The organism is Micromonospora reichwaldensis (assembly GCF_031845925.1).
In the GTDB taxonomy this organism is placed as follows: Bacteria; Actinomycetota; Actinomycetes; order Mycobacteriales; family Micromonosporaceae; genus Micromonospora; species Micromonospora reichwaldensis.
Genome location: NZ_JAVRFL010000006.1, coordinates 1 through 115,343 on the forward strand (window position 1 = coordinate 1; position 115,343 = coordinate 115,343).

The 115,343-nt window shown below is 73.7% G+C and carries 99 protein-coding genes and 4 pseudogenes (1 of these 103 running past the window's edge); 29 read left to right on the forward strand and 74 right to left on the reverse strand.

What is annotated here, in order from left to right; genetic code table 11:
- Positions 1-321: 321 nt before the first annotated feature.
- Both RM555_RS30955 and RM555_RS06525 read right to left on the reverse strand, forming a co-directional pair.
- On the reverse strand, positions 322-1,044 hold the full coding sequence (locus RM555_RS30955) for a DUF2752 domain-containing protein (protein WP_396888710.1): 723 nt from the start codon (positions 1,042-1,044) through the stop codon (positions 322-324).
- Positions 1,041-2,270, reverse strand: a complete 1,230-nt coding sequence (locus tag RM555_RS06525) for a winged helix-turn-helix domain-containing protein (protein WP_311410877.1) — start codon at positions 2,268-2,270, stop codon at positions 1,041-1,043. Before RM555_RS06525 ends, RM555_RS30955 begins: the two co-directional genes overlap by 4 nt.
- 78 nt (positions 2,271-2,348) lie before the next feature.
- Between RM555_RS06525 and RM555_RS06530 the strand changes: the two genes are divergently transcribed.
- Entirely contained in the window at positions 2,349-2,900 is a 552-nt protein-coding gene (locus RM555_RS06530) for a GNAT family N-acetyltransferase (protein ID WP_311410878.1), read from the forward strand.
- On the opposite strand, the gene RM555_RS06535 is transcribed toward RM555_RS06530, so the two are convergent.
- On the reverse strand, positions 2,799-4,109 hold the full coding sequence (locus tag RM555_RS06535) for a glycosyltransferase 87 family protein (protein ID WP_396888712.1): 1,311 nt from the start codon (positions 4,107-4,109) through the stop codon (positions 2,799-2,801). The genes RM555_RS06530 and RM555_RS06535 overlap by 102 nt on opposite strands.
- Positions 4,110-4,141: 32 nt before the next feature.
- On the opposite strand from RM555_RS06535, the pseudogene RM555_RS06540 reads away from it, so the two are divergent.
- Positions 4,142-4,714: pseudogene (locus RM555_RS06540) on the forward strand (N-acetyltransferase family protein); the annotation flags it as partial.
- A gap of 291 nt (positions 4,715-5,005) precedes the next feature.
- A complete protein-coding gene (locus RM555_RS06545) occupies positions 5,006-5,386 on the forward strand; it encodes a VOC family protein (protein ID WP_311410880.1) in 381 nt (126 codons plus the stop codon).
- Positions 5,387-5,391: 5 nt separating this feature from the next.
- On the opposite strand, the gene RM555_RS06550 is transcribed toward RM555_RS06545, so the two are convergent.
- The 11 genes from RM555_RS06550 to RM555_RS06600 form a co-directional block, all read right to left on the reverse strand.
- Positions 5,392-5,886 carry a GNAT family N-acetyltransferase gene (locus tag RM555_RS06550; RefSeq protein WP_311410881.1) on the reverse strand — a complete coding sequence of 165 codons (495 nt, stop codon included), beginning with the start codon at positions 5,884-5,886 and terminating at the stop codon, positions 5,392-5,394.
- A gap of 48 nt (positions 5,887-5,934) precedes the next feature.
- Positions 5,935-6,708 carry a 4-hydroxy-tetrahydrodipicolinate reductase gene (dapB, locus tag RM555_RS06555; RefSeq protein WP_311410882.1) on the reverse strand — a complete coding sequence of 258 codons (774 nt, stop codon included), beginning with the start codon at positions 6,706-6,708 and terminating at the stop codon, positions 5,935-5,937.
- 147 nt (positions 6,709-6,855) lie between these two features.
- Positions 6,856-8,280 carry a M16 family metallopeptidase gene (locus tag RM555_RS06560; protein ID WP_311410883.1) on the reverse strand — a complete coding sequence of 475 codons (1,425 nt, stop codon included), beginning with the start codon at positions 8,278-8,280 and terminating at the stop codon, positions 6,856-6,858.
- A 49-nt stretch (positions 8,281-8,329) separates the two neighbouring features.
- Entirely contained in the window at positions 8,330-10,705 is a 2,376-nt protein-coding gene (locus RM555_RS06565; protein ID WP_311410885.1) for a polyribonucleotide nucleotidyltransferase, read from the reverse strand.
- A gap of 226 nt (positions 10,706-10,931) precedes the next feature.
- Entirely contained in the window at positions 10,932-11,201 is a 270-nt protein-coding gene (rpsO, locus tag RM555_RS06570) for a 30S ribosomal protein S15 (protein WP_121396038.1), read from the reverse strand.
- 181 nt (positions 11,202-11,382) lie between these two features.
- Entirely contained in the window at positions 11,383-12,312 is a 930-nt protein-coding gene (locus RM555_RS06575) for a bifunctional riboflavin kinase/FAD synthetase (RefSeq protein WP_132232840.1), read from the reverse strand.
- A 57-nt stretch (positions 12,313-12,369) separates the two neighbouring features.
- Complete coding sequence (gene truB / locus RM555_RS06580) at positions 12,370-13,254, reverse strand: tRNA pseudouridine(55) synthase TruB (protein WP_311410886.1); 885 nt, start codon at positions 13,252-13,254, stop codon at positions 12,370-12,372.
- Positions 13,255-13,410: 156 nt separating this feature from the next.
- Positions 13,411-14,736: an MATE family efflux transporter gene (locus RM555_RS06585; protein WP_311410887.1), complete on the reverse strand. Its 1,326-nt coding sequence runs from the start codon at positions 14,734-14,736 to the stop codon at positions 13,411-13,413.
- Positions 14,737-14,782: 46 nt separating this feature from the next.
- Positions 14,783-15,736, reverse strand: a complete 954-nt coding sequence (locus tag RM555_RS06590; RefSeq protein ID WP_311410888.1) for a DMT family transporter — start codon at positions 15,734-15,736, stop codon at positions 14,783-14,785.
- 233 nt (positions 15,737-15,969) lie between these two features.
- On the reverse strand, positions 15,970-16,533 hold the full coding sequence (locus RM555_RS06595; RefSeq protein ID WP_311410889.1) for an SAM-dependent methyltransferase: 564 nt from the start codon (positions 16,531-16,533) through the stop codon (positions 15,970-15,972).
- 209 nt (positions 16,534-16,742) lie between these two features.
- Positions 16,743-17,045, reverse strand: a complete 303-nt coding sequence (locus tag RM555_RS06600) for a hypothetical protein (protein ID WP_311410890.1) — start codon at positions 17,043-17,045, stop codon at positions 16,743-16,745.
- 61 nt (positions 17,046-17,106) lie between these two features.
- Between RM555_RS06600 and RM555_RS06605 the strand changes: the two genes are divergently transcribed.
- Positions 17,107-17,736 (forward strand): TetR/AcrR family transcriptional regulator, encoded by a 630-nt coding sequence (locus tag RM555_RS06605; RefSeq protein ID WP_311410891.1) that lies wholly within the window; start codon positions 17,107-17,109, stop codon positions 17,734-17,736.
- A gap of 740 nt (positions 17,737-18,476) precedes the next feature.
- On the opposite strand, the gene RM555_RS06610 is transcribed toward RM555_RS06605, so the two are convergent.
- From RM555_RS06610 to rimP, 9 genes are all read right to left on the reverse strand, one after another.
- Entirely contained in the window at positions 18,477-18,686 is a 210-nt protein-coding gene (locus RM555_RS06610) for a DUF6186 family protein (protein WP_207913944.1), read from the reverse strand.
- Positions 18,686-19,093 carry a hypothetical protein gene (locus RM555_RS06615; protein WP_132232822.1) on the reverse strand — a complete coding sequence of 136 codons (408 nt, stop codon included), beginning with the start codon at positions 19,091-19,093 and terminating at the stop codon, positions 18,686-18,688. Before RM555_RS06615 ends, RM555_RS06610 begins: the two co-directional genes overlap by 1 nt.
- Before the next feature lie 86 nt (positions 19,094-19,179).
- Positions 19,180-20,157 carry a DHH family phosphoesterase gene (locus RM555_RS06620; protein WP_311411031.1) on the reverse strand — a complete coding sequence of 326 codons (978 nt, stop codon included), beginning with the start codon at positions 20,155-20,157 and terminating at the stop codon, positions 19,180-19,182.
- Positions 20,158-20,258: 101 nt separating this feature from the next.
- Positions 20,259-20,753: a 30S ribosome-binding factor RbfA gene (gene rbfA, locus RM555_RS06625; protein WP_151454677.1), complete on the reverse strand. Its 495-nt coding sequence runs from the start codon at positions 20,751-20,753 to the stop codon at positions 20,259-20,261.
- A 157-nt stretch (positions 20,754-20,910) separates the two neighbouring features.
- A complete protein-coding gene (locus tag RM555_RS06630) occupies positions 20,911-21,204 on the reverse strand; it encodes a DUF503 domain-containing protein (RefSeq protein WP_311410892.1) in 294 nt (97 codons plus the stop codon).
- Between the two features lie 87 nt (positions 21,205-21,291).
- Positions 21,292-24,300: a translation initiation factor IF-2 gene (infB, locus tag RM555_RS06635; protein WP_311410893.1), complete on the reverse strand. Its 3,009-nt coding sequence runs from the start codon at positions 24,298-24,300 to the stop codon at positions 21,292-21,294.
- Between the two features lie 93 nt (positions 24,301-24,393).
- Positions 24,394-24,726, reverse strand: a complete 333-nt coding sequence (locus tag RM555_RS06640; protein WP_132232814.1) for a YlxR family protein — start codon at positions 24,724-24,726, stop codon at positions 24,394-24,396.
- A gap of 16 nt (positions 24,727-24,742) precedes the next feature.
- Positions 24,743-25,786, reverse strand: coding sequence for a transcription termination factor NusA (gene nusA, locus RM555_RS06645; RefSeq protein ID WP_311410894.1), 1,044 nt, complete (start codon positions 25,784-25,786; stop codon positions 24,743-24,745).
- Positions 25,783-26,484 carry a ribosome maturation factor RimP gene (rimP, locus tag RM555_RS06650; protein ID WP_311410895.1) on the reverse strand — a complete coding sequence of 234 codons (702 nt, stop codon included), beginning with the start codon at positions 26,482-26,484 and terminating at the stop codon, positions 25,783-25,785. The genes nusA and rimP overlap by 4 nt, the downstream gene beginning before the upstream one ends.
- 229 nt (positions 26,485-26,713) lie before the next feature.
- On the opposite strand from rimP, the gene RM555_RS06655 reads away from it, so the two are divergent.
- The 7 genes from RM555_RS06655 to RM555_RS06685 all read left to right on the forward strand — a co-directional run bounded on the left by RM555_RS06655 (position 26,714) and on the right by RM555_RS06685 (position 32,975).
- The gene (locus RM555_RS06655) at positions 26,714-27,163 is read left to right on the forward strand and encodes a hypothetical protein (RefSeq protein WP_311410896.1); all 450 of its coding nucleotides are present in this window, start codon (positions 26,714-26,716) and stop codon (positions 27,161-27,163) included.
- A complete protein-coding gene (locus tag RM555_RS06660) occupies positions 27,160-27,606 on the forward strand; it encodes a ferritin-like domain-containing protein (protein ID WP_311410897.1) in 447 nt (148 codons plus the stop codon). Before RM555_RS06655 ends, RM555_RS06660 begins: the two co-directional genes overlap by 4 nt.
- A 64-nt stretch (positions 27,607-27,670) precedes the next feature.
- Positions 27,671-28,258: a PadR family transcriptional regulator gene (locus tag RM555_RS06665; protein WP_311410898.1), complete on the forward strand. Its 588-nt coding sequence runs from the start codon at positions 27,671-27,673 to the stop codon at positions 28,256-28,258.
- Positions 28,255-29,013 carry an ABC transporter ATP-binding protein gene (locus RM555_RS06670; RefSeq protein ID WP_311410899.1) on the forward strand — a complete coding sequence of 253 codons (759 nt, stop codon included), beginning with the start codon at positions 28,255-28,257 and terminating at the stop codon, positions 29,011-29,013. Before RM555_RS06665 ends, RM555_RS06670 begins: the two co-directional genes overlap by 4 nt.
- Complete coding sequence (locus tag RM555_RS06675) at positions 29,010-31,712, forward strand: ABC transporter permease (RefSeq protein WP_311410900.1); 2,703 nt, start codon at positions 29,010-29,012, stop codon at positions 31,710-31,712. Before RM555_RS06670 ends, RM555_RS06675 begins: the two co-directional genes overlap by 4 nt.
- Positions 31,713-31,739: 27 nt before the next feature.
- A complete protein-coding gene (locus tag RM555_RS06680; protein WP_311410901.1) occupies positions 31,740-32,240 on the forward strand; it encodes a nitroreductase/quinone reductase family protein in 501 nt (166 codons plus the stop codon).
- A gap of 9 nt (positions 32,241-32,249) precedes the next feature.
- The gene (locus RM555_RS06685) at positions 32,250-32,975 is read left to right on the forward strand and encodes a nucleotidyltransferase domain-containing protein (RefSeq protein ID WP_311410902.1); all 726 of its coding nucleotides are present in this window, start codon (positions 32,250-32,252) and stop codon (positions 32,973-32,975) included.
- Positions 32,976-33,026: 51 nt separating this feature from the next.
- Here RM555_RS06685 and RM555_RS06690 read toward each other — a convergent pair whose 3' ends face one another.
- Positions 33,027-33,743, reverse strand: coding sequence for a VIT1/CCC1 transporter family protein (locus RM555_RS06690; protein ID WP_132232798.1), 717 nt, complete (start codon positions 33,741-33,743; stop codon positions 33,027-33,029).
- On the reverse strand, positions 33,740-34,597 hold the full coding sequence (gene map / locus RM555_RS06695; RefSeq protein WP_132232796.1) for a type I methionyl aminopeptidase: 858 nt from the start codon (positions 34,595-34,597) through the stop codon (positions 33,740-33,742). The genes RM555_RS06690 and map overlap by 4 nt, the downstream gene beginning before the upstream one ends.
- A 95-nt stretch (positions 34,598-34,692) precedes the next feature.
- Between map and RM555_RS06700 the strand changes: the two genes are divergently transcribed.
- A complete protein-coding gene (locus RM555_RS06700; protein ID WP_311410903.1) occupies positions 34,693-35,010 on the forward strand; it encodes an STAS domain-containing protein in 318 nt (105 codons plus the stop codon).
- A gap of 54 nt (positions 35,011-35,064) precedes the next feature.
- Here RM555_RS06700 and RM555_RS06705 read toward each other — a convergent pair whose 3' ends face one another.
- The 9 genes from RM555_RS06705 to pcaF form a co-directional block, all read right to left on the reverse strand.
- The gene (locus RM555_RS06705) at positions 35,065-38,733 is read right to left on the reverse strand and encodes a SpoIIE family protein phosphatase (RefSeq protein WP_311410904.1); all 3,669 of its coding nucleotides are present in this window, start codon (positions 38,731-38,733) and stop codon (positions 35,065-35,067) included.
- 319 nt (positions 38,734-39,052) lie between these two features.
- Positions 39,053-39,766, reverse strand: a complete 714-nt coding sequence (locus RM555_RS06710) for a gamma-glutamyl-gamma-aminobutyrate hydrolase family protein (RefSeq protein ID WP_311410905.1) — start codon at positions 39,764-39,766, stop codon at positions 39,053-39,055.
- Positions 39,763-40,530, reverse strand: a complete 768-nt coding sequence (locus RM555_RS06715) for a 3-oxoacyl-ACP reductase (RefSeq protein ID WP_311410906.1) — start codon at positions 40,528-40,530, stop codon at positions 39,763-39,765. Before RM555_RS06715 ends, RM555_RS06710 begins: the two co-directional genes overlap by 4 nt.
- Positions 40,531-40,534: 4 nt before the next feature.
- Positions 40,535-41,890 (reverse strand): aldehyde dehydrogenase family protein, encoded by a 1,356-nt coding sequence (locus RM555_RS06720; RefSeq protein WP_311410907.1) that lies wholly within the window; start codon positions 41,888-41,890, stop codon positions 40,535-40,537.
- Between the two features lie 19 nt (positions 41,891-41,909).
- Positions 41,910-43,271, reverse strand: coding sequence for a glutamine synthetase family protein (locus RM555_RS06725; RefSeq protein ID WP_311410908.1), 1,362 nt, complete (start codon positions 43,269-43,271; stop codon positions 41,910-41,912).
- A gap of 666 nt (positions 43,272-43,937) precedes the next feature.
- Complete coding sequence (locus RM555_RS06730; RefSeq protein WP_151456927.1) at positions 43,938-44,438, reverse strand: DUF456 domain-containing protein; 501 nt, start codon at positions 44,436-44,438, stop codon at positions 43,938-43,940.
- Complete coding sequence (locus RM555_RS06735; RefSeq protein ID WP_311410909.1) at positions 44,435-46,612, reverse strand: putative bifunctional diguanylate cyclase/phosphodiesterase; 2,178 nt, start codon at positions 46,610-46,612, stop codon at positions 44,435-44,437. The genes RM555_RS06730 and RM555_RS06735 overlap by 4 nt, the downstream gene beginning before the upstream one ends.
- Before the next feature lie 4 nt (positions 46,613-46,616).
- Entirely contained in the window at positions 46,617-47,435 is an 819-nt protein-coding gene (locus RM555_RS06740) for an SAM-dependent methyltransferase (protein ID WP_311410910.1), read from the reverse strand.
- Positions 47,436-47,740: 305 nt separating this feature from the next.
- Positions 47,741-48,946, reverse strand: a complete 1,206-nt coding sequence (pcaF, locus tag RM555_RS06745) for a 3-oxoadipyl-CoA thiolase (protein WP_311410911.1) — start codon at positions 48,944-48,946, stop codon at positions 47,741-47,743.
- A gap of 107 nt (positions 48,947-49,053) precedes the next feature.
- On the opposite strand from pcaF, the gene RM555_RS06750 reads away from it, so the two are divergent.
- The 4 genes from RM555_RS06750 (at position 49,054) to RM555_RS06765 (ending at position 53,470) form a co-directional block, all read left to right on the forward strand.
- Positions 49,054-50,019 (forward strand): glutathione S-transferase family protein, encoded by a 966-nt coding sequence (locus tag RM555_RS06750; RefSeq protein ID WP_311410912.1) that lies wholly within the window; start codon positions 49,054-49,056, stop codon positions 50,017-50,019.
- The gene (locus tag RM555_RS06755; RefSeq protein WP_311410914.1) at positions 50,012-50,647 is read left to right on the forward strand and encodes a DUF998 domain-containing protein; all 636 of its coding nucleotides are present in this window, start codon (positions 50,012-50,014) and stop codon (positions 50,645-50,647) included. The genes RM555_RS06750 and RM555_RS06755 overlap by 8 nt, the downstream gene beginning before the upstream one ends.
- Before the next feature lie 260 nt (positions 50,648-50,907).
- Positions 50,908-52,212, forward strand: coding sequence for a dicarboxylate/amino acid:cation symporter (locus tag RM555_RS06760; protein WP_311411032.1), 1,305 nt, complete (start codon positions 50,908-50,910; stop codon positions 52,210-52,212).
- A 190-nt stretch (positions 52,213-52,402) separates the two neighbouring features.
- Positions 52,403-53,470, forward strand: a complete 1,068-nt coding sequence (locus RM555_RS06765) for an NADH:flavin oxidoreductase/NADH oxidase (RefSeq protein ID WP_311410915.1) — start codon at positions 52,403-52,405, stop codon at positions 53,468-53,470.
- A 39-nt stretch (positions 53,471-53,509) separates the two neighbouring features.
- Here RM555_RS06765 and RM555_RS06770 read toward each other — a convergent pair whose 3' ends face one another.
- The 12 genes and pseudogenes from RM555_RS06770 to RM555_RS06825 all read right to left on the reverse strand — a co-directional run bounded on the left by RM555_RS06770 (position 53,510) and on the right by RM555_RS06825 (position 72,421).
- Entirely contained in the window at positions 53,510-57,244 is a 3,735-nt protein-coding gene (locus tag RM555_RS06770; RefSeq protein WP_311410916.1) for an ABC transporter ATP-binding protein/permease, read from the reverse strand.
- Positions 57,245-57,425: 181 nt separating this feature from the next.
- Positions 57,426-58,265: a GNAT family N-acetyltransferase gene (locus RM555_RS06775; RefSeq protein ID WP_311410917.1), complete on the reverse strand. Its 840-nt coding sequence runs from the start codon at positions 58,263-58,265 to the stop codon at positions 57,426-57,428.
- A 157-nt stretch (positions 58,266-58,422) separates the two neighbouring features.
- On the reverse strand, positions 58,423-59,595 hold the full coding sequence (ispG, locus tag RM555_RS06780; RefSeq protein WP_089001519.1) for a flavodoxin-dependent (E)-4-hydroxy-3-methylbut-2-enyl-diphosphate synthase: 1,173 nt from the start codon (positions 59,593-59,595) through the stop codon (positions 58,423-58,425).
- A gap of 9 nt (positions 59,596-59,604) precedes the next feature.
- The gene (locus RM555_RS06785; protein WP_311410918.1) at positions 59,605-60,855 is read right to left on the reverse strand and encodes a M50 family metallopeptidase; all 1,251 of its coding nucleotides are present in this window, start codon (positions 60,853-60,855) and stop codon (positions 59,605-59,607) included.
- Positions 60,855-62,069: a 1-deoxy-D-xylulose-5-phosphate reductoisomerase gene (dxr, locus tag RM555_RS06790; protein WP_311410919.1), complete on the reverse strand. Its 1,215-nt coding sequence runs from the start codon at positions 62,067-62,069 to the stop codon at positions 60,855-60,857. Before dxr ends, RM555_RS06785 begins: the two co-directional genes overlap by 1 nt.
- Before the next feature lie 43 nt (positions 62,070-62,112).
- Positions 62,113-62,820 (reverse strand): Uma2 family endonuclease, encoded by a 708-nt coding sequence (locus RM555_RS06795; protein WP_311410920.1) that lies wholly within the window; start codon positions 62,818-62,820, stop codon positions 62,113-62,115.
- 109 nt (positions 62,821-62,929) lie between these two features.
- Entirely contained in the window at positions 62,930-63,451 is a 522-nt protein-coding gene (locus RM555_RS06800) for an N-acetyltransferase (protein WP_311410921.1), read from the reverse strand.
- Positions 63,448-63,738, reverse strand: coding sequence for a type II toxin-antitoxin system TacA family antitoxin (locus RM555_RS06805; protein ID WP_311410922.1), 291 nt, complete (start codon positions 63,736-63,738; stop codon positions 63,448-63,450). The genes RM555_RS06800 and RM555_RS06805 overlap by 4 nt, the downstream gene beginning before the upstream one ends.
- Before the next feature lie 151 nt (positions 63,739-63,889).
- Positions 63,890-64,072, reverse strand: coding sequence for an SDR family oxidoreductase (locus RM555_RS06810; RefSeq protein ID WP_311411039.1), 183 nt, complete (start codon positions 64,070-64,072; stop codon positions 63,890-63,892).
- 68 nt (positions 64,073-64,140) lie between these two features.
- Positions 64,141-64,332, reverse strand: a pseudogene (locus tag RM555_RS06815) (SDR family NAD(P)-dependent oxidoreductase); the annotation flags it as partial.
- A 68-nt stretch (positions 64,333-64,400) separates the two neighbouring features.
- On the reverse strand, positions 64,401-64,661 hold the full coding sequence (locus RM555_RS06820; RefSeq protein ID WP_311410923.1) for a DUF7660 family protein: 261 nt from the start codon (positions 64,659-64,661) through the stop codon (positions 64,401-64,403).
- A complete protein-coding gene (locus RM555_RS06825) occupies positions 64,658-72,421 on the reverse strand; it encodes a ricin-type beta-trefoil lectin domain protein (protein WP_311410924.1) in 7,764 nt (2,587 codons plus the stop codon). The genes RM555_RS06820 and RM555_RS06825 overlap by 4 nt, the downstream gene beginning before the upstream one ends.
- 451 nt (positions 72,422-72,872) lie before the next feature.
- Between RM555_RS06825 and RM555_RS06830 the strand changes: the two genes are divergently transcribed.
- Positions 72,873-75,968 carry a DNRLRE domain-containing protein gene (locus RM555_RS06830; protein ID WP_311410925.1) on the forward strand — a complete coding sequence of 1,032 codons (3,096 nt, stop codon included), beginning with the start codon at positions 72,873-72,875 and terminating at the stop codon, positions 75,966-75,968.
- 122 nt (positions 75,969-76,090) lie between these two features.
- Positions 76,091-77,407, forward strand: coding sequence for a family 43 glycosylhydrolase (locus RM555_RS06835; RefSeq protein ID WP_311410926.1), 1,317 nt, complete (start codon positions 76,091-76,093; stop codon positions 77,405-77,407).
- A 157-nt stretch (positions 77,408-77,564) separates the two neighbouring features.
- Here the strand turns inward: RM555_RS06835 and RM555_RS06840 are convergent, their stop codons facing one another.
- Positions 77,565-78,128 carry a GNAT family N-acetyltransferase gene (locus RM555_RS06840; protein ID WP_311410927.1) on the reverse strand — a complete coding sequence of 188 codons (564 nt, stop codon included), beginning with the start codon at positions 78,126-78,128 and terminating at the stop codon, positions 77,565-77,567.
- A 51-nt stretch (positions 78,129-78,179) separates the two neighbouring features.
- On the opposite strand from RM555_RS06840, the gene RM555_RS06845 reads away from it, so the two are divergent.
- A complete protein-coding gene (locus tag RM555_RS06845; protein ID WP_311410928.1) occupies positions 78,180-79,064 on the forward strand; it encodes a YhjD/YihY/BrkB family envelope integrity protein in 885 nt (294 codons plus the stop codon).
- Here RM555_RS06845 and RM555_RS06850 read toward each other — a convergent pair.
- A pseudogene (locus RM555_RS06850) lies at positions 79,034-79,510 on the reverse strand (translocation protein TolB); the annotation flags it as partial. The gene RM555_RS06845 and the pseudogene RM555_RS06850 overlap by 31 nt on opposite strands.
- A gap of 49 nt (positions 79,511-79,559) precedes the next feature.
- Positions 79,560-81,743, reverse strand: a complete 2,184-nt coding sequence (locus tag RM555_RS06855; RefSeq protein ID WP_151456828.1) for an MMPL family transporter — start codon at positions 81,741-81,743, stop codon at positions 79,560-79,562.
- Between the two features lie 101 nt (positions 81,744-81,844).
- On the opposite strand from RM555_RS06855, the gene RM555_RS06860 reads away from it, so the two are divergent.
- A complete protein-coding gene (locus tag RM555_RS06860; protein WP_311410929.1) occupies positions 81,845-82,570 on the forward strand; it encodes a TetR/AcrR family transcriptional regulator in 726 nt (241 codons plus the stop codon).
- Positions 82,571-82,586: 16 nt separating this feature from the next.
- Here the strand turns inward: RM555_RS06860 and RM555_RS06865 are convergent, their stop codons facing one another.
- Positions 82,587-83,240 (reverse strand): hypothetical protein, encoded by a 654-nt coding sequence (locus RM555_RS06865; RefSeq protein WP_311410930.1) that lies wholly within the window; start codon positions 83,238-83,240, stop codon positions 82,587-82,589.
- A 73-nt stretch (positions 83,241-83,313) separates the two neighbouring features.
- Between RM555_RS06865 and RM555_RS06870 the strand changes: the two genes are divergently transcribed.
- Positions 83,314-84,906, forward strand: coding sequence for a phytoene desaturase family protein (locus RM555_RS06870; protein ID WP_311410931.1), 1,593 nt, complete (start codon positions 83,314-83,316; stop codon positions 84,904-84,906).
- A gap of 162 nt (positions 84,907-85,068) precedes the next feature.
- On the opposite strand, the gene RM555_RS06875 is transcribed toward RM555_RS06870, so the two are convergent.
- Positions 85,069-86,631: a Rieske 2Fe-2S domain-containing protein gene (locus tag RM555_RS06875; protein WP_311410932.1), complete on the reverse strand. Its 1,563-nt coding sequence runs from the start codon at positions 86,629-86,631 to the stop codon at positions 85,069-85,071.
- A 317-nt stretch (positions 86,632-86,948) separates the two neighbouring features.
- Between RM555_RS06875 and RM555_RS06880 the strand changes: the two genes are divergently transcribed.
- Complete coding sequence (locus RM555_RS06880; protein ID WP_121396083.1) at positions 86,949-87,170, forward strand: DUF2631 domain-containing protein; 222 nt, start codon at positions 86,949-86,951, stop codon at positions 87,168-87,170.
- Positions 87,171-87,270: 100 nt separating this feature from the next.
- On the opposite strand, the gene RM555_RS06885 is transcribed toward RM555_RS06880, so the two are convergent.
- The 8 genes from RM555_RS06885 to RM555_RS06920 form a co-directional block, all read right to left on the reverse strand.
- On the reverse strand, positions 87,271-88,665 hold the full coding sequence (locus tag RM555_RS06885) for a DivIVA domain-containing protein (protein WP_311410933.1): 1,395 nt from the start codon (positions 88,663-88,665) through the stop codon (positions 87,271-87,273).
- A 31-nt stretch (positions 88,666-88,696) separates the two neighbouring features.
- Positions 88,697-89,848, reverse strand: a complete 1,152-nt coding sequence (gene rlmN / locus RM555_RS06890) for a 23S rRNA (adenine(2503)-C(2))-methyltransferase RlmN (RefSeq protein ID WP_132232738.1) — start codon at positions 89,846-89,848, stop codon at positions 88,697-88,699.
- A gap of 104 nt (positions 89,849-89,952) precedes the next feature.
- Positions 89,953-91,155: a phosphatidate cytidylyltransferase gene (locus tag RM555_RS06895; RefSeq protein ID WP_311410934.1), complete on the reverse strand. Its 1,203-nt coding sequence runs from the start codon at positions 91,153-91,155 to the stop codon at positions 89,953-89,955.
- Positions 91,156-91,447: 292 nt separating this feature from the next.
- Positions 91,448-92,005 (reverse strand): ribosome recycling factor, encoded by a 558-nt coding sequence (gene frr, locus RM555_RS06900; protein ID WP_151456851.1) that lies wholly within the window; start codon positions 92,003-92,005, stop codon positions 91,448-91,450.
- Positions 92,006-92,080: 75 nt separating this feature from the next.
- A complete protein-coding gene (pyrH, locus tag RM555_RS06905; RefSeq protein ID WP_132232734.1) occupies positions 92,081-92,848 on the reverse strand; it encodes a UMP kinase in 768 nt (255 codons plus the stop codon).
- Between the two features lie 161 nt (positions 92,849-93,009).
- Positions 93,010-93,840, reverse strand: coding sequence for a translation elongation factor Ts (gene tsf, locus RM555_RS06910; protein WP_311410935.1), 831 nt, complete (start codon positions 93,838-93,840; stop codon positions 93,010-93,012).
- Between the two features lie 135 nt (positions 93,841-93,975).
- On the reverse strand, positions 93,976-94,899 hold the full coding sequence (gene rpsB / locus RM555_RS06915) for a 30S ribosomal protein S2 (RefSeq protein WP_311410936.1): 924 nt from the start codon (positions 94,897-94,899) through the stop codon (positions 93,976-93,978).
- 309 nt (positions 94,900-95,208) lie between these two features.
- Complete coding sequence (locus RM555_RS06920; RefSeq protein WP_311410937.1) at positions 95,209-96,522, reverse strand: hypothetical protein; 1,314 nt, start codon at positions 96,520-96,522, stop codon at positions 95,209-95,211.
- Positions 96,523-96,816: 294 nt separating this feature from the next.
- Here RM555_RS06920 and RM555_RS06925 point away from each other — a divergent pair, with 294 nt between their 5' ends.
- The 3 genes from RM555_RS06925 to RM555_RS06935 are packed head-to-tail and all read left to right on the forward strand — an operon-like array spanning position 96,817 to position 99,954.
- Positions 96,817-97,176, forward strand: a complete 360-nt coding sequence (locus RM555_RS06925; RefSeq protein ID WP_121396090.1) for a YraN family protein — start codon at positions 96,817-96,819, stop codon at positions 97,174-97,176.
- Between the two features lie 52 nt (positions 97,177-97,228).
- Positions 97,229-98,749 carry a YifB family Mg chelatase-like AAA ATPase gene (locus RM555_RS06930; RefSeq protein WP_311410938.1) on the forward strand — a complete coding sequence of 507 codons (1,521 nt, stop codon included), beginning with the start codon at positions 97,229-97,231 and terminating at the stop codon, positions 98,747-98,749.
- The gene (locus tag RM555_RS06935; protein WP_311410939.1) at positions 98,746-99,954 is read left to right on the forward strand and encodes a DNA-processing protein DprA; all 1,209 of its coding nucleotides are present in this window, start codon (positions 98,746-98,748) and stop codon (positions 99,952-99,954) included. Before RM555_RS06930 ends, RM555_RS06935 begins: the two co-directional genes overlap by 4 nt.
- Positions 99,955-99,980: 26 nt before the next feature.
- On the opposite strand, the gene RM555_RS06940 is transcribed toward RM555_RS06935, so the two are convergent.
- Positions 99,981-100,316, reverse strand: a complete 336-nt coding sequence (locus RM555_RS06940; protein ID WP_311410940.1) for a hypothetical protein — start codon at positions 100,314-100,316, stop codon at positions 99,981-99,983.
- Positions 100,317-100,870: 554 nt separating this feature from the next.
- Between RM555_RS06940 and RM555_RS06945 the strand changes: the two genes are divergently transcribed.
- On the forward strand, positions 100,871-102,025 hold the full coding sequence (locus tag RM555_RS06945; RefSeq protein WP_311411033.1) for a tyrosine recombinase XerC: 1,155 nt from the start codon (positions 100,871-100,873) through the stop codon (positions 102,023-102,025).
- Positions 102,026-102,223: 198 nt separating this feature from the next.
- On the opposite strand, the gene RM555_RS06950 is transcribed toward RM555_RS06945, so the two are convergent.
- Positions 102,224-102,808 carry a GNAT family N-acetyltransferase gene (locus RM555_RS06950; RefSeq protein ID WP_311410941.1) on the reverse strand — a complete coding sequence of 195 codons (585 nt, stop codon included), beginning with the start codon at positions 102,806-102,808 and terminating at the stop codon, positions 102,224-102,226.
- Positions 102,809-102,940: 132 nt separating this feature from the next.
- Here RM555_RS06950 and RM555_RS06955 point away from each other — a divergent pair, with 132 nt between their 5' ends.
- Positions 102,941-104,122, forward strand: a complete 1,182-nt coding sequence (locus RM555_RS06955) for an aminotransferase class V-fold PLP-dependent enzyme (protein ID WP_311410942.1) — start codon at positions 102,941-102,943, stop codon at positions 104,120-104,122.
- On the opposite strand, the gene RM555_RS06960 is transcribed toward RM555_RS06955, so the two are convergent.
- Positions 104,010-104,735: a murein hydrolase activator EnvC family protein gene (locus tag RM555_RS06960; protein ID WP_311410943.1), complete on the reverse strand. Its 726-nt coding sequence runs from the start codon at positions 104,733-104,735 to the stop codon at positions 104,010-104,012. The two genes, RM555_RS06955 and RM555_RS06960, sit on opposite strands and share 113 nt — an antisense overlap.
- A 207-nt stretch (positions 104,736-104,942) precedes the next feature.
- Between RM555_RS06960 and RM555_RS06965 the strand changes: the two genes are divergently transcribed.
- Positions 104,943-106,049, forward strand: a complete 1,107-nt coding sequence (locus RM555_RS06965) for a sulfite oxidase (protein ID WP_311410944.1) — start codon at positions 104,943-104,945, stop codon at positions 106,047-106,049.
- 106 nt (positions 106,050-106,155) lie between these two features.
- On the opposite strand, the gene RM555_RS06970 is transcribed toward RM555_RS06965, so the two are convergent.
- The 12 genes and pseudogenes from RM555_RS06970 to proS all read right to left on the reverse strand — a co-directional run bounded on the left by RM555_RS06970 (position 106,156) and on the right by proS (position 114,730).
- Positions 106,156-106,479 carry a DUF2469 domain-containing protein gene (locus RM555_RS06970; RefSeq protein WP_007075222.1) on the reverse strand — a complete coding sequence of 108 codons (324 nt, stop codon included), beginning with the start codon at positions 106,477-106,479 and terminating at the stop codon, positions 106,156-106,158.
- Positions 106,476-107,288 carry a ribonuclease HII gene (locus RM555_RS06975; protein WP_132232688.1) on the reverse strand — a complete coding sequence of 271 codons (813 nt, stop codon included), beginning with the start codon at positions 107,286-107,288 and terminating at the stop codon, positions 106,476-106,478. Before RM555_RS06975 ends, RM555_RS06970 begins: the two co-directional genes overlap by 4 nt.
- Positions 107,282-107,809, reverse strand: coding sequence for an NUDIX hydrolase (locus RM555_RS06980; RefSeq protein WP_311410945.1), 528 nt, complete (start codon positions 107,807-107,809; stop codon positions 107,282-107,284). Before RM555_RS06980 ends, RM555_RS06975 begins: the two co-directional genes overlap by 7 nt.
- A gap of 48 nt (positions 107,810-107,857) precedes the next feature.
- Positions 107,858-108,478 (reverse strand): signal peptidase I, encoded by a 621-nt coding sequence (lepB, locus tag RM555_RS06985; RefSeq protein WP_151457074.1) that lies wholly within the window; start codon positions 108,476-108,478, stop codon positions 107,858-107,860.
- A gap of 9 nt (positions 108,479-108,487) precedes the next feature.
- Positions 108,488-109,362 (reverse strand): annotated as a pseudogene (gene lepB, locus RM555_RS06990) (signal peptidase I).
- A gap of 184 nt (positions 109,363-109,546) precedes the next feature.
- A complete protein-coding gene (rplS, locus tag RM555_RS06995; RefSeq protein WP_089001547.1) occupies positions 109,547-109,903 on the reverse strand; it encodes a 50S ribosomal protein L19 in 357 nt (118 codons plus the stop codon).
- Between the two features lie 142 nt (positions 109,904-110,045).
- Entirely contained in the window at positions 110,046-110,819 is a 774-nt protein-coding gene (gene trmD / locus RM555_RS07000; RefSeq protein WP_311410947.1) for a tRNA (guanosine(37)-N1)-methyltransferase TrmD, read from the reverse strand.
- Between the two features lie 20 nt (positions 110,820-110,839).
- Positions 110,840-111,478, reverse strand: a complete 639-nt coding sequence (gene rimM, locus RM555_RS07005; protein ID WP_311411034.1) for a ribosome maturation factor RimM — start codon at positions 111,476-111,478, stop codon at positions 110,840-110,842.
- Positions 111,479-111,480: 2 nt separating this feature from the next.
- Positions 111,481-111,741, reverse strand: a complete 261-nt coding sequence (locus tag RM555_RS07010; RefSeq protein ID WP_172862164.1) for an RNA-binding protein — start codon at positions 111,739-111,741, stop codon at positions 111,481-111,483.
- Positions 111,716-112,183, reverse strand: coding sequence for a 30S ribosomal protein S16 (rpsP, locus tag RM555_RS07015; RefSeq protein WP_311410948.1), 468 nt, complete (start codon positions 112,181-112,183; stop codon positions 111,716-111,718). The genes RM555_RS07010 and rpsP overlap by 26 nt, the downstream gene beginning before the upstream one ends.
- A gap of 310 nt (positions 112,184-112,493) precedes the next feature.
- A complete protein-coding gene (locus tag RM555_RS07020; protein WP_311410949.1) occupies positions 112,494-113,141 on the reverse strand; it encodes a DUF402 domain-containing protein in 648 nt (215 codons plus the stop codon).
- Between the two features lie 182 nt (positions 113,142-113,323).
- Positions 113,324-114,730: a proline--tRNA ligase gene (gene proS, locus RM555_RS07025; RefSeq protein WP_311410950.1), complete on the reverse strand. Its 1,407-nt coding sequence runs from the start codon at positions 114,728-114,730 to the stop codon at positions 113,324-113,326.
- Positions 114,731-114,833: 103 nt separating this feature from the next.
- Between proS and RM555_RS07030 the strand changes: the two genes are divergently transcribed.
- Positions 114,834-115,343, forward strand: the 5' portion of a protein-coding gene (locus tag RM555_RS07030) for a TetR family transcriptional regulator (RefSeq protein ID WP_311410951.1). 93 nt of this gene lie beyond the right edge of the window; 510 of the gene's 603 nt are visible here — the first part of the coding sequence; it begins with the start codon at positions 114,834-114,836; its stop codon lies beyond the right edge, outside the window.

Consider the following 115,343-nt stretch of genomic DNA (forward strand, 5'->3'; position numbering starts at 1 on the left):
AAGCTACGCGCCGCGCTGTCGAGCTGCCCCACGGATGAGGGCACGGCTCCGTTCGAGCGGTCCCTCCGGTAGGCCCCCGGGTGGTCCCATGGACGGGGCAGCTCGACAGCGACAACAAGCCCTCCCCACACGGCCGCCGGACCCACCCACGCACCCCACGCGGTCCCATCGACGGGGCAGCTCGACAGCAGCCGGCCAGCCGCCCCGCAGGCCGCCCGCGACCGGCCGGCACGCTGACGGCCACCAACGCCGCGATCCCACCGACGCGCCACGCGCGGCCCGGGAACGGGCGGGGTCAGACCCGGCCCGGGAACGGGCGGGTCAGACGTAGAGGGAGGTGAAGGGTGCCCAGGGCAGGTTGCGCACGATCGTGAAGGCCAGCCAGGCGGCCAGGAAGACGCCGATCACCCGGGAGCTGATCCGCAGCTCTGGCAGGCGCCAGCCGAACGCCTGCTTCCCGGCCCAGGCAACGAAGAGGTAGGCCAGGAAGGGCAGCGCGAAGACGAAGAGGAAGTGGTGTCGGGCGGCGGCCGGCAGGTCGGCGTGCAGCACGTACCAGAGCGCGCGGGTGCCGCCGCAGCCCGGGCAGTCAAGCCCCGTGGTGAGCTTGAGCAGGCAGCTCGGCGCGGCGTCGGGCGCCGAGCGGGTGGGGTCGCTGATCAGCGCGTAGCCGATGCCGGCGGCGACGCAGCCGAGCGCGGCCAGCGGCACCGCCCAGCGCGGGGAGCGCTCGTAGAGGCGGACGACGAAGCGGGTGAGCCGGTCCGGCTCGGCGACGGGGTAGGCCGCCGCCCCCGGATAGGGCAAACCTGGATAGGGCGACCCCGGATAGGCCGCGCCGGGGTGAGGCGGATCCGGATGGGGCGAGCCCGGGTGGGGCGGATCCGGATGGGGCGAGCCCGGGTGGGCAGGCGCCTGGTCCGTGGGCCGTCCGTCGGCCGGTGCGGCCGGTCCAGCCGGGCTGGCCTGGGGCGGGGCGTCGAGCCCACCCGTCTGCGGATGCGGCGGGGAGGCCGGTCCGTCAACGCTCGTCACGTCGCTCACCGTACACCGGCCACGCCCGCCAGCGCCGCGGCCAGCGGGACGGCCAGGTCGCCGGCGGCGGGCGGGGCGACCGCGTCCAAGCCCAGCCACCCGGCGAGTCGGTGCAGCTCGGCGGCGAGCGCCAGGGCGGTCTCGCCCGCATCGACGCCCGGCTCGCCCCAGGCGGCCGGCACCAGCAGCACGCCAGCCTTGCGGTCGGCCTTCAGGTCGACCCGGGCGGTGAAGCGCTCCCCCTGGAGGAAGGGCAGCACGTAGTAGCCGTACACCCGTTGCGGTGCCGGCACGTAGATCTCGATGCGGTAGCTGAAGTCGAAGAGCCGCTCGGTGCGGGCCCGCTCCCAGACCAGCGGGTCGAACGGGCTGACCAGCGTGTTGCCGCGCACCCAGCGGGGCAGCCGCGCCCCGGCGTGCAGCCAGGCGGGCCGCTGCCAGCCCTGCACGGCGACCGGCAGCAGCTCGCCCGCCTCGACGAGCTCGGCGATGGCCTGCCGGGCGCCGGCCACCGGCAGCCGGAAGTAGTCGCGCAGCTCCGGCTCGGCGGCCACCCCGAGCGACCGCGCGGCGATGCCCACCAGCGCACGGTGGGCCTCCGCGTCGCTCGGCGTGGGCGCGTCGAGCACGGCGGCCGGCAGCACCCGCTCCGGCAGGTCGTAGCGGCGGGCGAACGACGAGGTGCGCTCGGCGGCCGTCATCTCCCCCGCCCAGAACAGGAACTCCAGCGCCCGCTTGACCGCCGACCAGTTCCACCCCCAGTTGCCGGTCTCCCGGGGCGCGTCGTGCTCGATCTCGGCGGCCGTGAGCGGCCCCCGGGCGGCCACCTCGTCGCGGACCCAGGCGACCAGGCCGGGCTGCTCCTCGGCGATGCGCCGCATCCCGCCCCAGGAATCCGAGCGGGACCGGGCCATCCGCCAGCGCAGCGCCGGATGCAGCCCGACGGGCACCAGCGACGCCTCGTGGCCCCAGTATTCGAACAGCTCCCGGGGGCGGCGGTAGGCGGCGTCGTCGAGCAACGCGGTCGGGTAGGGCCCGAGCCGGCTGTAGAGCGGCAGGTAGTGCGCCCGTTGCAGCACGTTTACCGAGTCCATCTGGATCAGCCCGACCCGGTCGAGCACCCGGCGCAGGTGCCGGCGGGTGGGCACGCCCGTGGGCGCGGGGTCGGCGAAGCCCTGGGCGGCGAGCGCCACGCGGCGTGCCTGGGCGAGCGAGAGCGATTCCGGTGCGGCCATCGTCGGGCACCCTAATCCACCGGTACGACACCGGTGCGGACGCTGGACCCGTCACCCGCCGAGGCATAGAACGGACGCATGCTCACGATTCGCCGCGAGGAGCCCGACGACGCCGAGGCGGTCGCCCGGGTGCACATCCACGGCTGGCAGGCCGGCTACGCCGGGATCATGCCCGAGGAGGTGCTGCGGCGGCTCAACGTCACGGCCTGGGCGCAGCGCCGCCGGGACCTCGGCACCGCCGACCCGGAGCACCCGTTCACCACCCTGCTCGCCGAGGTCGACGGGACGCTGGCCGGATTCACCACGTTCGGCCCGTACCGCAACAACCAGGACCGTGGCGACCTCGACGCCGCGCACGGCGAGGTGGTGGCGATGTACGTCGAGCCGGACCGCTGGGGTGACGGCACGGCGCGGGCGCTGCTGGCCGCGGCGCGCGACGGGCTGGTCGCCCGGGGCTGGTCGGACTACCGGCTCTGGGTCCTGGAGGCCAACCACCGGGCCCGCCGGTTCTACGAGCGGGCCGGGCTGTCACCGGACGGTGAGCGGTCGACCTATCCGGTGCCGCTGGCCGGCGGGCGACCGCCGGTCGGGCTGGTCGAGCTGCGGTACGCCGGACGCCTCGGCGGCTGACCCGGCCGGCGTCGCCCGACGGCGGTTGCTCCGGCCCGGGTCGCCCCAGTGACGGATGGGCAGGAACGCCAGCAGCGCCAGGCTGATCCAGACGTAGGTGTTGCTGCCGAGGAAGCCGTCGAGCCCGGTGAAGTCCTTCTCCCAGGCCCAGACGATCCGGCTGATCAGGAAGCCGTACCCGACGATCGCGGCGCCCAGCAGGACGCGGCGCCGGCGGCTGCCGGCGGGCGCGGCCATCCCGTTGTCGACCAGCAGGATCAGCGCGGGCAGCAACCAGACCAGGTGGTGTACCCAGGTGACCGGGCTGACCAGGCACATCACCGCGCCCGTCAGCGCCAGGCCGGTCGCCTCGTCGCCGGCGGCCACGGCGGCACGGGAGCGCCAGGCCCACAGCGCCAGCGTGGCGAGCACGAGCGCCAGCCAGGCCAGGGTGCTCGGGTGTTCCGGATTGAGCCGGGCGACGACGCCGCGCAGCGACTGGTTGGAGACGAACGCCAGCTCACCCACGCGGCCGGTGTTCCACAGCGCCTCCGTCCAGAACTCCCGCGAGGCGTCGGGGAAGAGCGCGGCGGCCAGCAGGGTCACACTCGCCGCGGTGGCCATCGAGGTGACCGCGGCCCGCCAGCGGCGGGTGACCAGCAGGTAGACGATGAAGATGCCCGGGGTCAGCTTGATCGCGGTGGCCAGCCCGATGCCCACGCCGGCCCACCGGTTGCCGGCCGGCAGCAGCCGGAGCAGGTCGATCGCGACCAGGAAGAGCAGCAGCATGTTGACCTGGCCGAAGTTGACCGTCTCGCGCATCGGCTCGTACGCGGCGGCCAGGCAGAGCGCCACGGCGAGGGCGAACCAGCGGGTCCAGCCGGAGCGGCGGGAGACCGGGTCGATCAGCCACCAGAACAGCACGGCGGTGACCACCACGCTGGCGGCCACGCTCACCGCGATCGCCGCCCACCACGGCAGGTACGCCATCGGCAGCATGACCAGGGCGGCGAAGGGCGGGTACGTGAAGCCGTACTGGGTGCCGGGCTTGAGGAAGTCGTAGATCTCCCCGCCGTCGTGCACCCACCAGGTCAGCGCGCCGTAGTAGACCTTGAGGTCGAAGAAGCCGTGCCGGACGGCCGCGACGGACAGGAAGGCGGTCACCGCGACGGCGAGCACGACGACGCCGACGACCTGCTGAATCGTCCGTCGGGGACCCTGCGCCACCATCGCCTCCATCGCCCTGCGTAGGCTTCCGTCCCATGGCTCTCGGGTACGTCCGCCCGGCGCGTCCGGAAGACGCCGGCGAGATCGCACGCATCCAACTCGCGACCTGGCGGGTCGCCTATCGCCGGATCCTGCCCCGGCACGTGCTCGACAACCTGGACGAGGCGTGGCTCGCCAGGCGGTGGAGCGCGGCCGTGCAGGAGCCGCCCTCCGGCGCCCACCGGGTGCTGGTCGCCGTCGAACAGGCCGAGCAATCCTATCTGGTGGGGTTCGCCGCCTCCGGTCCGGCCGACACCGAGGCGCTCGCCCCGGGTGAGCCGGCGGAGGTCCTCGGGCCGGACGTCGCCGCGGTGACGGACCTGCTGGTGGAGCCGCGCTGGGGCCGGCGGGGGCACGGCAGCCGGCTGCTCGCCGCGACCGTCGACCTGTGGCGGGCCGACGGGTTCACCCGCGCGCTGGCCTGGGCCTTCGACGGCGACGCGGCGACCCGGAAGTTCCTCACCAGCACCGGCTGGGAGCCCGACGGCGCGGCCCGCGCGCTGGACGTGGAGGACATGCTCGTCCCGCAGGTGCGGCTGCACGTGGCGGTGCCGGGGGAGGCGGATCCGGCGGACGCGACGCCCACCGAGGCGACGCTCCCGGACCTGACGCCGGATGCGTCGTCACCGACACCGGCGACGCCCGGGGACTGACCGGGCCGGGCGTGCCGGACCCGGATCGCACCGGGCCGGGCGTTCCGGACCCGAAGCGCACCGGGCCGGGCGTTCCCGCGCCCGGATCGCACTGATTCGCGCTCCCCGGCCCGCCGGTGCCGGCGATCCGCCGGACACTGTCGGGGGTGTCGCCTACCGTGACCCCATGGTCGCGGTGGCGGCGTCCACGAGAGGGAGGCATCGGGCATGTTCGCGGACACGATGGCGTGGAGCAGTTTCTCGGTGGACGACCCCGGCCGCGCCGAACGGTTCTACGCCGACACGCTCGGCCTGCGGGTGTCGCGGGACGACGGCATGGGCGGCCTGCTGACGTTGCACCTCGCCGGGGGCCGGGACGTGATGGTCTACCCGAAGGCGGACCACACCCCCGCGGCCCACACGGTGCTCAACTTCCCCGTCGACGACGTCGACCGGGCCGTCGACGAGCTGACCGCGCGTGGGGTGCGGTTCGCGCACTACCCCGGGATGCCCCAGGACGACAAGGGCGTCATGCGCGGCAACGGGCCGACGATCGCGTGGTTCACCGACCCGGCCGGCAACATCATGTCGGTGATCGAGGAAGGCTGACCCGGTCAGGCGCGCGGCGAGCCCTGGGTGGACGCAACGAGTTCGACGACCAGTTCGTCGTCCTCCATCGCCCCGGTGGGCACGAAGCCGAGGCTCGTGTAGAGGCGGGCGGCCTGGGCGTTGTCGGGGTGGTAGGAGAGCCGGACGGGGTGACCGCCGTCCTGGCCGCCCAGCCACGCGGCCAGGGTGCGCACGGCCGCCCGACCGACGCCCCGGTCCTGTTCGGCCGCGTCGACCACCATGCCGCCGATCCAGCGGGACCCGTCGTCGTCGACGCCCCACATGACGTGCCCGGCGACGGTCTCGTCCGCGTACACCGCCAGTGAGGTCCACACGTCGGAGCGCATGGTCAGCAGCAGGTAGCGGGCGGCCAGCGCCGCCACCCACCCGCGCTGGTCGTCGCGCGGGGCGACGTCGGCCACCGCCCGCCAGTTGTCGTCGTCCACCGGGCGCAGGGTCACCCGGCGCCCGGCCCGGTCGGAGAGTCCAGAATCGATCACCCGGGCAGCCTAGGGGCCGCCCGGGTGCCGCCGCCACGGGATTGCCCGTCAGTCGAGCAGGGCGTCCAGGCCGACGGTCAGCCCGGGCCGGGTGCGGACCGCGCGGACGGCCAGCAGCACGCCGGGCATGAACGAGACCCGGTCGTACGAGTCGTGCCGGATGGTCAACGTCTCCCCCACGGTGCCGAAGAGCACCTCCTGGTGGGCGACGAGGCCGGTGGCGCGCACGGCGTGCACGCGTACCCCGTCGATGTCGGCGCCCCGGGCGCCCGCGACCTCGTCCTTGGTGGCGTCCGGCACCGGGCCGAGCCCGGCCTCGGCGCGGGCGGCCGCGATCAGCCGCGCGGTGTGCGTGGCGGTGCCGCTGGGGGCGTCCAGCTTGCGGGGATGGTGCTGCTCGACGATCTCGACCGACTCGAAGTGTCGGGCGGCTCGGGCGGCGAACTGCATCATCAGCACCGCGCCGATGCCGAAGTTGGGGGCGATCACCACACCCACCCCGGGCTTGTGGGCCAGCCAGCCGCGCACCCGCTCCAGCCGCTGCTCGGTGAAGCCGGTGGTGCCGACCACCGCGTTGATGCCCTGGTCGATGCACCAGTGCAGGTGGTCCATGACGACGTCGGGGGTCGTGAAGTCGACGACCACCTCGGCCCCGGCGTCGGACGCGGCGAACAGGCCGTCGCCCTCGTCGACCATGGCCACCAGCTCCATGTCGGCGGCGGCGTCCACGGCCCGGCACACCTCGACGCCCATCCGACCCCGGGCGCCCAGCACGCCGACCCGGATCAGCTCGTCCGGGCTCTTCTCCTGCTCGTCAGTCACGGGGCACAACCTATCCCAATCGGGACGCGCGCATCCGGGCAGACCGTCAGCCGCCATCCGGGCCGACCGTCAGCGGCCGGGACGCAGCCATCCGGGCCGACCGTCAGCCGTCGGGACGCGCGCACCCGGGCAGGAGTGCGGGACGGGTCAGCGGGCGGCGAAGTCGTTCGCGCCGAACGGGCCGACCACGGCCAACGACATCGGCCGGCTCAGCAGCTCGGCGGCCAGGGTGTTGACGTCGGCCACGGTGACCGCGTCGACCCGGCCGAGCAGCTCGTCGACCGGCATCAGGTGGCCGTAGAGCAGCTCGCCCTTGGCCAGCCGGCTCATCCGCGAGCCCGTGTCCTCCAGCCCCAGCACGAACGAGCCCTTGCTCATCCCCTTGCCGCGGGCCACCTCGGCCTCGGTCAGGCCGTCGGCGGCCACCCGGTCCAGTTCGGCCCGGGTCAGCGCCAGCACCTCGTCGACCTTGCCCGGGGCGCAGCCGGCGTAGACGGCGAAGAGGCCGCTGTCGGCGTACTGGCTGGCGTAGGAGTAGACCGAGTAGGCGAGGCCGCGCCGCTCGCGGATCTCCTGGAACAGCCGGCTCGACATGCCGCCGCCGAGGATGTTGTTGAGCACGCCGAGCGCGAAGCGCCGCTCGTCGAGCCGGTCGATGCCGGGGCAGCCGAGGATGACGTGCGCCTGCTCGGTCTCCTTCGGCTCCACCAGGGTGGTGGCGGGCTTCGTGCGTACGGCCGGGGTGGCCGACCGGTGCGGCGCGGGCGTCGCCGGGTCGGTGTCCAGCGGGGTGCCGCGCAGCGCCTGGCGGACCAGCTTGACCACCGTGGCGTGGTCGAGGTTGCCGGCGGCGGCGACGACGATCCGCGGCGGGGTGTAGTGGCGGCGGTAGAAGCCCTGGATCTGCCGCCGGGACATCGGCGTGACGGTCTCCTCGGTGCCGGAGATCAGCCGACCCAGCGGATGGTCGCCGTAGGCGGCCCGGGCGAAGAGGTCGTGCACCTCGTCGCCGGGCTCGTCGTCGTGCATGGCGATCTCTTCGAGGATCACGCCCCGCTCGGTCTCCACGTCGGCCGGCTCCAGCAGCGAGTCGGCGACCGCGTCGCACATGACGTCGATGGCCAGCGGCAGGTCCTCGTCCAGCACGCGGGCGTAGTAGCAGGTGTATTCCTTGGTGGTGAAGGCGTTGGTCTCGCCGCCCACCGCCTCGATCTCCGCGGAGATCTCCAGCGCGCTGCGCTTGTTGGTGCCCTTGAACAGCAGGTGCTCCAGGAAGTGCGCCGCGCCGGCCTGCGGGCCGGTCTCGTCGCGCGAGCCGACCGCGACCCAGACGCCGAACGAGACGCTGCGCATCGCCGGGATCGCCTCGGTGAGCACGCGCAGCCCGCTGGGCAGCACGGTACGGCGTACCGTGCCGCCCAGCGGGTCGTCGCTGATGGTGCGGGTCACCGCCCGGGAGGCGCCGCCGGAGCGGGTTGTCCCGGTGCCCCGGTGCGAGGCCCCTGCGGGGCCCGGGACGGACGCCACCCCCCGTCGATCCGGCGGAAACGGCGCGCTGACGGCCCGACTCACGTGTTGCTCCCAGATCGACGAGGGGTGGGTGATGCGATGGTGCGGTGCGTCAGCTGCGCCGGGTACGGCGGCGCGGACGCTCGCCGCCCTCGCCACCCTCGCCGCCGCCCTCGCCGCCGCCCGGGCCACGACCGCCCCGGTCGCCGCCGCGCTCACGGTCGCCCCGGTCGCGCGGAGCCCGGTCGTCCCGGTCCCGGCCGGCCGGACGCTCGCCGCCGGCGGCCTCGCCGGCGGCCGGCGCCTCGGCGCCCTCCGGGCGGACCTTGTCCAGGTAGATCTTGCCGCGGGCGTCGATGTCCGCGATCTCGACCTCGACCCGGTCGCCGACGTTGAGGAAGTCCTCGACCTTCTCGACCCGCTTGCCGTCGCCCACCTTGGAGATGTGCAGCAGGCCGTCGCGGCCCGGCAGCAGCGAGATGAACGCGCCGAACGCGGCGGTCTTGACCACCGTGCCGAGGAAGCGCTCCCCGGCCTTCGGCAGCGTCGGGTTGGCGATGCCGTTGATCCGGTCCACCGCCGCCTGGGCCGACGGGCCGTTGGTGGCGCCGACGTAGATCGTGCCGTCGTCCTCGATGGAGATCTCGGCGCCGGTCTCGTCCTGGATCGCGTTGATGGTCTGCCCCTTCGGGCCGATCACCATGCCGATCTTGTCGACCGGGATCTTGACGGTGGTGACCCGCGGGGCGTACTCCGACATCTCGGCCGGGGCCTCGATCGCCGCCTGCATCACGCCGAGGATGGTCTGCCGGGCCTCGTACGCCTGCTGCAGCGCGGCGGCCAGCACGTCCGACGGGATGCCGTTGAGCTTGGTGTCGAGCTGGAGCGCGGTGACGAACTCGGGCGTGCCGGCGACCTTGAAGTCCATGTCGCCGAACGCGTCCTCGGCGCCGAGGATGTCGGTCAGCGTCACGTACTCGGTCTTGCCGTCCACCTCGTCCGAGATGAGCCCCATGGCGATGCCGGCCACCGGCGCCTTCAGCGGCACACCGGCGGAGAGCAGGCCCAGCGTCGAGGCGCAGACCGAACCCATCGAGGTGGAGCCGTTGGAGCCGAGCGCCTCGGAGACCTGCCGGATGGCGTAGGGGAACTCCTCGCGCGACGGCAGCACCGGGATCAGCGCCCGCTCGGCGAGCGCGCCGTGGCCGATCTCGCGCCGCTTCGGCGAGCCGACCCGGCCGGTCTCACCGGTCGAGTACGGCGGGAAGTTGTAGTTGTGCATGTAGCGCTTGCGGTTCTCCGGGGACAGGGTGTCCACCATCTGCTCCATGCGCAGCATGTTCAGCGTGGTGACGCCCAGGATCTGGGTCTCGCCACGCTCGAACAGCGCCGAGCCGTGCACCCGGGGCAGCACGCCGACCTCGGCGGTCAGCGGGCGGATGTCGCGCGGGCCGCGGCCGTCGATGCGGACCTGCTCGCGCAGCACCCGGTTGCGCACCTCGGACTTGGTGAGCGACCGGAAGGCGGCGCTGAGCTCCTTCTCCCGGCCCTCGAAGCGACCGCCGAGCTCCTCGGCGACCTTGGCCTTGATGCGGTCGAGGGCCTCCTCGCGGTCGGCCTTGCCGGCGATCTGGAGGGCCTCGGCGACCTCGGCGCGGGCCAGGTCGGCCACCGCCTCGTAGACGTCGTCCTGGTAGTCCAGGAACACGGGGAACTCGGCGACGGGCTTGGCGGCCACCTCGGCCAGCTCGCTCTGCGCGCGGCACAGCTCGCGGATCGCCGGCTTCGCGGCCTCCAGGCCGCTGGCCACGATCTCCTCGGTCGGCGCGGTCGCGCCGCCCGCGATCAGGGTCACGGCGTGCGGCGTCGCCTCGGCCTCGACCATCATGATCGCGACGTCGCCGTCCGGCAGCGAGCGGCCGGCCACGACCATGTCGAAGGTGGCCCGGGCCAGCTCCTCCAGGGTCGGGAAGGCGACCCACTGGCCGTCGATGTGCGCGACCCGGGTCGCCCCGATCGGGCCGGAGAACGGCAGGCCGGAGAGCTTGGTCGACATCGAGGCGGCGTTGATCGCCACGACGTCGTAGGGGTGCTGCGGGTCGAGCGCGAGGATGGTCTCGACGACCTGGACCTCGTTGCGCAGGCCCTTGACGAAGGACGGGCGCAGCGGCCGGTCGATCAGCCGGCAGGTGAGGATCGCGTCCTCGCTGGGGCGGCCCTCGCGGCGGAAGAACGAGCCGGGGATGCGGCCCGCGGCGTACATCCGCTCCTCGACGTCGACGGTCAGCGGGAAGAAGTCGAACTGCTCCTTCGGCTGCTTGCCGGCGGTGGTGGCGGAGAGGACGACCGTCTCGCCGAGCTGGGCGACGACGGAGCCGGCAGCCTGACGGGCCAGCCGTCCGGTGGAGAAGGTGATCTCACGGGTGCCGAAGGACCCGTTGTCGATCACGGCGGTGCGGGATTCGGTGCCGAGGTTGGTCTCGGTCATGGTGCTGTCGTGCTCCTTCGCATCGGGGGCCCACGACGCGGGGAGCTGCTCAGACGGCCGGTCTTCGATCGAAGCGCCCGGGTGGCCGGCGCGAGGCCGGGGTGCCCGGGGGCCACTACCGGAGACCGGTACGCTGACCGGCTCCCTTTTCAGGTGGTCGCGCGGCCCGGTTTTCGTGTGGCGGCGAAGCGGGGGAGCGGCCCGGTCGGGCCACTCCCCCGTCACGTCACCGGCGCAGACCGAGCCGCTCGATGAGCGACCGGTAGCGGTTGATGTCCTTCTTCTGGACGTAGTTGAGCAGCCGACGGCGGCGGCCGACCAGCAGCAGCAGCCCACGGCGGCTGTGGTGGTCGTGCTTGTGCACCTTCAGGTGCTCCGTCAGCTCGGCGATCCGCTTGGTGAGGACCGCGACCTGCACCTCCGGCGAACCGGTGTCGCCGTCGGCGGTCGCGTACTCCGCGCGGATCTTGGCCTTGGCTTCCTGGTCGAGCGCCATGTTCTCCCTGTTTCGTGGGTTGTTCGATGATGTCCGTCGGATCGGTCAGTGGACCGGAAACGGACCGGTACCTCGCACCCGCGGCGTCGTGCAGGCACGCGAGGCCCCACGTCGGTCAGCCGACGTCCCCGCCAGACTACCAGCCCTGCCGGGCGGCGGCCTGTCAAGGGCCGCGACGCGGTCAGCCGAGCACGCGCCGGGTCCGCTCGACGTCCTGGTTCATCTGGGCGATCAACGGCTCGATCGCGTCGTAGCGGATCTGCCCGCGCAGGTGCGCCACGAAGTCCAGCGCCAGCCGCTCGCCGTAGAGGTCGCCGGTGAAGTCGAGCACGTACGCCTCCACCCGCCGCTCCCGGCCGGAGAAGGTCGGGTTGGTGCCCACCGACACCGCCGCCGCCAAGGGCTCGGCGTGGCCCCGGCGCACCAGCCGGGCGGCGTAGACGCCGTCGGCGGGCACCGCCGCGTACCGGTGGCAGAGCAGGTTGGCGGTGGGGAAGCCCAGCTCGCGGCCGCGCTGGTCGCCGCGCACCACCACGCCCTCCACCCGGTGCGGGCGGCCGAGCGCGGCGGCCGCCGCCGTCACGTCCCCCGCGTCGACGCAGGAGCGGATGTACGTGGAGGAGTAGACCGTGCCCGCCTCGGCGACCAGCGGGGCGCCCTCCACGGCGAAGCCGAAGGTGCGCCCGAGCCGCTCCAGCAGCGCCACGTCGCCGGCGGCCTTGTGCCCGAAGCGGAAGTTGTCCCCGACCACGACCAGCGCGGCGTGCAGGTGCTCGACCAGGATGTCGTGCACGAACGCCTCGGCGGGCAGCCGGGAGAACTCCGGGGTGAACGGCACCACGCAGAGCACGTCCACGCCGAGCGCCTCGATCAGCTCGGCCTTGCGGGCGGTCTCGGTGAGCACCGCCGGGTGCGAACCGGGGCGCACCACCTCGGCCGGGTGCGGGTCGAAGGTGACCACCACCGACTGCACGCCCAGCTCGCGGGCCCGGGACACGGCGTGCCCGATGGTCGCCTGATGTCCCTTGTGCACACCGTCGAAGACGCCGATGGTGACGACCGACCGCCCCCAGCCGCCGGGCGCCGCGTCGTACCCCCGCCACCGCTGCATGCCGCTCCTCCCCTGCCTTCCGTGGCGGCCCGCACCGGCCGCCGTCCCCCGCCCCCGTCAGGCGGGGGCGAGCACGATCTCCGCGCGGGCCCGGCCGCCCCGCTCGCTGACGATAGCGATCAGCCCGCCGTCGGGGCCGAAGACCGCGTAGGGGCCGGCGGTTCCCACCGGGTCGAGCGGACCGCCGTGGGAGAGCACCTTCGCCTCGTCGGCGCCGGCCTCGCGGCGCGGGAAGAACCGGTCGGCCGCCGCCGCCAGCGGCAGGTTCACCACCTCGGGGGCGCGCTGCTCCAGCTCGTCGAGGGTGGCGGCCTCCGCGAGGGCGAAGTTCCCGACGGCGGTACGGCGCAGCGCCGTCAGGTGCCCGCCCACCCCGAGCGCCAGGCCCGCGTCCCGGGCGATCGCCCGGATGTACGTGCCGGAGGAGCAGGTCACGTCGATGTCCACGTCGACGACGTCGGGCGCGTCGCGGCGTACCGTCAGCAGCTCCAGCCGGGACACCGTGACCCGGCGGGCGGGCAGCTCGACGCTCTCCCCCTCGCGCACCCGCTTGTACGCCCGCTGCCCGTCGATCTTGATGGCGCTGACGGCGCTCGGCACCTGGTCGATCTCCCCGGTCAGCGCGGCCAGGGCAGCCCGGACCGCCTCGTCGGTGACCTGGCCGGCCGGGGTGGTGGCGATCACGTCGCCCTCGGCGTCGTCGGTGACGGTGGCCTGGCCGAGCCGGACGGTGGCCGTGTAGCTCTTGTGCGCGCCGATCACGTAGGTGAGCAGGCGGGTGGCCCGCCCGACCCCGATCACCAGGACGCCGGTGGCCATCGGGTCGAGGGTGCCGCCGTGCCCCACCCGGCGAGTGCGCGCCAACCGGCGGATGCGCGCCACCACGTCGTGCGACGTCATGCCGCCGGGCTTGTCGACCACGATCAGACCGTCTGTGCTCACGACACCCAAGCCTGCCAGACCGGGCCGGAGGCCCCGCCGCCGCCCGCCCGGCGGACGGGTGTGTTCAGCGCCGCCGAGGTGGCGGCGGCCCTCGCCGACGCGGGCGACTTCTTCGGTCTGGCCGCCCCGGTGGTGTCCACCTCGAGGTGCCGAGGCTCAGCGCACCGCGCCGACCACGGCCCAGGCCCCGGAGCGCAGCCGCAGCAGCAGGGCCACCAGCCGGAGCACCACGAAGAGCGTGAGGCCCGCCCAGATGCCGCCGAGGCCGAGGTCGAGCCCGTACGCCAGCCAGATGGCGGGCAGGAAGCCGCCGAGCGCGGCCAGGAGGGTGAGGTTGCGCAGGTAGCGGACGTCGCCCGCGCCGATCAGCACGCCGTCGAGGGCGAACACGACGCCGGCCAGCGGCAGCATCGCCACGAACCACGGCCAGGCGAGCATGGCCTGCTCGCGTACCTGCGGATCGGAGCTGAACCAGCCGGGGACCACGCCGGCGCCGGCGGCGACGAGCACGGCGAACGCCACGCCGCAGACGCCGCCGAGCAGCCCGATCCGGCGGGCCAGGTGCCGGGCCGCGGCGGCCTCGCCGGCCCCGAGGGCGGCGCCGATCAGGGACTGGGCGGCGATGGCGAGCGCGTCGAGCACCAGGGCGGTGAAGAACCACAGTTGCAGGGCGATCTGGTGCGCGCCGACGGCGGCGGCCCCGAAGCGGGCGGCGACGGCGGTGGCGGAGAGGAAGCTGGCCTGGAACGCGACGCCCCGGATCAGCAGGTCCCGGCTGAGCGCCAACTGCTGCCCGATCAGCCTCGGGCGGGGGCGCAGCGAGACCCGTTCGGCGACCAGCGCCCCGGCGAAGAGCACCCCGCCGATGGTCTGCGCGATCACGTTGGCCACGGCGGAACCGACCAGTCCGAGCCCGGCCGGGTAGACCAGCAGCGGGCAGAGCACGGCGGAGAGCACGTTCGGGCCGAGCACGAACATCAGCGGGCGGCGCATGTCCTGCACGCCGCGCAGCCAGCCGTTGCCGGCGGCGGCGAGCAGCAGCCCGGGCGCGCCGAGCGCCGCGACCCGCAGCCACTGCGCGGCGGCGTCGGCCACCTCGCCGGGCCCTCCGGCGAGGGTACGCGCCAACGCCCCGCCGCCGATCTGCATGCCGAGCGCGACCAGCACCCCCACCCCGAGGGCCAACCACGACGCCTGCACGCCCTCGGCGACGGCGGACGCCCGGTCGCCGGCCCCGAACCGTCGGGCCGACCGCCCCGTGGTGCCGTACGCGACCACGGTGCCGAGCCAGGCGATGAGCGTCAGCACCGTGCCGCCGACGGCGAGGGCGGCCAGCGGCACCCGGCCGAGGTGCCCCACCACCGCCGTGTCCACGAGCACGTAGATCGGTTCGGCGGCCAGCACCACCAGCGCCGGCAGGGCCAGCGCGGCGATCCGGCGGGGCGCGACGGCGCGGGTTTCAAAGGCGACGGATTGGCTCATCGCCGCCGATCCTGACACGGTTAGGTAAGGATCACAAGGCGCATGGTTACTTACCAGGAGAGAGGTGGACGACGGTCACCGCACCGAGCAGGAGCACTCCCCCGACGAGCACCGGCACGGGCAGCGACTCACCCACGATCCAGCCCGCGAGCAGCACGGCGGTGAGCGGCTCCGCCAGGGTGGCCAGCGCGGCGGCGCTGCCGGTGATGCTGCGCAACCCGGCGTAGAAGAGGGCGTACGCCACCGCCGTGGTGACCACCCCGAGGTGGAGCAGCAGGCCGATCGGCGCGAGCCGGGCCGGGACGCCGATCCCCTCGGCCAGCGCGATCGGGGCCAGCGCCAACGCGCCGACCGCCGCCGAGACGGTGGTGAGCGTCATCGGCGCGACGCGCTGTGCGGCGTGCCGGCTCAGCACCGTGCTGGCGGCGTAGCCCACCCCCGAGCCGAACGCCGCGAGCAGCCCGAGCAGCGGGCGCGGCGCGGTCGTGCCCGGCTCCCCGACCGACACCGTGATCAGCACGAGGCCGATGACGCCCGCCACCAGGGCACCCAGCATCGTCCGCCCGGGCAGCCGCCGCGCGCGCAGCGACTCCCAGCCGAAGATGAGGACCGGGGCGAGCCCCAGGCTGACCACGGTGGCCACCCCGACGCCGCCCGACGCGACGGCGAGGAAGTACAACGCCTGGTAGCCCCCGAGCCCGATCCCGACGCCGACGAGGGCGACCGGTTCCGACCGCAGCGCCGCGAGCACCGGCCCGAGGCGGCGCGCGAGCAGGGCGACCAGCACCAGCGCGCCGATGGCGAGACGGTGGAACCCGATGGCCGTCGGGGTAAGCGTGGTGGACTCGCGGACGAGCTGCACGGCGACGCCGGTGGTGCCCCAGAGCACGGCGGCGCCGGTGACGTACAGCAGCCCTCGGCGTACGCCGCCGGCCGGGCCGCGGCGCGGGTGCGGAGCGGACGGGGACGCGTAGGGGCCAGACAGAGACGTTCGGGACACGGGTGCGCTCCAGGGCGGATCGAGACGCTGACAGGGGACGACGTCTGTCGGAGCGCACGCACGACGAAGAAGAGGCGGGCGTTACCACCTGGGTTCTGCGGCCCCGGTCAGGCGGGCCGCCGTGCGGAGGACCGGCCGCAGTCGCCGCACGCGGGGACGCGACCGGTGGTGGGGCGCTCCGGTCAGGAGCGCGGCGGGGGCAGAACGCCCTGGAACGGCCTCATGCCCGCACCCTAGCGCAGCACCGTCCCGGCGTGCCCCGGGGTTTCGGTGCCCGTCGGCGGCTCGGGCTGGCCGCCGAAGTACTCCGCCATCAGGCGGTCGACCCACTCCGGTTGCCGGACATCTTCCGGGAGGAACTGTCGCATCACCGGCTTGACGTCGAGGACCGGGGTGCCGTCGACCGCGTCCAGCCCGCGCACCCGCAGCTTTCGGCCGCCTGCCGAGACGACTTCGCAGACGGTGCAGCCGATCCGGTTGGGCCGTCGCGGACCACGGTCGGCGAACACCCCGACCTCGGGCAGGTCGGCCCGGCCCCGGGGCCGCGACGGCGGCCGGTAGTCCTGCCGTTCGGCGAGGCGGTCGAAGAAGAAGACCACCTCCACGTGGGAAAAGTCGGCGAGCCCGGTGAGACATTCCTCCCCGAAGCGCGGCTCGACCACGATGGTGCTCACCACGTCGCCCCAGTGGTCCGACTCGCCCGGGTCCACCCGCCCGTTGTGGACCCGCCCGATCGGGGTCACGGTGATCGTCGCCCCGGTCGCGAGGCACTCGTCGGTCTTCTTCGGGTCGGTCATCGACGTCCTTCCGGTTCGGGTCGGCGCGCGGGCGAGAACGCCGCAGACCGTACGGCGTTCTCACCCGCGCGGATCATCTGGTGCGGAGCAGGCGTACCGACAGCGGCGCGAAGACCGCCGTCAGGGCGACGCAGGCGACGAGGATCCCGCCGATCTGCCGGCCGGGCAGTCCCCCCGCCATGAGTTCCCGGCCAGGTGGCTGGAGGACGTCATCGGGCCCAGACGTCCTCGTCGACCAGGTCGCCCTGCTCGGCGGTGACGTCGCGGGCGACGGCGAACGCCGCGGCGGCCTCCGGCAGGCCCGGGGCGCCCGCGAGCGCCGCCCGCAGGGTCTCGGGCGAGTCCCACCGCCACATGTCCACCCAGGTCCGCTCGTCGACGCGGACCAGTCGGGTCTCGGTCGGGCCGTCGTACGCCGACCGGATCGCCTCGAGGAGCTTCGCCCGCCGCTCCAGCACGGTGTCGGCGTCGGCCGGCTCGGCCGTGAACCTGGTCGTCCGGATGAGGGTCATACCCTTAAGCCTTCCTCTAGAGTTCATTTTTAGAGTGCGACTCTAGTGTTACAGTAAGGCCATGCAACTGGTCAAGAGCGCCGGCAAGAAGGGCGAGCGGTCGCGGCAGACCCGGCGACGGATCCTCCAGGCGGCGTACGAACTGTTCGTCGACCAGGGTTACGGGGCGACGACCCTGCAGGGCGTCGCCGAGCGCGCCGGCGTCGCCGTGCAGACCATCTACTTCGCCTTCGGCAACAAGCCCTCGCTGCTCAAGGAGCTGGTCGACGTCACCATCGCCGGCGACGACGAGCCGGTTCCCACGTTGCAGCGAGCCTGGTTCCTCGACGCCGTCGCGGCCGACACCGCGGAGGCGCAGCTACGGGCGCACGTGCGCGGCACCTGCGAGGTGCTCCAGCGGGTCGCGCCGATCATGGACGTCCTGCGTGCCGCCGGCGGGCAGGACCCGAGCCTGGCCGGCCTGTGGCAGCAGGACAGCGATCCGCGCCTCGAGGTCCAGACCGCCGCGGCGCGCAGCCTCCTGGCCAAGCCCGGCGCCCGGGCGCGGCTCTCCGTCGAGGACGCTGCCGACGTGCTCTTCGGGCTGCTGAGTCCCGAGCTGTATCTCCTCTTCGTCCGCGACCGGGGATGGACACCGGAACGCTGGCAGCAGTGGGCCTACGACACGCTGCACGCACAACTCTGCGACTGACGCCGGGCCTGAGACGCGGACACTCAGGCCGGAAGACTGGACGCCCATGCCGGGAGACGCGGATGCTCAGGCCGGGGGCAGGAAGTCGCGCCAGTGGCGCGCCTCGGCGCGGCTGCGGAGCCGGGCCGCCGGAAGCGCTGGCGCGTGCGTGGCGATCTCGATGAGCGGCCGAGGACGGGACCGGCGGGGACAGTGCCACACGTACCGGAGGAACTCGGCGTCGATCGTGGTCCGGGCGGAGAGCCGCTCACGGGCGGGGGCGGCGGACGGCCGGGACCGGGGCCGGATGGGCGGTGACGCTGTCGGCGCGGGACGCCGGCGGCGTCACCGCCGGTCGGCGTCGGTCACTGACGGGTGTCCATGGACGTCTGCAGCGCGCGGCGCATCTGCTCGCGGGCCTCGTCGGTGGTCTGCGGCTTGGGCTTGCTCGGCATGGTGGTCCCCTTCCAGGGCGTGGGCCGCCGACCGGCGGCAGCCCTCACGGGCGGTCGTGCTGCGCGCCCGGCAGCGGTCCGGGGTCACCGGAGCGGCTGTGGGCAGCGAGAGCCCGGGTCGGTCCGACCCTGGAGGAAGGCGCCACCGGGTGCGGCGACACCGCCCACGGCCAGCGCCGCCACACGACGCCGGCCGATTCCCAAGCTATCGTTCAGTTCCACATGCTGCCCGGTGTTCCCGCGATTTGGACTCACGTTCGTCCGGAGCCGCGCGCGTCAACGGGTCCCCGACGGGCTGCGGCGCGGTCAGCGGGCCAGGAAGTGCCAGCCCAGCCACCACCAGAAGCCGAACAGGCCGATCCGGCCGACCGGCACCGGGCCCACCTCGTAGCGCATCACGTAGGCGCACACCTCGCCGAGCGTGGGGATCCGCGAGCCCTCGCGGCGGGCCGCCCACTCGACGGCGGCGAAGAGCACCAGGGAAACCAGGAAGCCCCCGATGGCCAGCATCCGCATCATCGCCGCACCAGCCCCCAGAACGCCGACAGCCAGCCCAGCCAGACCGCCGAGCGGACCAGCTGGTCCTCCAGCAGCGGATCGGCCAGCCGCGAGAAGGTGGGAAAGTCGTCCCCCGCCGCCAGCACGAACGTGGTCCCCTCGAAGACCCCGAAGACCACCACCGGCAGGGCCCACCAGGCCGCCGGGGTGCCCAGCCGGCGTGGCGCGGGCCGCCGGGGCACCCGGTTGCTCAGGCCCAGCCAGATCAGCACCCCGCCGGTGCCGAGGGTCCAGAGATTGGCTTCGGTCGAGAAGGACGGGAACCGGCCGCCGACCAGCGAGAGGCAGACGAGCACCGGCACGGTGACGGCGGGACGGTCCCAGGCGCGGGGCGCCTCGACGGTGAGGTCGTGGGGCTGTTCCATCCCGCGATTCTCCCCGTACTCGCCGCAACCGGGAAGACGGACACTCCCCGAGCTCTCCCTGATCTTCCCGTGCCGGGCCCTTCCGATCAGAGCCGGCCGGGGCCGGTCAGCGCGCCGTCGAGTTCCGCGCGGATCCGGTCGACGACCTCGTCGACCGTCCCCGAACCGGTGAAGCCGGCGGCGAAGCGGTGCCCACCGCCGCCCAGCGCGACCGCCACCCGGCTGACGTCGACCGCGCCCTTGCTGCGCATCGACACCGCCCAGTCGCCGGTCGGCGTCTGCTTGACCACGCAGCTCACGTCGGCCTCGGCGGTGCACCGGACCGAGTCGATCAGCGCCTCCAGCACGTACGGGCGCTGGTCGTGCCGGGCCAGGTCGTCCTGGGTCGCGTACGTCCACACCAGACCGTGCCCGGCGGCCCCGGCGGGTTCCAGACGGGCCCGGCCGAGCACCTCGCCGAAGAGGCGGACGGCGCCGAACGGCCGGGTGTCGAAGATCCGGCGGGAGATGTCACCGGGCCGGATGCCGGTCGCCAGCAGGCGGGCCGCCAACTGATGCACCGCCGGGGTCGTCGCCTCGAACCGGAACGAGCCGGTGTCGGTGCTCAGGGCGACGTAGAGGCACTCCGCGATCCCGGCGTCCAGCGGGACGCCGAGCCGGGCGAGCAGGCCCTCGGCGACCACCGAGGTGGCCGCCGCGTGCGGGTCCACCAGGTTGATCCGGCCGAAGCAGGTGTTCGACGCGTGGTGGTCGAGCACCAGCGCCGCGCCGGCGGTCTCCAGCCGGTCGACCAGGTCGCCGAGGCGCGACTCGCTGGCCGCGTCGAAGCAGATCACCAGGTCCGGGTCCGGGTACGCCTCGGCCGCCGGCACCAGCAGGTCGAGCCCGGGCAGCCCCCGGAACGGCTCCGGCACCTCCGGCGGGCCGGGGAAGGTCGCCTGCATCCGCCGCACGCCCAGCCGGCGCAGCCCGAGCCCGAAGCCGAGCATGCTGCCCAGCGCGTCCCCGTCCGGGTTGACGTGGCAGATCAGCAGCACCCGCCCGTCCGGCGGCAGGCCCCGCACGGCCGCGACGGCGGCGGCCCAGTCCGCCTCGGTCGGGCCGGAGTCGACCGGTGGCGGCGCCTCGGCGAGGGCACCACCGGTCGTGCCGCCGGAGGGCTCGGTCACCGCGGGTCCCCGCCCCGGGGCGGGGTCTCCTCGGCGTCCTCGTCGGCGTCGCGCGCCTCGTCGGCGTCCTCGTCCTCGTCCAGCCGGTACGGCTGGGGCTCACCCGCGTACTCAGCCCGGGCGGCGATGCGCTGCACCTCGGCGTCGGCGTTGCGGGCCTGGGCCAGCAGGTCGTCGATGTGCTTGACCTGATCCTGCACGTCGTCGAGGACGAAGGTCAGCGTCGGCGAGTGCCGCAGCCCGAGCGCCTTGCCGACGGTGCTGCGCAGCATGCCCTTGGCGCTCTCCAGCGCCGCCGCCGTGCCCGCCTGGGCCGCCGCGTCGCCGAGCACCGTGTAGAAGACGGTCGCGTCGCGCAGGTCGGCGGTGATCCGGGCGTCGGTGATGGTGATCATGCCGAGCCGGGGATCCTTGATCTGGCTGCGCACCACCGACGCCACCAGTTCACGCACCCGCTCCGCGTGCCGGCGTACCTTGGCCGGATCCGACATCTTCGCCACCTCCACGGCGTACCGCTCCCGGCCGCCGCCCGGCGACGCGGAGCGCCCCGGAGCCGACGGCCCAACAACTCGAACACTACCCGCGCGGCCACCCGCACCGCGCGCCGCCGGTACCGTCCCGGCCACCCGGCGGACAGGTGCCGCCGGGTCAGTCCTCTTCGCCGTACAGCCGCTGGCGCACCGAGAGCAACTCGGTCTCCGGCCGGCCGGCCACCAGGCGCTCGCAGGAGTCCAGCACCTCCCGGACGTGCGACGCCTCGGCGGCCACCACGGCCACGGCGATCTCGGCCCGACCGTGCAGGTCGAGCGCTCCCACTTCGGCGGCCGACACCTCGAAACGGCGCAGCGCCGCCACGATCGGCCGTACGTATGATCTCTTGGCCTTGAGCGACCTGGAGTCGCCCGGCAGCAGCAGGTCGAAGACCGCGGTTCCGGTGAACATCGCCCCGGACGATACCCGCACGACCCCCCACATGATCAAGGGGTTTACGCCTTTCGGCGCAAACCCCTCGATCAGTGGTTCAGCGGATCAGGCGCGAACCTTCTCCCGCATCTCGAAGGTCTCGATGATGTCGCCGACCTGGACGTTGTTGTAACCACCCAGGGTCAGACCACACTCGAAGCCCTCGCGCACCTCCGTGGCGTCGTCCTTGAACCGCTTGAGCGAGCTGACGGTGAGGTTGTCCGCCACCACCGACCCGTCCCGCAGCAGGCGCGCCTTGGCGTTGCGCCGGATGATGCCCGACCGGACGATGCAACCGGAGATGTTGCCGATCTTGGACGAGCGGAAGACGTCGCGGATCTCCGCGGTGCCCAGCTCGACCTCCTCGTACTCCGGCTTGAGCAGGCCCTTGAGCGCCGCCTCGATCTCCTCGATGGCCTGGTAGATCACGGTGTAGTACCGGATCTCCACAGCCTCGCGGTCGGCGATCTCGCGGACCTTGTTGGCGGCCCGCACGTTGAAACCGATGATCGTGACCGGCTCGGACGACGCGCTCGCGAGCATGACGTCGCTCTCGGTGATCGCGCCCACGCCCCGGTGGATGATCCTGAGCTGGACCTCCTCCGGGATGTCGAGGTTGAACAGCGCGTCCTCGAGGGCCTCCACGGAACCGGAGACGTCGCCCTTGAGTACCAGGTTGAGCGAGGTCTTCTCGCCCTCCTTGAGCTGCTCCATGAGCGTCTCGAGGGTGGCCCGGCCGCGGGAGTTGGCGAACGACGCCGCCCGCCGCCGTGCCTGCCGCTGCTCGGCGATCTGGCGCACCGTGCGGTCGTCCTCGGCCGCCAGGAACGTGTCGCCGGCACCGGGCACCGCGGTCAGACCGAGCACCAGGACCGGACGGGCCGGACCTGCCTCGGCGACCTGGTTGCCGTTCTCGTCGAGCATCGCCCGGACCCGGCCGTGCGCCCCGCCGGCGACGATGGAGTCGCCCGCCCGCAGGGTGCCCTTCTGCACCAGCACCGTCGCCACCGCACCGCGGCCCTTGTCCAGGTGCGCCTCGATGGCCACACCCTGCGCCGGCCCGTCGATCGGAGCGGTCAGCTCCAGCGACGCGTCGGCGGTCAGCAGGACCGCCTCGAGCAGCTCGTCGATGCCGATGCCCGGCTTCGCCGCCACGTTGACGAACATGGTGTCGCCGCCGTACTCCTCGGCGACCAGGCCGTACTCGGTCAGCTGCTGGCGGACCTTGTCCGGGTTCGCCTCCGGCTTGTCGACCTTGTTGACCGCCACCACGATCGGCACGTCGGCCGCCTTGGCGTGGTTCAACGCCTCGATCGTCTGCGGCATGACACCGTCGTCGGCCGCGACGACGAGCACCACGATGTCGGTGACCTGGGCACCACGGGCACGCATGGCGGTGAACGCCTCGTGACCCGGGGTGTCGATGAAGGTCACCGCGCGGTCCTCGCCCTCGTGCGGCACGTGGACCTGGTAGGCACCGATGTGCTGGGTGATGCCACCCGCCTCGCCGGCCACGACGTTCGCCTTGCGGATCGCGTCGAGCAGCTTGGTCTTACCGTGGTCGACGTGACCCATGACGGTCACGACCGGCGCACGGTCGACCAGGCGGTCCTCCGCGACCTCGGCGTCGAGGTCGATGTTGAACTGCGCGAGCAGCTCGCGGTCCTCGTCCTCCGGGCTGACGATCTGCACGGTGAAGCCGAGGTGCTCACCCAGCAGGAGCAGGGTGTCGTCGGAGCACGACTGGGTCGCCGTGACCATCTCGCCCAGGTTGAACATCTCCTGGACCAGCGAACCCGGGTTGGCGTTGATCTTGTCGGCGAAGTCCGACAGCGAGGCGCCACGGGAGAGCCGGACGACCTGACCCTGACCCCGGGGGGCACCCGAGCTCATGGTCGGGGCCGACAGGTTGTCGAACTCCTGTCTGCGCTGCTTCTTGGACTTGCGACCGCGCGTCGGCCGGCCACCCGGACGCCCGAAGGCACCCGCGGCGCCGCCGCCACGGCCACGACCGCCACCACCCGGACGACCGCCGCCGCCGGCCGGAGCACCCGGACGGAAACCGCCGCCCGGCGCACCGCCGCCGCCACCGGGACCGCCACGGTAGCCACCGCCGCCGCCGCCGCCACCGGGACCGCCGCGGAAGCCACCGCCACCGCCGCCGCCACCGGGACCGCCGCGGAAGCCACCGCCACCGCCGCCGCCACCGGGACGACCCGCGCCGCCACCGGGACCGCGACCGGCGCCACCGGGGCCGGGGCGACCGGTAGCGGGACGCTGGCTCGGCATGGAGGCCGGGCTCGGACGGGGCGGCATGGAGGCCGGGCTCGGACGCGGCGGCATGCCGGCCGGGCTGGGCCGGGGGCCACCCGGACCGGCGGCCGGAGGCCGCTGCTGCTGCTGGCTGCCCTGGATGCCGAACGGGTTGTTACCGGCGCCGCGCGCCGGCGGACGCCCGCCCGGACGACCACCCGGGCCCGGTGCCGGCGTGCCGGGACGACCGGCGGCCGGGGAACCCGGGCGGGGCGGCATGGCACCCGGACCCGGTCGGGGACCGGGACGGTTGCCACCGTCCGCCGGGGGCTCCCGGCGGACGTTCTCACGCTGCTGCTGCCGAGCGGCCTGGGCGGCCTTGACCGCCGCCTCCTGCTCGGCCTTCAGCGCGGCGGCACGCGCCTCGGCGGCCGCCACCTCGATGTCGTGGGCACTCGCCGGCTTGGCGACCGGGGCCGCGGGCTGCGGCGGACCGGGCACCGGGCCCTTGGGCTTGGGACCGGGTGCCGGCGCGGCCGGCCGCCGGGGCGGCATCGGCTTGGCCGAGACCCGGGGCCCACCGGGGGCCGGGGAGGGCGTCGGGGTCGGGGTCGGCGCCGGGGCGGCCGCCGGTGGGGCGGCCGGTGCCGGAGAACCGGCGCCGGCGACGAATGCGCTACGCAACCGTCGGGCGACGGGCGCCTCGACGGTGCTGGACGCGGACTTCACGAACTCGCCCATCTCCTTGAGCTTGGCGAGAACGGTCTTGCTTTCGACCCCGAGCTCTTTTGCAAGCTCGTGTACGCGGGCCTTACCTGCCACTGCACTCCTCACTCCGAGGTCGTGCGGGCAGCACCCGCAGCGACCTCACTCGTGCACTTGAAGCCTGGTCATTTCAGGGACTTCATCGTGTGCTCATGTCGGTCGTCCTACCCTGCTAGCGACCCTCGCCCGGTCGGGCTGACCGGACGTAGTGGTTGGCGCATCGACGTGCTCCGCAAGCTCACCGTGGTCGGGGACCCCGGTGAGGCGCAGCGCACGCCCGAAAGCGCGTCGCCGCACCGCTTGCGCGAAGCAGGCCGGATCCGGGTGCATGTTCGCTCCCCGACCCGGCAGCCTGCGGGCCGGATCGGGCCGAAGGCTGTGACCAGCCTCGTCGCCGACCGCGACGATCCGCAGCAATTCGCTGGCCGGCGCACGTCGCCGGCAACCCACACAGGTGCGTTCCGGCAGCGCGCGTCGTACCACTGGAGAAAGTCTACCCCTAGGAGCCCGAGATCGCGCCGCCCGGCTCCGGGACGTGATCAGCTCCGCTCCGGCCGGCGGCACCGGACTGCTCGGCGTCGGACCGGATGTCGATCCGCCAACCGGTCAACCGGGCAGCAAGTCGGGCGTTCTGCCCCTCCCGACCGATGGCGAGGGAGAGCTGGAAGTCCGGGACGGTGACCCGGGCGGTGCGGGTGGCCAGGTCGACCACCTCGACCCGCAGGGCCTTGGCCGGCGACAGGGCGTTGCCGACGAACGTCGCCGGGTCGTCCGACCAGTCGATGATGTCGATCTTCTCGCCGTGCAACTCGCTCATGACGGCCCGTACCCGCTGCCCCATCGGGCCGATGCAGGCGCCCTTGGCGTTGACCCCCTGGGTGGTGGAGCGGACCGCGATCTTCGTACGGTGACCCGCCTCACGTGCGATCGCGCCGATCTCGACCGTGCCGTCGGCGATCTCCGGCACCTCGAGCGCGAAGAGCTTCTTGACCAGCGCCGGGTGCGACCGGGAGAGGGTGATCTGCGGCCCACGCATCCCCTTGGCCACGTGCACCACCACGCAGCGGATCCGCTCGCCGTGCGCGTAGCGCTCGCCGGGCACCTGCTCGGACTGCGGCAGGACGCCCTCCAGCTTGCCGAGGTCGACGCTGACGATGCCCTTCTCGCTGCGCGCCTCGTGCGCCTGCACCACGCCGGTGACCAGGTCACCGTCGCGGCCCACGTACTCGCCGAAGTGCACCTCGTCGGTGGCCTCCCGCAGTCGCTGGAGGATCACCTGCTTGGCCGTCATGGCGGCGATCCGCCCGAAGTCGTGCGGGGTGTCGTCCCACTCCCGTACGACGGTGCCGTCGTCGTCCAGCTCCTGCGCGTAGACCAGGGCCGCGCCGGACTTGCGGTCGATCTCCACCCGGGCGTGCGACTCCGCCCCCTCGGTGTGCCGGTAGGCGGTCAGCAACGCGGTCTCGATCGCCGCGAGGATCGTGTCGAACGGGATCTCCCGCTCGCGCTCGAGTGCGCGCAGCGCCGCGAGGTCGATGTTCACCTCTCCTCGTCCTCCACATCATCTTCGTCGTCGAAGTCGTCGGTGTCGTCCATGTCGTCGGGTTCGTCCGTCTCCTCGATCTCGTCGAGGCGGTGGAACTCGACCTGCACCCGGCCGGGGCCGAGCTCTGCGTACGTCCACGCGGCGCGGCCGGCGTCGGTCTCCAGCACCACGCGCTCGTCGTCGGCCTCGACCACCCGGCCGGTGACCTGCCGGTCGCCGGTGGGCTGCCCGGCCCGCTGGCCGGACGGGGCGCCCGCGCCGCGGGCGGTCACCTTCACCAGCCGGCCGACGTTGCGCCGCCAGTGCCGGGGCAGCGTGAGCGGGCGGTCCACGCCGGGGGAGCTGACCTCCAGCTGGTACTCCCCGGCGACGAGGTCGCCGGAGGCCTCCTCGGCCGCGTCGAGGGCCGCGGAGACGGCCCGGGAGACCTCGGCGACGGCATCCAGGTTGATCCCGCCGTCGGCGTCCACGATCACCCGCACCACGTGCCGCCGGCCGGCGCGGGACACGGAGAGTTCCTCCAGGTCGTAACCGGCGCCGGCGACCACCGGCTCGATCACCTCGCGCAGCCGGGCCCGCCGGGCGGCGAGGTCGCCGCGCGGACCGCCGGCACGCTCCCCGCCCCGTGGGGCGTCGGCGCGTCGGGGTCTCCCCGCCGGACCCGTCGGCCTCGTGGCACGGCCACGCTGCGTCATCTCCGCACCCTCCTGCTGATCGACGGCACCCGGTCGGCCGCCATGCCGGCACGCCACCGGAGCTGACGCGCCGGTGGCTGCGCAGAGCGTAACGCGCCTGCCGCACGGCGGGCCGGGCGGCGCACCGACGCCGGTCGCCCACGTACGACCGGTGATGGTGTTGACTTGTCCGGTGGCGACGGGCAGAACGACACGACGCGGCGAGACTACCGGGCATTCCCGGCGAAAGGTGCTGCGCGCCGGGGCCCTCCTGGCGCTCGGCGGAGCGGCGGCGCCGCTGACCGGCTGCGGTCTCCTGAACCGCGACGACGACCCCGCCCCCGGGCCGGATCCGCTCACGCCCCTGCTCGACGAGTCGCTCCGGCTCGCCGCCGGGCACCGGGACGCCGCCGCCGCGCACCCCGCGCTCGCCGGCCTGCTCACGCCGATCGCCGAGGCGCACCGCGCGCACGCGGCCGAACTGGCCCGGCTCATCGGCGTACCGCTGCCCTCGGCGTCCGCCACGGCCAGCCCCGCCGCGCCGGGCGACCCGGCGGCGGCACGGGCCGCGCTGCGCGAGGACGAACGCGCCGCCCGGGAGGCGGCGACCCGGGCCTGTGCGGCGGCGCCGGCGGAGCGGGCCGCGCTGCTCGCCTCGATCGCCGCCGCCCGGGCCACGCACGTGGAGGCGCTGAGGTGACCGCGCCGACACCGCCGGGACCGGCCGGGGCGCTGGGCGCGGCGCTCTCCGCCGAGTACGCCGCGATCTGGGCGTACGGGCCCATCGGGGTACGCCTCACCGGCGCCGCCCGGACCGCCGCGAAGGAGGCGGAGGCCGCGCACCGGCGCCGCCGCGACGACCTGATCGTGCAGTTGAGCGCCGGTGGCGGGAACGTCCCGCCGGACCGGGCCGGCTACACGCTGCCGTTCCCGGTCACCGACCGGGCGAGCGCGCTGCGGCTGGCCGCCGAGGTGGAGGAGCGCACTGCCGCGTTCTGGCGGGCGGCGGTGCCGGCCACCAGCGGCGCCGACCGGGACAGGGCCCTGGCCGCCCTGGTCGAGTACGCCGTACGGGCCACCCGCTGGCGACGGACGGCCGGGATCACCCCGCTGACGGTGCCGTTCCCGGGCCGACCCACCTGACCGGCCGGCCCTCGACGCCCACTCCGGTTGCGGGTCGCATACCAGGTATGCATACTCCGTTGCCATGTCCATCCGTCACGGGCTGCTCGCCCTGCTCGAACGCGGCCAGATGTACGGCTACCAGCTGCGCGCCGCGTTCGAGGAGTCGACCGGCTCGACCTGGCCGCTGAACATCGGGCAGGTCTACACCACCCTGTCCCGGCTGGAGCGGGACGGGCTGGTCCGGTCGCTGCCCGAGAGCGAGACGGGGCAGCGCCCGTACGAGATCACCGACGCCGGACGGACGGACCTGGCCCTGTGGTTCGCCACTCCGATCAGCCGCACCGACCGGCCCCGGGACGAGCTGGCTATCAAGCTCGCCCTCGCGCTGACCACCCCCGGAGTGGACGTCCGGTCGGTGGTGCAGACCCAGCGCAGCGCGACCATGCGGACGTTGCAGGAGTTGACCCGGTTGAAGTACGCCAGCGACCGCCCCGAGGACCTGCCGTGGCGGCTGGTGCTGGACGCCATGGTCTTCCAGGCCGAGGCCGAGGTGCGCTGGCTGGACCACTGCGAGACCAGCCTCGTGCGCTACCGTCCGACGGAGCCCGGGCGCGTGCCGACGACGCCCGCCGAGGCGGTGGACCGGGCGGACCAGGAGGCGCGACGGTGAGCACGGGGAGCGGGCCGGCGGGCGGGAACCCCGCCACGCCCGTGCTCGACGTGCGTGCCGTGCACCGCACCCACGGCTCCGGCGCGGCGGCCGTGCACGCGCTGCGCGGGGTGAGCCTCACCGTGCGCGCGGGGGAACTCGTCGCCGTGATGGGACCGTCCGGCTCGGGGAAGTCGACCCTGCTCGCCCTGGCCGGCGGGCTGGACGGCCCCACGGCGGGCGAGGTGTACGTCGAGGGCGAGCCGCTCGGCGCCCTCGACCGGCGGCGGCTGGCCCAGGTGCGGCGCCGCCGCATCGGCTACGTCTTCCAGGACCTCAACCTGCTCGGCAGCCTCAGCGCCGTGGAGAACGTCGCCCTCCCCCTCGAACTCGACGGCACGGGCGTACGCCGGGCCCGCCGCCTCGCGCTGGACGCGCTGGCCGAGGTGGGCCTGCCCGAGCTGGGCGACCGGTTCCCCGACCAGCTCTCCGGCGGGCAGCAGCAGCGGGTGGCGATCGCCCGCGCGCTCGTCGGGGAGCGTCGGCTGGTGCTCGCCGACGAACCGACCGGCGCGCTGGACTCGCAGACCGGCGAGGCGGTGCTGCACCTGCTGCGCCGGCGGGTCGACGCCGGGGCCGCCGCCGTGCTGGTCACCCACGAGGCGCGCCACGCCGCCTGGGCCGATCGGGTGGTCTTCCTGCGCGACGGGGTGCTGGTCGACACGACGGCCCCGCTGGGCAGCGTGGAGCAGCTGCTGAGCGGCAGCGGTCGGTGAGCGCGGGCCGGGGTGGCCGGCTCGCCCGGGCCGCCGGTTCCTGGTGGGCCGCGCTGCGGATCGCCCGGCGGGAGGCCCGGCGGGCCCGGGGTCGTACGGCGCTGGTGCTCGCGATGATCACGCTGCCGGTGCTGGTGCTGAGCTTCACCGCGGTGAGCTGGCGGATGTCCGAGCTGACCCCGGTCGAGCGGGCCGACCGCCAGCTCGGCGCGGCCGACGCGGAGCTGACCTGGGTGACGCGGATCCCGCTCGTGCAGAGCGCCTGGGCCGAGACCTGGCGCACCGACCCGGAGGAGGCTCCCCCGGTCGGGCCCGTCACCGCCGGGCAGGTGACCGCCCTCCTGCCGGCCGGGAGCCGGGTGGTCCCGCTGCGCCGCTGGGTGCCGTTCGACGCCCGGGTCGGCGAGCGGGTCGACGACGGCCTCACGGCGCGCGCCGTGGACCTCGACGATCCGCTCGGCCGGGGGCTGGTCCGGTTCCACTCGGGGCGGGCGCCGGCCGGGCCGGGCGAGATCGCCGTCAGCCCGGCGGGCCTGCGCCGCCTCGACGTCCGCCTCGGCGGCGGCGTCACCTCCGGCGACGGCGCCCGCTCCTGGCGGGTGGTCGGGGTGGCCGAGTACCCCGACGACCTGGGCCCGGTGGTGACGCTGCACCCGTCGGACGGGCGGATGGAGAGCGAGTCGGGCACGAGCTGGCTCGTCGACCTGCCCGGCGACCCCGACGAGGGGCTGTTCCGCCGGCTCAACGCCCACGGCGTCCTGATGCACGCCCGGGTCCCCGCCCCGGCGTCGGACACCGTCGCGTTCCCGGCGTATGGCCGCTCCGCCATGGACGTGGAGGGGATGAGCGTCTCGGTGCTCGTCGGCGGGCTGGGGCTGCTGGAGGTGGTGCTGCTCGTCGGGCCGGCCTTCGCGGTCGGCGTACGGCGGCGGCGCCGGGAGCTCGCGCTGGTGGCGGTGGCCGGCGGGGACGACGCCCACCTGCGCCGCATCGTGCTGGCCGACGGCGTGGTGCTGGGTGCCGTCGGCGCCGCCGTCGGGGTCGCGCTGGGCGTCGCCGCCGCGTTCGCCGGCCGCTCGCTGGTGGAGCAGCACCTCTTCGGCGTGCGCTTCGGCGCGTACCGCTGGTGGCCGGAGGCGCTCGCGGCGATCGCCGCCGTCGCGGTGCTGGCCGGGGTGCTGGCCGCGCTGGCCCCGGCCTGGACGGCGGCCCGGCAGGACGTGGTGGCGGGGCTGGCCGGGCGGCGCACCCCGCCGGCGCACCGGCGACGCTGGTTGACCGTCGGGGTGCTCCTGGCCGCCGCCGGGGCCGCGGTGGCCGCGTTCGGGGCGGCCCGGACGGCACCGGCGGTCATCCTGGCCGGCCTCGTCCTCGGCGAGCTGGGCCTGGTCTTCGCCACCCCGACGCTGGTCGGCCTGCTCGCGCGCCTCGGGCGGTCGCTGCCGCTGGCGCCCCGGATCGCGCTGCGCGACGCCAGCCGCAACCGGTCGTCGACCGCCCCCGCGATCTCCGCCGTGATGGCCGCGGTCGCCGGCAGCGTCGCCATCGGCGTGTACCTGGCCAGCGACGACGCCCGGTCGGCCACGATGTACCTGCCGTCCCTGCCGGCCACCACGGTGCTGGTCACCGGGTCGGACGGGGAGAGCCTGCCCGAGCTGTCCGGGGTCAGCGAGGCCGCGCGCGCCCACCTGGGGGTCCGGACGGTGGCGCCGCTGGCGGAGCCCCGGTGCGGGACGGCCACCGACCTGTGCGTGGTCTCGCCGGTGCTGCCCGCCGAGCGCGTCTGCCCGTGGACGCCGGGCGACAGGCTCACCCCGGAGCAGCAGCGCCGCGCCCGCGCCGACGCCCGCTGCGCGGAACCCGAGGAGCACCTCGGCCGGTACTTCCACGTCCTGGTGGACGACGGGACGGCCCTGCCGGCACTCACCGGCGCCGCCCCCGCCGACGTCGCCGCCGCCACCGCCGTGCTGCGGGCCGGCGGGGCGGTCGTGACCGATCCGCGCTACGTGCGCGACGGGCGGGTCGACGTGCGGGTGACCCGCGCCGGGCAGGCCCGGCCCGATCCCCAGGCCGTCACCACCGTCGCCGGGTACCCGCTGCCCACCGCGCTGGGGGCGGACCGGCTGCTGCTCTCCCCGGCGGCCGCCGGGCGGCTCGGCCTGAACGTCCATCCGCTCGGCTGGGCGATCGCCGCCGACGGCGTGCCCGACGAGGACCGGCAGGACCGGTTCGTCGCCGCCGTACGTCCACTGCACGCACAGGTCGAGATCGACCGGGGCGCCCAGGGCGACGCGGGACGGCCGCTGCTGCTCCTGCTGGCCGCCGCCGCCGGGGTGATCACCCTGGGCGCCGCCGCCATCGCCACCGGGCTGGCGGCGGCCGAGGGGCGGGCCGACCTGTCCACCCTCGCGGCGGTCGGCGCCGGCCCGGGACTGCGCCGGCTGCTCTCGCTCTGCCAGTCCGGGGTGATCGCCGTGCTGGGCTCCGCGCTCGGCATCGTGGCCGGCCTCGGCTCCGCGTCGATCATCCTGACCGCCCTCAACCGCCGGTACGCCACTCTGTGGCCCGTCCCGGAGCCGTACCCGGTCGTGGTCCCGTGGATCACGCTCGGCGTCCTGGTGGTGGTGCCGCTGGCCGCCATGCTCGGCGCGGGACTCCTCACCCGCTCCCGGCTGCCGATCGAGCGACGTCTCGACTGAGGGCCCGCGAAGGGGCACACTGTTGCCGTGCCCGTACTGGGAGCCCTCACCCGCCGGGTCGGCCACCACCGCTGGTTCGGCGCCGCCGTCCGCCTGCTCGTCCCCGCCGACCGGATGGTCGGGCGGCTCACCCGGGGCCGGGTGGTCGCGCTCGGGCTCATCCCGTCGCTGGTCATCACCACCACCGGCCGCCGCTCCGGCAAGCCGCGCAGCAATCCGCTGCTCTACGTGCCCGACGGCGACGCGTACGTGGTGGTCGGCTCCAACTTCGGCCAGACCCACCAGCCCGGCTGGGCGATGAACCTGCGCGCCGATTCGGCCGCCGAGGTGGCCGTCAAGGGCCGCCGCGTCCCGGTGCGCGCCGACGTCGCCACCGGCGCCGAACGGGACCGCCTCTGGTCGCTGCTGGTCACCGAGTGGCCCGCCTACCGGGCGTACGCCCAGCGGGCCGGCGGCCGGGAGATCCTCGTCTTCCGGCTGGTGCCCACCGGGCGCGGCGTGCCGGGCGGGCCGACCGCCCGCGAATAGGCTGGTGCGGTGACCGGCGCCGACGGCGAACCCCACCCCGACGATCCACGGTGGGCGGTGGCCGAGCGGGTCGCCGACGCCGTGCGCCGGCGGTTCCCGGCCGACGTGCTGGCGGTCGCGGTGCACGGTCCACTCGCCCACGGCGACGACGACGGCGGCGGTGACGGCGAGGTCGGGCTGCTGGTGGTGACGTACCGGCCCGGCGGCGGGCCGTCCCCGGCGACCCGGCGGGTCGACGGCGTGCTGGTCGACCTGACCGTGGCCGGCGCCGACGACTACCTGCGCCAGGCCCGGGTGATCTCTCCGCTCTGGCCGTTGACCGCCGACCGCTACGTCAGCACCCGGGCGCTGCACGACCCCACCGGCTGGCTGCGCACCCTGCGCGACGCGCACCTGGGCCGGCTGGCCCGGGCCCGGCCGGCCGAGTTCAGCACGGCGGCCCGCCGGGCCTGGTACCGGGGCGGGGCGGCGCACGCCCGGGCCGCCCGGCTGGCCGAGTGGTACGAGACCGACCAGGCGCTGCTGATGCTCGGCGAGGCGCGGCTGGCGGCGGCCACGGTCGCCGGCCTGCTCAGCCGCACCTACTTCCGCGACCCGGGCGACGCGGTGCGCCGGACGGGACTGGCGGGCGCGGACATGACCGAGGTGGGCGTCGTCCTGACCCGCCAGGCGGACGAGCTGGCGGCCCGGGGCCGCCCCGTCGACGGCACGGTCGACGACCTTCTCGACGGCTGACACCGCACCGGACGGTGCCCACCGGACGCCGGGCGGGCCGGCGCGGGAAGCTCAGCCGAGCCCGCCCTGCACGCCGATGAGGGTGCCGACGAGATACGTGGCGCCGGCCGCCGCCGCGCCGAGCAGGAGCTGACGCAGACCGCCGGACCACCAGGGTCGGGCGGTGAACCGGGCGACCACCGCCCCGGCCACGAAGAGCCCGAGCCCGCCGACCGCGAGCGCCAGCCACAGGCTCGTCGCGCCGAACAGGTACGTCAGCAGCGGCACCAGCGCCCCGACCGAGAAGAACAGGAACGACGAGATCGCGGCGGCCCAGGGGCTGGGCTGCTCGTCCGGGTCGACGCCGAGCTCCTCCCGGACGTGCACCCGCAGCGCCTCCTCCGGGTTGCGCCGGACGGCCTGGGCGACCTCCATGGCCAGGTCGGGCGGCAGTCCCCGGGCGACCCACGCCTCGGCCAGCTCGCGCGCCTCCGCCTCGGGGTGCCGCTCCAGCTCGCGACGCTCCTTGGCGACCTCGGCCGCGACCTGTTCGTTCGCCGAGCGGACGCTGGTGTACTCCCCCAGCCCCATCGAGATGGCGCCGGCCACCAGGCCGGCCACGCCGGTGAGCACGACGCTGCGCGGCGACACCCCGCCGCCCGCCACCCCGGCGATCAGGGCGATGTTGGTGACCAGCCCGTCCATCGCCCCGAAGACTGCGGGGCGCAGCCAACCGCCGGAGACGTCCGCGTGGTGCGCCTCACGCAGCGCCGCCGGGGTCTCCGTCACGGCAGCGTGAGGATCTCGTGGCCGTCCTCGGTCACCACGATGGTGTGCTCGAACTGGGCCGTCCACCTGCGGTCCTTCGTCACCACGGTCCAGCCGTCGTCCCACATGTCGTACTCGTGGGTGCCGAGGGTGATCATCGGCTCGATGGTGAAGGTCATCCCCGGCTCCATCACGTCCGTGGGGCGGGGGCTGTCGTAGTGCGGCACGTAGAGCCCGCTGTGGAACGCCTCGCCGATCCCGTGGCCGGTGAAGTCGCGCACGACGCCGTAGCCGAAGCGCTTCGCGTACGACTCGATGACCCGGCCGATCACGTTGATCTGGCGGCCCGGGGCGACCGCGCGGATGCCGCGCATCATCGCCTCGTGGGTCCGCTCGACCAGCAGCCGGGCCTCCTCGTCGACCTCGCCCACGCAGAAGGTGGCGTCCGTGTCGCCGTGCACCCCGTCGAGGTACGCGGTCACGTCGACGTTGATGATGTCGCCGTCGGCGAGCACGGTGGAGTCCGGGATGCCGTGGCAGATCACCTCGTTGAGGCTGGTGCAGCAGGACTTCGGGAAGCCCCGGTAGCCCAGCGTCGACGGGTAGGCGCCGTGGTCGCAGAGGAACTCGTGCACGACCCGGTCGATCTCGTCGGTGCTCACGCCGGGCTTGCAGTGCTCGCCGGCGAGCTGGGTGGCCTGCGCCGCGAGCCGACCGGCGACCCGCATCTTCTCGATGGTCTCCGGGGTCTGCACGTGCGAGCCGCGCCACTCCTGGGGACGCTTCTTGCCCACGTACTCCGGGCGGACGATGTGGGCGGGCACGGGCCGCAGCGGGGTGAGCGTGCCGGGGGTCAGCGGCGCACGGACGGTCATGACGCGAGTTTATCGCCGCGCCCGGTGGTGACCCCCGCCACCGCCCGCCCGGAGCGGTTGTTGCCGTGCCCGGTCGGCTGTGCAATTGTGGCTCCGTGGATCAAGGGGGCGGCGCGTCTCCCGTCTTCTCCGCCAGCGCGGAGATCGACGGTGACCACCTCCGCGTCCTGGTCACCGGCGAGGTCGACATGGCCACCGCCGACGTCATGTTCCAGACCGCGCTGCGGGAGCCGGCCGAGCGGGTGACGCTCGACCTGCGGGCGGTCACCTTCTTCGACTCGGCGGCCATCCACGCCGTGGTCCGGCTGGCCCAGCAGCTTCCCGGCGCGCTCACCGTGCTGCCGTCGCGGCAGGTCCACCGGGTGCTGGACATCTCCGGCCTGGCCGACCAGGCCTGGCTCCGCCCGGCCTGACCCCCGCACCCACGCCGCACGGCCGGTCGCACGCCGGAGCACCGCCGGCCGCGCTCAGTCCGCCAGCCGCCGGCGCAGCGTCACCTCGGTCCCCTCGGCGGTACGGTGCACCGACAGCTCCCCCAGCGCCTCGATGAGGGTCAGCCCCCGCCCCCGGAAGCCCGATCCGGTCGACTCCCGCCACCGGCCGCTGTCGCGCACCGTGGCGACCACCGTCCGGTCGGAGATGGTCACCTCGACGCCGATCGTCGGCTCGGCCGGCTCGACCGGGTGCTCGATGGCGTTGGCGGCCGCCTCGGAGACGGCGACGGTCAGGTCGAACAGGTCCGTCTCGCTGACCTTGTGCGCGACGAGGAAATCCTCCAGCCGCTTGCGCAGCACGCTCAGCCGGGTGGGATCGGCCGGCAGCCGCAGCGCGAACCGGTTGACTTCCGCCGCCTCCAGGGCGAGCACCGCGACGTCGTCGCGCAACGGCCGCCCGGCGACCCGCTCCACCACGGCGTCGATCAGGTCGGTCACGTGCTCGCCGGGGGTGGCCGCGTCCTGCCGCAGGGTGGCCAGCGCGGCGTCGATGCCGAGCTGCCGGTCCTCGATCAGCCCGTCGGTGAAGAGCAGCAACCGGCTCCCGGCGGCCAGCTCCCCCTCGACCGTCCGGTAGGCCGTGTCGGGGATCGCCCCGACCGGCGGCCCGAGCGCCCGGTCGTGCAGGAACGCCACGTCGTCTCCTCGGATCAGCAGCGGGGACGGGTGACCGGCGCTGGCGTACCGTGTCCGGCCGGTGCGGGGGCTGAACCACAGGCAGAACACCGTCGCGAAGGAGCGGCCCTCGTTGGTGCCGACGAGCCGGTTGAGCCGGGTCAGCGACTCGCCGGGATCGAAGCCCTCCAGGACGTACGCCCGCAGCGCGTTGCGGAGCTGGCCCATCGCGGCGGCCGCCCGCACGCCCTTGCCGACCACGTCCCCGATCGCCAGCACCAGCTCGTCGTCGCCGATCGCGACGACGTCGTACCAGTCCCCGCCGACCTCCACGTCGGCGCTGCCCGGCAGGTAGCGGCTGGCCACCAGGGCGCCCGGCAGCTGCGGCAGCGACCGGGGCAGCAGGCTGTGCTGGAGCGTGGTGGCGATGCGGTGCTCGGCCTCGTAGAGCCGGGCGTTCTCCAGCCGCACGCCGACCAGCCGGGCGAGCTGGGTGAGCGCGGCCTCGTCGGTGTGGGTCCCGTCGCCGTCCGGACGCCAGACCCGCAGCTCGCCGAGCCGCTCACCGGCGGTGCCGGTCAGCGGCAGCACGAAGGACGGCTCGATCGAAGCCAGCCCGCCGCCGTCGGCCTCGAAGCGCATCCCGGTGGCCGAGACCACCACCCGGGCGGCCTCGGCGAGGCTCAGGGCGTGCCGCGCGGCGACCTGGAGCACGTCGGCCGTGGAGCGGGCGGTGTTGACCGCGACCGCCGCGTCGGCCAGGGCCCGCAGCCCCCGGATGATCTGGCCGCGGAGCTGGCCCAGCTCGACGTTGGCCCGTACCCGGGCGGTCAGCTCCTGGCCGGAGAAGGGCTTGGTGAGGTAGTCGTCGGCGCCGACCGCGAGCCCGGCGACCTCCTCGGCGGAGCCGGCCCGGGCGGAGAGCAGCACGATCGGCAGGTGCCGGGTACGCGGATCCGCGCGCAACGCGGCGACCAGCCCGAACCCGTCGAGCCGGGGCATCATCACGTCGGTCAGCACCAGGTCGAACGAGCCGTCGACGGCGTGCCGCAGCGCCTCCACGCCGTCGGTGACCGCGACCACCTCCCAGGACGGGGAGAGCAGCCGGGTGACGTGCTCGCGCAGGTCGGCGTTGTCGTCGGCGACCAGGATCCGGCCGGCGGCGCCGGTCCCCCGGGCCGAGCCGGCACCGTCGGCCGGCCCGGCGGCGCCGGTCCAGAGCGCCGTCTCCGCGACGTAGAGGTCGGCCTGCGCCAGCTCCACCTGCGCCGGAGGGCCGGCGTCGACGACCCGCTCGGCCGGCAGGTGCCCGGCGCCGAACGGAACGGTCACGGTGAACGTGCTGCCCTCGTCGACGCGACTGCGCACAGCCACCTCGCCGCCGTGCATCTCGACCAGCTCACGGACCAGTGCCAGGCCGATGCCGGTGCCCTCGTGGCTGCGCGAACGCACCCCGGGCACCCGGTGGAAGCGCTCGAAGATCTGCGGCAGTTCCTCCGGCACGATGCCGACGCCGGTGTCGGTGACCTCCAGCCGGGCGGCCCCGTCGACGGCGCGGATCCGCACCCGGATCTCGCCGGTGAAGGTGAACTTCACCGCGTTCGAGACCAGGTTGAGGACGACCTTCTCCCACATGTCCCGGTCCACGAAGACCGGCGCCGGCAGCGGCGGGCAGTCCACGACCAGGCGCAGCCCGGTCCGCTGGGTGGCCGACCGGAACGTGCTGGCCAGGCGGGCGGTGTAGTCGGCGAGGTCGGTGGGCTGGTACCGGGCGGCCAGCCGCCCGGACTCCAGCCGGGAGAAGTCGAGCACCGTGTTGACCAGCTTGAGCAGCCGCAGCGCGTTGCGGTGCATGGTGGTGAGCCGTTCGGTGTACGCCTCCGGCAGCGCCGGGTCGGCCAGCAGGTCCTCCAGCGGGCCGAGCACCAGCGTCAGCGGGGTGCGGAACTCGTGGCTGACGTTGGCGAAGAAGTTGGTCTTGGCCCGGTCCAGGGCGGCCAGCTCGGCGGCGCGGGTGCGTTCCTGCTCGTACGCCTGCTGCCGCCCGACGGCCCGGGAGAGCTGCGCGGCGACCAGGTCGAAGAAGTCCCGGTACTCGTCGGTGAGCGGCTGGCGGCGGGCGACGCCGACGGCCAGCGCGCCCACGGTCTCGTTCCCGGCGGTGACCGGCAGCACCAGCGCCTCACCGGTCGCGTCGGCCGGAGCCTCGGTGAGCAGATCCGTGACGGCGACGGTGGCGGCGGTGCCGGCGGCGGTGACCTCGGCGAGCCGCGCCTGCGGGGGCGTGGCGACCGCCCGTGGGCCGACGCCACCACACCCGGTCAGGACCAGGTTCCCGGCCTCGTCGGGCAGGTACACCAGCGAGAACGGCACGTCCGGCCGGTGCCGGTCGAGCACCGCCGCCGCGACCCTGCCCAGCTCGGGCCTGCTGTCCACCTCGGCCAGGTCGGTGCCCAGCTCGGCCAGCAGCCGCAGCCTGCGCTCCCCGACCACCCGGCCCGTGGTCTCGTTGACGATGCAGAAGACGCCGGCGACGGTGCCGTCGACGGCCAGGATCGGGTCGTAGGAGACGTCGAAGTACGTCTCCTCCAGGAAGCCGCGCCGGTCGAGCGGGAAGGGGTGGTCCTGCGCGCGGTACGACCGGCAGTCCCGCCGGACGCCCTCCAGCAGCGGCCCGAGCACGCTCCAGGTCTCCGCCCAGTGCTCGCGGGCCGGCTGGCCCAACACGTCCGGGTGCTTGCCACCGATCGTGGGGCGGTAGGCGTCGTTGTAGAAGGCGAGTTCGTCCTCGCCCCAGAACATGACGATCTGCGCGCTGGAGGCGAGCATCAGGCCGATCGCCGAGCAGAGCGCCGGCGGCCAGCGGTCGGGGGTGCCGAGCGGATGGGCGGACCAGTCGAGGCGGCCCATCAGTTCGCCCATCTCGCCCCCGCCGGCGAAGGCGGCAGCCAGCAGCGGGGGAAGATCGACCTCCTGGCCCACCTCGGACGGGCAACCCTCGTCCACGCCCCCCTGGGCCGAACTCATAGTTCCTCCCGCTCCGGCCGTCACCGCCTCGGCCCCGGTGATCCGACCGGCCGTGCCCCGCTTGGTACCCCGACGGACGAGCAACGTAACGCATACCGCCCGGAGTGCGCTGTTCACGTCCGCCGCACCGGGCCGCCATCCCCCGGCCACGGCGTCGCGGGGCCGGGTCCACACAGGACGCCTGGTCACCCGAATCTGGACCAGCGCGGCATTTCAGTCCCGTGCACGGGACGATGCGGCCCCGGGTGGGCGCCACCCCGGGAGGCGACTGTGATGTGCGACACCCCAACCGCCCGCCGCTACGGTGCAGGGGAGTGTGTCACCGGCGCGCCGGGCCGACCCGGCCTTCCCGGGCGGCCCGGACCAGGGCGGCGATCGGTCGCGGATCGGGCTCGTTCTCCGGGTGCCACTGCACGCCGAGCAGGAAGGGCCGGTGCGGATCCTCGACCGCCTCGACCACCCCGTCGTCGGACCAGCCGGTCACCGCCAGCCGGCCCGGGTCGGCCACCGCCTGGTGGTGGTAGGAGTTGACCCGGTGCACCCCGGCCATCACCGTCGCGGCCAGGCTGGCCGGGGCGAACCGCACGCCGTGCACGCCGTAGACGCCGGGAGCGGGGCGGTGCAGGTCATGCCCCACCAGGTCCGGCAGGTGCTGGTGCAGCGCCCCACCGGCGGCGACGGCGAGCAGTTGCATCCCGCGGCAGACCCCGAGCACCGGCAGGTCGGTGTCGAGCGCCGCGGTGAGCAGGGCCAGCTCGCCCGCGTCGCGGCCGGGCCGGCTCTCGGTGCGGGGCGCCGGCGGCTGGCCGTACCGGGCCGGGTCGACGTCCGCGCCGCCGGCCAGGACCAGCCCGTCGAGCACCCGCAGCACGTCCGCGTCGCGGTCGTCCGGGGGCAGCACCACCGCCCGGCCCCCGGCCGCGGTGACCGCCCGGACGTACGCCTCGGGCAGCAGCACCGCTGGCACGTCCCGCCACACCCCCCAGCCGACCGGCTCGACGTACGCGGTGATCCCGATCAGCGGCCGGCTCACAGCGGGGTGACGTACGCGCCGGTGATGCCGCCGTCCACGACGAACTGCGCGGCGGTCATGAAGGACGAGTCGTCGCTGGCCAGGAACGCCACCGCGGCGGCGATCTCCTCCGGCTTGCCGAACCGCCCCATCGGCACGTGCACCAGCCGGCGGGCGGCCCGCTCCGGATCGGCGGCGAACAGCTCCAGCAGCAGCGGGGTGGCGACCGGGCCAGGGCAGAGCGCGTTGACCCGGATGCCCTCCCGGGCGAACTGCACGCCCAGCTCCCGGGTCATCGCCAGCACCCCGCCCTTGCTCGCCGTGTACGCGATCTGCGAGGTGGCCGCCCCCATCAGGGCCACGAACGACGCGGTGTTGATGATCGAGCCCTTGCCCTGCCGGCGCATGTGCGGGATGACGTGCTTGCAGCAGAGGTAGACGCTCGTGGTGTTGACCCGCAGCACGCGCTCCCAGGCGTCCAGGCCGGTGGTCAGGATGGAGTCGTCCTCCGGCGGGGAGATGCCGGCGTTGTTGAACGCGACGTCGACGCGCCCGTACCGCTCGGCCACGCCGTCGAAGAGGTCCCGCACGGCCGCCTCGTCGGCGACGTCCGTGGCGACGAACTCGCCGCCGACCTCCTCGGCGGCCCGCCCACCCGCCTCCGGGTCGACGTCCACGCAGACCACCCGGGCACCCTCGGCGGCGAAGCGCCGCACGGTGGCCAGCCCGATCCCGCTGCCCGCTCCGGTGACCACGGCCACCCGGTCCTCAAGTCGACCCCGCACCTGATCACTCCTCCGTCGCGATGAACACGTTCTTGACGTCCGTGAAGGCATGCAGCGCGTCGGGGCCCAGCTCGCGGCCCAGCCCGGAGCGCTTCATTCCGCCGAACGGCGTCCAGTAGCGCACCGAGGAGTGCGAGTTGACGCTCAGGTTGCCCGCCTCCACGGCCCGCGCCACCCGCAGCGCCCGGCCCACGTCCCGGGTCCAGACCGAGCCGGACAGGCCGTACTCGGTGTCGTTGGCGAGCCGGATCGCGTCGGCCTCGTCGTCGAACGGGAGCACCGAGACGACCGGGCCGAAGATCTCCTCGCGCCAGTGCCGGTCCGCCGTCGATCCGGCGAGCAGCACCGTCGGGGCGTACCAGAAGCCGAGGCCGTCGGGGCGGGAGCCGGTGAAGGCGATCTTCGCCCCGTCGACGTACCCGGCCACCCGGTCCCGCTGGGCGGCGGAGATCAGCGGGCCCATCTCGGCCGTGTCCCGGGCCGGGTCCTCCACCCGCAGCGCGCGCACCGCCGGTTCGAGCAGCTCCAGGAACCGGTCGTACACCGGCCGCTGGACCAGGATCCGCGACCGGGCGCAGCAGTCCTGGCCGGCGTTGTCGAAGACGGCGTACGGGGCGGTGGCCGCCGCCCGTTCCAGGTCGGCGTCGGCGAAGACGAGGTTGGCGCTCTTGCCGCCCAGCTCCAGGGTCAGCCGCTTCACCTGGGCGGCGCAGCCGGCCATGATCCGGGTGCCGACCTCGGTGGAGCCGGTGAAGCAGACCTTGCGGACGGCGGGGTGGGTGACGAAGCGCTCCCCCACCACGGACCCGGCGCCCGGCAGCACGGTGAACACGTCGTCGGGCACGCCCGCCTCGCGCGCCAGCTCCGCCAGGCGCAGCGCCGTCAGCGGGGTCAGCTCGGCGGGCTTGAGCACCACGGTGTTGCCGGCGGCGAGCGCCGGCGCGAAACCCCAGGCGGCGATGGGCATCGGGAAGTTCCACGGCACGATCACCCCGACCACGCCGAGCGGCTCGTGGAACGTCACGTCCAGCCCGCCCGGCACCGGGATCTGCCGCCCCGTCAGCCGCTCGGGCGCGCCCGCGTAGTAGTCGAGGACGTCGCGGACGTTGCCCGCCTCCCACCGCGCGTTGCCGATGGTGTGCCCGGAGTTGCGCACCTCCAGCCGCGCGAGCTCCTCCAGGTGCGCGTCGACCACCGCCGCGAACCGCCGCAACACCCGCGCCCGTTCCCCCGGCGCCACCGCGCGCCACCGCGCGAAGGCCGCGTCCGCCCGCGCGATCGCCGCGTCGGTCTCCCCGACCGACGTGGCGGGCACGAACCCCACGACCTCCCCGGTAGCCGGATCCACCACCTCGCTCAACCCCGACCCCTCCCCTCCGTCAGAGGCGTTCGAAGCCACGGATCAGTTCCCAGTCCGTCACGGCGGCGTCGAAGGCCGTCAGCTCGATCCGCGCCTGGTTGGCGTAGTGGGCCGTCACCTCGTCGCCGAACGCCTCGGCGGCCACCGTCGAGCCCTCCCAGAGGGCCAGGGCGTCGCGGAGCGTGCCGGGGACCCGGTCGGCGGCCGGATCGTCGTACGCGTTGCCGGTGCACTCCTCGCCCAGTTCCAGCTCGCGCTCGATGCCGTGCACGGCGCCGGCGACGAGCGCCGCGATCGCCAGGTACGGGTTCACGTCCGCCCCCGGCACCCGGTTCTCCACCCGCATGCCCTGGCCGTGCCCGACCAGCCGCAGCGCGCAGGTGCGGTTGTCCGTGCCCCAGCGCAGCGCGGTGGGAGCGAACGACCCGGGCTGGTAGCGCTTGTACGAGTTGATGTTCGGGGCGAACAGGAGGCTGAACTCGCGCATCGTGGCCAGCAGCCCGGCCAGCACCCGCTGCCCGGTCGTCGACAGGTGCGCCGGCCCGTCGCCGAGCATCGCCGAGCGGCCGTCGGCGTCGCGCAGCGAGAAGTGGATGTGGCAGGAGTTGCCCTCGCGCGCGTTCGGCTTGGCCATGAAGGTGATCGACATGCCCTCCTGGGCGGCGATCTCCTTCGCCCCGTTCTTGTAGATCACGTGGTGGTCGGCGCAGGCCACCGCCTCGTCGTAGCGGAAGGCGATCTCGTGCTGGCCGAGATTGCACTCCCCCTTCGCGCTCTCCGGGGTGAGCCCCGCCCCGGCCATCTCCCGCCGGATGCGGCGCAGCAGCGGCTCCACCCGGGCGGTGCCGAGCAGCGAGTAGTCCACGTTGTACTGGTTGGCCGGGGTCAGGTCCCGGTAGCCGCGCTGCCAGGCGTCCTCGTACGAGTCGCGGAACAGCACGAACTCCAGCTCGGTGCCGGCGTACGCGGTCAGCCCGTGCGCGGCCAGCCGGTCGAGCTGCCGGCGCAGGATCTGCCGGGGCGAGGCGACCACCGGGGACCCGTCCAGCCAGGCCAGGTCGGCCAGGAGCAGCGCGCTGCCCGGCTGCCAGGGCACCCGGCGCAGCGTGTCGAAGTCCGGCACCATGGCGAAGTCGCCGTAGCCGCGTTCCCAGCTCGACATCGCGTACCCGTCGACGGTGTTCATGTCGACGTCGACGGCCAGCAGGTAGTTGCAGCCCTCGCTGCCGTGCGCGGCCACCTGGTCGAGGAAGTAGGGCGCGTGGAACCGCTTGCCCTGCAACCGGCCCTGCATGTCGACCAGGGCCAGCACCACGGTGTCGATCTCATCCTCTGCGACGGCGACCCGCAGCTGTTCCAACGTGAGCGGAGCTTTCCTCATCGGCGGGCCTCCATCACCAAGGTCTACTGGCTGAACCGGTGGACCGTCAATGCCCCGCCGGGCATCCCGGCAACCGCCCCGGCGCGCACCCCGGCCCACCCCTGTCCGTCCGCCTCTGCCGGGCCGCCTCTGTTCCCACCGCCCCTGTCCGGGGTCGGCGGGCCCGCCTGAGCGCGAAGGCGGGGTCCGCCCCTGCCCGTCCGCCCCTCCCCGTCCGCCCTTGCCGCCCTGCCTCTGTCCGTCCCGCCCTTGCCGCCGCCCTGTCCGACCGGCCCCTGCCCGACCGGCCCTTGCCCGACCAGCCCCCTGTCGAGCTGCCCCGTGCGGTGGGGCAGCTCGACAGGGGGGCAGACGGCACACGGCGGCCCCGGCCGGCACGCCCGGCACCCGCAGCTGGGCAGGCCGGCGCCGCCGGTGGGCAGCCCGGCGCCGCAGGTGGGCAGGCCGGCCGAGCCGGGCAAATTGCCTTGCCGTGCCGCCTCGTGGACCGCATGCTTGAGCCCGTGACCAGGCCCGATCGCGACGGGCCACCGCCGGGCGCTCGGACCGCCCGGCACGCGGCGGCGCGGGGCACGTCACCTCTCTCTCACCGTACGGCGCTGCGCCGTACCCGACGCCCGCCCCGCGCCGCCCGCACCACAGCACCCCGGCACCGCCCGCACCGGCTCAGGTGAGCAGCAGCCCGGCGACCCAGAGCGCGGCGACGAGCAGGCCGGCGAGGAACTCGACAAGCATGGACAGGCCGGCCGCCGCGACCGCCTGCTTCGTCGCCGGCCACGCCAGCCGGGAGTCGCCCAACCGCAGCCGCTCCGCCGCCCACACCCCGCCGACGAAGCCGAGCACCAGCCCGATCACCGGCACCACGAAGAAGCCGACCAGGCCCAGCAGGCCACCGGCGAGCAGCGACGAGGTGGGCACCCCGGTGCGTTTCAGGTTCCGCCCCGGCCAGGCGTACTTGACGACGGTGCCGCCCGCGGCGACCACGGTCGCGGCGGCGAGCACCGCCCAGCGGCCGGGCCCGGCGCCGCCGAAGATCGCCCAGACCAGCACCCCGCCCCAGCACAGCGGCAGCGCCGGCAGGCCGGGCACCACCACCCCGGCGAGCCCGGCGAGGATCGCCAACCCGGCGAGTACGGCGACCGCCGCCTCGCTGTCCGTCAGGCTCATGCCGTCGCTCCCCGGTCGTCGTCGCCACGTAGCCGGGCGGTGATCTCCGCCGCCGGTGCGGGCGGGCCGAAGAACCGGCCCTGCCCGGTGTCGCAGCGCAGCGCGCGCAGCCGCTCGGCCTGCACCCCGGTCTCCACCGCCTCGGCGGTCACCCACAGCTCCAGCGCGTGCGCCAGCCGCACCAGCGCGTCCACGATCCGTTCGTCCCGGTGGTCGGGCACCGCCTCGGCGTCCTCACCCCGGATGCCCTCGACGAACGGCCCGGCCAGCTTGAGGCAGTGGATCGGCAGCCGGCGCAGGTACGCCAGGTTCGAGTAGCCGGTGCCGAAGTCGTCGATCGCCATCCGTACGCCGAGGGCGGCCAGCCGGTGCAGCGACCGCAGCGGCTCCCCGGCGGTGCCCATCACCGCGCTCTCCGTCAGCTCCAGTTGCAGCAGATCCGCCGGCAGCCCGGTGGAGGCCAGCGCGTCGGCCACGGTGTCCACGATCCCCGGGTCGTCGGCCTGCCGGGCGGCCAGGTTGACGCTGACCACCAGCTGCGCCCGGGGGAACTCGCGCCGCCACGCCTCCGCGTCCCGGCAGGCCTGCCGCAGCACCCACTCGCCGAGCCGGACGATCAGGCCGGTCTCCTCGGCGAGCCCGATGAACCGGTCCGGCCCGATCAGCCCCAGCTCCGGGTGCTGCCACCGGACCAGCGCCTCCACGGCCAGCATCGTGCCCTCGACCAGGGACACGATCGGCTGGTAGTGCACGACGAACTCGCCCCGGTCCAGCGCGGCCGGCAGCCCGGCGGCCAGGGCGGAACGGGCGATGTCCCGGGCACCGCGCTCCGGGTCGTAGACCGCCCACCGGCCCCGGCCCTCCGCCTTCGCCCAGTAGAGCGTGGTGTCGGCGGCCTTCATCAGCTCCGAGGCGCTCGTCCCGCCGACCGGGCACTCGACGATCCCGACGCTCGCCGACACCGCGAGCTGCTGCTCGCCGATGCGCACCGGGGCGGAGACCGCCGCCAGGGCCAGCTCGGCGACACCCACCGCGTCGTCGATCCCCGCGCCGTCGTCGACCAGGATGACGAACTCGTCCCCGCCCATCCGGGCGACGAGGTGGCCGCGGCCCGCGACGCAGTCGGCCAGCCGCTTGGCGATCACCACGAGCAGCCGGTCGCCGAGGTCGTGGCCGAGGCTGTCGTTGACCGCCTTGAAGCCGTCCAGGTCGAGAAAGCAGACCCCGACCCGTCGGGCCGCGTCGGCGACGTCGAAGACCCGGCCCAGCGTCTCGAAGAACAGCGTCCGGTTGGGCAGGCCGGTGAGCGGGTCGTGCAGCGCCTGGAAGCGCAGCCGCTGCTGGAGTTCGTGCCGCTCGGTGATGTCCTCGATCATCGCGACGGTGAACCGGGGCCGGCCGTCGTCGTGGCGGATCAGCGAGACGGACAGGTCCGTCCAGACCACGCTGCCGTCCTTGCGGTAGTAGCGCTTCTCCACCCGGGCCCGGTCCTGCTTGCCCTCGATCAGCTCCTGGTAGAGCTCCCACATCCCGGCCGCGTCGTCGGGGTGGAACAGTGCGGCCACGTTGGTCTGGCGCAGCTCCTCGATGGAGTAGCCGAGCATGTCCGCGAACGCCTGGTTGACGTCGATGATCTGGCCGTCGACACCGGCGATGCCGATCCCCGTGGCCGCCCCCACGAAGACGGCCCGGAACCGGGCCTCGCTGTCACGCAGGGCCTGCTCCACGTCGTCGCGGGCCTGCCAGGCCGAGCGGGCGATCCGCTCCTGCTGCGCGAAGGTGCGGTCGCGCAGGGCCCGGGCGAAGCCGGCGGCGAGTCCGCCCTGCAACGCCGCGACCCGTTGCGCCGTCCCGTCCCCGTCGGCCCGGCCCGGCACCACCCGGGCGGCGAACCGGTCGCCGAGGGCCCGCACCGACCAGTCGAGCACCCGGGGCTCGGTCAGGTGCTCCTCGACCAGCGCGCGCCCCACCTCCTCGGCCGGCAGGGGCGAGAAGGGCTCGGCGAGCAGGGCCTGGGCCAGCCGGACCGTGTGCAGGTGCAGCAGGCGCTCGGTCTCCGCCGCGCTGAGCGGCACGAAACCGAGCCGGCGCACCGCCCTGGCCCACTCGGCCGCGTACCACTGGGCGCCCGACCGGCTGAGGTCGTCGCCGCCGGGCTCAGGGACGGCGGCCATGGGCTCAGGCGGTGGGCTGGTCGTACCGGGCGACGCCGCCGAAGGCGCCGAACCGCTCCGGGTGCTCGTCGACGTCGGAGGGCGAGTCGGGGCGCCACAGCGGCATGTGCACCACACCCGGCTCCAGGAGCGTCCAGTCGCCGAAGAAGCTCGTCACCTCGGCCCGGGAGCGCAGCGTGATCTCGGTGTCGGTACGCGCCGAGAGGCGCTGCGCGTCGAGCATCTCCTGCGGCTGGTCCTCGAACGTGGAGTGTGAGACGACCAGGTGGCTGCCCGGGGCCGCGGCGGCCCGGAGGGTGGCCAGGATCTCGCCGGGGCGGTCGGCGTCCGGGACGAAGTGCACCACCCCGGCGAGCAGGATGCCCAGCGGCCGGTTGAAGTCGAGCAGCCCGAGGTCACGGGCTGCGGCCAGGATCCGCTCCGGCTCCCGCAGGTCGCCGTGGATCACCCCGGTCAGCTCGTCGCCGGCGAGCAGCTCCCGGCTGTGCGCCACCGCGACCGGGTCGATGTCGACGTAGACCACCCGGGCCTTCGGATTGGCCGTCTGGGCGACCTCGTGCACGTTGCCCACGGTGGGGATGCCGGAGCCGATGTCGAGGAACTGGTCGATGCCGGCGTCGAGCAGCGTGCGTACGGCGCGACGCAGGAACTCCCGGCCGGCGCGCATGGTCGCCGCCAGGTTCGGGGTCATGGCGGCGATCTGCTCGGCGAGCTGCCGGTCGATCTCGAAGTTGTGCGCCCCGCCGAGGAAGTAGTCGTACACCCGGGCCGCGCTCGGCCGGGAGAGGTCGATCTCGGCGGGAAGTCCGTCCGGCATCTGCACTGCTGCACCTCATGGTCGTCGCCGCGGTGCGGGAGGGAGCCGGTGCCGCGGTCACGTGGGGGTACGCGAGGCACCGGCCGACCCGCGGGTCGTGTGGTGCTCACCACTCTAGGCCGCGTACTGCCGGCTCCGGGAGGTCCCATGACCCACTTCGTCGGCCCGTCGGATGTCCGTCACGGACCCACCCGCCGGCACGGCTCCGCCCCCGCCGGTGACGAGCCTTCGCCGGTGAGGGCCTTCGTCGCCCACGGCATGGGAGCCCCGGACCGGGCGGACGGCGGCGGCAGCGCTGGCCGGCCCCCGGGTCAGCCGGCGGACTCCAGCAGCAGCGAGATGCCCTGCCCCACGCCGACGCACATGGTGGCCAGCGCCCGCCGGCCGCCCCGGCGGCGCAGCTCCAGCGCGGCCGTCAGCGCCAGCCGGGCGCCGCTGGCGCCGAGCGGGTGCCCGAGCGCGATGGCCCCGCCGTTCGGGTTGACGTGCTCGGCGTCGGTCGGCAGGCCCAGCTCGCGCAGCACCGCGACGGACTGCGCGGCGAACGCCTCGTTCAGCTCGATCACGTCGACCGCGTCGAGGCCGAGGCCGAGGCGGTCGAGCAGCTTCCGGGTGGCCGGCACCGGCCCGACGCCCATCACCCGCGGCGGTACGCCGGCCGCGGCGGCGCCGGCGACCCGGGCCAGCGGGGTGAGGCCGTAGCGGGCCACGGCGGCCTCGGAGGCGACCAGCAGCGCCACCGCGCCGTCGTTGACGCCCGACGAGTTGCCGGCGGTCACCGTGCCGCCCTCGCGGAACGGGGTGGGCAGCGCGGCGAGCTTCTCCAGGGAGGTCTCCCGGGGGTGTTCGTCGACCTCGACGAGCCTGGTCTCGCGCCGCCCCGCCGGCACGGTCACTCCCACGATCTCCTCGGCGAAGCGGCCGTCGGCCTGCGCCTTCGCGGCCCGCTGCTGCGACCGGTACGCGAACTCGTCCTGCTCGGCGCGGCCGACGCCGTACGCGGCGGCGACGTTCTCCGCCGTCTCCGGCATGGAGTCGATGCCCCAGTGCTTCTTCATCAGCGGGTTGACCAGCCGCCAACCGATGGTGGTGTCGTAGACCTCGGCGGTACGGGAGAACGGGGTGGTCGCCTTCGGCATCACGAACGGGGCGCGGCTCATGCTCTCCACCCCGCCGGCCACCACGAGGTCCGCCTCGCCGGCCACGACGGAACGGGCCGCGGTGGCGAGGGCGTCCAGGCCGGAGCCGCAGAGCCGGTTGACCGTGCTGCCGGGCACCTCCTCGGGCAGCCCGCCGAGCAGCGCCGCCATCCGGGCCACGTTGCGGTTGTCCTCGCCGGCCTGGTTGGCGCAGCCCAGGATCACGTCGTCCACCCGCGCCCAGTCCACCGACGGGTGCCGGGCGACCAGTTCACGGATCACGTGCGCGGCCAGGTCGTCGGGGCGGACGCCGGCGAGGGCGCCGGCGTAGCGGCCGATCGGGGTGCGGACACCGGCCACCAGGTATGCCACGGTCATCAGCGCGATCCTTCGGGGGGTGGGAAGGGGCGGGGGCGGGGCGGTTCCGGGTCGCGGGGACGCCCGGCCGCCAGGATATCCGCGCGCGCAGCGGATAGGTTGGCGGCATGGCCCGGGCCCAGTTCAGCGCAGAGACCAGTGGCGGCGGCGAGTTCGTCCGCCAGCCCAACCGGTTCACCGGTCGGGTCACCCCGGACTCCGACTCCCCGCCCGGTGGCGGGCCGGACGCGCAGGGCCGGTGGCCGCTGGAGCCGGGCCGCTACCGGCTGATCTGGTGCCGGGCCTGCCCGTGGGCGCACCGGGCCCGGATCGTGCGCGGCCTGCTCGGCCTCCAGGACGCGATCTCCCTCGGCACCGTCGACCCGATCCGCGACGAGCGGGGCTGGCGGTTCGCCCTCGACCCGGACGGGTTCGACCCGGTGCTCGGCATCGGCTTCCTCTCCGAGGCGTACCTGGCCACCGACCCCGACTACACCGGGCGGGTCACGGTGCCGGCGCTGGTCGACACCCGCACCGGCCGGGTGGTCACGAACGACTATCCGCAGCTCACCCTGGACCTGTCCACCGAGTGGCGGGGCCTGCACGGGCCGGGAGCGCCGGACCTCTACCCGGTCAAGCTCCGCCCGGAGATCGACGCGCTGATGGCGGAGATCCACCGGGACGTCAACAACGGGGTCTACCGGTGCGGCTTCGCCACCTCGCAGGCCGCGTACGACGAGGCGTTCACGGCGCTGTTCGCCCGGCTCGACGCGCTCTCCGAGCGGCTGGCGGGCCGGCGCTACCTGATGGGCGACGCGATCACCGAGGCCGACGTGCGGCTCTTCACCACCCTGGTCCGCTTCGACGTGGCATACCACGGGCACTTCAAGTGCAACCGGCAGAAGCTCACCGAACTGCCGGTGCTCTGGGCGTACGCGCGGGACCTGTTCCAGACTCCGGGCTTCGGCGAGACGGTCGACTTCGACCACATCAAGCGGCACTACTACGGCACCCACGCGGCGATCAACCCGACGGGCATCGTCCCGCTCGGCCCCGACACCTCCGGCTGGACCACGCCGCACGGGCGTGGCTGAGCCGCGCCGGGCCGACCCGCGTACCGCCCCGCCCCGGGCCGCCGCCGCGTCGGCCTCCGCCGCCTGCGTCGTCGCGGGCGCGGTCGCGGTGACCGTCGCCGTGGTCGCCGGTCCGGGGCCGGGCCTGACCGGGTACGTCAGCGAGGCGGGCGTCACCGACAGCGCGTACGCCCCGGCGTACCGGATCGGGGTCTTCGCCCTGGCGGCCGGGTTGCTGCTGCTCGCGGCGGCGCTGCCCCCGGTGCTACGGGCGGCGGCCGGGCTGCTCGCGGCCGGGAGCGTCTTCGCGCTGGTCTCCGGGGCGGTGACGTGCAGCGCCGGCTGCCCGCTGCCGCCGTTCGAGCGGGCGACCACGGCGGACCTGGTGCACGGCGCGGCGAGCATCCTCGCGGTGGCCGCGGTGGTCCTCGCGATGCTGGTGGTCATGCTCACCCGGGCCGCGCCGTCGGCGCTGCGCCGGCTGGCCGCGGTGGCCCTGGCGGCGGCCCTGCCGCTGGCGGGCGCGACCGCCGTGGCCATGCTCTTCGTGGGGCGCGGCGGCCTGATCGCCGTCCTGGAGCGGCTGCTGCTGCTGGTGGCCGTCCTGTGGGGCACGGCCACCGCGACCGCCGTCGCCCTCCGCCGGTAAGGAAGGGCCCCCTGTTAACGCCTGCGGTATAGGAAGGGCCCCTTCCTTACATCTGTAAGGAGCGTCACCGCACGGGCTCCTTCCGCAGCATCGACGGCCGGCGTTATCCTCGGCGGCGATGACCAACGTCTGGCACCTGACCGTGCGCCTGTATGTCGACTTCCGACTGCAGGCCAGCGGCGTCTGTCCGGCGCAGCCGCTCTCCTGACGCTGCCCGTTCCGACCTCCAGACCCTGGGACACACCCTCATGGCTTCCGCCCTGCGCAAGATCCCCTTCTCCGTGCAGATCCTGCTCGGCCTCGTCCTCGGCGTGGCGCTCGGCTTCCTCGCCCGCGCCAACGACCTGAGCTGGCTCGCCAGCACCCTCGACACCGTCGGCGGGCTCTTCGTCCAGCTGCTCAAGCTGGCCGTGCCGCCGCTGGTCTTCACCGCCATCGTGGTCAGCGTGGTCAGCCTGCGCGGGGTGGCCAACGCCGCCCGGCTGGCCCTGAAGACCCTGCTCTGGTTCGGCGTCACCGCGCTGATCGCGGTCGGCGTCGGCATCGGCCTCGGCCTGCTCACCGACCCGGGCCGCGGCGTCACCCTCGACACCGCCGGCGCCACCGCGCCCACGAGGACCGGCTCGTGGACCGACTTCCTCACCGGCATCGTGCCGACCAACCCGGTCGGCGCGTTCGTCGACGGCAACGTGCTCCAGATCGTCTTCCTGGCCCTCGTCGTCGGCGCGGCGGCGCTGCTGGTCGGCGAGCCCGCGGAGCCGTTCGTGGCGCTCAACCGCGCGCTGCTGGAGATCGTCCAGAAGGCCCTGTGGTGGGTCATCCGGCTCGCCCCGATCGGCACCCTCGGCCTGATCGGCAACGCCGTCGCCTCGTACGGCTGGGACCTGGTGGCCCCGCTCGCCAGGTTCACCACCGCCGTCTACGTCGGCTGCGCGATCGTGCTCTTCGTCGTCTACCCGCTGCTGCTGGTGGGCGCCGGCCGGCTCAACCCGGTGCGCTTCTTCGCCGGCGCCTGGCCCGCGATCGAGCTGGCCTTCGTCTCCCGCTCCTCGGTGGGCACGATGCCGGTGACCCAGCGCTCGGTCGAGCGCCTCGGCGTCCCCCGCGAGTACGCCTCCTTCGCGGTGCCGTTCGGCGCCACCACGAAGATGGACGGCTGCGCGGCGATCTACCCGGCGCTGGCCGCGATCTTCGTCGCCCAGGTCTTCGGGGTGGACCTCGGGATCACCGACTACCTGCTGATCGCCTTCGTCTCGGTGGTCGGCTCGGCCGCCACCGCCGGCCTGACCGGCGCGATCGTGATGCTCACCCTCACGTTGAGCACGCTGGGCCTGCCGCTGGCCGGCGCCGGTCTGCTGCTGGCGATCGACCCGATCCTGGACATGATCCGCACCGCCACCAACGTCGCCGGACAGGCACTGGTGCCGACGATCGTCGCCGCCCGCGAGGGCACCCTGGACCGGGCCGCGTACGACTCGGCGGGCCGGCGCTCGCCGCTCGCCCCGGCGGACGCCGACGGCGACGGCCCGCGCCGCGCCGAGGAACTGAGCCCCGTCCCGGCCTGAGCCGCCCCGGCGCGCCCCGGACGGTCCGAGCCGTTCGGGGCGCTCGCGGCGGGCCCGAGCCCGCCCGCCCGCGCCCGAGCCGCGCCTGAGCCGCCGCCCGCGCCGACCGTCGTGCCCGGGCCCGGCGCGACCCGACGAGTCGGGGAGGACCCCGCCCCGGGGTCCTCCCCGCGTCCGAGAGGATGACCGCATGAGTGTCCTGTTCACCCCGCTGACCCTGCGCAGCGTGACCCTGCCCAACCGGATCGCCCTGGCCCCGATGTGCCAGTACACCGCCGGCCCGGACGGCCTGCCCACCGACTGGCACCTGGTGCACCTGGGCGCCCGGGCGGTCGGCGGCGCGGCTCTGGTGATGACCGAGGCCACCGCCGTGCTGCCCGAGGGGCGGATCAGCCCCCAGGACACCGGGCTCTGGTCGGGGGCGCATGTCGACGCCTGGCGGCCGGTGACCGCCTTCGTCGCCGCGCACGGCGCGGTGCCGGTCGTGCAGCTCGCGCACGCCGGGTTCAAGGCCTCGACGTACCGCCCGTGGGCAGCCCAACGGGGCGGGGTGCCCGACGCCGAGGGCGGCTGGACCCCGGTCGGCCCGGGATCCGCGCCGTTCGTGCCCGACTACCGGGTGCCGACCGCGCTGGACGAGGCGGGCATCGCCGGCGTCGTCGAGGCGTTCGCGGCGGGGGCCGGCCGGGCGGTCGACGCCGGGTTCGCGGCCGTGGAGATCCACGCCGCGCACGGCTATCTGCTGCACGAGTTCCTCTCCCCGCTGACGAACCACCGCGACGACGGCTGGGGCGGGGACCGCTCCGGCCGGATGCGGCTCACCCTGGAGGTGGCGCGGGCGGTCCGTGCGGCGGTCGGCGAGGATGTGCCCGTACTGACCCGCATCTCGGCCACCGACTGGGAGCCGACGGGCTGGACGGCCGAGGACAGCGTGGTGCTCGCCGGCGAACTGGCCGCCGCCGGGGTGGACCTGGTCGACTGCTCCTCGGGCGGCGCGTCGGCCACCGCGACCATCCCGGTCGGTCCGGGCTACCAGGTGCCGCTGGCCGCCCGGGTACGCCGGGAGGCGGGGGTGGCCACCGGCGCGGTCGGCCTGATCGTCGAGCCGGAGCAGGCCGAGGAGATCGTCGCGTCCGGCGACGCCGACCTGGTCCTGCTCGGGCGGGAACTCCTGCGGGACCCGTACTGGCCGCACCGGGCCGCCGCCAAGCTCGGCGCCACCCCCACCTGGCCCGCCCAGTACGCCCGCGCCACCTGACCGGTCCGGCCCCGGCCCGGCCCGGTGGGCCGGGTGGGGTCAGCCGGCCAGGTGGGACCAGTGGGGTTCCAGGTCGCGCCAGGGGCCCTGGGCGGCGACCGTGCCGGAGCGGAGGACCACGACGTGGTCGGCCCGGACCAGGGCGGCGCGCTTCGAGGTCGAACCCACCACGGTCACGCCGTGCTCGCGTAGCGCCTGCCACAGCGCCAGCTCGGTGGTGACGTCCAGCGCCGAGGACACGTCGTCGGCCACCAGCAGCTCGGTACGGGGGGCGAGCGCCCGGGCCAGCGCGAGGCGCTGCAACTGCCCGCCCGAGAGCCGCGTGCCCTTGTGCCCGATCAGCAGCCCGAGCCCGCCGCCGGCCGCCGCCAGGTCGTGGTCGAGCTGGGCGGTCGACACCGCCGCCGCGGCGTCCACCTGGTGGCCGAGGGTGATGTTGTCGGCCACCGTGCCGGAGAGCACCCGGGGCAACTGGCCGACGTAGCCCACCTGGTGGGGGCGCAGGAACAGCTCCGGCTCGGTGACGGGGTCGCCGTTCCAGGTCAGCCGCCCGGTGTGCGGGGCGATGCCGGCCAGCGCCCGCAACAGCGACGACTTGCCCGAGCCGACCGGGCCGACGACCAGCACCAGCTGGCCGCGTTCCACCGTCAGGTCGACGTCGCGTACGGCCACCGTCCCGTCGGTGTGCCGGACGCCGAAGCCGGTCAGCTCCAGCCGGCGCAGCGGGTGCCGGGGCGGCACGACGGGCGCCGGGGCCGTCCCCGCGCCGAGGTCCACCCCCGGCACCGCCGCCGAGTACGCCTCCACGCCGGTCATCGCCACCGTCCGCCGGGTCCACACCCGCGCCGACGGGATCTGCGAGATCAGCGAGGCCGTCGTCCACGCGAACCAGCGGGCGGCGGCCAGGGTGGCCACCGCGACCAGGGTGGCGCCCGCCGAGAGCTGCCCGGCCAGGAAGAGCGCCCACGCGCCGATCGGCAGCAGGCCGCTGACCAGCGACGGGGTCGAGCGGGACCAGACCTGCACGGAGATCTCCCGGCGTTGCCGGTCGCTGCGCACCACGTCGAGGTCGGCCAGGTGGGCCAGCACCGGGCGGGTGGCCCCAGCGAGTTTGACCGTACGGGCTGCCGACAGCGAGGAGACCAGCGCGGTGGCGAACGCGGCCCGCGCCGCGACGGTGGCCCGCGCCGACCGTTCCAGGTGGGGACCGAACAGCGAGGCGGCGAGTCCGGAGACGAGCATCGTGCCCGCGAAGAAGAGCCCCGGCACCACGCTGCCGGTGACGGCGGTCATCGTGACCAGGAGCAGCAGCGAGAGCCCCTGGTCCATCAGGTTGTCGGCGAGCTGCACCACCCGCTCGGTGTCGCCGCCCTGGGCCACCACCTCCGCCGGCGTGTGCCGGCTGACCCGGCGCGGTCCGGTCTGGCCGTGCACCAGGCGCAGGCTGATCCGCAGCATCTGCCGGACCCACCACTGCGGGAAGCGCAGGCCGTTGAGGTACGGCACCGGCAGGGTCACCAGCAGGCCGACGACGATCCCGAGCGCCGGCTGCCACGGGTCGCCGGTGCCGTCGACCACGTCCGCCCAGAGCCACGGCAGCACCGGCCCCTCCAGCCCGAGGAGGACGAGCAGCAGGAACAATGCCAGCGAGGCCAGCCCGTAGCGCGCGTCGTTGAGGCACAGCCGCAGGATCTCCCGCAGTCCGCGCAGCCCCCGCGGGGACGTCGGCTCCGGCTCCCCGAGGGCTGCGGACCCGCCCTGACCCGCCCGGCCGTCGGCCGACCCGACCGACTCCGTCGGGATCGCGGGGACCGCCCCGACCGGCGGCACGGCCGGGACTCCGACCGGCGGCACGGCCGGGACTCCGACCGGCGGCACGGCCGGGACTCCGACCTGCGGCACGGCCGGGACTCCGACCTGCGGCACGGCCGGGACTCCGACCTGCGGCACGGCCGTGGGCGTGGCCGACGGAACGGCCGGCGGGCCGACCGGGGGCGTCGCCGGTGGGAGGGCCTCGTCCGGGCCGGTGGTCGGCCACGGGTCCGACGGGCCGGTCAGCAGGTCGACCCCGCCGGAGCGACCGCCCGGCGCCGCGTGGGCGTACGCGGTGGCGTGGCTGGTGGCGAGCAGTTCGGCGAAGCGTTCCGAGGAGTCCAGCGGCCCGGCCTCGACGACCGCGCCGTCGGCCATCACCACCACCTCGTCGCAGCGGCGTACGGAGGAGAGGCGGTGGGCGATGACGATGCCGATCCGGTCCCGCAGCAACCGCTCGGTGGCCTGCTGCACCCGCGCCTCGGTCACCGGGTCGAGGCGGGCGGTGGCCTCGTCGAGGATCACCACGTGCGGGTCGCGTACCAGGATCCGGGCGAAGGCGACCAGCTGCTCCTGCCCGGCCGATAGCACGTGCCCGCCGTCGCCCAGCCGGGTCTGCAATCCGGCGGGCAGCTCGGCGATCCAGCCGTCGAGCCCCAGCTCGCGCAGCGCCCGGGCGGCAGCGTCGAGCAGATCCGGATCGAACAGCGCGACGTTCTCGGCGAGGGTTCCGGCGAGGATCTCGGTGCGCTGGGGCACCACGGCGATCCACCGGCGCAGCGCCTCGACGTCGAGGTCGCACACGTCGTCGCCGGCCAGGAAGACCGTGCCGGGCGGCACGTCGACGGCCCGGGTGAGCACCTTCGCCAGGGTGGACTTGCCGGAGCCGGTCCGGCCGACCAGCGCGTACGAGCGGCCCCGGGTGAAGGTCAGGTCGACGTCGTGCAGCGCGGGGCCGCGCCCGTCGTCGGCACCCCCGTAGCGGAAGGTGAGGCCCCGCACCACCAGGTCGCCCTCGGCCGGGGTGGCCCCGCCCACGGGCTCCTGCCGGGAGGCCGCCAGCAGCTGCACCCGCCCCCAGGCGCCGAGGGCGTACTGGAGCTCGGGGACCATCCGGCTGACGTGCTCGACGGTCATGCCGAAGCCGATGGCCAGCAGCCAGATCGCGGTGAGCCGGGCGCCGTCGACCCGACCGGTGACCAGCGCCCACGCGCCGCCGAGCACCACGGCCGCGATCCCGGCCCGGATGACGCCGGCGGCCACGGTGGTGACCTGGGCGGACATCCGCCACACGCGCACCCCGCGACTGAGCACCTCGGCGGCCCGCCGGGCGTAGAGGCGCAGCACGTACGGCCGGGCCAGGCTGGTGCGTACGTCGTCCTGGCCGTGGATGGCCTCCTCCATCACCGCGGCGAGGTCGGACCAGGCCTCCTCCTCGGCCATCCGGGCCGGGCCGATCCGCGCGGTGGGCTTGCGCAGGCCGACGGCCAGCAGCACGGTCAGCAGCAGCATCCCGAGACCGGCCGGCCACCACACCGCGAGGGCGACGACGGTCGACAGCACGCCCGCGGCGAGGCCCTGCGCGATCCGTACGCCCTGGTTGCGCACCGCGGCGGCGACCTGGTAGACGTCGCCGTCGATGCGGTCGAGCAGCTCGCCGACCGGGGTGGTCTCCAGGGTCGGCAGGTCCTGCCCGAGCGCGACCCGGCACAGCCGGCGCCGCACGTCGGCGGACCAGTCGGCGGTCAGCCCGGCCATCAGCAGGCTCACCGCGAGGTCGGTGAGGACGGCGGCGACCAGCGCCACGGCGAGCAGCGCGAAGAACCCGGCGGCGCGGTGCACCAGGACGGGGCCGGCCAGCGCGGCGGCGGCGGCCTGGCCCCCGGCGCCGAGCACGATCAGGCAGGTCACGATCGCCATTCGGCGGGGCGAGGTCGCCCACATGTCCCGGAGCAGACGCATGACGGAGTCCCTTCTCCGCAGACCGGGGCGGAGCATCCAGCCTGGTCGGTGGAGCCGGCCGGCTCAACGCATTTACCGGCCGTTCACCTGGCCGGAGGCCGGTGCGTGGGCCGCGCCGGCCGGGGCCGTCCCACGCGGACGCCGCGAAGGGCGGCTCAGAGCGGACGCCGCGAAGGACGGCTCAGAAGAGCACGGTGGCGAGCGTGCCGACCGGGCGGAATCCGCAGCGCTCGTAGACCCGGCGGGCCGGCAGGTTGAAGTCGTTGACGTAGAGGCTGACGGTCGGGGCGACCCGCAGCAGCGCGTCGCGCACCACCGCCGCCATGGCCGCCGACGCGATGCCCCGGCCCCGCCACTCGGGGGCCACCCAGACGCCCTGCACCTGGGCGGTCCGGCGCGTCACCACCGCCAGCTCGGCCTTGAACACCACCCGGCCGTCGACGAACCGGGCGTACGCCCGCCCGGTCCGGACCAGGTCGGTGACCCGCCGCCGGTAGCCGCGCCCGCCGTCGTCGGCGAGCGGCGAGACGCCGACCTCCTCGGTGTACATCGCCACCGCCGCCGGGAAGAGCCGGTCGACCTCGCTGGCGCGCACCCGCCGCACCTCCGGGTCCGCCCGCAGCGCCGGCAGCGCGTCGGTCGCCAGCAACGGCTGGTTGGGGCGTACGTCCCGGGCCGGCCCCCAGACGGCGGAGAGGCGGTCCCAGAGGCCGAGCACCGCGTCGGCCCGGCCCACGATCGACGAGCAGAGCCGCTCCTCGCCGGCGAGCAGGTCGGCGTACGCGGCGACGGCCGGCTCGGTGGCGAGCACGGGGGTCAGGTTGCCGCCGAGCCAGCAGATCGACTCCAGGTTGCGGCGGCTGCCGTAGCCCAGCACCCGTCCCTCGGCACGCCACCAGGCCAGGCCACGCGCCGTGATCCGCTCGGCGACCTGCGCGCCCGCGAACGGGTCGAGGTCGAGCAGCCGCTCGACCGCGCGGCGCTCCGACTCCCCCAGTTGGCGTACCGGCACCGTCAGCACGGATACCAGCCTGCCAGATCCGCCCCGTGCCGCGCCGGTCGAGTGACGAGTGGGACGCCTGCACCGTGACGGGACGCGGAGCGTACGCCCGGCGGAAGCGCGCCGGCCCCGGCCGCCGGCGGGGGCGGGCGGGGCCGGCGCGCGACGGCGCGGTGGGTCAGTGCACGCTGACGGTGGCGCCTGGGAGCAGGCCGCGCAGCTCCTCGGGCAGCTCGGCGCCCATCTCGTCGGCGATGCGCAGCGCCTCCTCGATCAGGGTCTCCACGATCTGCGCCTCGGGCACGGTCTTGACGACCTTGCCCTTGACGAAGATCTGGCCCTTGCCGTTGCCGGAGGCCACCCCGAGGTCGGCCTCGCGGGCCTCGCCCGGGCCGTTCACGACGCAGCCCATCACGGCGACCCGCAGCGGCACCGGCAGCCCTTCCAGGCCGGCGGTGACCTCCTCGGCCAGCTTGTAGACGTCGACCTGGGCCCGGCCGCAGGACGGGCAGGAGACGATCTCCAGGCCCCGCTCGCGCAGCCCGAGCGACTCCAGGATCTGGTTGCCGACCTTGATCTCCTCCACCGGCGGCGCCGACAGGGAGACCCGGATCGTGTCGCCGATCCCCTCGGCCAGCAGCGCGCCGAAGGCGACCGCCGACTTGATGGTGCCCTGGAAGGCCGGGCCGGCCTCGGTGACGCCGAGGTGCAGCGGGTAGTCGCACTTCTCGGCGAGCTGGCGGTACGCCCGGATCATCACCACCGGGTCGTTGTGCTTGACCGAGATCTTGATGTCGCGGAAGCCGTGCTCCTCGAACAGCGAGCACTCCCACAGCGCCGACTCGACGAGCGCCTCGGCGGTGGCCTTGCCGTACTTGGCGAGCAGCCGCTTGTCCAGCGAGCCGGCGTTGACGCCGATCCGGATCGGCACGCCCGCGTCGCCGGCCGCCTTGGCGATCTCCTTGACCTTGTCGTCGAACTGGCGGATGTTGCCCGGGTTGACCCGGACCGCCGCGCAGCCGGCGTCGATCGCGGCGAAGACGTACTTCGGCTGGAAGTGGATGTCGGCGATCACCGGGATCTGCGACTTCCTGGCGATGGCGGGCAGCGCCTCCACGTCGTCCTGGCTGGGCACGGCGACCCGGACGATCTGGCAGCCGGACGCGGTCAGCTCGGCGATCTGCTGGAGCGTGGCGTTGACGTCGGAGGTGAGGGTGGTGGTCATCGACTGCACCGACACCGGCGCGCCCCCACCGACCGGCACCGGACCGACCATGATCTGGCGGCTGACCCGGCGCGGGGCGAGCGGCGGGGGCGGTACGGCGGGGATACCGAGACTGACAGCGGTCACTTCAGGCACTCACCTTGAGAAGAGCGTGATCGGGTTGACGACGTCCGCGGTGATGGTCAGCAGCGTGAACACGCCACCGATCAGGATCACCGCGTACGTGAGGGGCATGAGCTTGAGGTAGTCGACGCGCCCGGGGTCGGCGCGGCCGATGCGGGCGTAGAGCCAGGAGCGGGCCCGCTCGAACCAGGCGATGGCGATGTGCCCGCCGTCGAGGGGCAGCAGCGGCAGCAGGTTGAACACGCCGATGAAGAAGTTCAGCGAGACGAAGAGCATGAAGAACAGCAGCCAGGCGTCGTTCTCGACGGCCTCGCCGCCGAGCCGGCTGGCGCCGACCACGCTGATCGGGGTGTCGATGTCCCGTTCTTCGCCGGTGATCGCCGCCCACAGCGCGGGGACCTTCTGCGGGATGCGCTTCATCGCCTCGAAGGTGTTCACCGCCATCTCGCCGGTGAAGTCGGCGGTCGCGCCGAACGCCCCGACCGGCCCGTACGTCACCCGGGTCGGGGTGCTGGGCACGAGGCCGACGCCGAGCGCGGCGACCGCGGCGACCTGGCCCTTCGGGTCGTCGAGCGGGGGCCGCTGGGTCTGCGCGAGCACCGTGCTGGTCGTGGCCGGCTGGCCGTCGCGGACGTACGCGATCTGCGCCGTGTCACCCGGCTTGAGGGCGCGCAGGGTGGTGAGCAGCTGCCCGTAGTCGTTGATCGGCGTGCCGTTGATCCCGGTGATCCGGTCGCCGTCGCGCAGCTGCGCCTGTGCGGCGGGGCTGGCGGGATCGGCGGTGGTGCACTCGCGCAGGGTGTTCTCCGGCACCACGCACTTCGACAGCTGGATGACCGCCGGCTCCTTGCGGATCTCGGCCTCGGTGCTGGGGAACTGCGGGTTGGGCAGCCCGGCGCTGACCGCGATGATCCAGAGGGCGATCAGGGCGAGGGCGAAGTGGGTGATCGAGCCGGCGGACATCACGATCGTCCGCTTCCACACCGGGAACCGCCACATCGCGCGCGGCTCGTCGGCCGGGTCGACGTCGTCGTCCTGGGGGGTCATCCCGACGATCTTGCAGAAGCCGCCGAGCGGGATGCCCTTGACGCCGTACTCGGTCTCGCCCCGCTTGAAGGACCAGAGGGTGGGGCCGAATCCGACGAAGTACTTGGTGACCTTCATCCCGAACGCCTTGGCGGTGAGCAGGTGCCCCGCCTCGTGCAGGCTCACCGAGATGAGGATCGCGAGGGCGAAGAGCACCACCCCGAGCAGGTACGCCATCAAGCTCCTTCCACCGAACCCGCGATGATGATCTCCTGCGCGTGCGCGCGCGCCCACGACTCCGCCGCGAGCACGTCCTCGACGGTACCTGGTTCGTCGAAATCGGGAGCGTCGTCCAGCACCCGCCGGAGGGTGTCGACGATGCCGAGGAAGGGCAGCCGGCCGGCTACGAACGCGGCGACGCACTCCTCGTTCGCCGCGTTGTAGATCGCCGGCCGGCAGCGGCCGGCCTCGCCGGCGGCCTTGGCCAGCGCGACGGCCGGGAACGCCTCGTCGTCCAGCGGCGCGAACTCCCAGGTGTGGGCCTTCGTCCAGTCGACGGCGGCGGCGGCGTCGGGCACCCGGTCGGGCCAGCCGAGGGCGACCGCGATCGGCAGCCGCATGTCGGGCGGGCTGGCCTGGGCGATGGTGGAGCCGTCGACGAACTCGACCATCGAGTGGATCACCGAGGTCGGGTGCACGGTCACCGTGATGTCGGCGTACGGCACGTCGAACAGCTCGTGCGCCTCGATCACCTCCAGCGCCTTGTTGACCATCGTGGCGGAGTTGATCGTGATGACCTGGCCCATGTTCCAGGTCGGGTGGGCGAGCGCCTGCGCGGGCGTGACCTGCGTCAACTCGTCGCGGCGCCGGCCCCGGAACGGGCCGCCGCTGGCGGTGACGATCAGCCGCCGCACCTCGCCCCGGGCGCCGGAGCGCAGGCACTGGGCGAGCGCGGTGTGCTCGGAGTCGACGGGGACGAGCTGCTCCGGCCGCGTCACCGCCGCCTTGACCAGCGAGCCGCCGGCCACGAGCGACTCCTTGTTGGCGAGCGCGAGCGTACGCCCGGCGCGCAGCGCGGCCAGCGTCGGCGCGAGCCCGAGCGACCCGACCACCCCGTTGAGCACGACGTCGCACGGCCACTGCGCCAGCTCGGTCATCGCGTCCGGGCCGGCCACGATCTTGGGCAGCTTGAAGTCCCCGCTGCTCCACCCGCGCCGGCTCGCCTCGGCGTAGAAGGCGAGCTGGAGGTCCTGCGCGGCGGAAGCCTTCGCCACGCCTACCGCGTCGACGCGCAGTTCGAGGGCCTGGGCGGCGAGCAGCTCGACGTTGCCGCCGCCGGCGCCGAGCGCCACCACCCGGAACCGGTCCGGGTTGCGCCGCACGATGTCGATGGCCTGTGTGCCGATCGAACCGGTGGAGCCGAGCAGGACGAGTTCCCGGGGCGAAGTCACCGGGCCATTCTTCCCCACCGTCGCTGTGCCCCCGCTGGGAGCCTCAACCCTCGGCGTCGACCTGCCCCGCCGGGTCTTCCTCGCCTTCCTCGGGTGCTTCCTCGTCTTCGTCCGGTGCCGCCTCCCCGAGCAGGTCGGCCGGGTCGATGGAGAACTCGAACGGCTGCCGCATCACGAAGCGGGTGCCTGCGGCAGCGGCTGCGACCGGCCGGTACTCCCCCTCGACAAGCTCGAACAAGGCGATGGTGGGCACCCGGTTGCGCAGATCGACGCGGAGGAAGAACGGCACGCCGACGGCGGCGTACTCCCGGGGTCGGTCGATGACGTCCTTGCGACGGTTGCCGGGCGAGACGATCTCACCGAGCAGCACGGCGTGCCCGATGTCCATCGTCGTCCGCCCGCCACCCGGCACGTCGAGAATGACGATGTCCGGGATGAAGAGGTCGTCGCCCGAAACGACGTTCGCTTCGAGGTAGAGCCACAGCTTGGCGCGGCAGGCCGCCTGCTTGAGCAGGTACGCGAGATCCAACTCCGCGTCCTGGTGGTCGTATCCGGCGTGTGGGGTCACGATCACGCTTCCGCTCAGGACCTCAACCTTGGGGCCGTTGGTCTCCGGCAACAGGTCGAGGGCGAGCTGGGCGGTCCACGGCTCGTCGTGCCACCGCAGCGCGTCGAACGACGGCTCGGTGGGCTGCGACGCAGGATCGGGCTGCTGTGGCGCCGGCTCGGGCGCGAAAGCTGCCTGGGCCATCCGGGCTCACCCCCTCAGCGGACATTCTGCTCAGCTCAGCCTAGCCGCCGCAGCCCCCGCGGCACGGCATCGCACCACCAGTGCGGCACCCGCCCGGCGGGCGCCGGAGTCAACCGCCAAGCGCGCGACGGAGGTCCTTCATCAGCAGCAACAGGTGCATGGGGTCCGTGGGGCTGACCTCGAACTTGGCGAGCCGCTGGGAGAAGTCGCGCGCGGCTTCGGTCTCACAATGGATGAGCACCGCCCGTACGCCGATGACCTCGGCGGCGGTACCGATCCGCCGCAGGGCGTCGGCCACCAGTGCCCGCCCCAGGCCGGCACCCTGGACGCCGCGGTCGACCCCGAGCCGGGTCAGGATCACCACCGGCTGGTGGTAGCGGCCAGCGCCCTGCCGCAGCCGCGGCGACGCGTCGACCGGAGCGACGCTGCCGGCGGCGAGGGCGTAGTAGCCGACCACCCGCTGGTCCGGGTCGTCGTTGTGCCGCACCACATACACCCGCGACAAACCCGCCCGGTGGGCTTGCAGGGCATGCTCGACCAGCCACACCGACTGCGCCCGCGATCCGCAGTCGAACCCGGTCACCACGTGCGTGGCCGACAGCGGCTCGACCGCCGAGAAGCGGGCACTCACCGCGCCGCACCCTCGGCCGGCGGGTCGAGCACCGTCGGGCCGGCCAACAACTCGCGCAGCCCGGCGACGTCCTGCGCCGGGCTCTGCAACGCCTCGTCGAAAACCCGCCAGGCGTCCTCGTCCAGCAGGAACACCCGCCGGTCGGCCAGCACATCCGCCGCCGCCTCGGTCGCGGCCTTCAACACGAACGTCGACACGCTGTCGCCGGCGGCGTGGCTGGCCGCCTCCAGCAACGCCTTCTGCTGCTCGTTCAACCGCAGGTGCAGCCGCTCCGCCTTCGCATTCACACCTCGATCGTACGCACAACGTACGCCAGCGCCTAGCAGACCGCTCTAGCCGCCTGTCGAGGGAGCCGAGATCACGGCCGATGACGGAAGCTGATGCACCAGTGCGGCGCCCCACCGTCGTGATGTCGATGATCGGTCGTGCCTGGACTGCTCATGCCGCCTCGGCCTGAAGGGCGGGCCCGAGGAGGAGCCCACCGTCGATGGCGTCCTCCGACCCCGTGATGAACGACGCGTCCGATGACGTGAGGAACAGGAGAAGCCGGGTGACGTCAGTCGGCTCTCCGAATCGGGGGATGGCGAACGGCTCGGGTGAGTAGAAGTCGGCGATCGCCACGGTGGCGCCGGCCGCCGGCTCCTGGATGAAGGGGTCGCGATCACTCCGGGGTGGATGGCGTTCACGCGGATGTGGTCCCGGCCGAGCTCGAGCGCCGCCGTCCGGGTAAGGCCCCGCACGGCCCACTTGCTGGCGACGTACGGCGCGTAGTGCGCCGTGCCGCCCAGGCCCATCGTCGAGGCGATGTTGACGATGACTCCCCCGGTCGCGCGGCGCAGCGCGGGGGCGGCGACCTGTAGTGGGTGACACGAGCACCACAATCAGCGATGCCGCCACCCCCCGGCAATGAATGCAGCCACAGAACATCTTCTGCAGACCTGCCTTCGCCCTACTCGTAGACTAGCGCCGCACGAAAAATTGCCGCCACAATGGCCCAGTCTGGATTCTCGGGGACCGGCTCCTTAAGTATATTCTTAAAGAATCCGTCCATAGATTTCGTCCAGCGCCCGGCTGCGTCCAAATAATCACCCGTAGAAGGGTTCTCTACAGCCAGACTGCCATCGTCGATACTCGCCGCCAGCTTCTTAAGATAGCGGGCGAGATCTTGTCGAGTCTGGATCTCATTCAGCTCCCTGTCTGGCCAGTTCATGGTGCCCACTCCTGCGGTTCACGAGTATTGATAATGATTGATCGGCCCTCATTCTGCGTAGAAAACTTCCACGCCTCACCGAGCGCCTCTTCTGGTGTCGCCATACGGAACGGCATTTGAATACCAGCCTTCTGGAAGGCCACCAGCCTCCGGTTGTCGAGGCTGTAGATCTGCCCATCCTTTACCGTCAATCGCATCAAAGGCAGGTCGGTCGGTTTGAGATAACCAGAGCGCAGGGCAGCGGCTGTTTGTTCAATTGTCTCACCCGTACTGAATCGAGCACTGACCTCATCCTGCGAGAATCGCACCAGATTCGGATTAATCGTCCCGCCACAGTTGTGGACGAGGACCGGGGTGTTGCCGGCAAGCACATAGTACGTGTGGATGTTGGCGACGGTGAGGTTGTGGACGGTGGCGCGCAGGACGCTCCAGCGGTCGATGGCCGTGACCTGGACGTGGGTGCCGGCGCTGGTCCGCAGCCACTGGCCCGACCGCAGGTCGGTGGCGTCGACCCACTCGTCCAGTTCCGGCACCCAGAACGGGTGACCAGCAGTCGCGGTGACCTCGGCCGTGTCCGCGCCGCGCTCGCCGTCGGTGTCGATGGTGACCTTCACCAGGTGCTTGACACCGTCGCCCTTGATCGCCGCAGTGACGGTCTCCACCTCGGTCCGGCCCGTCTCCGGATCGGTGACCCTGACCTTGTCACCCGGCTTGACGTCCTCGATCGGTCTGGCCGAGCCGTCCGCCATGAGCACCTTCGTGCCGGGAACGAAACTGTTGTTCAGGCAGGAATCGTCCGCCTTGCCGGCCCCGCCGCCACCGCTGGACCCACCGTTGCTGCGTGCGGAACTGCCCGAGGAACCGCCAGGCTTGGAGCCGCCCTTGCCGGCACCACCGGACCCCTTGCCGCTACCGCCGGACCTGCCGCCGGCGGAACTCGCGGAGGAGCCCTTCGGGTTGGACTTGGACTGGGCCTGTTTCTGGACCGGGTTGCCGGTCTTCTTCGTCGCGTTGGTCGCCTTGTTGCTGGTCGTGTTGACCTTCTCGGCGGCCTTCTTCTTCGCCGCTTGGGCGGCCTTCTTCGCCCGCTCGATGGCCAACTTCTTGGCGTTGAGCGCCGCCGCCTCCGCCGCGCGGGCCGCCGCCAGCACGGCCTCGGCGGCCTTCTTCGCCGCCTGCCATGCCTTGATCGCGTCGATTGTCCGGTTGACGGCCTTGATCACGGCCGGGATCTTGCCGAGCTTGGCCCACGGGATCGCCCCGATGATGAGGCTGCCGCACGCCCACATGTCGCCACCGAAGCAGTTGATGGCGTCGTTGATCCCGATGAACTCCTTGAGGATGTACCAGGCCGAGTCGAGGATCACCGACAGCAGCGAGCGGCCCATGTTGGCCTGCGCCTGGGCCACCATGGCCGGCGACAGGCCCGCGCCCGCCAGCGCCGCCGCCGTCTCCGAGGCGGTCAGCGAGATCGACAGACCGCTGGGGTCCGAGTGCGTCACCGGGTTGTTGTGCGCGTACGTGTACCCGTTGGACTGCGCCGGGTCCGTCAGGTCGAGGACCGGGTCGGCGGAGAGGAAGCGCCCGATCTCCGGGTCGTACAGGCGCGCTCCGAGCGGGGTGTAGCCGGAGGCGTCGTCCCGGTTCGCGCCGAGGAACCCGGCGTTGGTCTGGAGGTTGGCGCCGACGGTGCCCGTACCGCGCTGGTTGCCGAACGGGTCCTGCTTGCGGATCCGGGACGGCATGGTGCCGTAGAGGCCCACCTCGGCGTACGGGCTGCCCTGGTGGTCACCGGCGAGGGCGACGAGGGTGGAGGAGGCGGTGGCGTGCGCGTAGCGCATCACGGCACCACCGGGGACGGCGTACGTCCGCTGGGTGTTGACAAGCGTCCCGCCCCGCTGGACGGTGACCTGCGCCTCGCCCAGGTTGAGCGTGGCCTGCTGCCCCTGGATCGTCAGGAGTCGGCTCCCGCCGGGGCCGTAGATGTGGCGGGTCTCGTCCTGGGCGTCCCACTGCTGCGCCGGGACCGTGGCACAGGCCGCCAGCACGAGCGGGGTGCCGTTGGCCGTGGCCGCGTCCTTGACCACGAGGCACAGGCCGGAGGCCGTGTGCTTGAGTTGGCCCGTGGAAAGGCGCTCCAGGCGTTGGGTGGCCGAGTCGGGGTCACACTTCTGGATCCCGAACGCCGACCCGGCGGTGTTGGCCGCCGGCTGGACGCACCAGTCGTCGTACCCGGACAGGGTGCCCAGGTTGGGGTTGGTCTGGGTCTGGGTCTGACCCGGAGCAGGGGTGAAGGTCCACTTCTGCGCGACCGTGCCGTTGCACGAGTACAGCTGGATCGGCCGTCCGGGCTCCGCGAGGCCGGAGCTGAGGTCGATGCACTTGTTCGCGAGACCGAGGTACGCCGTCCGGCCCTTGCTGCCCTGGCCGGTGATCCGCTCGACCTGACCGTCGTGGGTCCAGGAGAGCGTCTGCTGGTCGCCGTTCTGCACGGACGTCACGGACTTCGTCTCGCCGGTCAGCTCGTACAGCCTGTTCGCCTCGGCGGTGATCGCGGCGCCCGTCTGGGTGACGTAGTTCTTGGTCACCTTGGTCAGCGTGCGGGGCTGGGTGCCGTCGGCCTTGCCGTAGGCGTAGGTGGTGGTCGCATCCTTCGTGGCGATGCCGTCGAGGCTCTTCTCCACCAGTTGGGTGCGGTTGCCGAGCAGGTCGTACTCGTACTCCTGCCAGTAGCCCGTCTTGTCGGTGCCGGCCGCCACGTTGAGGGTGCCGTCGGCCTTGACCGGGCCCGGGGAACACGACGCCTGGTCGGCGGCCGTCCAGGCCGTCTTCAGCCGGCCTTGCGCGTGCTGGAAGCACTGCCGCTCCGCGATGGCAGCGGCACGCTCCTGGATCGCGAGGATGTTGCCCGCGTCGTCGTACCAGTAGGAACGGTGCGAGACGAGGTTGTTCTTCGGCGCGGGCGCGGGGTCCGTGTACTCGCGGTAGACCTGCTGGTCGGTGAGGGCGCCGCTGGCGTCGTCGTACGAGGCCATGGTCCACACCCGGTACGGGTGCGCGCCGAGGGTGGAGCGCAACACCTGCCCGTACGGCGAGTAGACGGTTTCGGAGCCGTACCAGCCGTTGCCGGAGACGGACAGCGGCAGGCCGTCCTTGGTGTAGCGGACCAGGAGCTTCTCGCTGGGCAGGCTGCCGACGGCCGGCAGGGTGGCCGACTCCTGGAGGCCGGTGTCGGTGTAGGTGTAGTCGTACTTGTAGGAGGCTTGCAGGCCCCAGGTGTCGGCGATGGACTGCGGCAGCGTGAGTGTGGTGGACGTGGGCTGGTAGTCGTTGGTGTAGCCGCCGATCGTCTGCGTGTACGGCAGTCCGTCGGTGTACCGGGTCGCGGTGGCGGGCAGGCCCTTGCCGCCGGCGACCGAGTCGTAGGTGTACTCGCCCAGGAGCGTGCCGGTGCTGCCGCCGAGCCGCTGCTGCGTCGGGCGGGACAGCTCGTCGTAGCCGTTCCAGACGGTGAGGCCGCGGGCGTTGGTGACCGTCAGCTGGCGGTCCCGGTGGTCGTACGTGGTCTGGGTGGTGCCGGTGTCCGGGTCGGTGGCCGTGGTCATCCGGCCGCGCTGGTCGAAGGTCCAGCTCCACGGGCGGGTGGGGTCGGCGGAGTGGGTGGCCTTCACCATCTGGCCGCGCGCGTCGTACTGGTACCGCATCGAGGTGAAGGTGGTACGGGCGTTGTTGGTGAAGGTGTCGACCCGGGTGGTGCGGCCCAGCGCGTCGGTGTAGAGCCGGTAGGACGTCGCGCCCGCCGGGTTGATGACGGTGGAGTGGTCGGCGCCGTACTCGTAGCTGGTGCCGCGCCCCGGCGTGTCGACGCCGCGCAGGATGGGCGTCTCGTTGATCACGCGCCCGAGGCCGTCGTAGGTGTAGCGGGTGGCGTTGGGCACGGCCGTGTCCGCGAGCGGCGTGAACAGCTGGCCGATGGGCGATCCCTCGGCGAAGTAGGCGTTGTTGGTCTGCCGCACCTCGCCGGAGCTGTTGTACAGCGTGTCGGTGATGAGCCGGCCGCCGCCGGTGGCCTCCTCCTGGGTCTGCCGCTCCCGGCCGAGACCGTCGTAGAGGGTGACGGACGTCTGGATCCGGTTTTCGTGCCCGCGACTGAAGGTGGTGATGTACGGCGGCTTGCCGGCGGGGGTCGCGTACTCGGCTTTGAAGTCCGGGACGGTCGTGGTGGACGGCGTGCGGCCGGGGCCCCAGGCCTCGACGAGGCGGCCCATCGGGTCGTACCGCGCCTCGCTGACGCGGTCGTTGAGGTCTGTGGTCTTGACCGTGACGGCGCGGCCCGGGTCGAGCTCGCGGACCTGCTTGTGCCCCAGCGAGTTCTCCTCGGTGACCGTGAAGGCCTGGCCGGTGGCCGGGGTGTAGGTGATCTTCGAGGTCTTGCCGTCGACGTCGGTGCTCGTGAGGACGCGGCCGATGTGGTCGAAGGTGGTGGTGCCGTCGGCCTGGAAGCCGGAGCCGTCGGCCTTCAGCGACCAGGTCTGGGTGGCGAGCCCCCGCGTGGTGGTGCCGAGGGCCACGCCGTAGGCCTGGCCGTCGTAGCCGACCCGGCCCGCGGAGCTGAGCGTCGTCAGGTCGTCGAAGGTCGCGGCGGCGCAGGTCGTGGGGCTGCTACGGGTCTGCTTGGTCAGGCCGATGATGTTCTTGTCGAGGCGGTGGTGGTACTCGACGAAGGTGCAGGACTCGTCGCCGGACTTGCCGGTGTCACCGAGGGACTCGATGTGCGTGGGCAGCCCGTGCGTCGTCTCGTAGGTGGTCTTCGTCTCGATGGTCCGCAAGGCGCGGTCGTCGTCGCCGGTGCCGGACGACTTGGTCTTCGAGACCTGCAGGGGCTCGGTGACCCGCCAGGCGCGCAGAGGGCTAAGGCCGTCGTCGCGCGTCCGGGTGGCGAGTTCCTCTGCCTCCGGATAGGTGACGGTGCGGGTAAGCCAGTTGGTGTCCGCGTCGTCGGCGTTGGCGTAGGTGAGCTCCTCGGCGACGCGGCCCGCGAAGGGCTCCCGGTCCTTGGCGATCTCGGTCTCGGTGATGTCCTTCACGGACACGGTGTCGCCCGTGCCCTGGAAGTAGCGGGTGACGGCCTTGGTCCGCTTGCTGCCGATGTCGGGATCGTCCGCGCCGGTGATGACGGTGGTCTGCGCGAAGCCGGCGAACTGGGAGTAGGTGCGGGTCGACTTCTTGGTGAACTCCTGCTCGGCGAGCCGCCAGGCCGGCTTGTCGTACGCGTACCGGGTGATGGTGCCGTACGCGCCGTCCACGGCGGGCAGTTCCTCGATGCTCTCGACCACGTACTTGTGGAACCAGTCGATGTCCTCGACCGCCGGGTCCGGGTGCCAGAAGGTCGGATAGCAGAGCCGGGTGTTGGCCTTGAGCGCGGCGGTGTCGCCCTTGCCGGGGAAGACGGCGTTATTCGTGCAGTCGGTGGTCGGCTGCTTGTAGGTGACGATGGTCTCGCCGCCGTACTCGTTGATCACCCGGGCGACGCGCAGCCGGGAGAAGCCGGGGCGGTGGTCCCGCTTGACGCGGTTCGGCATGTCCTCGGCGTTGGCCTCGAACCGCACCGGGTTCAGGGTGACCTTGGCATCGGTCGTGCCGTTGCGGGCGTAGCCGGTGCGGGTGATCGACTCCAGCCAGAGGGCGGTGTTGGGTCCGGTCCGCAGGATCGGGAAGGACTGCTTGAGCTGGTACTCGTCGACCACCTGGCGGGCACTGGTGTCCGTACGCCGCTGGGCCGACGTGCTGATCTTGTCGAGGCGCTTACGGGTGAAGAAGGACGGCGAGGCGTTCCAGCACTTCTGACCGGAGGCGCAGCGCAGGTCGGCCGGAGTGTCGTACCAGATGCGGTACTTGTTGGGATCGGTGCTGGCGAAGTTGGCCTCGCTACAGGTGAGCGAGCCCTCGTCGTAGCAGCGCTCGGCCAGGACGAAGTTGACCCGGGCCGCAGCGGTCGCGGTGAAGAGGTTGTCCGCGCGCAGCCCGTAGTCGATGCGGTCGAGGTAGCCGCCGCGGTGGTAGGAGACGGGGGCCTTGAAGTTGAAGTTCTGGGCGTAGTAGTTCGTCTCGCGACCCCACCAGAGGGTCATGGCGTTGCCGTGGATGTCCTCGACGTAGTCGAGCGCCCAACGCCAGGCCTGGGTGCAGGCGGAGCCGGCCCAGTTGCCGGGCTTGTAGCAGGGCTCGTCCGGGTGGTTGCCGTACACCGGAACGGTGAGAACGGAGTTGGTGACCGGGTCGTCCTCGGCGGTGCCGTGGTCCGACCAGCCGGGCAAGCGGTGGCGGCCGAAGTGGTACTTGGTGCCGTCCCGGGTCGTGACGACCCAGTACTCGCCGTCGGCGTCGCCGTTGGCGAGCGCGGTGTCCTCGCGCAGCTCGACCTTGGAGCCGTCGCCGTTGGCCGTGAACCACGCGTTCTTGGCACCGTCCCAGACCAGCTCGGTGGTCATGCCGCCGAGGGACAGGGTGGCGTTCTTGGAGCCCCAGCACAGGTCGGCGGTCCGGTGGGTGGCGTTGTTGGAGCCCGGCTTCTTCGAGTCCTGCCGACAGTTGGCGTAGCTGCGGGTGATCGCGCCCGCGTTGTAGTCCCAGCCGTCGCCGATCCAGGAGGCCTGGTTGTTGGTGGCGGAGGTGCGCCCGTCCACCGACTGCGACGAGTACGACAGCGCCACCTTCGGCATGAGGCCGCCGGCCGTCTCGGGCACCTGCACCTGGTACGAGTAGGTGAACGCGCCGGAGGAGGCGCCGGCGGCCCAGGATCCCGAGGAGAGCAGCGGGGTGGCAGTGAAGTCGCCGGCGGCCGAGGCCCCGGTGTCGAGGACGCCGACGACGCTCGGGGCGGCCGAGGTCTGGGTGGCGCGGCCGGCGGCGCCTGCCCCGCCGAGCAGCGGGCCGACGGGCACGCTGCCGATGACGACCCGGCGCGTCGGCGCGTCGGCGTCGGCGGCCCTGGCCCGGGTGGGTGCCTCCTTGGCGGGCACCAGCCGCACCTGGCTGGACAGGGCCTTGGCGGGGCTCGCGCCGGGCGAGGCGAACATCGTTCCCGCGCCGCCGTCGGGGGCGCAGTCACCCGTGTTCGGGGAGTCGTAGACGCAGGTGGGCAGCAGCATGACGCCGAACCGGTCCGCGGCCTGCGGACCGTACAGGTCGGCGAAGTCCGTGTAGTCCACGCTGAGGGCGACCTCGGCGGCCGGGTCGGCGGTGGCCGGCGGCGTGATCTTCATGATCAGGCCGGACACGCCCGCGTCCTGGGACGCCTCCGGGGCCGCGAGGTCGACGGACCAGGTGCCGGCGAGGGCGGTCGGGTCACCGCCGGCCGGCACGCCGAGGGCGACCGGCAGGTCGTCGACCGGCCTGGTGTCGCCGGCCGCGAGGCCGGTCAGGTCCACGGCGCCGCTGTCCTGCTGCCACGCGTCGATGGCCTGGGGCTCGTAGGGGATCGCGGGCACCGGGTCGGCCGTGGTCAGGTTCGTCTCGGCCTCCTCGTCCTTCCCCACCCGCTCGCTCTGCGGCACGTCCGGCAGGTCGACCCGGGTCTCCTCGCGGCTCATGCCGGGGCCGGGAACCGCCCACGCCTCGGCGGGCAGCATCGTGCCGACCAGGATCGTGGACAGCGACAGCACCATCGCCGTACGGGCGCGACGCCACCGGGAGTGGCCTGGCTCCGTCGGCGTCCGTCGGCCATGCCACCGCCGGGACAGCAAACCGGTACCACGCATGCGCGTCGACCCCCACCAGGCGCGAAGACGAAAAAGAGAAAAAGCGCGGAAAGACCGCGAAGGCACGCCCCGGGTACGGCACGTGCGTGAGCACTCTGCGTCAGGCGGGGCCCTCGCTCAAGACCGCGAAAAGTGAGGGTGGGGGGGTCGAGGTGATGTACACCACTGGACTATTAGGACCAAGCAGTTCCAATAGCAGGAGCTGCCACCAGCCGGGCCAAGTGATGAATGTAGATCATTCCGCACGGCCAAAACGGTCCTACCGGATGCAATTCAGTCCTCACTCACCGCTACCCGAATCGAATGTCACGGATTAATAACTTTCATGGGATAGACGGAATGCCCTGGTGGCATGCGATCGTGTGCCCGCGTTCTGCCCCACGGCCCGCCGGACGGGGCTGCTCTTCCGCGCCTTCCCTTTCCGCCTGGCCCCCACGGGAGTAGACCCGCCGTGACCGCGTCTCGCCTGCTCAGCCCGTTCGTGCGTACGCGCACCAGGCTGACTCTCACCCTGGGCCTCCTGCTGGCCGCACTCGTTGCCACCCTGCTGCCGTGGTGGCTGGGGGCCGACCAGCCCCGGACGACGGCGATCAGCGCCGTCCCAGTGCCCGCCCCCCGCGACGAGGCGGCGGCCGTGGCCGCCGCCCGCACCACGGGCAACGACGTGCTCGTGGAGACGGCGACGAGTGCCACCTCGCTCACCTGGGCGCTCCCCAACGGGCAGCTGCGCACCACGATCCACGCCACGCCCCAGCGGGCGAAGGACGCCACCGGCCGCTGGGTCGGGCTCGACAACACCCTGACCCGCGCCGGGGACACCCCCGGTGACCTCGACGTACGCCCGGTGACCACCCCGCACCCCATGCGCTTCTCCGACGGCAGCGCGGCAGCCGACGACGCCGGAACCGTCCTGGCCGAGGTGGACGTCGACGGCCACACCGTCGCGTACACGTGGCCGGGCCGGCTGCCGAAGCCGGTGCTCGACGGCCCACGCGCCCTCTACCCCGACGTTCTGCCCGGGGCCGACCTGCTCGTCGTCGCCCGCCAGGAGGGCGGCTTCGGCCAGCTGCTCATCGTCAAGAACCGGGGGGCCGAGACGATCAGGGCCGTCAGCGCCGTGACCTACGGCCTGCGCTCCGAGACGCTCGTCTTCCGCCACGACGCGGTCACCGGCGGAGTCCGGGCCCTCGACCGGGTCAGCGGGGAGGAGATCAGCTCGATCCCGACGCCGTTCGCCTGGGACTCCGCCGGCCGGGACCCCGAGGCGCCGGGCACCGCCGCCCGCACCGCCGTCGCGACCACCGCCGACGTGCTATCGCTCTCCGGGCTCAGCGGCAGCGAGCCCGGTGCCCGCCGCGCCCAGATCCCCACCCGCCTCGACGGCGACGGCACCGGCAACGCCCGCCTTCGCCTGGACGCCGCCGCGACGGGTCTGCTCACCCGCGAGGACGTGCTCTTCCCCGTCTTCCTCGATCCGACCCTGATCACCGGCAAGCAGGCCTGGGCCACGGTCTACTCGCAGCATCCCAACACCAACACCTGGAACGGCACCAACTTCAACTCCGGCACCACGGACGCCCGGGTGGGCTACGAGGAGGACACGCCGCTGCGGGCCCGTTCCTTCTGGCGGATGGGATACAGCAGCAGCCTGAAGGGCACGACCGTCTCCTCGGCGACCTTCAAGGTGCTGAACAACCACTCGTGGAACTGCACGAACCGCGAGATGCAGCTGTGGCAGACCGGCGCCATCTCCTCCGGCACCACGTGGAACAAGCAGCCCGCCTGGTCGAGGGAGCAGGACAGGAAGTCCTTCGCCCACGGCTACGGCAGCAGTTGCGGCGACGACTACGTGAGCTTCGACGTCAAGGACGCGGCCCAGCAGGGAGCCAACGGCGGCGCGTCGAGCATCACGCTGGGCATGCGCGCCACCAGCGAGTCGGACACGCTGACCTGGCGCAAGTTCAGGGTCTCCTCCGCCGAACTGAGCGTGACCTACAACAGGAAGCCGAACGAGCCGACGAACGGCACCACGTCGCCGGGCGGTGCCTGCGTGCCCGGCCCGGGCACCGGCGCCACGGTGGCCAGAACCAACATCGTCCTCTCGGCCACCGCGACCGATCCCGACGGCAACCTCTCGGGCCTGCGATTCCGCTTCTGGAAGAGCGGCACGACCGCTCCGGCAGGCACCCTGGTCACCAGTCTGTCCAACGGCAGGGGCAGCCTGACGATCCCCTCCACCAGCCTGGAGGACAATGCCACCTACTCCTGGGAGGTGAGCGCCCGGGACTCGGCGGGCGCCGAGTCCTCCTTCTTCCCGCCCGGCGACGAACCCTGCCGCGTCACGATCGACGCCTCGGCGCCCCCGGCCCCGGACGTCACCAGCGATGTGTTCAAGGAGGCCACCTCCGATGGGGCGACCTGGTCGACGGTGAAGTTCGGCGAGACCGGTTCCATCACCTTCACCGCGGCCGGCGCCTCCAGCTTCACCTACTCGTTCGACGGCGTCGGCACGGTGGCGGTGTCAGCCACCGCCGGCACCGCCACCGTGCCGGACCTGCGGCCGCGTCACGCCGGGCCCACCACGCTGCACGTGTACGCCCTCGACGCCGCCGGTAACCACAGCGCCCGTACCGACTACTCCTTCTACGTACCCCCGAGGGAGGCGGCCGACGGGCCCGGCGACACGGGTGGCGACGGAATCCCCGACCTGCTCCTCGTCGACTCCTCGGGCAACCTGCGCACCTACGCCGGCGACGTCGGCGGCGAACTGCACGGCTGGCTCTCCGCCTCGTACAGCGGTGATCAACTGAACCCCCCGGGGCACTGGTACGACCCGGCCACCGGCAAGGCCGCCCTGATCACCAAGCACTCGGACGCCTACCCGGGCGACGGCACGACCGACCTGTTCGCCCGCACCCCCGACGGCGAGTTCTGGCTCTACCCCGGTGACGGCTACGGCAGCTTCGACGTGAACCGGCGGCTGCGGGTCCTGCTGCCGTCCAACGTGCCCGCCCGCTCGACCTGGACGCAGATCAAGGCCGTCGGTGACATCACCGGCGACAAGCTCCCCGACCTGGTCCTGCGTGCCGGACCACTCCTCAGCATCCTGAGCGGCTACACGGGGGCGGGTTTCCAGCAGGCCACCCTGTCGCTGGAGGGCACCTGGGCCCGCCGCGAGGTGCTCAACGTGACGGACATCGACCTGGACGGCACCCCGGACCTGCTCTGGCGCAACCTGGACACCGGCACCATGTACGTCCGGCACGGGAAGCCGGGCGCGACCCCGGGCAGCGTGAACCTGAGTTCGCTCACTGTGGCCGCCAACTCCCGAAACGGGGACGTCTCCTACGGAACGGGCTGGACGGAGGCCGCCGTCAGCGCGGTGGTGAGCATCCCTGACGTCAGCGGAGACGGGGTTCCCGATCTCTGGGCGCGCTCCGGTACCGACGGGATGATGCGGATCTACCACCCCTCCAAGACCGCGGTCGGCAATCCGGTGAAGGTCGTCCTGGGCGACGACTGGAGAGGGGTCAAGGCCTTCGGCTGACGACGCGCTCCCGCCGAGACCTGCGACGGGCCCGAACAAGGCGACTGTTCGGGCCTGTCGTCCACACGCCCCGGTTCGCAGGAATCTTTCCAATACATCGACCATCATGGTTGAATTTCGACATGCGAAGAGGTCTCGTCTGGCTGGCGGCCCTGCTGGTCGCCGCTCCCCTGCTCGTCAGCCCGGGCGTCGCCCAGGCCGCCACCACCACCCCCTCGCTGGTCATCGCCAGCGACTTCCCCGACCCCGACGTCGTCAAGTTCGGCAGCACCTACTACGCGTACTCGACCAACAACGGGCACGGCAACGTCCCGGTCGCCACCGCCAGCTCGCTGACCGGAGCGTGGACCAGGCGGGCCGACGCGATGCCGACCCTCGGCGCCTGGGCCAACGGGGGCCTGACCTGGGCGCCCGACGTGTCGCAGCGGGCCGACGGGCGCTACCTGCTCTACTACACCGCCCGCAGCCGGGCCACCGGCCGGCAGTGCCTGGGCGCCGCGCTGGCCACCTCGCCGCTCGGGCCGTTCACCTCCGTCGGCACCGGACCGCTGGTCTGCAACGCCGGCGAGGGCGGCGACATCGACGCGGCGAGCTTCACCGACAGCACCGGCCTGCGCTACCTGCTCTACAAGGACGACGGCAACGCCATCGGCCAGCCGACGAGCCTCTGGCTGCAACGGGTGGCGGCCGACGGGGTGACCCTCCAGGGCGCCCGGGTGGAGCTGCTGCGCAGCGGGCGCGCCGAGGAGGCGGGCATCATCGAGGCGCCGGTGCTCACCAAGGTCGGCGCGCAGTACGTGCTGTTCTACTCCCTCGGCGGCTACGGCGGCGACGGCTACCAGACCAGCTACGCCACGTCGACCTCGCTGACCGGCCCGTACACGAAGGCGTACCGCTCGCTGATGACCACGGCGTCGCTGGACTCGGCCGTGCGGGGGCCGGGCGGCGCGGACGTGGTCCGCGAGGCCGGCGGCGACCACATCGTCTTCCACGGCTGGATCAACAACTACTCCGCCCGCGGCATGTACGTGGCGGCGCTGGGCTGGGCCGGCGGGAACCCCGTGGTGCGGGGCAGCCGGGTGCGCTACGAGGCCGAACGCGGGGGGCTCAACCACTGCGGGGTGCGCGCCGCCCCGAACACGTCGCAGGGCCAGGTGGTGGCGTACATCGACTACGCGGACAGCTGGGTCGAGGTGACCGTCTTCGCGCCCCGGGCCGGCGGGTACCGCGCCCACGTGGCCTACGCGGCCGGCTACGGCGACGCCCAGCACACGCTGACGGTCAACGGCGCGAACCCGAAGGTCGTCACCTACCCCAACACGGGCTGGGACGTCTGGCGGCAGGTGGGCGTCGACGTCACGCTCAACGCGGGCTTCAACACGCTCCGGTTCACCCACCTGAGCCGCTGGGCGGAACTCGACTTCGTCGAGGTGGCGTAACCGGCTGCCCCGCCCGCCCCGGCCCCGGCCGGCCTCGGCTGGGCGGCCGGCCGCCCGAGCCCGCCGGCTCCCCGAGATCTTGGTAGGAAACGGCCCCTGGAGGGGCGCTCTCTTACCAAGATCTCGGTCCGGCGGGACGGCCTCACCGACCGCTTCATCACCTGGGTCCGGGCGCGTTGACCCCACCGGTCAGCACGAAGGTCTCCAGTTCCTCGCCGCCGTACCAGTCCGTGCGGCGGCCGACGTGGGTCATACCGAGGCGGCGGGCCACCGCCATGGACGCCTCGTTGCCCGGCGCCACCACCGCGTAGACCTCCCGGGTGCCGGTCGCCAACTCCCGGGCCACCAGGGCGCGAGCCGCCTCGGTGGCGTACCCGTGGCCCCACGAGTCGGGGTGCAGGTGCCAGCCCACCTCGATGTCCTCGGTCAGCGTGCCCTCGTCCCGCCCGGGCAGCGGCTTGAGCAGCACCGTCCCGGCCACCACGCCGGTGTCGCGGACCTCGATCGCCCAGGTGCCGTACCGGCCGCCGTGCCCCGCGTGCCGCTCCCGCCACATCGCGAGCCGGTCGGCGGCCTGTGCCGGGTCGGTCAGCGGCAGGCCGGGCGCGCCCAGCCAGCGGGTGACCTCGGGCCGGGAGTAGATGTCGAAGATCCGGGCCAGGTCGGCCGGGTCGACGGCCCACTCCCGCAGCACCAGGCGCCGGGTGGTGAGAACGGTCATGGCCCGTGATCCTAATGAGTGACGCGGGGCGGTACGGGGAAAGAAGCCGCGATGGGCGGCGGATGGCAACGGGCGAAGCGGGTCACCAGTGCGGCGTTCCGCCCGCTGCGGGGCCGGGACCTGTCCCTGCACGCCGCCGCCATCACCTTCTACGGGGCGATCGCCGTGGTGCCGGTGGCCCTGCTGGCGATCTGGCTGACCTCGCTGCTGGCGGGCGCCGAGCGCGTACGCCGGCTCACCTCGCACGCCGTGGACACGCTCCCGGACGCGATCGGCGCGCCCCACGCGGTGCAGGCGCTCGTCGAGGCCGGGGTGGGCCTGACCCCGCTGCTGGCGCTGGCGTCGCTGCTGCCGGCGTCGCTCTACGGCGAGGGGCTGCGCCGCGCCTTCGTCTCGGTCGCCGTGCCGCGCAGCGAGGAGTCGCTGGTCGGCTGGCGGGGCCGGCTGCTGCTGCTGCCGCTGCTGGCGCCGGCCCCGGCCCTGCTGCTGTCGATCCTGCTCGCGCTGCCCACGACCACCGGGCTGGTCCGGCAGGGCGGCTGGACCGGCGCGCTGGGGGTGGTGCTGTCGTTCCTGGCGGTCTGGCTGGTGCTCACCCCGGTGCTGCTCTGGCTGTTCCGGGTGGTCGGCCCGGCGTCGCCGGACTGGCTCTCCGCGCTGGGCGTCGGGTCGTTCACCGCGGCGAACCTCTCCGGCTTCCTGCACGGCTTCGTGCTCTTCGCCTCGCTCCCGATCGACCTGGGGGTGCCGTTCGGGGGCTTCGACGAAATCGGCGCGGGGGTGGCGGTCCTGCTCTGGCTCTACCTCTTCCACGTGATCGTGCTGGCCGGCTACTCCGCCACCCTCGCCCTCTCCGCCTGGCGCGCCCGCCGCGCCGCCGCGCCGCCCGCCGACCGGGCGGCCGATCAGGGCCGGAAAGGACCGGAGACCTCGTAGGTGATCCCGTCGCTGCCGGTGGAGCTGCCCGAGGCCCCGCGCGGGGAGGAGAAGTAGAGGCGCGACCCGTCGGGGGAGAACGCCGGGCCGGTGAGTTCCGAGCCGGACTGGCCGAGCAGCCGTAGGAACGGTCTGACCACCCCGGCCGGAGTGATCACGTTGATCTCCATGTTGCCACCGTCCTCGACGACGTAGAGGTCTCCGCCGGCCGTGCCGGTGATGTTGTCCACCCCGGTCAGCGGCGCGGCGCCCGCCGGCACCAGCGAGTCGTCGTAGGCCAGGTCGAGGCGCTGGTTCACCGCGTCGTACGCCCACACCCGGTTGGCGCCCTTGGTGGTGAACCAGCAGGTGCCCCGGTCGCACCAGCAGCCCTCGCCGCCGTCGAAGTGCCGTGCGGCGCCGACCTGCCGGCGGGTCGGCACCGGGAAGCCGTCCCGGTCCGGCAGGTCCGATGCCCCGTCGACGCCAGGGCCGACGGGGTATCGATGGAAGCCTCTATTTGGTGAACTCGGCGTGACGGGTCTCCGGGGCCGCCGGCTCAGGCTCGGCGGACTCGTGCAGGCCGAAGCGGCGGTGGAAGCGGGCGAGCGGGGCGGGAGCCCACCAGTTCCAGTGGCCGAGCAACCGCATCGTGGCCGGCACCAGCAGCGCCCGGACCAGCGTCGCGTCCACCACGATCGCCACGATCATGCCGATCCCGATGAGCTTGATGTACGCCATCTCGCCGGTGGCGAAGCCGGCCACCACGATGATCAGCAGGAGCGCGGCGGCGGTGATGATCCGCCCGGTGTGCTGGAGCCCGGCCGCCACCGAGGCGGTGTTGTCGCCCGTGCGGTCCCACTCCTCGCGTACCCGGGAGAGCAGGAACACCTCGTAGTCGGTGGCCAGCCCGAAGAGCACGGCGAGCATGAGGATCGGGTTGCTGGGCTCGATGAACCCGGTCGGGGTGAAGCCGAGCAGGTCGGCGAAGTGACCGTCCTGGAAGATCCAGACCACCACCCCGAACGACGCGCCGATCGACACCAGGTTCATCAGCACCGCCTTGACCGGCAGCACCAGCGAGCCGAAGGCGAGGAACAGCAGCACCAGGGTCGCGGCGGCCATCAGCAGGGCCATCCAGGGCAGCCGGTCGCCGAGGCCGTCGATCAGGTCGAGGTCGACGGCGGGCCGGCCGCCGACGAGCACCTGGGCGCCGTCCGGCGCGGGCAGGTCGCGCAGCGCCCGGACCACGTCCTGCGCGGTGTCGCCGGCCGGCTCGCCCGGGTAGGTCACGGTCAGCAGCGTCGACGTGCCCCGGTTGGCCGCCACCTGCACCCCGGTCACGCCGGGCACGGCGGCCACCCGGTCGGCGAAGGGCTGCGCCTGTTCCGGAGACGCCCCGGAGACCAGCACGTCGATCGGCGAGATCGTGCCGCCGGCGAACTCCGCGGCGACCCGCTCGGAGACGACCCGGGGCTCGGCGTCCGGGGGCAGCACCCGGTCGTCGAACCCGCCGAAGGAGACCCCCAGGAACGGCGCGGCCAGCACCGCGAGCAGCACGGTCACCCCGACCAGGTAGCGCACCGGGCGGCGCATCACGCTGTGCGCGATGCGGGCCCAGGCGCCGCCCGTCTCCCCCGCCGTCGGCCGCCCGCCGCGCGCCCCACGCCGCCACGGCAGCGGTACGCGCAGCGCGTCGATCCGACGGCCGAGCACCGCGAGCAGGGCCGGCAGCACGGTCAGCGCCGCCAGCATGGCGACCAGCACGGCGGCGATCCCGCCGAGGCCCATCGAGCGCAGGAACGCCTGGGGGAAGATCAGCAGGCTGGCCATGGCGAGCGCGATGGTGAGCCCGGAGACCAGCACCGTACGCCCCGCCGTGAGCATGGTGCGCCGGATCGCGGCGGGGGTGTCGTGGCCGGCCGCCAACTCCTCGCGGAACCGGCTGACCACGAAGAGGGAGTAGTCGACCGCCATGCCCAGGCCGATCAGGGTGATGACGTTGATGGCGAAGACCGACACGTCGGTGACCAGGGTGACCAGCCGGACGGTGACGAACGCGCCGAGGATGGCCAGCCCGCCGATCAGCAGGGGCGTCGACGCGGCCACCAGCCCGCCGAAGATCAGCACGAGCAGCACCAGCAGCACCGGCATGGAGAGCAGTTCCGCGCGGGTGATGTCCTTGGTCGTCTGGGTGTTCGACTCGTGCAGGGCAGCCGTCGCGCCGCCGACCTCGGTCCGTACGCCGGGCGCGTCGAGGGCCGGACGCAGCTCCTCGTACGCGGCGGTCTTGTCGTCCTTGTCAGCGGCCCGGAGCTGGATCAGCGCGTAGGTGGCCCGGCGGTCTGTGGAGAGCAGCGCGGGGGCCTGCGTGTCGTACCAGGTGGTGACGCTGGTGATCTCGGAACGCGCGCGCAGCCCCGTGACGGTGGCCGTGACCGGGTCGCGGAAGGCCGGCTGGTCGACGGACGCCGTGTCGCTGGACCAGAGCACCACCAGGTCTGCGCCCTGCGGCCCCAGCTCGCGGTCGATCCGTTCGGCGGCCCGGCTGGACTCGCTGGCCGGGTCGTCGAAGCCACCCCCGGTCAGTTGCCCGAAGACACCCGCCCCCCAGGTCGATCCGACAGCGACCAGCACCAGGGCGGCGGCCAGCACCGCCCAGCGCAGCCGCACCACCATGTGTCCCCACCAGGCGAACATTCGCCTCTCCCTCCACAGATGGCTAAGCTGCTACCATCGCTAATTTCAGTGAACGCCGTTAACTATCGCAACGGTGTTTCCTCTGGTCAAGGTGGTTGTCAATGGCCGCACCCACTCGGCGGGAACGCCTGCGCACGGCGACCGTCGCCGAGATCAAGGACGGGGCACGCCGTCTGCTGGTGACGGGTGGGATCGACGCGATCTCGCTGCGGGCCATCGCCCGCGACATGGGCATGACGGCGCCGGCCATCTACCGCTACTTCCCGAGCCTGGAGGCGCTGGTCGCGGACCTCGCCGCCGACCTCTACAACGAGCTGCGGCTGCGGCTGGAGGCGGCTGGGGACGACGCCGGGGGCGAGCCGGTCGCGCGGTTGCTGGCCATGTCCCGGGCGTTCCGCGCCTGGTCGCTGGCGCACCCCGCCGAGTTCGGGCTGATCTTCGGAGCCCCCGTCCCGGGACGGACCGCCTTCGTCGGCGGCCACGCCACCCCGGACCACCCCGGCGCCCGCCTCGGCGCGGTCTTCATCCAGCCGATCCTCGACCTGTGGCGCCGCTCCCCCTTCCGCACCCCGCCCGGCGAACTGCTCCGGCGGCACCTGGACGGGCGGCTGGAGCCGCTGCGGCTCAGCCACGGCGAGGTGCCGATCGAGGTCGCGTACGCCTTCCTCTCGGGCTGGACCCGCCTCTACGGGCTGGTCGCCATGGAGGTCTTCCACCAGTTCGACTGGGCAGTCACCGAGGCCGAGGCGCTGTTCGAGCTGGAACTGGAGACGTTCGCCGCCCAACTGCTGGCCGGCCCGCCGACGGGCGACGGCCCGCCGTCCTGACCTCGCTGGCGTCCGGCTACCGCCCCCGCGCCCGGGTCCGCTCCCGGTGCCCGGCACGGTCGGGGCGCCCGATGTGGCTGCCCTCGCGTCGGGACTCACCGAGCCAAAGGTGCGGCGCGTGGTGGCGGACCGCCGACACCGCCAGGGGCACGTCGGCAGCCTCGAGACGGAGACGGTGGCGCAGGTGGGGCAGCCCGGGGCGGAACGGCGCCTCCTCGCGCACCAGTGTCCACAGCACCGGGTCGTCGCGGTCGATGTGGCCCGTCGGGTACAGCTCCAGGGAGTGGAAACTGGCCTTGTGCCCGTGGCTCGTGAACAGGCCGACGCCGGCGAGACTGTGCCACGGGATGACGTTCCGCCGGTCCCCCTTGTCGAACCACAGGCCAATGTGGTCGACGAGGATCCTCGTCCGCCGTTGCCGCCAGGACACCACGAAGAGCAGGACACCCGGCACACCGAGCGCCGCCAGGGTGCCCGCCGCGACAAGCCCCGCCACAGGTGACCGTGGCTGATGGCTTCCGCCGACGACCGCGACAGCCGCGACGAGGCCGCCGATCCCGGCCAGGACGAGGAACAGGGAGAGCGGCAGGCCGACCCGGGCACGGCGCCGTCCGGTGGGTAGCACCGTGGCGTTCGGGGCGGGGCTGGGCGCGCTGAAGGGTGCTGCCATGGCAGGCAAGCCTAGGCCGACCGGCGGCGGAAGGGCTGACCGGCGGGACCTGTGGGCGCTAGGCTCCCCCGGCATGGGTGACGAGCTGCCGCCCCGGGCCGACGTGGTGATCGTCGGCGCCGGGCACAACGGTCTGGTGTCCGCGATCCTGCTCGCCCGCGCCGGGCTCGACGTGCTGGTGCTGGAGGCGGCGAACGTCATCGGCGGGGCCACCCGCACCGAGGCGCCGTTCCCGAAGGTGCCGGGGCTGCGCCACTCCACCGGGTCGTACCTGCTCGGGCTGATGCCGCCGGAGCTGCTCGCCACGCTGGACGTGCGCATCCCCGTGCTGCGCCGCGACCCGCACTACTTCCTGCCCACCCCCGGCGGCCCCGGCTCGCCGTACCTGCTCTTCGGCAGCGACACGGCGGCCACCCGCGCGCAGCTCGCCGAGTTCTTCTCCCCCGCCGACGTGGCCGCCGACGACGCCCTCCAGGCCGAGCTGGCCGCGCTGCGCGACGACCTCGCCCCGGCCTGGCTGGCCGAGCCGCTGCCCGTCGAGGAGACCGCCGAGCGGTACGTCCGGCCGGCGCTGCGGCAGGTCTTCGTCGACCTCGTCCGCGGCTCGGTCGCCGACCACCTGGCCCGCTTCGACTTCCGCTCCGAGCTCCTGATGAGCATGTACGCGGTCACCGACGGCCTCTCCGGGCTCAACGCCGGCCCCGACGACCCCGGCACCGGGCACAACTTCCTCGTGCACAACATGTGCCGGCTGCCCGGCTCCGACGGCACGTGGATGATCGCCGAGGGCGGGATGGGCACCGTGTCGCGTACGTTCGCCGACGCCGCCCGGGCCGCCGGCGCGACGATCCGCACCGGCACGCCGGTCAGCGCGATCGCCCTGGACGGCGGCGCGGCCAGCGGAGTGGTGCTCGCCGACGGGCGGGAGATCGGCGCGCGGGTGGTGCTCGGCGCGTGCGACCCGTACCGGCTGATGGACCTGCTGCCCGACGGCGCGCTCCCGGCGCCGCTGACCGACCGGATGGCGGCGGTCCGCCGCCCCGGCACCACGCTCAAGCTCAACCTGGCGCTGACCGGGCTGCCCCGCTTCTCCTGCCTGCCCCAGGGCTCCCCGAGCCCGTTCGGCTCGACCATCCACCTGCTGCCCGGCTCGGAGTCCCTGACCGGTGGCGGCGGCGAGTCGCCGATGGCGGCGCTGCGCGCCATGTGGGCGGACGTGCAGGCGGGGCGGCTGCCCGCCGAGCCGACCATCGAGTGGTACCTGCACACCACCGTCGACCCCTCACTGTCCGACGGCCGGCACCATTCGTCGGCGCTCTTCGTGCAGTCGGTGCCGTACGAGCTGGCCGGCACCACCTGGGACGAGGCGCTGCCCGGCTACGTCGACCGCCTGATCGCCATCTGCGAGCGGTACGCCCCCGGCACGGCTGACCTGATCGCCGACGCGGTGCCGCTGCCGCCGCCCGGCATCGAGGCGCACTTCGGCATCACCGGCGGGCACATCCACCACGTCGACAACACCGTCTCGTTCACGGACCGGATGCCGTACGCCACCGGCGTCGACGGCGTCTACGCGGGCAGCGCCGGCTGCCACCCGGCCGGCAGCGTCATCGGCGCGGCCGGCCACAACGCCGCCCGCCGCATCCTCACCGACCTCACCCCCTGACCGCCCCGCCCCGACCCCACCCGCCGCCCGGGGCGCCACCTTGAGCGTCGATCATGCAGTTGTGGTGCCCGATACGGGACGGCAACCACCGTTATGCGGGCCACCACAACTGCATGATCCACCCCCGCGGGAGGGGCGGGCCCGCGGGAGGGGCGGGGTGGGTCAGGCGGTGGTGGGGGTGGCGTCCGCGCGGTGGGCGCGGACCTTGTGGCCGACGCTCGTCAGGCAGCGGCCGCTGGCCAGGTCGAACTTCCAGCCGTGCAGCTGGCAGGTGAGCTGGTCGCCCTCGACGATGCCGAACCGGGTCAGGTCGGCCTTCAGGTGCGGGCAGCGCCGCTGCACCACCCAGTCGCCGAGGGTGATGTCCTCGGCGTCGCTGGAGCGCTCGTGCTCGTCGTACCAGCCCTCGGCGTACTGGAGGCGCTCGGTGGAGAGGCACTTGAAGAAGGCGTAGACGAACTCGTTGTACTGGCCGATCCGGGCGGCCGAGAAGCGGCAGGAGAGGAAGAGGGAGTTGACCCAGTCCACCTCACCGATGTGCAGCAGGTGCTCGATCAGGGCCCGCTCGGTGCGGAACCGGTAGCGGACCTTCTCGTCGGCGTACGGCCGGACCTGCTTGCCCGGGAAGTCCACCACGATGGATTCAACGGTCTCGCCGTCGTAGCTGACCAGGTCGAAGCGGACCGGGCCGCCGACGCCCTTGGCCAGGTAGATCGACTCCTCCAGCAGGGGCTCGATCCGGCGCTGCATCTCCTTGAGCACGTCGACCTCGGGGTGCCGCCAGGACGCCTTCTCGGCCTCGATGACCGGCCGCTTGCGCTCGCGCATCTCCTCCAGGTGGGCCACCTTGTCGGCGAAGAACTCCTCGACGGGCACCGGGTGCGTCGTGCTGGCTCCCGAGGTGGTGATCTCCGCGACGCTGCCCGGGAGCAGCACGACGCCGTTGGTGCCGCCGACCTTGGCGTACTCGCTCAGGAAGACCGACTGGTCGGGGAAGATGTTGCCCTCGTCGCCGTGGATGTCGTTGAACTGCCACAGCTCGTCGTCGAGGAAGCAGGGCGGGCCGGCGATCGGGAAGACGTGGTCGGCCTTCAGGTCGTCGATGTAGCGCCAGGTGCGGTCGAACTGCCGGTCGCGCTTCTGCTTGCCGAACGCCGTCTTCGCCGCCTGCGGCAGCTCGTAGACCATCGGGTACCAGATCGCGCCGGAGAACTGGAGCATGTGCGCGTGCACGTGGCCCAGCTCGGCGAAGACGCTCAGGTCGGCGGGGCGGGCGTCGTTCTGGTTGAGCAGCCGGACCCCGTCGTACTCCACCCACAGCGAGGAGTCGCCGATCGGGCCGTCGGTCGGGCTGGTCAGCGCCTGGATCATGATCTTCAGGCCGCCGTCCAGCTCCACGACCTGCTCGTTCGGCGCCTTCAGGAACTTGGTGAAGCCCAGCTCCCGCAGCTCGTCCTCCATCTCGGAGGTGGGGAACGCGGGCAGCAGCACGGTGGCGTCCTTCGACACGAAGCGCTTCAGGTGCGCCGCGTCGAAGTGGTCCCGGTGCAGGTGCGACACGTAGAGGTAGTCGACGTCGCCGAGGGCCTCCCAGTCGAGCAGGGAGTTGTCCGGAAACGGGAACCATGAGGCGAAATAGGCCGGATTGACCCACGGGTCGCACAGGATGCTGCCCGCGGCCGTGTCGATCCGCATGCTGGCGTGCCCCGTACCGGTCACTCGCACCGCAGTTCCCCCTCAAAACGACAAACAAGGTGTACGCCAGAAACGCTACCGGAGGGAGTCTGGCGACCTACCCGCGACGCCGGTAGTGCCGATGCGCCCGGGTGGAGCCGGGCCCTTGGTCCCGACGCCGGCGACCGCCACCTGCCCGACGCCGGGCACCGTGCCGAAGCCCCTGCCGGCCCTCGTGCACCCCCGGGCCGACGCCCGCCTCGCCCGTGCGGATCGTGCGGTCCGCACCATCGGTCGGACCCAGCGCCGGGCCCGGCACGAGGCGTGCCAGACTAACCGGAGATCCGATCGCGAGGGAAGGACCGACAGTGGCAGGAAGCGAGCCGGTAACGTCGCCAGACCAGCACAAGCCCGGGCACCGCAAGTCCGGGCGGATCGGCGCGGTGGTCTCCGCGCTGGCCCTGCTGGCGATGCTCTGCGGCAACCACGAGGGCAGGGTCGAGAACATCTGGCTGATCGGCCTGGCCGTGCTGCTGCTGCTCATCGTCATCGGCGACACCGTGCTGCGGCGCAACGGCCTGCGGTCCTGACCGCACCCGCGTCAGCCGGCGTCGCACCGGTCCGCGCGCCGGAGGCCACACGCACGAGGGCCCGCCCCCGACCGGGGAGCGGGCCCTCGCCGTACGCGGATCAGCGGCCGAACAGGATGTCCTGCACGTCCTTGAGCGCGGCGTCGACCTCGGCCTCGAAGTAGCCGCCGGGCACCAGCCCGAAGCGCAGCGTGTCCAGGTCCTTCGGGTTCACCGGCATCGGGTTGCGCCCCTGCATGCCGCCCAGCAGCGTGTCGAAGAACCGGTCGACCTGGTCGGGGTCGTACCCGCTGCCGAACCGGCGCACCTGGAAGCTACGACGGATCTGGTCGACGCGGTGGAGGTCGCTGCCGGGCGGGCCGGCCATCGGCGGGCCGGCCATCGGCGGCGGGCCACCGACGGGTGGGCCAGCGACGGGTGGGCCAGCGACCGGCGGACCACCGACCGGCGGGCCGGCGTGCGGCGGGCCGCCGAAGCCCGGCTGCGGCTGCGGAGGCGGCCCGGCCGGACCCCGGCCCCTCAGGTCGCGCAGGTCCCGCTCGGGCATCCGGATCTCGGCGGTCATGTCGGCACGAGCGCGCCGGCCGGCCTCGAACCCGTCGAAACGCGGCTCGTCCCCGTAGCCACCGGGACCGTCGCCGTAGCCGCCCGGGCGATCGCCGTAGCCACCGCCGGGGCCGTCACCGTAGCCACCGCCGGGGCCGTCGCCGTACTTGCCCGGGCCGTCGCCGTAGCCACCGCCGGGGCCGTCACCGTACTTGCTCGGGCCGTCGCCGTAGCCACCGCCGGGGCGGTCGCCGTAGTTGCCGGGACCGTCGCCGTAGCCGCTGGGGCCGGCGGGCAGGCCGCGCGGCGGCGGAGCGCCATGGCCCATCGGGGCGCCCGGTCCCATCGGGCCGGGGCCACCGGGGCCACCGGGGCCACCAGGGCCACCTGGGCCGCGCGGCGGTTCGTAGCCGCCCCGCGGGGCGTCGTAACCACCGGCGAAGGCACCGGTGGGCTCGTCGTAGCGGCCGTAGCGGTCGCCGGGCGGACCGGCCTGTGCCGGCATCGGCCGGGGCGGCATCGGCTGCGGGACCGGCGACATGCCGCGTTCGTCGCGCACCGGGGGGCCCATGCGGTCGGGCGGGCCCATGCGGTCCGGGGGACCCATCCGGTCGGGCGGACCCAGGCGGTCGGGGGCACCCAGGCGGTCCTGCGGGCCGAGGCGGTCGGCGTCACGGGGGTCGCCGCCGCGGCCGCCGGCGCCACCGCGCTCCTCCAGCTCGGCCAGCTGCCGCTCGACCCGGTCGAGGTGCAGGTCGACCTGCCACTCGTCGTAGCCGTTGAAGCGGACCCGGAAGACGACGTCGTGGACCTCCTGGGAGGCGACGGGGGCACCCACCGGACGGCCGTCGAGCGTCGCCTCGACCCGGTCCAGGAAGGCGTCGACCTCGTCGACCTTGTATCCCCGGCGGAGCGCCTTACGCCGGAAACGCTGACCCTGACTCGCCACTATGTCTCCTGGTCTCGTTCGCTACGCCCGGTCACGCCTTCTCCCCGGCCCGGTCGGTGTCGGTGTCAATGTCCTCGGCGGCGGCCAGTTGCCCGCACGCTCCGTCGATCTCGCGACCCCGGGTGTCCCGCACGGTCGTCGACACCCCGGCCTCGCGCAGCCGCCGGACGAACTCCCGCTCGACCGGCTTGGGGCTGGCGTCCCAACGGCTGCCCGGAGTCGGGTTGAGGGGGATGAGGTTCACGTGGGTCAGCTTCCCGGCCAGCAGCCGCCCGAGCAGATCGGCTCTCCACGGCTGGTCGTTCACGTCTCTGATCATGGCGTACTCGATCGACACCCGACGCCCCGTGCGGGCCGCGTAGTCCCACGCCGCGTCCAGCACCTCGGACACCTTCCAGCGCTGGTTGACCGGCACGAGTTCGTCGCGCAGCTCATCATCGGGGGCGTGCAGCGACAACGCAAGGGTCACCGAGAGGTCTTCGCTGGCCAGTCGGCGGATGGCCGGAACCAGGCCCACCGTGGAGACCGTGATGTGGCGCTGCGACAGCCCGAGCCCCTCGGGCGCCGGGGCAACCAGCCGGCGGATCGCCGCGACCACCCGGGAGTAGTTGGCCAGCGGCTCGCCCATACCCATGAAGACCACGTGCGACAGGCGGGGCGGCGAACCCGCCACCGCTCCGGAGGCGGCCACCCCGGCCAGGTAGACCGCCTGGTCGACGATCTCGGCGGTGGAGAGGTTGCGGGTCAGTCCCGCCTGCCCGGTGGCGCAGAACGGGCAGGCCATGCCGCAGCCGGCCTGGCTGGAGATGCAGACGGTGACGCGGTCCGGGTAACCCATCAGCACGCTCTCCACCAGCGAGCCGTCGTGCAGCCGCCAGAGGGCCTTGCGGGTCGCCCCGTCGTCGCAGGCCAGCTCGCGGACCGGGGTGAGCAGCCGGGGCAGGAGCTGGTCGGCGAGCTTCTCCCGGGTGGCAGCCGGCAGGTCGGTCATCTGCCCCGGATCGCGCACCAGCCGACCGAAGTAGTGGGTGGAGACCTGCTTGGCGCGGAACGCCGGCTCCCCCAGCTCGGCGACCAGGGCGCGGCGGCCGGCGAGGTCGAGATCGGCGAGGTGACGGGGAGGCATCGCGGGCCGCCGCCCGGGGGCGTCGGGGTCTGCGGGGATCAGGGGCAAGCTCGTCATGGCGCGTCCAGTCTGTCACGCCGGACGGCCGACACACCTGTCCGGAGGTGCCGAATCGCCCCCCGCCGCCCGGGCGGGACCACTGACGACGGGTGATTCACGCCTCACTCCAGCACCGGGACGAAGACCGCCAGGAGCAGGTACGCGGTCGGCAGCGCGAAGAGGATCGAGTCCAACCGGTCCATCAGGCCGCCGTGCCCGGGGAGCAGGTTGCTCATGTCCTTCACCCCGAGATCCCGCTTGATCATGGACTCGGCGAGGTCGCCGAGGACGGCGGCGCCGGAGACCGCCACCCCGAAGAGCGCGCCCCACCACGGGGCCACGTCGAGGAGCAGCCAGAGCAGCAGGGCGCTGCCCAGCGCCGCGGCGGTGACCGAGCCGGCGAAGCCCTCCCAGGACTTCTTCGGGCTGATCGAGGGGGCCATCGGATGCTTGCCGAAGCTGACGCCGGCGGCGTACCCGCCCGTGTCGGAGAGGACCACCGCGGCCAGCGTCACCAGCACCCGCAGGTCGCCGTCCTCAGGCACCGCCGCCAGCAGCGCGGCGAAGCCGCCGAGGAACGGCACGTACACGGCGATGAGGGTGGCCGCGGTCAGGTCACGCTGGAAGCCGCCCGGCCCGTCGCCGAGCCGCCAGACCATGGTGCCCAGCACGGTCACCAGCAGGCCGAGGCTGAGTGCGTCGGGGCCGGAGAACCAGGCCAGCCCGATGGTGAGCACCCCGCCGGCGATCAGCGGCACCAGCGGCGGGTGCGCGCCGCTGCGGCGTACCGCCCGGGCCATCTCCCACATGCCGATGGCGACCGCCGCGGCCACCACCACCAGGAAGGCGGTCCGGTAGAAGAACAGCGGCACCACGATCAGGGCGCCGAGGCCCACGCCGACGGCGATGGCCGCCGGCAGGTTGCGCCCGGCCCGGCTCGGGACGGGCTGCTGGGTCGGGGGCCGGTCGGCGCCGGCCCGGCGCCGACCGCGCTGCCGGCGGCCCAGGGGCGGCGCGGGCTCCGGCTCCGGCTCGACGTCCCGGACCGGTTCGAGCTGTGTGGTCGGGTACTCGGAGTCGTCGGGATGGTCGCGGTGGCCGTTCATCGCCGCCGGTTCACCGGCCGCCGCCACGTCGGCGTGCGGACGGGAGCGGGCCGGCGCGTCGGCGTACGCGTCGGGAAGCACTGCGGGGCGGCGGTCCCACCGACCCGGATCGATCTCGGGCTCCGGCCAGGGGAGGGCGGGCGCCGGTGCGGGAGCGGGCGCGTCGGGGCGGTCCCAGCCGCGGGGCTCGGCGCTGCCGTGGGGATCGAGGTGGGACATCACGCACCGAGCGGGACCGGTACGAGATCCACCAGATGACGCACAACCACAACCATTCCCCTACCCGCGCGACTGTTCCGTCCGGTTGACCCGCCCGACGGCCGGCCGATCCCCACCGTTCACCGCAGGGTGGCCGGGAATCCTGCCGAGCCTACTGCACCCACCGATCCCTCACGTCGGACCGGCCCCGTGCCGGCCCACCGACGACGGTGGCACCGGCCCGCCGCCCGGATCGAGCGTGGAGCGCCGGTGCCACGACGTCGTCGTCGCCGGTGGAGTGCCGGCGCACGGTTCACACCTCGAGAAGCTCGCTCTCCTTGTGCTTGACCAGGTCGTCGACGGCGGCGACGAAGCGCTGGGTCAGGTCGTCGAGTTCCTTCTCGGCGCGGCGGCCGTCGTCCTCGCCGACCTCGCCGTCCTTGACGAGCCGGTCCAGCTCCTCCTTGCCCTTGCGGCGGATGTTGCGGATGGCCACCTTGGCCTCCTCACCCTTGTGCCGGGCGACCTTGATCATCTCTCGGCGGCGCTCCTCGGTCATCTGCGGGAGCAGGATGCGGAGCTGGTTGCCCTCGTTGTTCGGGTTGGCGCCGAGGTCGGAGTCGCGGATCGCCTTCTCCATGGCGTTGATCTGCGAGTTGTCGTACGGCTTGATGATCACCATGCGCGGCTCGGGAACCCCGATGGACGCCATCTGGGGCAGCGGCGTGGGGCTGCCGTAGTAGTCGATGATGATCTTGGAGAACATGGCGGCGTTGGCACGACCGGTGCGGATCGCGCCGAACTCCTCCTTGGCGTGCTCGATCGCACGCTCCATCTTCTCCTCGGCCTCGAGGAGGGTGTCGTCGATCACCGGTCTCCTCGCCTCCTTCTGTGCTCGTCGTGGGCTTGTCGTGTCGGAGGGACCGCTGAGGTCGGGTCGGACCGCTCAGGCGGTGATCAGGGTGCCGATCTTGTCGCCACCCACGGCCCGGATGATGGTGTCGTCGCCCTGCGCGCCGAAGACCAGCATCGGCAGGCCGTTCTCCATGCACAGGCTGAACGCGGCGGCGTCGGCGACCCGCAGGTTACGCCGCAGCACCTCGGAGAACGTGATCGCGTCGAACTTGCTGGCGGTCGGGTCGACCCGCGGGTCGGCGGTGTAGACGCCGTCCACGCCGTTCTTGCTCATCAGCACCACGTCGGCGCGGATCTCCAGGGCCCGCTGGGCGGCCACGGTGTCGGTGGAGAAGTACGGCATGCCGGCGCCCGCGCCGAAGATCACCACGCGGCCCTTCTCCAGGTGCCGGATGGCGCGCAGCGGGATGTACGGCTCGGCGACCTGGGCCATCGTGATCGCGCTCTGCACGCGCGTCTCGATGCCCTCCTTCTCCAGGAAGTCCTGCAACGCGAGGCAGTTCATCACGGTGCCGAGCATGCCCATGTAGTCGGCCCGCGCCCGGTCCATGCCGCGCTTCTGCAACTCCGCGCCCCGGAAGAAGTTGCCGCCGCCGACCACCACCGAGACCTGCACGCCGCGACGGACCACGGTGGCGATCTGCCGGGCGATGGCCTGCACGACGTCCGGGTCCACCCCGATCGCGCCCCCGCCGAACACCTCACCGGAGAGCTTCAGCACCACCCGGCGGGCCCGACCGGGGGGTGGCGCCGTCGGATCGTCCGCCGCCAGACTCCGGTCACTCACAACCTGCGTCATCCGCCCCGCCCTTCCCCATGCGCACGTCCCGTACGCCGCATACCGCGAAACTGCCGTAGCCGACCCTATGTGACGAGGAGGCCGCGGTGCCTGTCACGTACACCGGCGGCCTCCTCGTCGACGTTTCCCTGCCCGCGGGGCGCGAGAGCGCCCGGGGCGGCTCAGGCCTGGCCGACCTCGAACCGCACGAAGCGGGTGACCTCGATGCCGGCATCGGCCAGCAGCTGCTTCACCGACTTCTTGTTGTCGGCGACCGACGCCTGCTCGAGCAGGACGTAGTCCTTGAAGAACGCGTTCACCCGACCCTCGACGATCTTCGGCAGGGCCGCCTCGGGCTTGTTCTCCTCGCGGGCGGTCTGCTCGGCGATGCGCCGCTCGGAGTCGACGACGTCGGCCGGCACCTCGTCCCGGGTGAGGTACTTCGGCCGCATGGCGGCGATCTGCATCGCCACGCCCCGGGCGTCCGAGTCGGACGCCTCGTCGCCGGCCGTGCTGGTGTACTGCACCAGCACGCCGACCGCCGGGGGCAGGTCCTGGCTCTTGCGGTGCAGGTAGACGGCGGTGGTGCCGTCGAGCTTGGCGAAGCGGTTCAGGACGAGCTTCTCGCCGATCTTGGCGGACTGCTCCTGCACCAGGTCGGCGACGGTCTTGCCGTCCAGCTCGGTGGCGAGCAGCTCCTCGGCGGTGCCGACGCCGCTGCGCTCGCCGTGCTCCACCAGCTGCTGGGCCAGCTCGATGAACGCGTCGGTCTTGGCGACGAAGTCGGTCTCGCAGTTGAGCTCGAGCAGCGCCTTGCCGGAGTGGGCGATCAGACCGTTGGCGGCCGTACGGCCGGCCCGCTTGCCGACGTCCTTGGCGCCCTTGACGCGCAGGATCTCGACGGCCTTGTCGAAGTCGCCCTCGGCCTCGGTCAGCGCCTTCTTGCAGTCCATCATGCCGGCGCCGGTGAGGTCGCGGAGCTTCTTGACGTCCGCGGCGGTGAAGTTGGACATGGCTCTCTCTTCGGTGTTGAGACTGCGGGTGGGTTGGTCCTGGTGCCGGTTACCCGGATCCGGGCGCGACGTGCCCGGCGTACCTGCCGCTCCCCGCCGCCCGGGAGACCGGGCGGCGGGGAGGCGGCGGTGCGGTCACTCCGCGGCGGCGGTCGCCGGCTGCTCGACCGGCTGGGCCTGCTCGGCCTGCTCAGCCTGCGGGGCCTGCTCAGCCTGCGGGGCCTGCTCGGCCTGGGGGGCCTGCTCGGCCTGCGGGGCCTGCTCGTCGGCCTTCTTCGGCTCCTCGAGCAGCTCGCGCTCCCACTCGGCCAGCGGCTCGTCGGAGGCCACGCCCGGCTCCGGCTTCTCGTCGCTGCCGCGACGACGGCCGGAACGGGCGATCAGGCCGTCGGCGACGGCGGCGGCCACGACCTTGGTCAGCAGCTCGGCCGAGCGGATCGCGTCGTCGTTGCCCGGGATCGGGAAGTCGACCTCGTCCGGGTCGCAGTTGGTGTCGAGCACCGCGATGACCGGGATGCCCAGCTTGCGGGCCTCGTCGACGGCGATGTGCTCCTTCTTGGTGTCGACCACCCAGATCGCGGCCGGGAGCTTCTGCATGTCCCGCAGACCGCCCAGCGTACGGGTCAGCTTGATCTTCTCGCGGGAGAGCTGCAGGGTCTCCTTCTTGGTGTACCCGGCGGCGGTGCCGCTCAGGTCACCCAGGGCCTCCAGCTCCTTCATCCGCTGGAGCCGCTTGTAGACCGTCTGGAAGTTGGTCAGCATGCCGCCGAGCCAGCGGTGGTTGACGTAGGGCTGACCGACCCGGGTCGCCTGCTCGGCGATGGCCTCCTGGGCCTGCTTCTTCGTGCCGACGAAGAGGATGCTGCCACCCTCGGCGACGGTCCCGCGCACGAACGCGTAGGCCTTCTCGATGTAGTCGAGGGTCTGGCGCAGGTCGATGATGTAGATACCGTTGCGCTCGGTGAAGATGAAACGCTTCATCTTCGGGTTCCAGCGCCGGGTCTGGTGCCCGAAGTGGACACCGCTCTCCAGCAGCTGACGCATGGTCACGACGGCCATGGTGGGGTACTCCTCGTGGTCCCTGGTTGTCCCGCCCGGCCAGGCGGCCGGGCGTCCTGGCGCCCGGTCGGCGGCCATGGCGGGCCCGACCAAGATCGGGACCAGGGAGGCCGTCGCCCCACGACGATTCGTAGAGAGGGCGCGCGAGGTCGACCGCGCAAGGCGGTCGCCAGTCGACCAGTGTACGCCCCTTCCCCGCCCCCGATGCCTCGGGTGCGGGGAAGGGGTCGGAACGCCCATTTCAGGCACTCGGCGCGCCAGCCCGGGCCGGGGCCACCCGTCAGGCGGGGCGGTCCTGACGGTCGAGGGTCAGCGGACCGCGAGGGCGGCGGCGACGAAGAGCACCAGGCCCACGGTCAGGTACGCCGTCGGCGGACGTAGCCAGCCCCGGCTCCCCTCCGCGAGCGACAGCCCGCCGGTGCGCAGCCCGTACAGGCCGATCGCGAAGATCGGCAGGCCGCAGACCAGGAAGATCCCCACCACGACGTCGGCCGTCGAGACCGGGTCGCCGGTCACGCCGTTGAGCAGCACCCGCATCGCGGGCACCTCGAACACCAGGACCAGCAGCGTGAAGAGCGCGGCCAGGGCGGGCCTCCGCGTCCGGTAGACCCCGTCGCCCGCCGGCGCTCCCGGGTGCGGGGCGACCACCGGCGGGTACGCCGGCAGCTCCCCCGGCGCGAGGTCGCCGCGGGGCGCGATCGGCGGCATCGGCCCGGTCGGCATCTCCAGCGGGTGCGGGGGCTCGACCGGCCGGGCGGGCTCGTCGACCGGCGTCCCCGCCGGGCCCGCGGCCTCGGCCGCACGACCGGGCGCGACGATCGGGTAGCCGCCCAGCGGGGCCGGGCGGGCCGACTCCACGGTCCGCTCGACGGGTCCCGCCCCGGCCAGCGCGTCGACGCCGGAGGTCGACAGCGCGTCGCGGCCCTCCCTCGGCTCCCGGGCGGCGCGCCGGCCCGGGCGGTCGGCGGGCAGTTCCCCGGAGACGTCCGGGTCCGCCTCGGCCCGGCGCGAGCGGCTCGCCCGGTATCCCTCGGTATCCGACCGGGCGTCCCCGAGCGGCGGCACCGCCGCGAAGCGCCCCGAATCGGCCTCGCCGAACCTTCCGGGCTCCGACCCCGTGGCGGCGAACCGGCCGGAGTCCTCAGGGCCGGTGACGGCGAACCGGCCGGAGTCCTCCGGTCCCGGCACGGCAAACCGGCCCGGGTCCTCCCGTCCCGTGGCCGCGAACCGGCCCGGGTCCTCCCGTCCCGTGGCCGCGAACCGGCCCGGGTCCTCCGACCCGCCGAAGCGGCCCCGGTCGGTGTCGACGGCCGCGAAGCGCCCCGAGTCGGGCTCGACAGCGCCGAACCGGCCCGAGTCGGGCTCGACGGCCGCGAAGCGCCCGGAGTCGGGCTCCGTCGACGTGCCGAAGCGTCCTGGTTCGCCGCGTCGGGTACCCGTGGAGTCGCCGTAGCGGCCGTCCTCGGCGGACCGGCGCTGCTCGGGGGCGTTCAGGTCGTCGTCCCGGTACCGGCTCTCGGCCGGACCGCGCCAGTCCGCCTCCCCGTAGCCGCTCTCACGGTCACGGTCGGCCGGATACCAGCGCGACTCCTGATCTTCGACAAAGTTCCGTCGTCCGTCCACGTCCGGCACGGTATGCGACCGGCTCCACGGACGCCATTCGCCCCCGGGACATCCGCGCCACCGGGAGCACCGGTCGCCCGCGCCGCTGGCCGGGGACGGCGACGGCGGGAACGGCGGCGGGCGGGCCGGCCCAGCTCAGCGCCGTACCGCGTGGCTCGTGGCGGCGGTCCACCGAGGCGGGCCACGTAGCACGACGAGGGCATGATCGTCCGTTCGTCCACAGTGCGTCCGTCATCCACAGGTTCCGGGGCACGGGGCGGCGGTTGCCCGCCCGCCGGGTGCACCGTGCCGGACATGACGAAGCGGAACCAGGCGGTCGGCGCGTACGGGGAGCGGTGCGCCGTCCGGCACCTGATCGGGGCGGGACTGCGCCCGGTGGCCCGAAACTGGCGCTGCCCGGCCGGAGAGATCGACATCATCGCCTGGGACGGGCCGGTGCTCGCCTTCTGCGAGGTGAAGACCCGCCGCACCGACGAGTTCGGGCCGCCGGCGGAGGCGGTCGTACCGGCGAAGGCGCGGCGGCTGCGTGGGCTAGCCGCCCGGTGGCTCGCCGACACCGGCACCACCGCCGACGAGGTGCGCTTCGACGTCGTCTCCGTACGCCTGACCGGCGCCGGCGCCGCCCGGGTCGAGCACCTCAAGGGGGCGTTCTGATGGGTGGACCCGACCGGACCGGATCCGGCGTCGAGCGACGGCGGGTGGGGTCGTGAGCTACGCGAAGGTGCTCTGCGTGGGCCTGGTGGGCGTCACCGGGCACCTGGTGGAGGTCGAGGCCGACCTGGCCGCCGGCCTGCCTGCGGTGGTCATCTCGGGGCTGCCGGACACCGCCCTGCACGAGGCCCGGGACCGGGTCCGCGCGGCCGTGGTCAACTCCGGCCAGCGGTGGCCCAACCGGCGGATCACCCTCAACCTGCTGCCGGCCGACCTGCCGAAGTTCGGCTCCGCGTTCGACCTGGCGATCGCGGCGGCCCTGCTGGGCGGATCCGGCGAGCTGCCGCTGCTGCCCCTGGAACACGTGGTGGTCCTGGGCGAGCTGGGCCTCGACGGCACGGTCCGCCCGGTACGCGGTGTGCTGCCGATGGTCGCCGCGGCCGCCCGGGCCGGCGTCGGGAAGGTGATCGTCCCGGCCGGCAACGCCGCCGAGGCGGCGGTCGTCCCCGGGGTCCGGGTCCGGGCGGTCGACACGCTGCACCGGCTGGTCAGCTTCATCCGCGACGGCTCGCCCCTGATCGAGCCGGAACCGGACGACCCGTCGCCGGCTGGCGGCGGGCCCGACCTGGCCGAGGTCGCCGGGCAGGGGCTGGGCCGGCGGGCACTGGAGGTGGCCGCGGCGGGCGGGCACCACCTGGCGCTGGTCGGGCCGCCGGGAGCCGGCAAGACCATGCTCGCCGAGCGCCTCCCGTCGATCCTGCCCGAGCTGGACGACGAGGCCGCGCTGGAGGTGACCGCGCTGCACTCCATCGCCGGGCTGCTACCACCGGGCGGCCGGTTGCTGCGCCGCCCGCCGTTCCAGGCACCGCACCACACGGCGACGGTGCCGTCGCTGGTCGGCGGCGGTTCCGGGCTTGCCCGCCCCGGCGCGATCTCGCTCGCCCACCGGGGCGTGCTCTTCCTCGACGAGGCGCCCGAGTTCAGCCGGGGCGCACTGGAGGCGCTGCGCCAACCGCTGGAGAACGGCCGGGTCCGGCTGGCCCGCAGCCGGGGCGGCGCCGAGTACCCGGCCCGTACGCAGTTGGTGCTGGCGGCCAACCCTTGCCCGTGCGCCAAGCCGGCCGGGGACGCGTACTGCGAGTGCCCGCCGCAGGCCCGGCGGCGCTATCTCAGCCGGCTCTCCGGGCCGTTGCTGGACCGGATCGACGTGCAGGTGAAGCTGCCACCTGTCCGCGCGGCCGAACTGATGCAGGCCACCGTCGACAGCGAGCCCTCCGCCACCGTCGCCGCGCGGGTGGCGGTGGCCCGGCAGGCGGCGGCCACCCGCTGGGCGGTGCTCGGTCACCGGCTCAACGCCGAGATACCCGGCCCGTACCTGCGCCGCCCGCCCTGGCGGTTGCCCGGCCCGGACACGGCGGAGCTGCGGGTCCGGCTGGACGCCGGGTCGCTGTCGGCCCGGGGCTTCGACCGCATCATCCGCCTGGCCTGGACGATCGCGGACCTGGACGGTCGGGACCGCCCCGACCGGGAGGACGTCCGGGAGGCCATCCAACTGAGGACGGGGGACGCGGCGTGAGCACCGACGAGGAGACCCTGGCCAGGGTGGCGCTCACCTGGCTCGCCGAGCCGGGCACCTGGTCGGTGCACCGGCTGGTCGACCGGCTCGGCCCGGTGGCGGCGCTCGACCTCCTGCTCGACGGGGGCGCGCCGGAGGAGACGCTGCGGAACACCGTGGCGGCCCGTAGCGCGGCCGGCGACGCCCGGGGCGTCGCGGCCGAGGCGCTGGCCCGCACGGACCGCCTCGGCGCCCGGATCGTCGTCCCCGGCGACGACGAGTGGCCCGTCCGGGTCGGCGACCTGCGCCGGCTCCGGCTGCCCGGCGCCTACCGTCGGGTGGACATCGAGACCGCCCCGCCGCTCTGCTTCTGGGTACGCGGCTCGTGGCCGCTCGCAGAGGCGTTCGACCGCTCCGTCGCGGTCGTCGGCGCCCGCGCCGCCACCGGGTACGGCACGCACGTCGCCACGGAACTCGGCTACGGGCTGGCCGACCGGGACTGGACCGTCGTCTCGGGCGGGGCCTTCGGCATCGACGCCGCGGCCCACCGGGGCGCGCTCAACGCCGGTGGCCTGACCGTGGCGGTGCTCGCCTGCGGCGTGGACCGCCCGTACCCGATGGGCAACGCGGCGCTGTTCGACCGGATCGCCGACACGGGGCTGCTGGTCAGCGAGTGGATGCCGGGAGCCGATCCGCTCCGGCCCCGGTTCCTCATCCGCAACCGGGTGATCGCGGCGGGCACCCTCGGCACGGTGCTGGTGGAGGCGGCCGCCCGCAGCGGCGCCACCCAGACCACCCACCGGGCGCTCGCCCTGGGCAAGCCCAGCATGGTGGTGCCCGGCCCGGTCACGTCGGCGATGTCCGTCGGCGCACACGAGACGCTGCGGGAGTATCCGAGGGCCCGGCTGGTGACCGGCGTCGCGCAGGTGCTGGAGGAGGTCGGGCGGATCGGCGACCTGGCGCCCGTACCGCGCGGCCCGCAGCAGCCGGCCGATCTGCTCGACGACGACGCGAGGGCCGTCGTCGAGGCGTTGCCCCGCCGGGGCGCGGTCGGTGTGGACGTGCTCGCCGCGCGGGCCGGGGTGCCCGTCCGCACCGCGCTGCGGAAGCTGTCGATGCTCGAGGAGCTGGCCCTGGTGCTCCGCCGCGACGACGGCTACGCCCTCGTGCCCCCGCCGGCCGGAAACGCGACCGCCGGACGACCGGCGACCCCGGGGGGACCGTGAACCGCCGGACGGACCGCGAGCCGCCGTCAGTCACCCTCGAAGCGGATCTCCATCGCGCGGTCCTGCCGGCAGCGCCGCGCCAACCGGTCCAGCCGGCGCACGTGCGTCAGCTCCGGCGTCGATCGGGCCACCTCGGCGAGGCAGCGCACCTCGGCGAGGAGCTGCGGCGCCTGGTCGGCAGGGACCACCAGCTCGCCGACCGGATCCACCCGGTCGAGCAGAGGGGTACGCCCGGTGCCACGGACGCACCGCACGAGGTTCAGCAGTACGTCGTCGGGATCGGGCAACACCTCGGCCGGCACGAGGCGACGCCGGTCGGAGCCCACCACGACCGCCCGGTAGAGGACGACGTCCACCCCCATGTCCGGTCCCCCTTCGTCGAGCCTGGTCCCGTCGCACGGCGACCACGGCCAGGGCCCACACCCGTTGGTACGACAAGTCTGCGCGCACCGGCCGACGCAATCCACCACCCGGGCCGCGCGTCCGTGCCGGGAGCACCCGCGAGCCCGCACGGCCGGTCGCCGCCTCGGTGCGCGGGCGGCCCGGTCCAGCGAGGTGGCGTCGGACGGCCAGTGCCGTGCCCGGCCCGGTGGCCTGCCGGTGGCGTCGGGCGACCGTAGGCTGGTCCCGTGCCGCCCGAGGATCCGACGCCCATCGCCACCACGGCCTCGATCCGCACCCAGGTGTACCGAGGGGTGCGGCCTCCCGTGCGGGTCGGCCAGGCGACGCCCGCAGCTCGACCCGGGCAGCTGGCGTTCGCAGCTCGGCCCCGCCAGGCGGCGTTCGCAGCTCGGCCCGGCGTGGCAGGGACGCGCACGCGAGGCGCACCGGGCACCCGGCGGGTGGCGGCGAGGGGATCGCGGTGAGCCGGGAGGCGAACGGCACCCGGGCGACCCACGAGGCGCTCCCACCGGCGATGCGCGAGGCGGTGGACGACTTTGCCGGGTACCTGGCCGCCGTGCGCAACCGGTCCGCCCACACCGTCCGGGCGTACGTCGGTGACGTGGTGTCGCTGTTGGACCACGCCCACCGGATGGGCTGCGCCGAACTGCCGGAGCTGGACCTCGCCGTGCTGCGCAGCTGGCTGGCCAAGCAGCGGACGATGGGGGCCGCACGGACGTCGCTCGCCCGCCGGGCGGCCTCGGCGCGGACGTTCAGCGCGTGGGCCCACCGCTGCGGGCTGCTTTCCGCCGACGTGGCCGGCGCCCTGTCCAGCCCGCGCGCCCACCGGGACCTGCCGACCGTGCTGCGTGCCGACCAGGCGGCCGCCCTGGTCGAAGCGCCGGGCCGGTTCGCCCCGGCCGCGCCGCCATCCCCCGCCGAGGACGACTGCCGACCGCCGTCACCCGACGAGGACGACTCAGCACCGTCGGCACCCGACGGGGAGGGCCCCCGACCAGCACCGCCCGATGGGGAGGGTTCCCAGCCAGCATCGACCGACGAGGGCTCCCGGCCGGAACCGCCCGTGGGGGAAGGCTCCCGACCGGCGTCGCCCAACGACGACGGGTCCGGGCCGGCGTCGCCGGAGTCGTCGGGTCCTCCCCCTGCGGCCGACCACGTCGCCGAGGCGGTACTGCTGCGGGACCGGGCGCTGCTGGAGCTGCTCTACGGCACGGGGGTGCGGATCAGCGAGGCGTGCGGCCTCGACGTCGCCGACGTCGACCACGCGCGACGGGTCGTGCGGGTGTTCGGCAAGGGTGGCCGGGAACGGGCCGTGCCGTACGGGGTGCCGGCACAGCGGGCGCTCGACGAGTGGCTGCGCCACGGCCGGCCGGCGCTGGCCGCACCGCACTCCCGCGACGCGCTGCTGCTCGGCGCCCGCGGCGGACGGCTCAACCCGACGACGGCACGGCGGATCGTCGGCGAGTACGCGGAGGCCGCTGGCCTGCCTCCGATCAGCCCGCACGGGCTGCGCCACTCGGCGGCCACCCACCTGCTCGAGGGCGGCGCCGACCTGCGGGCGGTGCAGGAACTGCTGGGGCACTCGTCCCTGGCGAGCACCCAGATCTACACACACGTGTCCGTCGAGCGGCTCCGCGCCGCCTACCGCCAGGCCCACCCACGCGCCTGAGTCCCGCCGTCGTAGGCCACCCGGACCCGAGCGGCCTGCACCAGGCCCCGGGTAGCCGGGCCCGGACGCGAGCGGCCCGGACCCGAGCAGCCGGGTCGGGCGCGAGCAGCCGGGTCGGGCGCGAGCAGCCGGGTCGGGCGCGAGCGGCCCGGACCCGAGCAGCCGGACCCGACCTTCCACGCAGGCAGGGGCGGGTGCTCAGGTCCGGCGCGGCGATGAGCCCGGCCCGTCGGGGGCCGAGCCGCGGAGCACGACGTGCGGCTCGCGCCCGAGGTCCAGGCACATCCGCACGTCGTCGTAGCGTTCGTCGCCCACCTCGATGACGTTCGGCAGCCGACCCCACTCGCGGAAGCCGAGGCGCTCGTACAGCTCGATGGCACCGTGGTTGTTGCCGCGCACTCCCAGCGCGAGGGTCTCGACGCCGGCCTTGCGGGCGTCGTCGATCAGCGCGCCGGTGACGAGCCGACCGATGCCGCGGCCACGGGCGGCGGGATGTGCGGTGACCTTCTCCAGGTCGGCGTAGTGGGTGAAGATCGGCTTCGGACCGCGCCGCCACGACCCGGTGCCCACCACCCGGCCGTCGAGCACGGCGAGGACCAGCGCGGCGTCGCCGGCGTCGACGAGACCGAGCGCCCCGTCCAGCCAGGCGTCGGTCTCGGCGCGGCCGGGCGGGACCGCGTACCCGATCGCGCCGCCCCGCTCGGCTACGGCGTGCAGCACCCGGTGCACCTCGGCGCGCAGCTGCCGGTCGGCGGCGGTCGGCCAGCGCAGTTCGACGTCCATGACCAGCGATTCTCCGGGATCGAGGACGGTCGACCGGCAGGGGCTCGATGGAACCGCGTCCCGGGCGGGCGTCCGGCGGACCGTACCCGGCGGAACGGCGGCGATGGATCGACCGGTCGCTACGATCACCGGGTGAGCCTCCCGCAGCCGCCCGAGCCGATCGCGGCAGCCCGCCTGCTCTTCTCGCTCGACCCGGCGGTCAGCCACCTGAACCACGGTTCGTTCGGCGCGGTACCGATCGCCGTGCAGCGGGCGCAGCAGCGGCTGCGCGACGAGATGGAGGCCAACCCGCTGCGTTTCTTCACACAGGGCCTGGTCGACCGGATCGCCCACACCCGCCGGCACCTGGCCGCCTTCCTGGGCGCCGACCCGGACGGCACCGCCCTCGTCCCGAACGTCACCACCGGCGTGGCGGTGGTGCTCCAGTCCCTCGGTTTGCGTCCGGACGACGAGGTGCTCACCACCGACCACGGTTACGGCGCGGTCGGCCTCGCCATCGCCCGGGAGTGCCGGCGTACGGGGGCGGTCAGCCGGACCCTGCCCGTCCCGTTGGCCGCCTCGGGCGAGGAGATCGTCCAGATCGTCCGCGCCGGGCTGCGCCCCGGCCGGACCCGGCTGCTCGTCGTGGACCAGCTCACCTCGGCCACCGCCCGGCTCTTCCCCGTCGCCGCGATCGTCGGCGTGGCCCGGGAGCACGGGATACCGGTCCTCGTCGACGCCGCACACGCCCCGGGCATGCTTCCGGCACCGGTGGGCGACGTCGGCGCCGACTTCTGGGTGGGCAACCTGCACAAGTGGGCGTACGCGCCGCGCGGCACCGCCGTGCTGGCGGTCGCCCCGCCGTGGCGGGAACGGATCGAACCGCTGGTCGTCTCCTGGGAGCAGGAGTCCGGGTTCCCCCGCCGCGTCGAGTGGTCGGCGACGCAGGACTACACGGGCTGGCTGGCCGCGCCGGTGGGCCTGTTCACGCTGCGCAGTCTCGGCGTGGACCGGGTACGCGGGCACAACGCCGCGCTGGCGGCGTACGGCCAGCGGCTGCTGGGGGACGCGCTCGGGGTGGCCCCCGTCGATCTGCCGGACCCCGGCGGACCGGGGATCGCCATGCGGATCGTGCCGCTGCCGGCGGGCCTGGGCACCACGCTCGACGCGGGGCGGGCGCTGCGGCAACGGATCGCCGAGCGGCTCGCCACCGAGGTCGCCGTCATGGCCTGGAACGGACGCGGCTGGCTGCGGCTCTGTGCCCAGGTCTACAACACCCCCGACGAGTACGAGCGGCTCGCGGTGCGGCTGCCCCCGCTGCTCGCCCAGCGCTGAGGGCGGAATCGTCCCCGTCGAGCGGCAGCAGCCGCACGGGTCCCAGGCCGAGCAACGCCAGCGGATCCAGGTAGTCGGCGCCGCGCCGCAGCCCCCAGTGCAGGCAGGCGGGAGCGGGGCAGCCCGGATGGCCGGCGAGGAGGGTGCCCAGCGGCGCCCCGGCCGCCAGTGTCTCGCCGGGCCGGACCGCCGGCGACACCGGCTCGTGGGTGGTCCGCAGCCCGTCGGCGTGCCCGACGGTGACGACGGGACGGCCGGCGACCAGACCGGCGAAGAGCACCGTGCCGGCGCCGGCGGCCCGCACGGTCGCGCCCGGCGCGGCGGCCAGGTCGACGCCCCGGTGTCCGGGCAGCCACGGCCGGGGCGGCGGGTCGAACCGGCGCACCGGGCGCGGGACGCCATCGAGCGGCCACCGGAACCGCAGGGCACCGGCAGGCGCGACCACGGCCGTCATGATCACGGGCGGCGCGATACCGGGCGGCGCGATACCGGGCGGTGCCGTTGGGACGAGCGGTCGCCCCGCCGCCGGGACCGGCCGGGCGGCGGGCGCGGCGGGGCCGAGGGACAGCAGGGCAGCGCAGAGCGCGACGGAGGTACGGGCGGCAGGTCGCATGGGCGCAGCCTGCGCGGCGCCCGCCCGTCCCCGCCACCCCCGGCACCCTCGCCTGTGGACGACGGTCGGCCTGTGGACGGCCCCCCGGAGGGCCGGGCGATCTGCTAGGCGCGCTGGTTCCTGGGCGTGCCCGGCAGCGCCGGCGAGGCCCTAGGCTGGGACGGGCGCACGGTGGAGCCGCCGCCGTCCGGCCCGGGGAGGCCCTCGATGACCACTGTGCACGATGCCAGCGGGCCCTCCCGCGTGGCGGAACCCGGCGAGGGCATCACCGCCGAGGAGTTGCAGCTCGCCGCCCGCAACCACGGCATCCCGCTGGAGGCGCTGCGCTACGACGTGACCCCGGCCGGCCTGCACTACCTGCTCATCCACTACGACATCCCCGACCTCGACCCGGACGCGCACGCGCTGACGGTGGCCGGCGCGGTGGACCGGCCGCTGACCCTCGACCTCGCGGCGCTGCGCGAGCGGCCCCGGGTGACCCGCCGGGTCACGCTGGAGTGTGCCGGCAACGGGCGCGCCCTGCTGCACCCCCGGCCGGTGAGCCAGCCGTGGCTGGTTGAGGCGGTGGGCAACGCGGAGTGGACCGGCACCCCGCTGGCGCCGCTGCTGCGCGAGGCGGGGATCGCCGCCGACGCCGTGGACGTGGTCTTCACGGGCGCCGACCACGGCGTGGAACGCGGCGTCGAGCAGGACTACCAGCGGGCGCTGCCGGCCGCCGACGCGCTGCGCGAGGAGGTGCTGCTGGCGTACGAGATGAACGGCGCTCCGCTGCTGCCGCAGCACGGTGCCCCGCTACGGCTGATCGTGCCCGGCTGGTACGGCATGGCGCACGTCAAGTGGCTGCGCGCGATCGAGGTGCGCACCGAGGCGTTCGACGGCTACCAGAACGCGGTCGCCTACCGGCTGCGGCGGGACGCGGACGCCCCCGGGGTGCCGGTGACCAGGATCGAGCCGCGGGCGCTGGTCCGGCCGCCCGGCTTCCCCGACTTCATGTCCCGCACCCGGATGCTGCGGCCCGGTCCGTGCACGCTGGACGGACGCGCCTGGTCCGGCCACGCCCCGGTCGTCTCGGTGGAGGTGACCACCGACGGCGGGGCCAGTTGGCGACCGGCCATCCTGGACGAGCAGGTCGGCGGGGAGTTCGCCTGGCGCCGGTGGCGCTACGAGTGGACGGCGGAGCCGGGGCGGCACGTCCTCGGGGCCCGCGCCACCGACGCCTCCGGGCGCAGTCAACCGGTCGAGCAGCCGTGGAACCGGGGCGGCTTCGCCAACAACCTCGTCCAGCGGGTCGAGGTCGTGGTGCTGGCGGGGTGAACCGGGCTGCCGGGGAGAAGCGGGACGACGGTCGCGCGGCGGTGGGGGCGCCGACGGGCTCGTACGACCGGCGGTGGGGCCACCGGGCGGGCGGCGGAGCGGTGGGTCAGCCGCCGAAGCCGGAGTCGGCGGGCAGCGAGATGTCGGGCTTCTCCAGCTCCTCGACGTTGACGTCCTTGAAGGTCATCACCCGGACGTTCTTCACGAACCGGGCGGGACGGTACATGTCCCACACCCAGGCGTCGTGCATCTCGACCTCGAAGTAGACCTCGCCGTCGGAGTTGCGCACGTGCAGGTCGACCTGGTTGGCCAGGTAGAACCGGCGCTCCGTCTCCACCACGTAGGAGAACTGGCGGACGATGTCGCGGTACTCCCGGTAGAGCTGGAGCTCCATCTCGGTCTCGTACTTCTCGAGGTCTTCCGCGCTCATCGCACTCCGCCTTCCATGACCACATCTTCCCCCACCGACGCCGGAGGCCGAGGCTGCTCGCCCAACGCCACGCCGACGGTACCCCCTGGCGGGCAGGAGCGCTCCATCGGCTCGTCCCGCCTCGCGTCCGCCGGCCGACGCGCCCGGGGTGGGGCGCCGTCGCGACCGGACACCGTCGCCACGTTGACGTACGAGAACCGGTGCTCCCGGCACGGCCCCCGGTCCCGCAGCGCCGCGGTGTGTTCCGCGGTGATGTAACCCTTGTGCTCGGCGAACCCGTAGCCCGGGAACGCCCCGTCGAGCTCGACCATCATCCGGTCCCGGGTGACCTTGGCGAGTACGCTCGCCGCCGCGACGCAGGCGGCCACCCGGTCGCCCTTCCACACGGCCAGCCCCGGCACGTCGAGGCCGTCCACGCCGAAGCCGTCGGTCAGCACGTAGTCGGGGCGGGTCGTCAGCGACGCCAGCGCGCGACGCATCGCGGCCAGGTTGCTCACGTGCAGGCCCCGCTCGTCGACCTCCTCGGCCGGGATCACCACCACGGCGTACGCCAACGCGCGGGCCACGACCTCGTCGTGGATCCGCTCCCGGCTGGCGGGGGTGAGCAGCTTGGAGTCGGCCAGCCCGTCGATCTCGCCGCGCCGGCCCTCGGGCAGGATCGCGGCGGCGGCGACCAGCGGCCCGGCGCAGGCGCCGCGACCCGCCTCGTCGGCCCCGGCGACGTGCCGGAAGCCGCGCCGCTGCAACGCGCGCTCCAGCGCGTAGAGCCCACCCTCGCGGCGCACCACCGTGCGCGGGGGCGTCAGCACGGCGCGCCCTCCTGGCCCTCGACGCCCTCCTGGCGCCCGCCCACCCCGACCGTCGGCGCGGGCGCGGCGGCCAGCGCCCGGGCCAGCACCGTCGTCAGGTCCGGCGGGTAGTACCGCTCGCCGCTGGCGGTCAGCTCGTCCGGCGACCACCACCGGTGGGCGGCGACGGTGGCCCGCTCGATCTCGCTGAAGCCGGCGGTGTCGACCTCGTGGCCCGCCACCCGCACCAGGAAGAACTCCTGTTCCTGCCGGTACCACACGCCGTCGAAGGGGAACTCCGTCACGTCGCGGTGCACGGGCGCCCCGAACGCCGGGGCCGGCAGCCGCAGCCCGGTCTCCTCGGCCAGTTCCCGCGCCGCGCACTCGGGGTAGGTCTCCCCCTCGTCCAGGCCGCCGCCGGGGGTGAACCACCAGCGCCCGTGCTCGGGACGGGCCGGGTCGGAGCCGCAGAAGAGCAGCACCCGACCCGCCGCGTCGACGAGCAGGACGCGCGCCGCACGCCGGGGGGTGTAGACGGTCACCGCACCAGCCTGCCAGACGCCGCCGACAACGCACACGCCCGGCGGCCCCTACGGTTCGGGGATGGCCTCGTACGGCTTCGGGACGCTCAGCCAGGTGGCCCGGCCGAACGGCCAGAAGACGGTGAAGGCCCGCCCCACGACCTCGCCCTCGGGAATCGTGGCGACGGTGATGTCCTGACCGGACTGCTGCCAGTGCTCCAGCGAGTCGCCCGACGCCTCGCGGTGGTCGCCCATCACCCAGAGCCGGCCCTTCGGGACGGTGATGTCGAACTCCTCGGCGGTCTTGTCGCCGGGGTAGATGTAGGGCTCGTCCAGCGACTTGCCGTTGATCACGAGCCGGTCCTGCGCGTCGCAGCAGACCACGTGGTCGCCGCCGACGCCGATGACGCGCTTGATGAAGTCCTCGCCGTCGGGGTTGGCGCTCCACTCCATGGGGGCCTTGAAGACGATCACCTCGCCCCGGTGCGGGGACCGGAAATCGTAGACCAGCTTGTTGACCAGCACCCGATCGTCGATCTGGAGAGTGTTCTCCATCGACGGGGAGGGGATGAAGAAGGTCTGCAGCACGAAGGCGCGCACCAGCACCGCGACCAGGATCGCCACACCCAGGAGGATGGGCAGCTCCTTCCAGAAGGAACTGCGCGGCTTGTCGGTCTGCTCGTCAATCACGGCACGAGCCTACGTTGCCCGACCCGACGCCACCGTCCGGAACGCGCGAGAACGGCGAGCGCGACAGCGGTCGGGGCGAACAGCACCAGATCGCCGTCCGGCGTGGGTCGGACCGGGGGCGGGGCGCCGGTGGAGGCGGCCGGCGGGTCGGCGACGTCGTCGAAGGTCGCGGGCACCGACAGGGCGTTCCAGCGCGACGACGGCCAGACCACGGTGAACGCCCGGCCCACCACGTTCTCGATCGGCACCGGGCCCTGGCAGCGGGCGTCCTGGGAGACCATCCGGTGGTCGCCCATGACGAAGATCTGCCCGGGCGGGACCACGACCTCGTCGAAGCGCCGGGACCGGCACTCGCGGGGGTTGGGCGGGATGTCGAGCGGCGAGTCGCGCAGGACGTACGACGACTCGTCGAGCGGCGTGCCGTTGACCAGCACCCGCCCCTCGGCGTCGCAGCACGTCACCCGGTCGCCGGGCAGGCCGATGACGCGCTTGATGAAGTCCTTCTCGCCGGGGCGGCTGACGCCGACCAGGTCGCCGACGGTCCGGCTGAGCTTGCCCGCGAACCCGGGCTCCGGCCCCTCGGCGACCTGCGGGGCCCAGCGGTCGGTGCCCCGGAAGACGACGACCTCGCCCCGTACCGGGTCGCGCACGTCGTAGACGACCTTGTTGACCAGGACCCGGTCCCCGACGAGGAGGGTGTCCTCCATCGAGCCGGAGGGGATGAAGAACGCCTGGAGCAGGAAGGTGCGGATCAGCACCGCGAGGCAGAACGCGACGACCAGCAGCAGCGGCAGCTCCTGCCAGAGGGGCATCTGTCGGCGGGGCCGGCGGGCGCGCCGTCGCCAGGGGTCGACGGCGCCGTCCTCGTCAAGCGTCTGCACCACGCCACTCTCCGGTCAGCAGAAATGACACTACCGCCCGGGAACCCTGTCGGGGCTCCCCGGGCGGTAGTGGTCGTCGCTCCGCCGTCGTGGCGGGACGTCGCCCGGCTGCGCCCGTAGCGACCAGGGTAGTGCGGTCCGGTCGGTACGACATACGCGCAGCTCGGGCGGCGTGGCGAGCGCGAGGTCAGCTCGGCTGCTTCTCGCGCTTCTCCTTGATCTTGGCCTTCTTGCCCCGCAGCTCGCGCAGGTAGTAGAGCTTGGCGCGGCGGACGTCACCGCGGGTCACGACCTCGATCCGGTCGATCGCCGGGCTGTTGATCGGGTAGGTGCGCTCGACACCGACACCGAAGCTGATCTTGCGGACCGAGAAGGTCTCGCGCAGACCGTCACCCTGGCGGCGGATGACGACGCCCTGGAAGATCTGGACACGGGACCGGTTGCCCTCGACGACCCGGGCGTGCACCTTGACGGTGTCACCGGCACGGAAGTCGGGGAGGTCGGTGCGCTTCGACTGGGCGTCAAGGGCGTCCAGGATGTTCATCGCTGCGTCCTCGTGAGGCTCACGGCGCACCGTCAATCGGTGCGCGGGTGGGTGATTCTGATCCCCGGGTGGCGGTCGGTGACCCGACCCCGGTCGAGGATCCTCGCAGCCGGCCGCGGCGCGGCCGGTTGCGGCAACCCCCCTACTTTGCCACATCCCCCGGCGGCACCTGAAATCCGGCCCGGTCCAGCGCGGCGACGTCCCGTTTGTCCAGGCGCTGCGGGTCCATCGCGGCGAGCATGTCGGGACGACGCGTGGCGGTGCGGGTCAGCGCCTCGTCCCGCCGCCAGCGGGCGATCCTGCCGTGGTCGCCGGAACGGAGCACCTCCGGCACCTCCAGCCCCCGCCAGGTCGCCGGCTTCGTGTACATGGGGGCCTCCAGCAGCCCGTGGGCGTGCGACTCCTCGGCCAGCGAACCCGCGTTGCCGAGCACGCCGGGCAGCAGCCGGGTGACCGCCTCCAGGATCACCAGCACCGCCACCTCGCCGCCGAAGAGGACGTAGTCGCCGAGGGACACCTCGGTCACCGGCATCCGGGTCGCGGCGTGGTCGAGCACCCGCTGGTCGATGCCCTCGTACCGGCCGCAGGCGAAGAGCAGGTGCGGCTCGGCGGCCAGCTCGTGCGCCATCGCCTGGGTGAAGGGGGCGCCGGTCGGGGCCGGCACCACCAGCCGGGGCGCGGTCACCTCCGCCGGGGCGAGCGCGTCGAGCGCCTCGCCCCACGGCTCCGGCCGCATCACCATGCCGGGCCCGCCGCCGTAGGGCGTGTCGTCGACCGTGCGGTGCACGTCGTGGGTCCAGATCCGCAGATCGTGTACGGCCAGCCGCAGCGTGCCGTTCGCCCGCGCCCTGCCGATCAGCGACAGGTCCAGCGGGGCGAAGTACTCCGGGAAGATCGACACGATGTCGACGCGCATGCGGGGGTGCTCCAGCGGTTCTACAGATCGAGCAGACCGGCCGGCGGGTCGACGACGACGCGACCGCCGGCGAGGTCAACCTCGGGGACGATCGCCTTGACGAACGGGATGAGCGCGGTGCCGCCCTCGGGACGGCGCAGCACCAGCAGGTCGGAGGAGGGGGCGTGGTCGATCCGGGCCACCTCGCCCAGCCGGTCGCCGGCCGGGGTGACCACGGCCAGCCCGACGAGTTGGTGGTCGTGGAACTCCTCCGGGTCCTCCGGCGGGGCGACCTCGGCGCTGTCGACCGCGACCAGCGTGCCGCGCAGCGCCTCGGCGACGTCCCGGTCCCCGATGCCCTCGAACGCGACGAGCATCCGCCCCTGGTGCCAGCGGGCGGACTCCACGACCAGTTCGGCGGGCACGCGGAAGGCCACCCCCTGCGCGGGCGCGGCCGGCGACGGCTGAGGCGCCACGGGCTCGGTGTGCCGCGCCTGGGGCGTCACCCCCGGCATGGTGCTCAGCACCCGACTGCTGGGCACAGCCGGGGGCGTCGCCCCAGGCATGGTGCGCAGCACCATGCCTGGGGCGAACCGCGCTTCGGGCTCGTCGGTCCGCACCTCCACGGTGACCTCACCGCGGATGCCGTGCGGCTTGCCGACCCTGCCGACGACGAGCAGCATCAGTACGAGTCGACGATGTCGACGCGCACGCCGCGCCCGCCGATGGAGCCGATCACCTGGCGCAGCGCCTTGGCGGTCCGGCCGGACCGCCCGATCACCGTGCCGAGGTCCTCCGGGTGCACGCGGACTTCCAGCCGCTTGCCCCGACGGGAGTCGACCATCCGGACGCGTACGTCATCGGGGTGGTCGACGATGCCCTTGACCAGGTGCTCCAACGCCGGACGCAGAGGCATGTCAGGCCTGCTCACCGGCGTCGGCAGCGGCAGCCGGGGCCTCGGCCGGAGCCTCGGTCTTCGGCGCCTCGGCCGGAGCCTCGGCCTTGGCGGCCTTCTTGGCCGGCTTCGCCGGCGCCTCGGCCAGCCCGGCGGCGGCCTTCGCCTCGGCCTCGTACGCCGCGGTGCGGTCGACCCGCTCCGGGGCGACCTTCAGCGGCGGCGGGGCCGGCAGGCCCTTGAACTTCTGCCAGTCACCGGTCAGCTCCAGCAGCCGCTGCACCGCCTCGCTCGGCTGGGCGCCGACGGACAGCCAGTACTGGACCCGCTCCGACTTGACCTCGATCACCGAAGGGTCTTCCTTCGGCTGGTAGACCCCGACGAACTCGATCGCCCGGCCGTCGCGCTTGGTGCGCGAGTCGGCGATGACGATGCGGTACTGCGGGTTGCGGATCTTGCCCATCCGCAGGAGCCGGATCTTTACGGCCACAGTTGTTTCGCTCCTGTTGCGATCTCACCTGCCCGGTACGGGCGGTGCACGGGTGAGTGTCGACCGGCACAGTGGGGTTGGGCCGGAGACTGCTCGGTGGACTGGCGACGTGCCCGGGTTAGAGGGCGCCGGACGCGCGCCGGATACCAGCCAGCCATTCTGCCAGATCGGGCCCCGATCGCTCGCACCGGACCGCCCCCGGTCACCCGCCGGGCGGCAGAAGTGACCGAAAGCACAGCCGCCGGCCGGCGGCCGGCCCCGCCGATCGGGGGTGGTGCGCCACGGGGACGCGCGGGCGGGTCGGGCCGGGTCAGCGCACCGGGGGGCGGTCCCAGCCGGGCGGCAACCCGTCGGGGACGGTCCAGTCGGGCGGCGGGGTGAAGTCGCACCAGGTGCCGTCGAACGGGAACTCCCCCGCCTCGGCCAGCGCGATCACCCGCTTCCCCTCGGCCCGGACGGCGTCGGCGTCGGTCACCCAGTAGTGGTCGGGGAAGGCGAGCCGCTCGGCGAACTCCCCCTCGTCCTTCCACTCCCAGCCCAAATCGGGGCGGACGACCACGTCGAGGTCCTGGTCCACCATGTCGACGCCGGCGAGCGTGCCGTCGTCCCAGCGCACCCCGGGCTCCTCCAGGTTGACGTACCAGGTGGCGAAGCGGTCGTGCGCGTCGCGGAACCACCACACGGAGTGGGCCGCCCCGGTGGGCAGGAACTTGAGCACGGAGGGGCCGTCCCACCGACCGGTGGCCAGACGGTACGACGAGGAGATCCACTCGCTGAACGGCACCGCCCGCATGCCCAGCCCGGCCTCGGTGACCTCGCTCGCGACCGGGGAGTCGCGGGGCACCCAGAGCAGCAGGCCCCGGTCGTCGTCGCTGACCACCCGCGCGGTGCGTACCCAGCCGATCCGGCCCCGGCGCACGTTGCGGTGCACGATCAGCCGCCCAGGTTCGAATCTCACGCACCGACCCTACCGGCGCCCGCCCCCCACTCCCGCCCGCCGCTCCGAGGTGCAAGGAAGGGCCCCTTCCTCTACCTCAGGCGTTAGGAAGGTGCCCTTCCTAACGCCTGAGGGAACCGCCGAGGTAACCGCCGGGGGAACCGCCGGGGGAGCCGCCGCGACGCGTGGGAGGGTGGACGGACTCAGTAGGCGCGGGCCAGGATGGCGACCAGGTCGGACTCGTCCTCGGAGTCGGGCACCGAGCCGTCGGCGCGCAGCAGGCAGCGCACGGTGACGCCCTGGCCGTTCGCCTCCGCCTCGCCCTGCACGCCGACCGCTGACCACGGCACCATGGCCCAGCCGGTGGCCGCCGCCTCGATCGCCTCGGCGAGGGTCGACACCTCGACCGTGCGGGACTTGCGGTGGGCCAGCGCCTGGTCGTGCAGGGCGCGCTGGTCGGCGTCGAGGGCGGCCAGCACGGCGGCCACCACGTCGGCCACCGGCGTCGGGGACTTCGAGCCGTCCGTGCGCCGGACCACGACCGCGTTGCCGGCGGCCAGGTCGCGGGGGCCGACCTCGACGCGTACGGGATAGCCGCGCAGCTCGGCGTCGACGGCCCGGCGGCCGAACGGGGTGTCGACGCGGTCGTCGAGCGCGACCCGGACGCCCGCGTCGCGCAACGCGTCGCGCAGCTTGGCCGCCGCCTCGCCGACGCCCTCGCCGTCCTTGACCACCATGACGTACGCCTGCACGGGCGCCAGCTTCGGCGGCACGCGCAGGCCGTTGTCGTCGCCGTGGCACATGATCAGGCCGCCGAGCATCCGGGTCGAGGTGCCCCAGGAGGTCGTCCACGCGTGCTCCCGGCCGCCCTCGGCCGACGAGTAGCTGATGTCGAAGGCCTTGGCGAAGTTCTGCCCCAGCTCGTGGCTGGTGCCGAGCTGGAGGGCCTTGCCGTCACCCATCATGCCTTCGCAGGTGTAGGTGGCGGTCGCGCCGGCGAAGCGCTCGCGGGCCGTCTTCAGGCCGACGACCACCGGGATGCCGAGCACGTTGACCATGAGGTCCTCGTACGCCTCGTGCAGGATCCGGCGGGCGTAGGCGCGGGCGTCCTCGCGGGTCGCGTGCGCGGTGTGCCCCTCCTGCCAGAGGAACTCGCTGGTGCGCAGGAAGATCCGGGGGCGCAGCTCCCAGCGGACCACGTTGGCCCACTGGTTGAGCAGCAGCGGCAGGTCGCGGTAGGAGTCGATCCACTTGGCCATGAACTCGCCGATGACGGTCTCGCTGGTGGGCCGCACCACCACCGGCTCGGCGAGTTGCTTGCCGCCGCCGTGGGTGACCACCGCCAGCTCCGGCGAGAAGCCCTCGACGTGCTCGGCCTCGCGCTTGAGGTAGCTCTCCGGGATGAAGAGCGGGAAGTACGCGTTCTCCGCGCCCGCCGCCTTGATCCGGGCGTCCATCTCGGCCTGCATCCGCTCCCAGATGGCGTAGCCGGCCGGGCGGATGACCATGGTCCCCCGGACCGGGCCGTTGTCGGCCAGCTTCGCCTTGGCGATCAGGTCCTGGTACCAGCGGGGAAAGTCCTCCGCACGGGGAGTGAGCACGCGTGCCATGACCGCACATCCTATGCGTCGGCCGAAGGGACGACGTCATCGGGCGCGACGTCGCCGGTCTCCGCCGTGCCGGTCGGTGCGGCCGGGCTAGGATTCGACCACCATGGGTGAGGTGAGGGACGGCACCCGTTCCCGGGACGCGATCGTCGAGGCCGCCCGGGCGTTGACCATCGCGACCGGCTGGGACGGCGTCCGGATGGGTGCCGTCGCGCGCGCGGCGGGGGTCAGCCGGCAGACGGTCTACAACGAGTTCGGCACCAAGGCGGGGCTGGCCGAGGCGCTCGCCCGGCGGGAGGTCGACCGGTTCGTCGGCGACGTACGCGCCCTGCTGCGCGCCCACGGCGACGACGTACGGGCCGCCGCGCACGCCACCATCTCGCACACCCTCACGCAGGCGGCCGACGACCCGCTGATCAAGGCCGTCCTGACCAGCTCCCGGGGCGGCTCGGAAGACCTGCTGCCCTACCTCACCACCCGGTCGGAGCTGGTCCTGACCGAGGCCACCGAGGTGCTGCTGGAGTGGGCCGACGGCGTGCTGCCGGGCGCCGACCGCAACGCCGTCGCGTTCGCCACGGACTCGGTCGTCCGGTTGGTGATCAGCCACATCGTCCTG

Bases quoted from the DNA above. Each gene is read 5' to 3' on its own strand.
- RM555_RS06525 (WP_311410877.1), bottom strand. From the start codon at position 2,270: ATGGCCGCACCGGAATCGCTCTCGCTCGCCCAGGCACGCCGCGTGGCG.
- RM555_RS06530 (WP_311410878.1), top strand. From the start codon at position 2,349: ATGCTCACGATTCGCCGCGAGGAGCCCGACGACGCCGAGGCGGTCGCC.
- RM555_RS06535 (WP_396888712.1), bottom strand. From the start codon at position 4,109: ATGGTGGCGCAGGGTCCCCGACGGACGATTCAGCAGGTCGTCGGCGTC.
- RM555_RS06545 (WP_311410880.1), top strand. From the start codon at position 5,006: ATGTTCGCGGACACGATGGCGTGGAGCAGTTTCTCGGTGGACGACCCC.
- RM555_RS06565 (WP_311410885.1), bottom strand. From the start codon at position 10,705: ATGACCGAGACCAACCTCGGCACCGAATCCCGCACCGCCGTGATCGAC.
- rpsO (WP_121396038.1), bottom strand. From the start codon at position 11,201: ATGGCGCTCGACCAGGAAGCCAAGGCCAAGATCCGCGCGGAGTACGCG.
- RM555_RS06575 (WP_132232840.1), bottom strand. From the start codon at position 12,312: ATGCAGCGGTGGCGGGGGTACGACGCGGCGCCCGGCGGCTGGGGGCGG.
- RM555_RS06585 (WP_311410887.1), bottom strand. From the start codon at position 14,736: ATGAGCCAATCCGTCGCCTTTGAAACCCGCGCCGTCGCGCCCCGCCGG.
- RM555_RS06595 (WP_311410889.1), bottom strand. From the start codon at position 16,533: ATGACCGACCCGAAGAAGACCGACGAGTGCCTCGCGACCGGGGCGACG.
- RM555_RS06600 (WP_311410890.1), bottom strand. From the start codon at position 17,045: ATGACCCTCATCCGGACGACCAGGTTCACGGCCGAGCCGGCCGACGCC.
- RM555_RS06605 (WP_311410891.1), top strand. From the start codon at position 17,107: ATGCAACTGGTCAAGAGCGCCGGCAAGAAGGGCGAGCGGTCGCGGCAG.
- RM555_RS06610 (WP_207913944.1), bottom strand. From the start codon at position 18,686: ATGCGGATGCTGGCCATCGGGGGCTTCCTGGTTTCCCTGGTGCTCTTC.
- RM555_RS06615 (WP_132232822.1), bottom strand. From the start codon at position 19,093: ATGGAACAGCCCCACGACCTCACCGTCGAGGCGCCCCGCGCCTGGGAC.
- rbfA (WP_151454677.1), bottom strand. From the start codon at position 20,753: ATGTCGGATCCGGCCAAGGTACGCCGGCACGCGGAGCGGGTGCGTGAA.
- RM555_RS06630 (WP_311410892.1), bottom strand. From the start codon at position 21,204: ATGTTCACCGGAACCGCGGTCTTCGACCTGCTGCTGCCGGGCGACTCC.
- rimP (WP_311410895.1), bottom strand. From the start codon at position 26,484: ATGACGCAGCGTGGCCGTGCCACGAGGCCGACGGGTCCGGCGGGGAGA.
- RM555_RS06665 (WP_311410898.1), top strand. From the start codon at position 27,671: ATGTCCATCCGTCACGGGCTGCTCGCCCTGCTCGAACGCGGCCAGATG.
- map (WP_132232796.1), bottom strand. From the start codon at position 34,597: ATGACCGTCCGTGCGCCGCTGACCCCCGGCACGCTCACCCCGCTGCGG.
- RM555_RS06705 (WP_311410904.1), bottom strand. From the start codon at position 38,733: ATGAGTTCGGCCCAGGGGGGCGTGGACGAGGGTTGCCCGTCCGAGGTG.
- RM555_RS06725 (WP_311410908.1), bottom strand. From the start codon at position 43,271: ATGAGGAAAGCTCCGCTCACGTTGGAACAGCTGCGGGTCGCCGTCGCA.
- RM555_RS06730 (WP_151456927.1), bottom strand. From the start codon at position 44,438: ATGAGCCTGACGGACAGCGAGGCGGCGGTCGCCGTACTCGCCGGGTTG.
- RM555_RS06735 (WP_311410909.1), bottom strand. From the start codon at position 46,612: ATGGCCGCCGTCCCTGAGCCCGGCGGCGACGACCTCAGCCGGTCGGGC.
- pcaF (WP_311410911.1), bottom strand. From the start codon at position 48,946: ATGACCGTGGCATACCTGGTGGCCGGTGTCCGCACCCCGATCGGCCGC.
- RM555_RS06750 (WP_311410912.1), top strand. From the start codon at position 49,054: ATGGCCCGGGCCCAGTTCAGCGCAGAGACCAGTGGCGGCGGCGAGTTC.
- RM555_RS06765 (WP_311410915.1), top strand. From the start codon at position 52,403: ATGAGTGTCCTGTTCACCCCGCTGACCCTGCGCAGCGTGACCCTGCCC.
- RM555_RS06770 (WP_311410916.1), bottom strand. From the start codon at position 57,244: ATGCGTCTGCTCCGGGACATGTGGGCGACCTCGCCCCGCCGAATGGCG.
- RM555_RS06785 (WP_311410918.1), bottom strand. From the start codon at position 60,855: ATGGCGTACCTGCTCGGGGTGGTGCTCTTCGCCCTCGCGATCCTCATC.
- RM555_RS06795 (WP_311410920.1), bottom strand. From the start codon at position 62,820: ATGGCCCAGGCAGCTTTCGCGCCCGAGCCGGCGCCACAGCAGCCCGAT.
- RM555_RS06820 (WP_311410923.1), bottom strand. From the start codon at position 64,661: ATGAACTGGCCAGACAGGGAGCTGAATGAGATCCAGACTCGACAAGAT.
- RM555_RS06825 (WP_311410924.1), bottom strand. From the start codon at position 72,421: ATGCGTGGTACCGGTTTGCTGTCCCGGCGGTGGCATGGCCGACGGACG.
- RM555_RS06835 (WP_311410926.1), top strand. From the start codon at position 76,091: ATGCGAAGAGGTCTCGTCTGGCTGGCGGCCCTGCTGGTCGCCGCTCCC.
- RM555_RS06840 (WP_311410927.1), bottom strand. From the start codon at position 78,128: ATGACCGTTCTCACCACCCGGCGCCTGGTGCTGCGGGAGTGGGCCGTC.
- RM555_RS06845 (WP_311410928.1), top strand. From the start codon at position 78,180: ATGGGCGGCGGATGGCAACGGGCGAAGCGGGTCACCAGTGCGGCGTTC.
- RM555_RS06855 (WP_151456828.1), bottom strand. From the start codon at position 81,743: ATGTTCGCCTGGTGGGGACACATGGTGGTGCGGCTGCGCTGGGCGGTG.
- RM555_RS06860 (WP_311410929.1), top strand. From the start codon at position 81,845: ATGGCCGCACCCACTCGGCGGGAACGCCTGCGCACGGCGACCGTCGCC.
- RM555_RS06865 (WP_311410930.1), bottom strand. From the start codon at position 83,240: ATGGCAGCACCCTTCAGCGCGCCCAGCCCCGCCCCGAACGCCACGGTG.
- RM555_RS06870 (WP_311410931.1), top strand. From the start codon at position 83,314: ATGGGTGACGAGCTGCCGCCCCGGGCCGACGTGGTGATCGTCGGCGCC.
- rlmN (WP_132232738.1), bottom strand. From the start codon at position 89,848: ATGACGAGCTTGCCCCTGATCCCCGCAGACCCCGACGCCCCCGGGCGG.
- RM555_RS06895 (WP_311410934.1), bottom strand. From the start codon at position 91,155: ATGTCCCACCTCGATCCCCACGGCAGCGCCGAGCCCCGCGGCTGGGAC.
- pyrH (WP_132232734.1), bottom strand. From the start codon at position 92,848: ATGACGCAGGTTGTGAGTGACCGGAGTCTGGCGGCGGACGATCCGACG.
- tsf (WP_311410935.1), bottom strand. From the start codon at position 93,840: ATGTCCAACTTCACCGCCGCGGACGTCAAGAAGCTCCGCGACCTCACC.
- rpsB (WP_311410936.1), bottom strand. From the start codon at position 94,899: ATGGCCGTCGTGACCATGCGTCAGCTGCTGGAGAGCGGTGTCCACTTC.
- RM555_RS06925 (WP_121396090.1), top strand. From the start codon at position 96,817: ATGACGAAGCGGAACCAGGCGGTCGGCGCGTACGGGGAGCGGTGCGCC.
- RM555_RS06940 (WP_311410940.1), bottom strand. From the start codon at position 100,316: ATGGGGGTGGACGTCGTCCTCTACCGGGCGGTCGTGGTGGGCTCCGAC.
- RM555_RS06945 (WP_311411033.1), top strand. From the start codon at position 100,871: ATGCGCGAGGCGGTGGACGACTTTGCCGGGTACCTGGCCGCCGTGCGC.
- RM555_RS06950 (WP_311410941.1), bottom strand. From the start codon at position 102,808: ATGGACGTCGAACTGCGCTGGCCGACCGCCGCCGACCGGCAGCTGCGC.
- RM555_RS06960 (WP_311410943.1), bottom strand. From the start codon at position 104,735: ATGCGACCTGCCGCCCGTACCTCCGTCGCGCTCTGCGCTGCCCTGCTG.
- RM555_RS06965 (WP_311410944.1), top strand. From the start codon at position 104,943: ATGACCACTGTGCACGATGCCAGCGGGCCCTCCCGCGTGGCGGAACCC.
- RM555_RS06970 (WP_007075222.1), bottom strand. From the start codon at position 106,479: ATGAGCGCGGAAGACCTCGAGAAGTACGAGACCGAGATGGAGCTCCAG.
- rplS (WP_089001547.1), bottom strand. From the start codon at position 109,903: ATGAACATCCTGGACGCCCTTGACGCCCAGTCGAAGCGCACCGACCTC.
- trmD (WP_311410947.1), bottom strand. From the start codon at position 110,819: ATGCGCGTCGACATCGTGTCGATCTTCCCGGAGTACTTCGCCCCGCTG.
- proS (WP_311410950.1), bottom strand. From the start codon at position 114,730: ATGGCACGCGTGCTCACTCCCCGTGCGGAGGACTTTCCCCGCTGGTAC.